At 73.5% G+C, this 81,984-nt stretch carries 80 protein-coding genes, 1 tRNA gene, 2 rRNA genes and 1 other RNA gene (1 of these 84 only partly in view); 39 read left to right on the forward strand and 45 right to left on the reverse strand.

From position 1 onward, the window contains the following. The 5 genes from AC54T2_RS15990 to AC54T2_RS16010 all read left to right on the forward strand — a co-directional run. A protein-coding gene (locus AC54T2_RS15990; protein WP_496666671.1) for an error-prone DNA polymerase crosses the window boundary here: on the forward strand, window positions 1–728 show its 3' portion. 2,704 nt of this gene lie to the left of the window's left edge; 728 of the gene's 3,432 nt are visible here — the last part of the coding sequence; its start codon lies off the left edge, out of view; it ends in the stop codon at window positions 726–728. Window positions 729–1,029: 301 nt separating this feature from the next. Beyond that, complete coding sequence (locus AC54T2_RS15995) at window positions 1,030–1,980, forward strand: glycosyltransferase family 2 protein (protein ID WP_186341868.1); 951 nt, start codon at window positions 1,030–1,032, stop codon at window positions 1,978–1,980. Continuing rightward, a complete protein-coding gene (locus AC54T2_RS16000) occupies window positions 1,977–2,726 on the forward strand; it encodes a sulfotransferase domain-containing protein (RefSeq protein ID WP_496666672.1) in 750 nt (249 codons plus the stop codon). The genes AC54T2_RS15995 and AC54T2_RS16000 overlap by 4 nt, the downstream gene beginning before the upstream one ends. Continuing rightward, window positions 2,723–3,964: a dTDP-4-amino-4,6-dideoxygalactose transaminase gene (rffA, locus tag AC54T2_RS16005; RefSeq protein ID WP_186341866.1), complete on the forward strand. Its 1,242-nt coding sequence runs from the start codon at window positions 2,723–2,725 to the stop codon at window positions 3,962–3,964. Before AC54T2_RS16000 ends, rffA begins: the two co-directional genes overlap by 4 nt. Before the next feature lie 19 nt (window positions 3,965–3,983). After that, window positions 3,984–4,718 carry a methyltransferase domain-containing protein gene (locus AC54T2_RS16010; RefSeq protein WP_489976187.1) on the forward strand — a complete coding sequence of 245 codons (735 nt, stop codon included), beginning with the start codon at window positions 3,984–3,986 and terminating at the stop codon, window positions 4,716–4,718. On the opposite strand, the gene AC54T2_RS16015 is transcribed toward AC54T2_RS16010, so the two are convergent. Then, window positions 4,690–5,916, reverse strand: coding sequence for a lipopolysaccharide biosynthesis protein (locus AC54T2_RS16015; protein WP_496666673.1), 1,227 nt, complete (start codon window positions 5,914–5,916; stop codon window positions 4,690–4,692). The two genes, AC54T2_RS16010 and AC54T2_RS16015, sit on opposite strands and share 29 nt — an antisense overlap. Next, complete coding sequence (locus tag AC54T2_RS16020) at window positions 5,913–7,484, reverse strand: glycosyltransferase family protein (RefSeq protein WP_496666674.1); 1,572 nt, start codon at window positions 7,482–7,484, stop codon at window positions 5,913–5,915. The genes AC54T2_RS16015 and AC54T2_RS16020 overlap by 4 nt, the downstream gene beginning before the upstream one ends. A gap of 136 nt (window positions 7,485–7,620) precedes the next feature. On the opposite strand from AC54T2_RS16020, the gene AC54T2_RS16025 reads away from it, so the two are divergent. From AC54T2_RS16025 to AC54T2_RS16050, 6 genes are all read left to right on the forward strand, one after another. Further along, window positions 7,621–8,889, forward strand: coding sequence for an MFS transporter (locus AC54T2_RS16025; protein ID WP_496666675.1), 1,269 nt, complete (start codon window positions 7,621–7,623; stop codon window positions 8,887–8,889). Window positions 8,890–8,957: 68 nt separating this feature from the next. Next, window positions 8,958–9,215 carry a hypothetical protein gene (locus AC54T2_RS16030; RefSeq protein WP_186341861.1) on the forward strand — a complete coding sequence of 86 codons (258 nt, stop codon included), beginning with the start codon at window positions 8,958–8,960 and terminating at the stop codon, window positions 9,213–9,215. 236 nt (window positions 9,216–9,451) lie between these two features. Further along, complete coding sequence (locus tag AC54T2_RS16035; protein WP_186341860.1) at window positions 9,452–10,153, forward strand: ANTAR domain-containing protein; 702 nt, start codon at window positions 9,452–9,454, stop codon at window positions 10,151–10,153. A 123-nt stretch (window positions 10,154–10,276) separates the two neighbouring features. After that, window positions 10,277–11,842: a peptide chain release factor 3 gene (locus AC54T2_RS16040; protein ID WP_496666676.1), complete on the forward strand. Its 1,566-nt coding sequence runs from the start codon at window positions 10,277–10,279 to the stop codon at window positions 11,840–11,842. Window positions 11,843–11,881: 39 nt separating this feature from the next. Next, complete coding sequence (locus tag AC54T2_RS16045) at window positions 11,882–13,342, forward strand: protein adenylyltransferase SelO (protein ID WP_496666677.1); 1,461 nt, start codon at window positions 11,882–11,884, stop codon at window positions 13,340–13,342. Window positions 13,343–13,415: 73 nt separating this feature from the next. Next, window positions 13,416–13,739, forward strand: a complete 324-nt coding sequence (locus AC54T2_RS16050) for a helix-turn-helix domain-containing protein (protein WP_489976193.1) — start codon at window positions 13,416–13,418, stop codon at window positions 13,737–13,739. Between the two features lie 51 nt (window positions 13,740–13,790). Here the strand turns inward: AC54T2_RS16050 and AC54T2_RS16055 are convergent, their stop codons facing one another. Together AC54T2_RS16055 and AC54T2_RS16060 are read right to left on the reverse strand one after the other, a co-directional pair. Beyond that, entirely contained in the window at window positions 13,791–14,393 is a 603-nt protein-coding gene (locus tag AC54T2_RS16055) for a ClpP family protease (protein WP_186341856.1), read from the reverse strand. Further along, window positions 14,390–15,001, reverse strand: coding sequence for an ATP-dependent Clp protease proteolytic subunit (locus AC54T2_RS16060; protein ID WP_489976194.1), 612 nt, complete (start codon window positions 14,999–15,001; stop codon window positions 14,390–14,392). The genes AC54T2_RS16055 and AC54T2_RS16060 overlap by 4 nt, the downstream gene beginning before the upstream one ends. A 161-nt stretch (window positions 15,002–15,162) precedes the next feature. Between AC54T2_RS16060 and AC54T2_RS16065 the strand changes: the two genes are divergently transcribed. Beyond that, a complete protein-coding gene (locus tag AC54T2_RS16065) occupies window positions 15,163–16,590 on the forward strand; it encodes a short-chain fatty acid transporter (protein ID WP_186341854.1) in 1,428 nt (475 codons plus the stop codon). A gap of 15 nt (window positions 16,591–16,605) precedes the next feature. On the opposite strand, the gene AC54T2_RS16070 is transcribed toward AC54T2_RS16065, so the two are convergent. Further along, on the reverse strand, window positions 16,606–16,905 hold the full coding sequence (locus tag AC54T2_RS16070; RefSeq protein ID WP_489976195.1) for a DUF3253 domain-containing protein: 300 nt from the start codon (window positions 16,903–16,905) through the stop codon (window positions 16,606–16,608). A 122-nt stretch (window positions 16,906–17,027) separates the two neighbouring features. Here AC54T2_RS16070 and AC54T2_RS16075 point away from each other — a divergent pair, with 122 nt between their 5' ends. Next, window positions 17,028–18,005, forward strand: coding sequence for a zinc-binding dehydrogenase (locus AC54T2_RS16075; RefSeq protein WP_186341852.1), 978 nt, complete (start codon window positions 17,028–17,030; stop codon window positions 18,003–18,005). 118 nt (window positions 18,006–18,123) lie between these two features. Then, the gene (locus AC54T2_RS16080; RefSeq protein WP_496666678.1) at window positions 18,124–18,780 is read left to right on the forward strand and encodes an AMIN-like domain-containing (lipo)protein; all 657 of its coding nucleotides are present in this window, start codon (window positions 18,124–18,126) and stop codon (window positions 18,778–18,780) included. 30 nt (window positions 18,781–18,810) lie between these two features. Here the strand turns inward: AC54T2_RS16080 and AC54T2_RS16085 are convergent, their stop codons facing one another. Next, window positions 18,811–19,134: a putative quinol monooxygenase gene (locus AC54T2_RS16085; RefSeq protein WP_186341850.1), complete on the reverse strand. Its 324-nt coding sequence runs from the start codon at window positions 19,132–19,134 to the stop codon at window positions 18,811–18,813. 101 nt (window positions 19,135–19,235) lie between these two features. On the opposite strand from AC54T2_RS16085, the gene AC54T2_RS16090 reads away from it, so the two are divergent. Continuing rightward, window positions 19,236–20,219 (forward strand): 5'-3' exonuclease, encoded by a 984-nt coding sequence (locus AC54T2_RS16090; RefSeq protein WP_496666679.1) that lies wholly within the window; start codon window positions 19,236–19,238, stop codon window positions 20,217–20,219. On the opposite strand, the gene AC54T2_RS16095 is transcribed toward AC54T2_RS16090, so the two are convergent. Further along, window positions 20,211–20,555, reverse strand: a complete 345-nt coding sequence (locus AC54T2_RS16095; protein ID WP_496666680.1) for a MerR family transcriptional regulator — start codon at window positions 20,553–20,555, stop codon at window positions 20,211–20,213. The two genes, AC54T2_RS16090 and AC54T2_RS16095, sit on opposite strands and share 9 nt — an antisense overlap. 151 nt (window positions 20,556–20,706) lie before the next feature. On the opposite strand from AC54T2_RS16095, the gene AC54T2_RS16100 reads away from it, so the two are divergent. Next, a complete protein-coding gene (locus tag AC54T2_RS16100; protein WP_186341847.1) occupies window positions 20,707–21,144 on the forward strand; it encodes an Hsp20/alpha crystallin family protein in 438 nt (145 codons plus the stop codon). A 122-nt stretch (window positions 21,145–21,266) separates the two neighbouring features. Here AC54T2_RS16100 and AC54T2_RS16105 read toward each other — a convergent pair whose 3' ends face one another. Continuing rightward, window positions 21,267–21,929 carry a GOLPH3/VPS74 family protein gene (locus AC54T2_RS16105; RefSeq protein ID WP_496666681.1) on the reverse strand — a complete coding sequence of 221 codons (663 nt, stop codon included), beginning with the start codon at window positions 21,927–21,929 and terminating at the stop codon, window positions 21,267–21,269. Window positions 21,930–21,939: 10 nt separating this feature from the next. Further along, the gene (locus AC54T2_RS16110; RefSeq protein ID WP_496666682.1) at window positions 21,940–22,554 is read right to left on the reverse strand and encodes a DUF6198 family protein; all 615 of its coding nucleotides are present in this window, start codon (window positions 22,552–22,554) and stop codon (window positions 21,940–21,942) included. 132 nt (window positions 22,555–22,686) lie between these two features. Here AC54T2_RS16110 and AC54T2_RS16115 point away from each other — a divergent pair, with 132 nt between their 5' ends. Beyond that, window positions 22,687–24,003, forward strand: a complete 1,317-nt coding sequence (locus AC54T2_RS16115) for an endonuclease/exonuclease/phosphatase family protein (RefSeq protein WP_496666683.1) — start codon at window positions 22,687–22,689, stop codon at window positions 24,001–24,003. A 55-nt stretch (window positions 24,004–24,058) separates the two neighbouring features. Here the strand turns inward: AC54T2_RS16115 and ctlX are convergent, their stop codons facing one another. From ctlX to AC54T2_RS16135, 4 genes are read right to left on the reverse strand one after another with little or no spacing between them, the layout of a single operon-like run. Then, a complete protein-coding gene (gene ctlX / locus AC54T2_RS16120; protein WP_186341843.1) occupies window positions 24,059–25,093 on the reverse strand; it encodes a citrulline utilization hydrolase CtlX in 1,035 nt (344 codons plus the stop codon). A gap of 56 nt (window positions 25,094–25,149) precedes the next feature. Next, a complete protein-coding gene (locus AC54T2_RS16125; protein WP_489976204.1) occupies window positions 25,150–26,250 on the reverse strand; it encodes a beta-eliminating lyase-related protein in 1,101 nt (366 codons plus the stop codon). A 7-nt stretch (window positions 26,251–26,257) separates the two neighbouring features. Continuing rightward, a complete protein-coding gene (locus AC54T2_RS16130) occupies window positions 26,258–26,461 on the reverse strand; it encodes a hypothetical protein (RefSeq protein ID WP_186341841.1) in 204 nt (67 codons plus the stop codon). Between the two features lie 22 nt (window positions 26,462–26,483). Then, window positions 26,484–27,008, reverse strand: coding sequence for a 2'-5' RNA ligase family protein (locus AC54T2_RS16135; RefSeq protein WP_489976205.1), 525 nt, complete (start codon window positions 27,006–27,008; stop codon window positions 26,484–26,486). A 54-nt stretch (window positions 27,009–27,062) separates the two neighbouring features. On the opposite strand from AC54T2_RS16135, the gene cobT reads away from it, so the two are divergent. Together cobT and AC54T2_RS16145 are read left to right on the forward strand one after the other, a co-directional pair. Further along, on the forward strand, window positions 27,063–28,103 hold the full coding sequence (gene cobT, locus AC54T2_RS16140; protein ID WP_496666684.1) for a nicotinate-nucleotide--dimethylbenzimidazole phosphoribosyltransferase: 1,041 nt from the start codon (window positions 27,063–27,065) through the stop codon (window positions 28,101–28,103). After that, a complete protein-coding gene (locus AC54T2_RS16145) occupies window positions 28,100–28,864 on the forward strand; it encodes an adenosylcobinamide-GDP ribazoletransferase (RefSeq protein WP_241005379.1) in 765 nt (254 codons plus the stop codon). Before cobT ends, AC54T2_RS16145 begins: the two co-directional genes overlap by 4 nt. A 33-nt stretch (window positions 28,865–28,897) precedes the next feature. Here AC54T2_RS16145 and AC54T2_RS16150 read toward each other — a convergent pair whose 3' ends face one another. Next, window positions 28,898–29,788: an SDR family NAD(P)-dependent oxidoreductase gene (locus tag AC54T2_RS16150; protein WP_496666685.1), complete on the reverse strand. Its 891-nt coding sequence runs from the start codon at window positions 29,786–29,788 to the stop codon at window positions 28,898–28,900. A 57-nt stretch (window positions 29,789–29,845) separates the two neighbouring features. Between AC54T2_RS16150 and cobU the strand changes: the two genes are divergently transcribed. Continuing rightward, complete coding sequence (cobU, locus tag AC54T2_RS16155; protein ID WP_186341837.1) at window positions 29,846–30,373, forward strand: bifunctional adenosylcobinamide kinase/adenosylcobinamide-phosphate guanylyltransferase; 528 nt, start codon at window positions 29,846–29,848, stop codon at window positions 30,371–30,373. Window positions 30,374–30,443: 70 nt separating this feature from the next. Then, window positions 30,444–30,833: a hypothetical protein gene (locus tag AC54T2_RS16160; protein WP_496666686.1), complete on the forward strand. Its 390-nt coding sequence runs from the start codon at window positions 30,444–30,446 to the stop codon at window positions 30,831–30,833. A gap of 133 nt (window positions 30,834–30,966) precedes the next feature. Here AC54T2_RS16160 and AC54T2_RS16165 read toward each other — a convergent pair whose 3' ends face one another. Beyond that, window positions 30,967–31,500 carry a GNAT family N-acetyltransferase gene (locus AC54T2_RS16165; protein ID WP_496666687.1) on the reverse strand — a complete coding sequence of 178 codons (534 nt, stop codon included), beginning with the start codon at window positions 31,498–31,500 and terminating at the stop codon, window positions 30,967–30,969. Between the two features lie 238 nt (window positions 31,501–31,738). Beyond that, window positions 31,739–32,146 (reverse strand): hypothetical protein, encoded by a 408-nt coding sequence (locus AC54T2_RS16170; protein ID WP_496666688.1) that lies wholly within the window; start codon window positions 32,144–32,146, stop codon window positions 31,739–31,741. 343 nt (window positions 32,147–32,489) lie between these two features. Here AC54T2_RS16170 and AC54T2_RS16175 point away from each other — a divergent pair, with 343 nt between their 5' ends. Then, complete coding sequence (locus AC54T2_RS16175; RefSeq protein WP_496666689.1) at window positions 32,490–32,771, forward strand: VOC family protein; 282 nt, start codon at window positions 32,490–32,492, stop codon at window positions 32,769–32,771. Window positions 32,772–32,922: 151 nt separating this feature from the next. Here AC54T2_RS16175 and AC54T2_RS16180 read toward each other — a convergent pair whose 3' ends face one another. Both AC54T2_RS16180 and AC54T2_RS16185 read right to left on the reverse strand, forming a co-directional pair. After that, the gene (locus AC54T2_RS16180; RefSeq protein ID WP_241005378.1) at window positions 32,923–33,276 is read right to left on the reverse strand and encodes an MmcQ/YjbR family DNA-binding protein; all 354 of its coding nucleotides are present in this window, start codon (window positions 33,274–33,276) and stop codon (window positions 32,923–32,925) included. Between the two features lie 150 nt (window positions 33,277–33,426). Next, entirely contained in the window at window positions 33,427–34,680 is a 1,254-nt protein-coding gene (locus AC54T2_RS16185; protein ID WP_496666690.1) for an HNH endonuclease signature motif containing protein, read from the reverse strand. A 401-nt stretch (window positions 34,681–35,081) separates the two neighbouring features. Here AC54T2_RS16185 and AC54T2_RS16190 point away from each other — a divergent pair, with 401 nt between their 5' ends. After that, window positions 35,082–35,522: a CBS domain-containing protein gene (locus AC54T2_RS16190; protein WP_186342626.1), complete on the forward strand. Its 441-nt coding sequence runs from the start codon at window positions 35,082–35,084 to the stop codon at window positions 35,520–35,522. Here AC54T2_RS16190 and AC54T2_RS16195 read toward each other — a convergent pair. The 7 genes from AC54T2_RS16195 to AC54T2_RS16225 form a co-directional block, all read right to left on the reverse strand. Further along, a complete protein-coding gene (locus tag AC54T2_RS16195; RefSeq protein WP_186342627.1) occupies window positions 35,504–36,238 on the reverse strand; it encodes a hypothetical protein in 735 nt (244 codons plus the stop codon). The genes AC54T2_RS16190 and AC54T2_RS16195 overlap by 19 nt on opposite strands. Next, entirely contained in the window at window positions 36,235–36,909 is a 675-nt protein-coding gene (locus AC54T2_RS16200) for a SatD family protein (RefSeq protein ID WP_496666691.1), read from the reverse strand. Before AC54T2_RS16200 ends, AC54T2_RS16195 begins: the two co-directional genes overlap by 4 nt. A 53-nt stretch (window positions 36,910–36,962) precedes the next feature. Next, window positions 36,963–39,944, reverse strand: coding sequence for a bifunctional [glutamine synthetase] adenylyltransferase/[glutamine synthetase]-adenylyl-L-tyrosine phosphorylase (locus AC54T2_RS16205; protein ID WP_496666692.1), 2,982 nt, complete (start codon window positions 39,942–39,944; stop codon window positions 36,963–36,965). Between the two features lie 19 nt (window positions 39,945–39,963). Further along, the gene (locus tag AC54T2_RS16210; RefSeq protein ID WP_186342629.1) at window positions 39,964–41,310 is read right to left on the reverse strand and encodes a glutamine synthetase family protein; all 1,347 of its coding nucleotides are present in this window, start codon (window positions 41,308–41,310) and stop codon (window positions 39,964–39,966) included. A 54-nt stretch (window positions 41,311–41,364) separates the two neighbouring features. Next, the gene (locus AC54T2_RS16215; RefSeq protein WP_496666693.1) at window positions 41,365–42,123 is read right to left on the reverse strand and encodes a hypothetical protein; all 759 of its coding nucleotides are present in this window, start codon (window positions 42,121–42,123) and stop codon (window positions 41,365–41,367) included. Window positions 42,124–42,146: 23 nt separating this feature from the next. Beyond that, window positions 42,147–42,797: a hypothetical protein gene (locus AC54T2_RS16220; RefSeq protein WP_496666694.1), complete on the reverse strand. Its 651-nt coding sequence runs from the start codon at window positions 42,795–42,797 to the stop codon at window positions 42,147–42,149. Between the two features lie 82 nt (window positions 42,798–42,879). Continuing rightward, window positions 42,880–43,311, reverse strand: coding sequence for a hypothetical protein (locus AC54T2_RS16225; protein ID WP_496666695.1), 432 nt, complete (start codon window positions 43,309–43,311; stop codon window positions 42,880–42,882). Window positions 43,312–43,412: 101 nt separating this feature from the next. Between AC54T2_RS16225 and AC54T2_RS16230 the strand changes: the two genes are divergently transcribed. Both AC54T2_RS16230 and AC54T2_RS16235 read left to right on the forward strand, forming a co-directional pair. Next, on the forward strand, window positions 43,413–44,117 hold the full coding sequence (locus AC54T2_RS16230; protein WP_496666696.1) for a response regulator transcription factor: 705 nt from the start codon (window positions 43,413–43,415) through the stop codon (window positions 44,115–44,117). A gap of 1 nt (window position 44,118) precedes the next feature. Then, a complete protein-coding gene (locus tag AC54T2_RS16235) occupies window positions 44,119–45,417 on the forward strand; it encodes a sensor histidine kinase (protein WP_186342634.1) in 1,299 nt (432 codons plus the stop codon). Between the two features lie 24 nt (window positions 45,418–45,441). Here AC54T2_RS16235 and AC54T2_RS16240 read toward each other — a convergent pair whose 3' ends face one another. From AC54T2_RS16240 to AC54T2_RS16250, 3 genes are all read right to left on the reverse strand, one after another. Continuing rightward, window positions 45,442–45,825 (reverse strand): hypothetical protein, encoded by a 384-nt coding sequence (locus tag AC54T2_RS16240; RefSeq protein ID WP_186342635.1) that lies wholly within the window; start codon window positions 45,823–45,825, stop codon window positions 45,442–45,444. 50 nt (window positions 45,826–45,875) lie between these two features. Then, a complete protein-coding gene (locus tag AC54T2_RS16245; RefSeq protein ID WP_489976218.1) occupies window positions 45,876–46,259 on the reverse strand; it encodes a hypothetical protein in 384 nt (127 codons plus the stop codon). 106 nt (window positions 46,260–46,365) lie between these two features. Beyond that, complete coding sequence (locus tag AC54T2_RS16250; protein ID WP_496666697.1) at window positions 46,366–48,405, reverse strand: NAD(+) synthase; 2,040 nt, start codon at window positions 48,403–48,405, stop codon at window positions 46,366–46,368. 104 nt (window positions 48,406–48,509) lie between these two features. On the opposite strand from AC54T2_RS16250, the gene AC54T2_RS16255 reads away from it, so the two are divergent. From AC54T2_RS16255 to AC54T2_RS16270, 4 genes are all read left to right on the forward strand, one after another. Next, window positions 48,510–49,430 (forward strand): GNAT family N-acetyltransferase, encoded by a 921-nt coding sequence (locus AC54T2_RS16255; protein ID WP_496666698.1) that lies wholly within the window; start codon window positions 48,510–48,512, stop codon window positions 49,428–49,430. A 10-nt stretch (window positions 49,431–49,440) separates the two neighbouring features. Next, window positions 49,441–50,604, forward strand: coding sequence for a PQQ-dependent sugar dehydrogenase (locus AC54T2_RS16260; RefSeq protein WP_489976221.1), 1,164 nt, complete (start codon window positions 49,441–49,443; stop codon window positions 50,602–50,604). A gap of 112 nt (window positions 50,605–50,716) precedes the next feature. Then, on the forward strand, window positions 50,717–51,562 hold the full coding sequence (gene panB, locus AC54T2_RS16265) for a 3-methyl-2-oxobutanoate hydroxymethyltransferase (RefSeq protein WP_186342640.1): 846 nt from the start codon (window positions 50,717–50,719) through the stop codon (window positions 51,560–51,562). Window positions 51,563–51,666: 104 nt separating this feature from the next. Next, entirely contained in the window at window positions 51,667–52,356 is a 690-nt protein-coding gene (locus tag AC54T2_RS16270; protein ID WP_496666699.1) for a hypothetical protein, read from the forward strand. Here AC54T2_RS16270 and AC54T2_RS16275 read toward each other — a convergent pair whose 3' ends face one another. After that, the gene (locus AC54T2_RS16275) at window positions 52,357–52,581 is read right to left on the reverse strand and encodes a hypothetical protein (RefSeq protein WP_496666700.1); all 225 of its coding nucleotides are present in this window, start codon (window positions 52,579–52,581) and stop codon (window positions 52,357–52,359) included. Here AC54T2_RS16275 and map point away from each other — a divergent pair. Continuing rightward, the gene (gene map / locus AC54T2_RS16280; protein ID WP_186342643.1) at window positions 52,580–53,452 is read left to right on the forward strand and encodes a type I methionyl aminopeptidase; all 873 of its coding nucleotides are present in this window, start codon (window positions 52,580–52,582) and stop codon (window positions 53,450–53,452) included. The two genes, AC54T2_RS16275 and map, sit on opposite strands and share 2 nt — an antisense overlap. A gap of 13 nt (window positions 53,453–53,465) precedes the next feature. After that, window positions 53,466–53,829: RNase P RNA component class A (gene rnpB, locus AC54T2_RS16285), an RNA gene on the forward strand. A 35-nt stretch (window positions 53,830–53,864) separates the two neighbouring features. On the opposite strand, the gene lysX is transcribed toward rnpB, so the two are convergent. From lysX to AC54T2_RS16300, 3 genes are all read right to left on the reverse strand, one after another. Continuing rightward, a complete protein-coding gene (gene lysX / locus AC54T2_RS16290) occupies window positions 53,865–57,215 on the reverse strand; it encodes a bifunctional lysylphosphatidylglycerol synthetase/lysine--tRNA ligase LysX (protein WP_496666701.1) in 3,351 nt (1,116 codons plus the stop codon). Next, on the reverse strand, window positions 57,212–57,943 hold the full coding sequence (locus AC54T2_RS16295) for a DUF998 domain-containing protein (protein ID WP_496666702.1): 732 nt from the start codon (window positions 57,941–57,943) through the stop codon (window positions 57,212–57,214). Before AC54T2_RS16295 ends, lysX begins: the two co-directional genes overlap by 4 nt. Window positions 57,944–58,875: 932 nt before the next feature. Then, a complete protein-coding gene (locus AC54T2_RS16300) occupies window positions 58,876–60,327 on the reverse strand; it encodes an RNB domain-containing ribonuclease (RefSeq protein ID WP_496666703.1) in 1,452 nt (483 codons plus the stop codon). A gap of 51 nt (window positions 60,328–60,378) precedes the next feature. On the opposite strand from AC54T2_RS16300, the gene yaaA reads away from it, so the two are divergent. Further along, the gene (gene yaaA, locus AC54T2_RS16305; protein ID WP_489976228.1) at window positions 60,379–61,158 is read left to right on the forward strand and encodes a peroxide stress protein YaaA; all 780 of its coding nucleotides are present in this window, start codon (window positions 60,379–60,381) and stop codon (window positions 61,156–61,158) included. A gap of 13 nt (window positions 61,159–61,171) precedes the next feature. Here the strand turns inward: yaaA and AC54T2_RS16310 are convergent, their stop codons facing one another. From AC54T2_RS16310 to AC54T2_RS16345, 8 genes are all read right to left on the reverse strand, one after another. Then, window positions 61,172–62,266, reverse strand: a complete 1,095-nt coding sequence (locus AC54T2_RS16310; protein WP_489976229.1) for an FUSC family protein — start codon at window positions 62,264–62,266, stop codon at window positions 61,172–61,174. Window positions 62,267–62,280: 14 nt separating this feature from the next. Beyond that, on the reverse strand, window positions 62,281–63,021 hold the full coding sequence (locus AC54T2_RS16315; protein ID WP_489976230.1) for a CT398-like coiled coil hairpin domain-containing protein: 741 nt from the start codon (window positions 63,019–63,021) through the stop codon (window positions 62,281–62,283). 13 nt (window positions 63,022–63,034) lie between these two features. Then, window positions 63,035–64,153, reverse strand: a complete 1,119-nt coding sequence (locus tag AC54T2_RS16320; RefSeq protein ID WP_496666704.1) for a Nif3-like dinuclear metal center hexameric protein — start codon at window positions 64,151–64,153, stop codon at window positions 63,035–63,037. Window positions 64,154–64,210: 57 nt separating this feature from the next. Then, window positions 64,211–65,743 carry an AMP-binding protein gene (locus tag AC54T2_RS16325; RefSeq protein ID WP_496666705.1) on the reverse strand — a complete coding sequence of 511 codons (1,533 nt, stop codon included), beginning with the start codon at window positions 65,741–65,743 and terminating at the stop codon, window positions 64,211–64,213. A gap of 118 nt (window positions 65,744–65,861) precedes the next feature. Then, a tRNA-Val gene (locus tag AC54T2_RS16330) sits at window positions 65,862–65,933 on the reverse strand. Window positions 65,934–66,171: 238 nt separating this feature from the next. Further along, a complete protein-coding gene (locus AC54T2_RS16335; RefSeq protein WP_489976233.1) occupies window positions 66,172–66,642 on the reverse strand; it encodes a redoxin domain-containing protein in 471 nt (156 codons plus the stop codon). Then, window positions 66,639–68,348 carry an AMP-binding protein gene (locus AC54T2_RS16340; protein WP_496666706.1) on the reverse strand — a complete coding sequence of 570 codons (1,710 nt, stop codon included), beginning with the start codon at window positions 68,346–68,348 and terminating at the stop codon, window positions 66,639–66,641. The genes AC54T2_RS16335 and AC54T2_RS16340 overlap by 4 nt, the downstream gene beginning before the upstream one ends. After that, window positions 68,345–68,743 (reverse strand): DUF3052 domain-containing protein, encoded by a 399-nt coding sequence (locus AC54T2_RS16345; protein ID WP_277395316.1) that lies wholly within the window; start codon window positions 68,741–68,743, stop codon window positions 68,345–68,347. The genes AC54T2_RS16340 and AC54T2_RS16345 overlap by 4 nt, the downstream gene beginning before the upstream one ends. A gap of 271 nt (window positions 68,744–69,014) precedes the next feature. Here AC54T2_RS16345 and aceE point away from each other — a divergent pair, with 271 nt between their 5' ends. Continuing rightward, a complete protein-coding gene (gene aceE, locus AC54T2_RS16350) occupies window positions 69,015–71,810 on the forward strand; it encodes a pyruvate dehydrogenase (acetyl-transferring), homodimeric type (RefSeq protein WP_241005375.1) in 2,796 nt (931 codons plus the stop codon). Between the two features lie 57 nt (window positions 71,811–71,867). Here the strand turns inward: aceE and AC54T2_RS16355 are convergent, their stop codons facing one another. Then, the gene (locus AC54T2_RS16355) at window positions 71,868–72,851 is read right to left on the reverse strand and encodes an alpha/beta fold hydrolase (RefSeq protein WP_496666707.1); all 984 of its coding nucleotides are present in this window, start codon (window positions 72,849–72,851) and stop codon (window positions 71,868–71,870) included. 211 nt (window positions 72,852–73,062) lie between these two features. Here AC54T2_RS16355 and AC54T2_RS16360 point away from each other — a divergent pair, with 211 nt between their 5' ends. From AC54T2_RS16360 to AC54T2_RS16385, 6 genes are all read left to right on the forward strand, one after another. Further along, the gene (locus AC54T2_RS16360) at window positions 73,063–74,235 is read left to right on the forward strand and encodes a PucR family transcriptional regulator (RefSeq protein ID WP_241005374.1); all 1,173 of its coding nucleotides are present in this window, start codon (window positions 73,063–73,065) and stop codon (window positions 74,233–74,235) included. Window positions 74,236–74,314: 79 nt separating this feature from the next. Beyond that, window positions 74,315–75,499: an acyltransferase domain-containing protein gene (locus tag AC54T2_RS16365; RefSeq protein WP_496666708.1), complete on the forward strand. Its 1,185-nt coding sequence runs from the start codon at window positions 74,315–74,317 to the stop codon at window positions 75,497–75,499. After that, window positions 75,499–76,512 carry a beta-ketoacyl-ACP synthase 3 gene (locus AC54T2_RS16370; RefSeq protein ID WP_489976237.1) on the forward strand — a complete coding sequence of 338 codons (1,014 nt, stop codon included), beginning with the start codon at window positions 75,499–75,501 and terminating at the stop codon, window positions 76,510–76,512. The genes AC54T2_RS16365 and AC54T2_RS16370 overlap by 1 nt, the downstream gene beginning before the upstream one ends. Window positions 76,513–76,608: 96 nt before the next feature. Beyond that, window positions 76,609–76,854 (forward strand): acyl carrier protein, encoded by a 246-nt coding sequence (locus tag AC54T2_RS16375; protein ID WP_172260204.1) that lies wholly within the window; start codon window positions 76,609–76,611, stop codon window positions 76,852–76,854. Between the two features lie 89 nt (window positions 76,855–76,943). After that, window positions 76,944–78,194: a beta-ketoacyl-[acyl-carrier-protein] synthase family protein gene (locus AC54T2_RS16380; protein ID WP_186342657.1), complete on the forward strand. Its 1,251-nt coding sequence runs from the start codon at window positions 76,944–76,946 to the stop codon at window positions 78,192–78,194. A 73-nt stretch (window positions 78,195–78,267) separates the two neighbouring features. Continuing rightward, on the forward strand, window positions 78,268–79,698 hold the full coding sequence (locus tag AC54T2_RS16385) for an acyl-CoA carboxylase subunit beta (protein WP_186342658.1): 1,431 nt from the start codon (window positions 78,268–78,270) through the stop codon (window positions 79,696–79,698). A gap of 52 nt (window positions 79,699–79,750) precedes the next feature. Here the strand turns inward: AC54T2_RS16385 and AC54T2_RS16390 are convergent, their stop codons facing one another. The 4 genes from AC54T2_RS16390 to AC54T2_RS16405 all read right to left on the reverse strand — a co-directional run. Beyond that, window positions 79,751–80,278, reverse strand: coding sequence for a DUF3145 domain-containing protein (locus tag AC54T2_RS16390; RefSeq protein ID WP_446686241.1), 528 nt, complete (start codon window positions 80,276–80,278; stop codon window positions 79,751–79,753). 185 nt (window positions 80,279–80,463) lie between these two features. Beyond that, a complete protein-coding gene (locus AC54T2_RS16395; protein WP_496666709.1) occupies window positions 80,464–81,468 on the reverse strand; it encodes a tetratricopeptide repeat protein in 1,005 nt (334 codons plus the stop codon). 112 nt (window positions 81,469–81,580) lie between these two features. Further along, window positions 81,581–81,698: ribosomal RNA gene (gene rrf / locus AC54T2_RS16400) — 5S ribosomal RNA — on the reverse strand. Window positions 81,699–81,804: 106 nt separating this feature from the next. Continuing rightward, window positions 81,805–81,984, reverse strand: a 23S ribosomal RNA gene (locus tag AC54T2_RS16405); the annotation flags it as partial.

Here is an 81,984-nt window from a genome sequence, read left to right on the forward strand (position 1 = left end):
ACGGCGCGCTCGCCGTACGCCTGGGCCTCGACTCGGTGCGCGGCATCGGCCTCGACGTGGCGCGCCGCATCGTGGCCGCGCGTGAGGAGGCCCCCTTCACCGACATCACCGACCTCTCCCGGCGCGCCGGGCTGACGTCAGCCCAGCTCGAGGCCCTGGCCACCGCCGGCGCGTTCGAGGCGTGGGGGCTCGATCGTCGTTCGGCGCTGTGGGCGGCCGGCTTCGCCGAGGGTGCCGAGCACCTCCCCGGCACCACCCCTGCCCCGGCCGCGCCCACGCTGCCCGGGATGTCCGAGCCCGAGATCACCCTCGCCGACCTCTGGGCCACCGGCGTCTCCCCGGAGCGGCACCCCGTCGAGCACCTGCGCGCCCAGCTCCGGCGAGCCGGCGTGCGCTCGATCGCCGAGCTCGCCACCGCCGAGGCGGGGCGGCGCGTCCACGTCGGCGGCCTGATCACCCACCGGCAGCGTCCCGGCACCGCCATGGGGGTCACCTTCCTCAACCTCGAGGACGAGACGGGCATGCTCAACGTCGTCTGCTCGATCGGGGTGATGAAGGCCCACCGGCAGGCCGCCCGCAACTCGGTGGCCGTGGTCGTGCGCGGCCGCCTCGAGCGCAATGAGGGGGTCACCAACCTCGTCGCCGACCGGGTCGAGGGCATCGACGTCGTCGTCCCCGGCGCCGGCGCGGTGCTGCAGGCCCGCGCCTCGTCCCGCGACTTCCGCTGACCCGGATCCCGTGGTCGGTGCGACCACGAGGCGACGCTCCCCCACCGTGGGTCCACCGCCGGGCGTCCCATCGCTGAGCCCAGCGTGGCGCCGCGATCTGTGGACGACGTCGAGCTTCGTGGGGTGGTCCGACACCTGGTGGGGGTTGCAACGGCCTCCAGGTGTCGGAGTCCCCGCTCGAGCGGGGACTCCGACCCGGGGACTCCGACCACGGGCGAAACGAGACGCGCCACGCCCGTCGTCGCCCCTATGCTCGACACGAGCCGACCGTCCGGGTCGTGTCGCCGAGGGAAGGGAAAGCGTGAGCCCCGCCCCCACCGACCCCACCGACTTCTCCTACTCCGTCGTCATCCCGGTCTACAACAGCCAGGACGTCGTCGGGCGCACCGTCGCCGCCGTGCTCGAGGTCTTCGAGGCCGCCGGCCTGCGCCACCAGGTCGTGCTGGTCAACGACGGCAGCCGCGACGGCAGCTGGGACGTCATCGCCGCCCTCGCCGCCCAGTCGCCCCACGTCGTCGCCCTCGACCTGCTGCGCAACTACGGCCAGCACCACGCCAACCTCGCCGGCATGCGGGAGGCGAGCGGCGACTACGTCATCACCCTCGACGACGACCTGCAGAACCCGCCCGACCAGGCGCTGCTGCTGATCGACAAGGCGATGGAGGGCCACGACGTGGTCTTCGGCCGCTTCGAGCGCAAGCAGGCCCGTGGCCACCGCCGGCTCGGCAGCAAGGTGATCAGCATGATCAACCGCCGCGTCTTCGACCAGCCTGCGGGCCTCGCGGTGTCCAACTTCCGGATCCTGCGCCGCGACGTGGTGGACCGGATCTGCGCCTCGCGCACCGCCCACCCCTACATCACCGGCCAGGCGCTGATGTATTCCAGCGACCCCGCCGACGTGCTGGTGCGCCACGACCCGCGCCCGGTCGGCACCAGCTCCTACGGCCTGCGACGCATCGCCTCGCTCGTGCTGACCATCCTGTTCAGCTACTCCGTCTTCCCGCTGCGCCTCGCCGCCGGCGTGGGGTTCGCGGTCGCCGGGGGCAGCTTCCTGCTCGGGCTCTTCTACCTCGTCCGGTCGCTGTTCGTGGACTCCCCCGTGCCCGGCTGGACGACGATCGCGGTGCTGCTGGCGCTGCTCAACGGCTTCGTCATCATGCTGCTGTCGATGCTCGGCGAGTACGTCGTGCGCACCCTCAACGCCGTCAGCGCCGTCAGCACCTACCACGTCGCGCGCCGGGTCTCCTCGTGAGCGGGTGCACCCACCGGCACCTGCTCGTGGTCGGCGCGCAGCGGTGCGGCACGACCTACCTCGCCACCGCGCTCGACGCCCACCCCGACGTGGCGATGGCCCGCCCGTCGCCCCCCGAGCCCAAGGTCTTCTGCGACGCGGAGCTGTCGACACGCGGTGCCGAGTGGTACGACCGGACGTGGTTCGCGCACGCCACCGACGAGGACCTGCTCGGCGACAAGAGCACCAGCTACCTCGAGGACCCGCGCGCCCCCGCCCGCGCCGCGGCGATGCTCGGCCAGCCGCATGTGGTCGTGCTGCTGCGCGACCCGGTGCGCCGGGCGGTGTCGCACTGGCGCCTCAGCACTGCGCACGGGATCGAGACCCGCGGGCTCGAGGAGGCGCTGCTCGCCGACCTCGGCGACGACCAGCCGTGGGACCGGCGGCGCTCGTCGGTGTCCCCGTTCGCCTACCTGCGGCGCGGTCGCTACGCCGAGCAGCTGGTCCCGTGGACGACTGCGTTCCCGGCGACGACCCACGTGCTGTTCCTCGAGGAGCTGCTCGCCGACCCCGCCGTCCTGCCGGCACTGGTGGGCGACCTGGGCCTCGACCCGGCCCGTACGCCGCCGCCGGCGGCCGGGCCGGTCAACGCGAGCGCCGGCGACCGGCCCGACCTCGACGCAGGCGTGAGCGAGGCCCTCGCGGGGTACTTCCGGGAGAGCAACGCCGACCTCGCGGCCCGGCTGCGGCGTCCGCTGCCGTGGTGAGCGGGAGCGGGATCGGCGACGACGAGAGGGAGGTGCCGGTGGTGGCACACGCACAGCAGCCGGGACCCGGCGGCACCGGCGACCTGCCGGACATCGCCTTCAACGTGCCCGCGGTCGTGGGACGCGAGCTCGACTACGTCCAGGAGGCCGTGCTCGGCGGCCACCTGTCCTCGGGGGGCGAGTTCGCCCGCCGCGCGGCGGAGATCCTGGCCGCCGACACCGGGTCCCCCGAGGTGCTGATGACCACCTCCTGCACCGCGGCGCTCGAGCTCTCGGCGATGCTGATGGACCTCCAGGAGGGCGACACCGTCATCGTGCCGTCGTTCACCTTCACCAGCACCGGGCTGGCCTACGCCCGCCAGGGGGCCGGGCTGCTGTTCTGCGACATCGAGCGCCGCACCCTCGGCCTCGATCCCGAGCACCTCTCCACCCTGCTCGACGAGCACGTCCGGGCGGTCGTGGTGGTGCACTACGCCGGCGTCGCCTGCGACGTCGAGGCGATCCGCGAGGTCCTCGCCGAGTGGCCCGAGGTGCGCCTGGTCGAGGACAACGCCCACGGCCTGTTCGGCACCTGGCGCGGCGAGCCGCTCGGCAGCCTCGGGCGCTACGCGACGCTGAGCTTCCACGAGACCAAGAACTTCACCTGCGGCGAGGGCGGGGCGCTCGTCCTCAACGACGCACGCGACGTCGACCGGGCCCGGGTGCTCTACGACAAGGGCACCAACCGCCACGCCTTCATGCTCGGCCAGGTCGACAAGTACACCTGGAAGGACACCGGCTCCTCGTTCGGCCTCTCCGACGTGCTGGCCGCCTACCTCCTCGCCCAGCTCGAGCAGCGCGAGGCGGTGCAGGCCGTGCGGCGGCGCATCCACGACCACTACGAGGCCGCGCTCTCGCCCCACGGCGACGAGCTGGGCTTCGAGGTGATGCGGGTGCCGGAGGAGCGGGAGCCGGCCCACCACATGTACTACGTGCTGCTGTCCGACCACGGCCGCCGCAACGACGTCCTGGAGCTGATGCGCAAGTCGGGGGTGCAGGCGACCTTCCACTACCAGCCGCTGCACACCTCGGACGCCGGGCGGGCCTTCGCCGTCCGGGCGACGCAGTGCCCGGTCGCCGAGGACGTCAGCGGCCGGCTGCTGCGCCTGCCGTTCCACAACACCCTCACCGACGGGGACCTCGACCGGGTCGTCGCGGCCTTCCTCGAGGCGGGCGCGGCCACCGCCCCCGCCCGGTGAGACCCCGATGAGCACCTCGATGAGCGCCGAGACGCACGCGCAGCCCGGCTCCTCCTCGCTGCGCCGCGAGGGCTACTGGTGGCACCGGGCCCGCGCCGACCTGCTGGACGCCGTGATGGCGCCCCACCTGGGCACCCCGCGGCGCACCCTCGACGTGGGCAGCGCCGACGCGCCCAGCGTCGCGTGGATGCGCGGCGCGCAGCAGCACGTCGCGCTGGACCTGTTCCCCGACGGGCTGAGGCCGGGCGAGGGCGTGGTCGGCTCGGCCACCGAGCTGCCGTTCGCCGACGCCACCTTCGACGTGGTCTCGGCGTTCGACGTCGTCGAGCACTGCGCGGACGACGCCCGCGCGGTCGCCGAGCTGCTGCGCGTCCTGGCGCCCGGCGGCCGGATGCTGATCTCGGTGCCCGCCTACCAGTGGGCGTGGTCGGACCACGACGTCCAGGCCGGCCACCACCGGCGCTACACCAGGCGCTCGGTCGTCGCGCTGGTCGAGGGTGCGGGTGCGCGGGTGCTGCGCACGACCTACGCCTTCGGTGGGGTCTTCCCGCTCTTCGCCGCCGAGCGGCTGCGCCGCCGGGTCCGGCCCGCACCCGCGGGCGACTCGCGCCTGCCCGAGGTGTCGCCGGCGCTCGACCGGGTGCTGAGCGGCGTGTGCCGTGCGGAGGCGCGGGTGCTGCGCCGCGGCGACCTTCCCTTCGGCTCCTCGGTGTTCGTCGCCGCGGTCAGGCCGACGTCCTCCGACCCGGCCTGAGCGCGCCGGACGCCACCACCGCGAGGAGCGCCGTGGCCACGACCTCGGCGGCCAGGAAGGCGACGGCCACGCGCTCGAGGGGCGCCGCCGCGCCGGTCGTGAGCAGCGCGAGCGCCCCGGCGACGACGGCCAGGCACCAGGCGCCGCTCACCCGGCCCGGACGCTCCAGCGCGAGGGCGACCACCATCAGCACCACGTTGACCAGGGCCAGGGCGCACCCCGCCGCCACGAGCGTCGCGACGCCCGGCCCGACCTCGACGGAGCGACCGAAGACGGCCCGCACGAGCGGCGACCCCGCGACGAGCCCGACGACGGCGCCGATCGCCACGGTCGCGACAGCGAGCACGGCCAGCCGCCCCGCGAGCGCGCGAAGCGCCTGCCGGTCCTCCGCCGCGACGAGCCCGGTCACGTGGTGGGTGAGCTGGGGCAGCGTGCCCAGCACGACCATGTAGGGCGCCCGGAACAGCGCCAGCGTCGCGAACATGACCGTCACCTCGGCCGGCGACCCGCCGACGAGGGCCACCACCACCGCTCCCCCGGTGAGCACGCCCTGGGCGAGCAGCTGGGCGGTGGCGGCGCCGCCCAGGAAGGCCAGCGACCCCGCCCGGCCCGCCTCGTCGTCGGCCGCGTGGAGGCGCCAGGCCGCCGGCCAGAGTGCGACCAGCGAGCCGGCGACGAGGGCCAGGCCGTGGGCGACCGGGTCGTGCACCCCCGCCAGCAGCAGCACGCCGACGAGCACGCACCGCAGCGCGTTCTCCGCGACCAGGCTCCACGCCACCGCCCCCATCCGGCCGCGGCCGGCCAGGCCGCCACGCAGCACGCCGACGCACGCAGAGCCCCCGAACACCAGCGCGACGAGCACCGGGAACCAGCCGTCGTCGCGGCCGAAGAGCCGCTCGCGCAGCAGCCACGACAGCACCCCGGCGGTCACCGAGACGAGCACCACCACCGTCGCGACGCCCCCGGCCGAGCGGCCTACGTCGCCCTCGCGCCCGGCGGCGACGCACCGGGTGATCCAGTGCTGGAGCGGGAACGTGAGGGCGGCGCCCGCCAGCGCCCACGCGGTCCACAGCACCGAGACGGGAGCCGCCGCGGTGGCCCCCAGGGCGCGGGTGACCAGGACGAAGACGAGGTAGGCCAGCAGCCCGCTGACCACCGAGCCGGCGGCGAGCAGGGCCGGTGCCCGGCGGCTGCTCATCCGGCGGGGGCCGGCGCTCGCGCGAGCGGGCTGCTCGGGTCGTAGCCCGCCGCCGCCCGCAGGTCGGCGATGGTCGCCGGCCCGAGCGAGGCGCGGGCGTACCAGTCCCACAGCGGCGCGCTGCCGACGTAGACGTAGGCGGGCCGCAGCGACTCGCGCCACCCGGTCGAGACCGTCTCCCCCACCGCGACGAGGTCGGTGCCGTCGGCGACCAGGTCGCTGCGGAAGCCGGCCAGGCCGCCGGGCCAGGTGTCGTCCATGTAGTCCTGCAGGCCGCTGCGGAACATCTGGTAGCGGGTGGGGTTGGTGCGCCCGGCCAGGACGAGCGGCTGCGGTGCCTCGATCGAGGTGAGGGTGGCGCCGGGAGGCAGGGTCGCCAGCACGGCCTCCGTCGCCTCGCGCTGCTCGCGCAGCGTGTCGTCGCGCGAGGTCAGCGAGAAGGTCAGCGCGAGCGCCACCCCGCCGACGGCCAGGGCGGCCGCCACCGCCGCCCGGCGCCGCGGCGCGAGCCCGTGCGCGGCCACCGCGTAGGCCGCGCCGAGACCGAGGGCGGCGAAGGGCAGCACCGCGAACAGGTCGGGCCAGGCGTCGTACTCCCGCCAGATCCAGGCCAGCCCGGCCACCAGGCCGGCCGCCATCGCGGGCAGCACCCGGAGCCCCGGCTCGGCGTCGCGGGCCCGGCGCGACACCGCGGCGAGGGAGACCAGCACCAGCAGCACCGTGCCGGCGAGGAGCAGCCACACCGTCACGCCGTAGGCCACCTGCAGGTCGTCCCACACCCGTTCCAGGTCCTCGGCGAGCGGATCGGGCACCGTGTAGCGGCGGTTGATCCCGTAGAAGCCGTCGTAGGCCTCGCGCAGCGAGCCGGCCAGGGCGAACCAGGCGGCGAGCACGGCGACGGGCACCAGCCCGCCCACGCCCACCTGCGCCAGGGCGCGCACCCGTCGTCCGTGGGCGAGCAGCAGCGCCGCCACGACCACGGCGGTGACGGTGCTGAAGAACGCCGTCTGCAGGCACAGGGTGGCGAGGCTGGTGAACAGCCCCGCGGTGAACCAGCGGCGCCGGGTCGCCGCCCACAGCGCGACGAGGACGAACAGCGTCATCGGGGTCTTCTCACGCGGCCCGCTCGAGGCGTACTGGATGAAGCCGTGGAAGGCGAGCATCGCGCTCGCGGTGACGAGGCCCGCCGGGCGGGAGCCGAGCAGGTCGCGACCGAGCAGGTAGGACACGCACACCGCGGCCGTGGCGAGGAGCATGAACAGCACGCGCATGGTGACCACGTCGTCGAGGCCGCCGACGCGCGCCACGAGCGCCCCTGCCCCCGGCAGCACGTGCGCCAGCGGCCCGGCGCGGTTGAGCACCCCGAGATAGGGCGGCACCCCGTCCGCGACCTGCTGGCCGGCATAGCTGTAGATGCCCAGGTCACGGGTCAGCGCGCCGTGGAAGCCGTGGAGCACGTAGACGACGACCGCGACGATCCCGACCACCGGGACGAGCGGGTCGACGGCGCGCAGCCGGGATGCCCCGCCGCGCCGGACGCCGTCTGACCGGTCGGGACGAGGGGGCACGCCCGCCACCCTACGGGGGCGCCACCCTGATTCGGCGGTGGTCCGATCGGCCTCCTAGGATGGATGCCAGCAGAGGGTTCAACGCGTCCTTGGAGGTGGGTTCGGCGCGTCGTACCGACGCACCCTGAAGGATCCCGTGAGCCCCCTCGCCTCCTACCGCCGACTCCTGTCGATCGCCGGCCCCTCCTACGTCCTCGTGGCCTTCGTCGGCCGCCTGCCGTTGGCGATGAGCCAGCTCGGCACCCTCCTGCTCGTCTCGACGGCCACCGGCAGCTACGGCCTCGGCGGGCTGAGCGCCGGCGCCCTGGCCGTCGCCAACGCCGCGGGCGCGCCGGTCGCGGGGTCGCTCGCCGACCGCATCGGGCAACGCCCCGTCGTCCTCGTCCAGTCGCTGCTCGGCGCCGCCGGGCTGGCCCTGCTCGTCGCGGTCGTGGGCGCCGACGCCGCCAACGGGCTGGTCGTCCTCACCGCGGCCGCCACCGGACTGGTGCTCCCCCAGGTCGGGCCGCTGGCCCGGGTGAGGTGGCGCCCCCTGACGCGCGCGACCGGTGCCCACCAGCGCCGGCTCGTCGACGCCGCCTTCTCCTACGAGGGCGCCGCCGACGAGGCGTCGTTCGCGATCGGCCCGGCGCTGGTGGGCCTCTCGGTCGCCGTCGTCTCGCCGTCCGGGGCGCTCCTGCTCGCCGCGGTGCTGCTCGCCGTCTTCGGCTCCGCGTTCGCGCTCGACCCGTCCGCCCGCCTGACCCACGAGACGGAGCGGGCCGTCGGCTCGGGCCGGCTCATCGCGCCCGCCTTCGTCGTGCTGGCCGCCGCGCAGGTCTCGATCGGCATGCTGTTCGGCGCCACCCAGACCGGCGCCACCGTGCTCGCCACGGAGGCCGGGACGCCGGGCGCCGCCGGGCTGGTGCACGCGACCCTCGGCGTCGGCAGCGCGGTCGCCGGTCTCGCCACGGCCTTCGTCCCCGAGCGGATCGGTCACGAGCGCCGCGCCCTCGTCGCCGCCTGGGTGCTGCTCGTGCTGTCGCTGCCGCTGCTGGCCGTCGGCTCGTTGGGCACCGCGACCGCGACCGTGCTGGTCCTCGGCTGCGCCGTCGCGCCCTACATGATCGCCGTCTTCTCGCTCGCCGAGCGGGCCGTGCCGCCGGCCCAGGTCGGCGCGGCGATGACGACGCTGGCCAGCGCGACCGGGCTGGGCTACGCCCTCGGCTCGAGCCTCGCCGGCCGCCTCGCCGACGAGTCGGGCGCCACTGCCGCGTTCGCCGTCACCGTCGGCGCGACGGTGCTCGCGGTCGCGCTGATGTCGACGCAGCAGCGCCGTCTCCGCGCGGCAGCAGCCGACCGGAGCATCCCGCCGGCGACGCCCGGCGAGCACCGCGCGGACGTCCCGGTGGGCGGCAGCCGCTAGGTTGGACCCGTCCACCACGCGGAGGCACCGGGTCCCCGCCCCTGGCTGGACAGGTCGGACAAGCCATGGTGGAAGCATCAGGACGACAGCTCGATCCCGGCCGGCACGAGCAGCTGGCCGCGCTCCTCGACGACGTGCTCGTGGCCCGGCGCACGCTCGACCAGTCGCGGCACGCCACCCGGCTCGGCGAGCAGCAGCAGCTGCGCCAGGCGCTGCTCGACGCGCTGGAGGCCTACGCCGCGGCGCTGGCCGCGGCGGGCGCCCCGCTGCCACCGCGGCTGCGGTCGGAGATCGACCTCTACAAGGGCCTCCGCGGCCGGATGTGACCCACCCGGGGGCCGACGACGCACTCCGTGGGGAGGGCGACCCGGGTGCCCGCTTCTTGAGCACCCGGGTCTGGGGGCCGGTGACCTCCGGAGGTCACCCGCACCTGTGACTGGCGGTACCCCTGTGTCGACGACTCATGCCGCGTGCCGGCCGCGCGATCCCGACCCGGATCGCGGCGCCGGTCACCGCGGGCGTCGGCGGCATGACGCCGCGCCTCGCGGGGTACGACACGAGCGTGGAACCGATCCCCGAGACGCTGCGCGCCCTGGACGACCTCGGTGCCCACGTCGACGACGACGCCGCACTCGCGACGAGCCTGTCGGCGGCCACCGAGACCGCGCGCCGCGTCGCGCCGGGGCTGGTCGGGGTGAGCCTGGCGTCCCGCGAGCTCGGCGTGACCTTCACCCTGGTCGCGTCCGACGACGAGATCGCGACCCTCGACGCGGTGCAGTACGTCGACAGCGGACCGTGCGTCGACGCCATCGACCTTGGCCACGGCATCACCACCTCCCCCGGCGGCCTGCTCAGTGAGTCGCGCTGGCACGACTTCGCCCGCGCGAGCGCCGCTGCCGGGGTGCAGAGCACCCTCACGCTCCCGGTCGTGCTCGACGACGAGGTGGTCGCGACGGTCAACCTCTACGGGGCCGCCACCGACACCTTCGCCGGCCGGCACCAGCAGCTGGCCGACGCCTTCGGGGCGTGGGCTCCCGGCGCGATCACCAACGCCGACCTCTCGTTCACCACCCGCACCCTGGCGCAGGAGGCCCCGGCGCACCTCGAAGGGCTGGCGCTGCTCGACGCCGCCACCGGGCTCGTCGCGGCCCAGCGCGACATCCCGGTCGCGCAGGCCCGCGCCCACCTCGAGGACGCCGCCCGTCGCGCCGGCGTCCCCGCCGTCCGGTTGGCCCGCGTCATCGTCGGGCTCCACGACGGCTGACCCGCGCACGGGTCCAGCCCGACCGGCCATCCGCAGGGACCGCGGCCCTACGCCGGCGTGACGTGGGTCTCGGGCGCTGGCGGCGAAGCGGAGGTCGGGGCCGCGGGCCGGTAGGTTCGCGCGGTGCCCGACACCCGCCCTCGCCGGACCTTCGCGGTCATCAGCCACCCCGACGCAGGCAAGTCCACACTGACCGAGGCGCTCGCCCTGCACGCTCGGGTGATCACCGAGGCGGGCGCCGTGCACGGCAAGGGCGACCGGCGGGCCACCGTGTCGGACTGGATGGCGATGGAGAAGGCCCGCGGCATCTCGATCACCTCGGCCGCGCTCCAGTTCGTCTACCGCGACCACGTGGTCAACCTCGTCGACACCCCCGGTCACAGCGACTTCTCCGAGGACACCTACCGCGTGCTGTCGGCCGTGGACTCGGCGGTGATGCTGGTCGACGCCGGCAAGGGGCTCGAGCCGCAGACGCTCAAGCTCTTCAAGGTCTGCGCCCTGCGCGGCATCCCGGTGATGACGGTGATCAACAAGTGGGACCGTCCCGGCCTCTCGGCACTCGAGCTGATGGACCTGATCCAGGAGAAGATCGGGCTGCGACCCACGCCCCTCACCTGGCCCGTCGGCGAGGCCGGCGACTTCCGCGGCGTGCTCGACCGGCGTACGGGAGAGTTCGTGAAGTACACCCGCACCGCGGGCGGCGCGACCCGCGCGCCCGAGCGGCGGATGGGCGCCGACGAGGTCGACGACGCCGACGCGGCGACCTGGGCGGCCGCCGTGGAGGAGCACGAGCTGCTCACCCTCGACGAGGCCGACCACGACCAGGAGCGGTTCCTGGCCGGCGAGACCACGCCCGTGATGTTCGCCTCGGCGCTGCAGAACTTCGGCGTGGCCCAGCTCCTCGACCTGCTGCTCGACATCGCCCCCGACCCCAGCGCCACCGCGGGCGTCGACGGGTCGGTCCGCGAGACCGGCGACGACTTCAGCGCCTTCGTCTTCAAGGTGCAGTCGGGGATGAACAACGCGCACCGCGACCGCCTCGCCTACGCCCGCGTCGTGTCCGGCACGTTCGAGCGCGGCATGGTGGTCACCCACGCCGGCAGCGGGCGTCCCTTCGCGACCAAGTTCGCCCAGTCGGTCTTCGGTCGCGACACCGCGGCGGTGGAGACCGCCGAGCCCGGCGACATCATCGGCTTCGTCAACGCCCAGTCCCTGCGGGTGGGCGACACCGTCTACGTCGGCGACCCGATCGAGTACCCGCCCGTGCCGAGCTTCGCGCCGGAGCACTTCGTCACCGCCAGCGCCAGCGACATCGGCCGCTACAAGCAGTTCCGCCGCGGCATCGAGCAGCTCGACCAGGAGGGCGTGGTGCAGGTGCTGCGCTCGGACCTGCGCGGCGACCAGAACCCCGTCCTCGCCGCCGTCGGCCCGATGCAGTTCGAGGTCGTCGAGGACCGGATGACCAACGAGTTCAACTCGCCCATCCGGCTCTCCCGGCTCGACTACCAGGTCGCCCGCCGCACCGACGCCGACGGGGCGAGCGCCCTGGCCGGCAAGCGCGGCGTCGAGGTGCTCCAGCGCAGCGACGGCACCCGGCTCGCCCTCTTCGTCGACCAGTGGCGGGCGATGGTCACCGCCCGCGACAACCCCGACATCATGCTCGAGCCCCTGCCCGCCGGCGGCGGCTGACGCACGGGCCGTCCCCGCCGTCGGCGTACAGTCGAGGAGGTGACCTCGGCTCCCTCCCCGACCCTCGTCCTCGACGGCCGCTTCGCGCGCGAGCTGCCCGAGCTGGCCCTGCCGTGGCAGGCCGTCGCCACCCCGGATCCGCGGCTGCTCGCCCTCAACGCGCTGCTCGCCGCCGACCTCGGCCTCGACCCCGACTGGCTGCGCGCCGACGGCCTCGGGCTCCTCACCGGCACCCTCCTCCCCGAGGGCGCCACTCCTGTGGCCCAGGCCTACGCCGGCCACCAGTTCGGCGGCTACTCACCGCGCCTGGGCGACGGCCGCGCCCTCCTGCTCGGCGAGCTCGCCGACGACGACGGGCGGCTGCGCGACCTGCACCTCAAGGGCTCGGGCCGCACGCCGTTCTCCCGCGGCGGCGACGGTCTCGCCGCGGTCGGCCCGATGCTGCGCGAGTACGTCGTCAGCGAGGCCATGCACGCACTCGGGATCCCCACCACCCGCAGCCTCGCGGTCGTCGCCACCGGGCGTCCGGTGCAGCGCGAGACGGTGCTGCCGGGAGCCGTGCTGGCGCGGGTGGCGAGCAGCCACCTCCGGGTGGGCACGTTCCAGTACGCCCGCGCGAGCGACGACGTCGACCTGCTGCGCCGCCTCGCCGACCACGCGATCGCCCGCCACCACCCGGCCGCGGCCGAGGCAGACCACCCCCACCTCGCGCTCCTCGACTCCGTCGTCGCCGCCCAGGCCTCCCTGGTGGCGCAATGGATGCACGTCGGGTTCGTCCACGGCGTGATGAACACCGACAATATGACGATCTCCGGCGAGACGATCGACTACGGCCCGTGCGCGTTCATGGACGCCTTCGACCCCGCGACGGTCTACAGCTCCATCGACACCGGCGGGCGCTACGCCTACGGCAACCAGCCCGTCGTCGCCGAGTGGAACCTCGCCCGATTCGCCGAGTCGCTGCTCCCGCTGCTGGCCGACGAGCAGGACGCGGCGGTGGCGCTCGCGGTCGAGTCGCTCGGCAGGTTCCGCGACCTCTACTCCACCGCATGGTCGACCGGGATGCGCGCCAAGCTCGGCCTGCCCGACGACGTCGACCCGGCCGAGGCGTCGAGCATCGTCGCCGACCTGGTCGGCCTGCTCCAGGCCGAGCACGTCGACCACACGTCGTTCTTCCGCAGCCTCGGGGCCGCCGCCCGCGGGGACACCGAGCCCGCTCGCGGCCTGGTCCTCGACCTCGCCGCCTTCGACGCATGGGCCGCCCGCTGGCTGCGCCTGGCACCCGACGCGACCGCGATGGACCGGACCAACCCGGTCTACGTGCCGCGCAACCACCTCGTGGAGGAGGCGCTGGACGCCGCCACCGCGGGCGACCTCGCCCCGTTCGACCGGCTGGTCGAGGCCGTCACCTCGCCCTACGACGAGCGTCCGGGGCTGGAGCGCTACGCCGAGCCGGCTCCCGAGTCGTTCGCCGGCTACCAGACCTTCTGCGGCACGTGAAGGGCCCCGCGGACGTTCCGCGCTGAGCAGAACGCGTGAGGGCAACCGACCCCGAGGAGCTAGGTTCGAGCACATGGGAGACATCGTGCGGTTCCCCGATCCCGCGACCGGTCGCCTCGCCCGCCCGGCGGACGAGTCGGCAGACCAGGCGCCCGAGCCGCTGTGGCGCGAGCTCGTCGGACGCGAGCTGCACCGCGAGCGCCGGCGGCGCGGCGAGCGGCTCGTCGACGTCGCGGGCCGCGCGGGAGTGTCGGTGCAGTACCTCTCCGAGGTGGAGCGCGGCCTCAAGGACCCGTCGTCGGAGATGCTGCACGCCATCGCCGGCGCGCTCGAGCTGAGCGTGCGGCGGCTCGCGGTGCGTGCCGGCCGACCGGACGCCCTCGCCCTGGCCGCCTGACCCGCCCGGGCCCGCCCCGTCGGCGCCCTCCCCGCCCTCCCTGCCCGCCTGTCAGCCCAGCGCCGGGCCCTGCTCGTGCAGCACGGTGTCGACGATCCCGTAGTCCACGGCGGCCGCTCCCGGCAGCACGAGCGTCCGGTCGGTGTCCTGCCGGATCTGCTCCGCGGTGCGGCCCGTGTGCCGGGCCAGCACCTCCTCGAGCAGCAGCCGCACGCGTGCCACCTCGTCGGCCTCCAGGATCAGGTCGGGGATGGTGCCGCGTCCCTGGGTGGCGGGCTGGTGCAGCACGACCCGGCCGTGGGGCAGGATCGCGCGGCGACCGGGTGCTCCCCCGGCCAGCAGGACCGCGGCGGTCCACGCGGCCTGTCCGACGCAGACGGTCTCGACCGGCGGCCGCACGAACTGCATCGCGTCGTAGACGGCCAGCATCGCGGTGATCGACCCGCCGGGCGAGTTGACGTAGAGGCTGATCGGGAGCTCGGAGTTCTCCGAGGCGAGGTGGAGCAGCTGGGCGATGACCGTGTTGGCCACGCCGTCGTCGATCTCCGTGCCGAGGTAGACGATCCGCTCGGACAGCAGGCGGGAGTAGAGGTCGAGGGTGCGCTCGCCGCGCGGCGTCTGCTGCACGACGTACGGGATCGCGTAGCTGCTCATCGCACACCCGCCAGGCCGACGGTGCGGGCGCGCGCCGGCGTCACGTGATCGACCGAGCTGATCACCTGGTCGACGAAGCCGTAGGCCAGGGCGTCGGGAGCGCTGAACCATCGGTCGCGGCGCGAGTCGCGCTCGACGGTCTCGCGGTCCTGCCCCGTGTGCTCGGAGATCAGCCCGAGCACGGTGTCGCGGGTGTGCCGCAGGTCGTCGGCCTGGATCTCGATGTCGACGGCCGTGCCGCCGATGCCCGCGGATCCCTGGTGGAGCAGGACCCGCGAGTGCGGCAGCGCGTAGCGCTTGCCGGGTGTGCCGGCGGAGAGCAGGAACTGCCCGGCGCTGGCGGCCATGCCCATCGCGAGCGTGCTGACGTCGTTGGGGATCAGCCGCATGACGTCGTGGACGGCGAGCATCGACGACACCGAGCCGCCCGGGGAGTTGATCCAGAGGCTGATGTCGGCGCGGGGATCCTCGGCCGACAGGAGCAGCAGCTGGTGCATGAGGCGGTTGCCGTTGTCCTCGCGCAGCTCCTCGCCCAGGACGATGATCCGCTGGAGCATCAGGCGTCGGACGAGCTCGTCCTCGATGCCGGAGGTGGTGTGGGTGGTCATGCCGCCAGCCTGACGGGCGCCGGGCGTGCGCCACAGGGCGTTCCGCGCGGGGCGGATCCGCTCCGGGCGGAGCCGGCTCAGTCGATCGGTGCGGAGGTGTCGCACACGAGCGCCGCCGGCGCACGCGTCAACCGACGCGCACTCCGCTACGTTGCTGCTCCATGTCGACAGTCTCGGAGACCCAGGAAGAACGCGGCCTCGCCCGCCTCGCCCAGCGCAGCGCCGCATGGACCGAGAAGTGGTTCCCCGACGCCTACGTCTTCGCCCTCGCCGGCGTCGTGCTGGTGTCGGTCGCGGCGATGGTCAACGGCTCGAGCCCGGTCACGGTGGCGGAGACCTTCGGCGGCGGCTTCTGGGACCTCGCGACGTTCACGCTGCAGATGGCGATGGTCGTGCTGACCGGCTACGTCGTCGCCACGTCCCCGCCGGTCGCGCGGATCATCGAGCGCATCGCGCTCTACCCCTCGACGCCGCGCGGTGCCGTGGCGTTCGTCGCGCTGCTGTCGTGCGTGGTGTCGATGCTCAACTGGGGGCTCAGCCTGGTCTTCAGCGGCTTGCTGGCCCGGGCGATCGCGCGCCGCGCCGACCTGCGCGCCGACTACCGGGCGCTCGGCGCGGCGGCCTACCTCGGCCTCGGCGCGGTCTGGGCGCTCGGCCTGTCCTCGTCCGCCGCCCAGCTGCAGGCGACCCCGGCGTCGCTGCCGCCGGAGCTGCTCGAGATCACCGGTGTCCTCGACTTCGGCGCGACGATCCTCACCTGGCAGTCGCTCGTGATGGCGGTCGTCCTCATCGTCCTCAGCGTCGCCGTCGCCTGGGCGTCGGCGCCACAGGGCGACGCGGTCCGCACGGCCGAGGACATGGACGTCGACCTCTCCGACGAGGTCGAGCCGATGGCGCCGCGCACCCGTCCCGGCGAGCGCCTCGAGTACTCGCGGGTGCTGCCGGCCCTCGTCGGGCTGCTGACCCTCGGCTGGCTCGTCCACCAGCTCGCGACCCTGCCCTTCCTCACCGTGATCAGCAGCCTCAACGGCTACCTCATGGTGTTCCTGATCCTCGGCCTGGTCCTCCACGGCACCCCGCGCGGGTTCCTCAACGCGGTCACCAAGGCCGTGCCGACCACCGCCGGCGTGCTGGTGCAGTTCCCGCTGTACGCCGCGATGGCCGCCGTGCTGACCCGCGCCGAGGGCCGCGGCGGGATCACCGTCTCCGAGCACCTCGCCGACCTGTTCACCGACATCGGCGGCGGCGGCGCGTTCGCCGTCGTCATCGCGATCTACACGGCGCTGCTCGGGCTCCTCGTCCCGTCCGGTGGGGGCAAGTGGCTGGTGGAGGCGCCGTACGTCATGCAGTCGGCCACCGACGTCGGGATGAACCTCGGCTGGACGGTGCAGATCTACAACGCCGCCGAGGCGCTGCCCAACCTGGTCAACCCGTTCTTCATGCTGCCTCTGCTGGCGGTGCTCGGGGTGCGTGCCCGCGACCTCGTCGGATTCACCTTCCTGCAGTTCGTCTTCCACCTGCCGGTCGTGCTGATCCTGCTGTGGCTGCTCGGGATGACCTTTGAGTTCGTCCCGCCCGTGATGCCCTGACCGGGCGCCGACGCGTCAACGCCGCAGCCGGATGCGGATCGGTCCGGCGGCGGCCGCCGGGTCGACGACCCGGCCGCCCTGGGTGATCTCGACCCGGCCCCGGTCGACGAGGCGACGGGCCGCCCGGCGCGCCGGCTCCATCAGCTCGCGCCACGAGTCGGCGTCGCCGACGGCCCGCGCCGCGTCGGACGGGCAGATCGTCGAGGTGGGGCCGCGGCGGGCCAGCAGCTCGAGGATGCTCGCCTCGAGCCGCCGATCCACATCGGCCGTCGCGGGCCGGCCCGACGGCGCGTCGGGTGTCGGGTCGCCGGGCATGCCCCCAGCGTGCGCCGCTCGCGCCGCTCCGACCTCACCCCCATGGGCACGGTCCGGCATAGCCGGCCCGGATCGGTGGTTGTGCCCTCTGTCCGTTCGACCTTCACCCGAGAGGCAATCCCATGCGCGCACTCGTCCAGCCCAGGTTCGGCGACCCCTCCGAGGTGCTCTCGGTCCAGGAGGTGCCCGACCCCGAGCCCGGCCCGGGTCAGGCCCTCGTGCGCGTGCTGCTCTCGCCGATCCACAACCACGACCTCTGGACCGTGCGTGGCAGCTACGGCTTCAAGCCCGAGATGCCGGCCCGTGCCGGCACCGAGCTGGTCGGCGTGGTGGAGGCGCTCGGCGAGGGCGTCGACGGTCTCACCGTCGGCCAGCGCGTCGCCACGGGCGGCACCTTCGGCGCCTGGGCCGAGCGGGTCGTCGCCCCGGCAGCCGGGCTGACCCCCGTGCCCGACGGCATCAGCGACGAGGCCGCCGCGCAGCTGGTCTCGATGCCGTTCAGCGCCATCGCGCTGCTCGACTTCCTCGAGGTCTCCGAGGGCGACTGGATCGTGCAGAACGCCGCCAACGGCGCGGTCGGCCGCCTGGTCGCCCAACTGGCCGCCGCGCGCGGCGTCAACGTCCTCGGCCTCGTCCGCCGCTCCGACGGCGTCGGCGAGCTGCGCGAGCAGGGCATCGAGCGGGTCGTCGCGACCGACGACGACGGCTGGCGCGAGCGGGTGCGCGAGATCGTCGGCGAGGCGCCCGTCGTCGCCGGCGTCGACTCCGTCGGAGGCACCTCGGCCGGCGACGTCGTCTCCCTCCTGGCGGAGGACGGGGTGCTGGTGGTCTTCGGCGCCATGGCCTCGCCCACGATGGAGATCAGCTCGGGCGACGTGATCTTCAAGCAGGTCGTCATCAAGGGCTTCTGGGGCAGCAAGGTCTTCCCCGCCATGGCGCGCGACAAGCGGGCAGCGCTGATGGGTGAGCTGGTCACCGGCATCGCGTCCGGGACGCTGACGCTGCCGGTCGAGAAGGTCTACGGCCTCGACGAGATCGCCGACGCCGCGCGTGCCAGTGCGGCGCCGGGGCGACGCGGCAAGATCCTGCTGCGCCCGTGACACCCACGCCGCGGGGTCACGCGCGCCCGACGCCGCGGCCCCTAGGCTGGGCGCACGGGGCGCGAGGAGCGCCCGACGGCCACCGAACGACGGGACGGGGACGATGATGAGGCGTGGTGTGGGAGCAGCACTCGCCGTGACGGCGGGCGGGCTGCTGCTGGCCGCCTGCGGCACCGGCGTCACGCCCACCGGGGTGAGCGCGACCGATCCGCCCGCCACCGAGCCCACCAGCGAGCCCACCGAGCCCAGCACCGCGCCGCCGACCGAGCCCAGCACGGAGCCGGCGACCGAGCCCAGCACGGAGCCGCCGACCGAGCCGGCGACGCCCGACGGGCCCGCATTCGGTCCGGCCACCGAGGTGCAGCTCAGCGAGCCCTCCGGCGAGTGGGACCTGCAGCTGGCCGACGTGCGCCTCGGCGAGCACGACGGCTTCGACCGGCTGGTGCTGGAGCTCGCCGGCAGCGGTGCGCCGGGCTGGGCCGTGGAGTACGCCGATCAGGCAGTCGCCGAGGGCAGCGGTGAGGTCGTGCCGCTCGAGGGTGACCGCGTCCTGACGATCAGCGCGTCCGGCACCGCCATGCCCGAGCCGGGGTCCTACGAGACCCCCCGTCGCCTCGGCCCGTCCGGTGACCTGGCCGAGGTCCGCGTCGGCGGCTGGTTCGAGGGATACCTCCAGGTGTTCGTGGGCCTCGACGGCGACGCGCGCCCCTTCCGGGCGTTCGCGCTCACCGACCCGCCGCGCCTCGTCGTCGACGTCAGCCACCCGCCCTCCTGACCGGGCCGCGGCGCCTCACCCACCCACCGGTCAGCCGACCCGCATCTCGCCGAGCTCGTTCCAGCCGTCCTGGTCGACCTCGGTGCTCACGATGTCCGGGGTGCGGGCGAGGTACTGCGGGAGCTCGGCCTGGGCGGCCTTGAAGTGCTCCGAGCCGACGTGGGCAGCCCCGGCCGCACCGTCGCGGAAGGCCTCGACGAGGACGTACTCGTGGGGGTCGGCCAGGCTCCGCGACCAGTCGAACCACAGGCAGCCCTCCTCGGCGCGCGTCGCCTCGGTGAAGGCGCGCGAGATCTCGGGCCAGTCGTCGGCGTGATCGGGCTTCACGGAGAACTTCGCGGTGATGAAGATCAAGGTCTCACTCCTGGGGTGGACGGGGTTGTCACCCCCGAGCCTAGGACGCTGGCCGCTCGCTATCGTGGGCGCATGACCGGCCCGGCGCACCCCACCGCCCGATGACCCGGTCCCGTCGCCTGCTGCTCGTCGTCGACGCGCCGTCGCTGCTCCACCGCAACCACCACGCCCGCTCGCACACCGGGCTCCGCGACCGCCAGGGCCGGCCCATCTGGGCACTGCACGGGATGCTCCGCCAGATCCTCGAGTCGATCGACTCGTTCGCCCCCGACGCCGTGGTCTTCGGCCTCGACGACCGCACGGGCTCGCTGCGGCGCGACCGCTACCCCGACTACAAGGCCGGGCGGGCCGAGAAGGACCCCGAGCTCGTCGAGCAGCTCGACCGGGCCGGCGCCCTCCTCGACGCCCTGGGGCTCGCGACCGTGACCCCGGCCGGGCTGGAGGCCGACGACGTGAACGCGTCAGGGGCCACCTGGGCCACCGCCAACGGCTGGGACTGCGTGATCATCACCTCCGACCGCGACGCCTTCGCGCACATCAGCCCCCACACCCGGGTGCTGCGCCTGATCGACGGCGGCATCCACGGCTCGCCGATGCTCACCCCCGCGCGGCTGTTCGACCTCTACGGGGTGCGCCCGGCCAACTACCTCGCGTTCGCGGCGCTGCGCGGCGACTCCAGCGACAACCTGCCCGGCGTGCAGGGCATCGGCGAGAAGACGGCCGCGATCCTGCTCGACGTCGCCGGGTCGATGGACGCCGCCTGGGCCGACGTCGACCACAACGACGGCGACGGGCTGCGTGCGGCCCTCGACGACTGGGCGGCCGAGACGGGCGGTCGCCGCGTCGGCAGCACCGTCGTACGCCGGCTGCGCGCCGACGGCGCCCGCGAGCGCTACGACTTCAACGTCGCGATGATGTCGGGCCGCGACGACCTCGACCTCGGGCTCACCCCCGACGTGCCCGGCTCGCGCGGGCTGCTGCCGCTCGACCTCGACCGGGTGACCAAGGTGGTCGGCTTCCTCGACAACGACTTCACCACCGACTTCGCGGTGCGGGTGCTCACCGGCCGGCCGGCGTCAGGCTGACTCCCGCCGCTCATCTCCCGACTCATCTCCCGACTCATCGCCCGACTCATCGCCCGACTCATCGCCCGCCTCGTCGAGCCGCGCCCGGAGCCGGTCGACCTCGTCCTCGAGGTCCAGCACCCGGGCGACGCCGGCGAGGTTGAGCCCGTCGGCCAGCAGGTCGCGGATCCGCGCGAGGCGCGCGACGTCGTCGGCGCTGTAGAGCCGGGTGCCGCCCTCCGTGCGGTCGGGGCGCAGCAGCCCGCGCCGCTCGTAGACGCGCAGGTTCTGGATCTCCATCGAGACCATCGAGGCCGCCACCGAGATGGCGTACACACCGTGGTCGTCAGCCGCCACGCGGGCACCTCCTCGGGTCGTCGGGATCGCGTCCCTCGTCGGTGTCGCGAGGGGCTTGCACCAAGTCTGACAGATGGGCTATAAGAAACCTATAACCATCAATACAGGTTGTGGACCCACGGTCCACCCGGCACCGAACCAGGAGGAGACGATGTTGCTTCGCACCACTGACCCGTTCCGTGACCTCGACCGGCTCACCCAGCAGCTGCTGGGCACGACCAACCGTCCCGCGGTGATGCCGATGGACGCCTGGCGCGAGGGTGACCGCTTCGTCATCGAGTTCGACCTGCCCGGCGTCAACGCCGACACCATCGACCTCGACGTCGAGCGCAACGTGCTCACCGTGCGCGCCGAGCGCGTCGCCCGCAACGGCGACTGGGAGCCGCTGGCCTCCGAGCGCCCGCGCGGCGCGTTCAGCCGCCAGCTCGTGCTGGGCGACAACCTCGACCTCGAGCGGATCGAGGCGTCCTACACCGACGGCGTGCTGCGGCTGATCGTCCCGGTCGCCGAGAAGGCCAAGCCCCGCAAGATCGAGATCACCCAGACGGGATCGGGGCGCGGCAGCGAGCACGCCGAGCTGAGCGCCTGATCCTCGCCCGATCCGTCGCCCGATCTCTCGCCCCTGGTCGCGGGACCGCAGCCCTTGCGCAGTGTGCTGCGGTCTCGCGACCGCTCCACGTCCGGACCCGGCAGACCACGGCGGCGCCGCGATCAGTTGCCGCTCGTCACCACGATCGGCACGACGACGGCGGTCATCATGGCCACGTTCATCGCCGCCACGGCCTTCGCCACCGCCTCGCCGGCGACGACGTCGGTGGAGATCTCCGCGATGCGCCGCTTGAGGTCCTTCCTGCCCAGGGCCCCCGACTCGTCCTCGAGCACCTTCGGCGCCACCTCGAGACCCTGCAGGATGCAGAGCAGGCTCGCGTCGGCGGGCGTCGGGGTGCTGCCCAGCAGGACCGCACGCAGCCGCTCGCGGACCCGTCGCTCCGGCTCGGGATCGCGCACGGGGTACTTCTCCGGCACCAGGCCGAGCGCGCGCTTCTCCTCGATGTCGATCGTCCCGGCCGCCTCGAGTGCCACCGCCACCTCGCGCTCGACGGCGAGCTTGCCGTCGGTCACCAGCGACGACAGCTTCTTGCCGTCCTTCTGCTCCAGGCGCGCCATCGCCGCGTCGAGCGCCGGGTGCCCGACCGGTCCCGGCACGAGCACCGTCATCCGGGGGTCCTTGTCGTCGCTCAGGGTGATCCGCTCCGCGACCACCAGGTCGGTGACGACGGCCGCGGCCAGGCCGTAGCCCCGGTGCGCCATGGCGCTCTCGGGCTTGCCGTCGTCGCGTCGCAGCAGCAGGAACAGCTCCTCGCAGATCAACATGGCGCTCAGACTAGGTCGCCCGCTGATCGGCGGGATCCGCCTCCTGGTGGAGATCCAGCGACAGGATCCGCGCCGTGAGGTCCACCGCTGGACCGAGGAGCAGGATCACCGCGAGCGTCCCCACCCCCACGGTCGCGCCGAGCAGCCAGCCGCCCAGCGCTCCCCCGCCCTGCACGACGCTGTAGCTCCACCGGAAGGGCACCGGCGGGTCCCACGCGAGAGCCGCCGCCTCCGCCGGACCGGCGCCGGTGTGGCTGCCGAGGTAGAGCGCGATGCCCACCGCGAGCACCGGGAACGCCGCGACGAGCAGCGCCACGCGCCACCCCAGCGCGTCCGGCGTCGCCAGCAGGTCGAGCACCGCCGACACGACGATGCCCACGAGCACCACCTGCACGACGGTGCCCACCCCCGGGCGGACCCCGCGCAGCATCGCCAGCAGCACCAGCACCACGCCGACCACCAGGTTGACGATCCAGAAGGCCACCCCGGAGGTGAGGGTGAGGCCGTTGACGAACGTCGAGTACCCGTCGGAGCCCAGGTCGGCCGCCAGCAGCAGCGCGACGCCGGTGCCGAGCACGACGCACCCGACGAGGAGCATGGCCGTACGCCGGGGGCTGGGGATCACGGGCGACAGCATCGCAGGGCCCGTCGTGGGGTCGGTGCCCTGGCAGCGATGTGGACGGCCGCACCCGTCTTCCACGACCGGGCGGCTGCGTCGTACGTTGGCGACCCCCTGACTCGGAAGGCACCCACCCCCATGCGCTCTCGGCACACCCGCCTCGCCCTCGCCGCCGTCGCGGCCCTCACCGTCGCCGGACTCGGCGGGCCCGCGCTCGCCTCGCCGGCCGCAGGGCCGGGCGGCACAGCCAGCGCCAAACCCGGCAATCCCACCAAGCCCGGCAAGCCCGGCACGCCGCCCCGGTCCACCGAGGTCCGCTTCGCCACCTTCAACGCCTCGCTCAACCGCGGCACCGAGGGCGGGCTGGTCGCCGACCTCTCGACGCCCGGCAACCCGCAGGCCGCCGGAGCCGCGGAGACGATCCAGCGCGCCGACGCCGACGTGGTGCTGGTCAACGAGTTCGACTACGCGCCGGACGGTGAGGCGGCCGAGCTGTTCCGCGACAACTACCTCGCCGTGGGCCAGAACGGCGCCGCCCCGGTGGACTACCCCTACTACTACGTCGCGCCGAGCAACACCGGCGTGCCGAGCGGCTACGACCTCGACAACAACGGCGTCGTCGGCGTCCCCGGCACCCAAGCCGGCGGCGACGACTCCCTGGGGTTCGGGCTGTTCCCCGGCCAGTACGGCATGGTCGTCTACTCGAAGTACCCGATCGCCACCGACGAGGTGCGCACCTTCCAGCGATTCCTGTGGAAGGACATGCCGGGCGCGGTGCTGCCCGACGGCTGGTACTCCCCCGCCGAGCTCGACGTCCTCCGGCTGTCCTCGAAGTCGCACTGGGACGTGCCGATCCGCATCCCGGGGCGCAAGCCGGTCCACTTCCTCGTCTCCCACCCGACGCCGCCGAGCTTCGACGGCCCGGAGGACCGCAACGGGCGGCGCAACCACGACGAGATCCGCTTCTGGGCCGACTACGTCAGCGGCGGCCGGGCGGCGTCCTACATCTACGACGACGAGGGCGCCACGGGTGGCCTCGGTCGCGACCAGGACTTCGTGGTCGCCGGAGACCAGAACGCCGACCCGTTCGACGGCGACTCCTACGCCGACGCGATCCTCCAGCTGCTCGACCACCCGGGCATCCAGGATCCCCACCCCACCTCGGCCGGCGCGGTCGAGGCCACCGCACGCGACCGGGGCGCCAACCTCACCCACACCGGCCCGGCGGCCGAGGACACCGCCGACTTCGCCGACAACGCCCCCGGCAACCTGCGCGTCGACTACGTGCTGCCGAGCAGCCGCCTCGCGGTCGCGGGCGCCGGCGTGTTCTGGCCGGTCGCGGCCGACCCCCTGTTCCGCCTCGTCGGCACCTACCCGTTCCCGGTCACCGACCACCGCCTGGTCTGGCTCGACGTGCGGACCGGGCACGGGCACGGGCACGGGCACGGGCACTGACCGTCGCCGAGGGGGCGGCGGAGGCCGATCCGGTGCCCCCAGATCGCGGTCCAGGTCAGACGTAGTCCTTGGCCACGTAGCGGCCGTCGGGGGTGATCGGGTCGTCGACGTTGATCGCCTCGACGGCCTCGGTGAGCTCGGCCTCCGCCAGCGGCGGGCGCCGGTCGAGGTGGATGCCGGCGATCATGCACCGCACCGACCCGCCGGCCAGCTCGATGGTCGGGATCTCGACCGAGACGATCTCGCACGTCTCCTCGATGGCGGCCACCTGCGCGGGGCGCAGCGAGCGTCGGGCGCGGCCCGACATCGCCATCACGTAGCGACGCCTGCCGTCGGGCGTACGGCCGCACAGCTCGACGGCGTTGCCGGCGAACTCGCGCACCTGCGCCTCGGTGAGCTCGACGATGGTCCGCCCGGTGACGGCGAGCCGCTCGCGCACCTGCTCGCGGCGGTGCTCGTCGGGGATCATCTCCAGGGCGATCAGCGCGACGTCGGTGCCGATGCAGGCCAGCACGTTGGTGTGGTAGACCGGCACGCCGTCGGAGTCGACGGCGTCGAAGGCCATCGGCTCGTAGTTGAAGTCGGTGCAGAAGCGCTCGAGCACGGCGACATCGGCGCGGTGGCTGCGCGCGGTGTAGGCCACCCGCGAGACGTGGTCGAGCACCATGGCGCCGGTGCCCTCGAGGAAGACGCCGTCGGGCTCCAGGCCGGAGTAGTCGATGATCGCCTGCACGCGGTACTCCGACTTCAGCAGCTCCAGGACGTCGGCACGCCGCTCGTGGCGGCGGTTGGAGGCGTACATCGGGTAGACCGCCACGGTGCCACCGGCGTGGGTGGACACCCAGTTGTTGGGGAACACGCTGTCGGGGCGGGTGTGGTCGTCGTCGTCGAAGACGTGCACCCGTACGCCGACGTCGCGCAGCGCCGCGGCCAGCGCGTCCATCTCGGCCAGCGCCTTCTCGGCCGTCGTGTAGTCGGTCTGCCCCGCGGGGGCCTCGGACTGGAACGCGTTGTCGGCCGCGGTCGCGGGGTTGGGGACGAAGCTGGTCGCGCGGACGAGGATCACCGCGGTTGGGGCCTGGGCACTCACGGGAGGAATGTAGGCCACGGCCCCGCGACGCCCGGAGGCGCGGCGACCACGCCGGGCTAGGGGTGAGCCGCGCCCAGCCCGACGGCCGCGGCCATGGTGTCGGCCACCTCGGCCGGGTCGCGCCGGGACGCCGACTCGTAGCAGGTCAGCTCCGTCTGCACCCAGCCCGGCACGTCGGCGCCGCTCCACAGCCCGCACGGGACGAGGCCACGCTCCTCGACGAAGGCGATGACGCGCTCGTTGACCTCCTCGGCCGTGCCGGGCGCGTAGGCCAGGAAGGTGGCGATGTGGGGCTCGTCGGGCACGGTGCGGAAGCCGCGCTCGCGCAGCGCCACCGCCAGCGCGACCGCCCAGGCCCGATGCTCTGCGAAGTCGGACAGGTGCTCGTCGAGGCCCTTCAGCCCGCCGAGCGCCGCCGTCGTCATGGAGTAGATCGTGCCGCCCATCCGCTGCCGCCACGACCGCAGCTCGCCGGCGAGGTCCTCGGGGCAGGCGACCAGTGCCCCGCTCGAGCCGCCGAGCCCCTTGTAGAGCGAGACGTAGACCGAGTCGAACAGCTCGGCCACCTCGGCCAGGTCGCGGCCCCAGTAGGAGACCGACTCCCAGATCCGGGCCCCGTCGGCGTGCAGCCGCACCCCGCGCTCGCGGGCGGCGGCGGAGAGGGCGACGAGCTCGTCCCACGGCGGCAGCAGACAGCCGGCGTCGCGCAGCGGCAGCTCGACCAGCGCCGCCCCGAGCCGGCCGCCGACGGCGGCGAGGTCCTCGTCGGTGGCGGTGCGGGGGCCGGTGGTGAGCCACTCCAGCTCCAGGCCGAGCACCCGCCGGGGACCGTCCTGCTCGTGCCGCACGAGGTGCGACAGGTCGGGCAGGGCGACGCGGCGTGAGCCCGCACGGTCGCACCACGCGCGCAGGGTGGCCTGCTGGGCCATCACGCCGCTGGGGAACATCACCGCCGCCGGCTTGCCGAGCAGGCCGGCGACCCGCGCCTCGAGCTCGGCGACGGCCCCGCGCTCGCCGTAGCGGTCCCACCCGATGTCGTGGGCCTCGGCGAAGTCGGCGAGGTCGCGCAGCATCGCCGCGGGCGTCGACGGCGGACGGTGGAAGATCCACTCGGCGCCCGCCGACGCCGACCGGAAGCGGTCGTGGACCTCGCTCACGCCGGGATCAGGACTGGCGCTTGAACCAGTAGGTGGTCTCGACGCCCGGGATGACCTGCACCAGCTCCCAGCCGCTGAGGCCGAGGGTGGACAGCAGGTCCTCCCACGACTCGGTGTCCTCCACGAGGGCCTCGGGGTCGGCGTTGTAGCCGCCGACCTCCACGTTGCCCTGGTCGTCGACGGTGATCTCGAGGTGTGCCCAGGTAGCCATGCGGTGATCCTCGCACGTCCGGTCACCGACCGAGCGGCCACTCCGCCAGCACATGGCAGCGGTCGGTCTCCCACCAGGCGAGCTGGAGCCGGTCGAGCACGACGTCGACGGGCACGACGTCGGCGAGCAGCGCGGCGGTGGAGGCCAGGTCGACGTCGTCGGAGGCCGCGTCCACGGTCAGGTGGGGGCGCACGTCGCTGCCGAACTCCCCGCCGTACGGCGGCCACGCGGGGAACGCCGCGACCAGGCGCGCGGTCAGGTCTCGGAGCGCCTCGTCGGGCTCCGGCACGAGGTGGATGATCCCGCTGGGGAACTGGTCCAGCCGCGCCAGCCTGACCGCGACCGGCGGGGTCGCGGCCGCGATCGCCGCGACCGTGCCGAGGTCCGCGTCGGTGGGGCTGGGCGCGAAGGGACCGAGCGCGGTGATGTGCGCGTGCCCGAAGCGCGCGTCGGTCGAGACGAAACCGGCGTCGTAGTGGGCGGTGCGCTCGCGCACCCACTCCTCGAGCGCCGGCACCGGGAGCTGCAGGACGGAGTGGCCGGTCACCCGGGCAAGACTCGCAGGCCGTCCGGGCGCGCGCCTCACTAGGCTGGTGGCGCCATGACCCAGTCGCCGCGCATCGCCCCGCCCCCGTCCGAGATCGCCACCCTCGCCCGCGATCGCGTCGCCGCACTCGCCACCCCACCGGGGGCGCTCGGCCGCCTCGGCGAGCTCGGGGCGTGGCTGTGCGCCGCGCAGGGCGTCGTGCCCCCGCGCCCGCTGACCGACGTACGCCTCGTGGTGCTGGCGGGCGACCACGGCGTCGCCGCCCACGGCGTGTCCGCCTACCCGGCGGCCGTGACCGAGGCGATGGTGCGCACCCTCGTGGCGGGGAGCGCGGGCGTGAGCGCGCTGGCGCGTGCGCACGGCGTCGCGGTGAGCGTGGTCGACGTCGCCGTCGACGCCGACCTCGACGACCTGCCCGACGCGGTCACCGCCCGCAAGGTGCGCCGCGGCTCCGAGCCCATCCACCTGGCCGACGCCCTGACGCGCGACGAGGCCGAGCGCTCGCTCGCCCTCGGCGCCGAGCTCGCCGCGGAGCAGATCGACGACGGCGCCCAGCTGCTCATGACCGGCGACCTCGGCATCGGCAACACCACGGCCGCGGCGGCGCTCGTCGCGGCCGTGCTCGGGCTGCCCGCCGACGAGGTGACCGGTCGCGGCACCGGCATCGACGACGACGGGTGGCGCCGCAAGCGCGACGTGATCGAGCAGGCGCTGGCCCGCGCGCAGGGCCGCACGTCCGACCCGGTCGAGGTGCTCGCCGCGCTCGGCAGCGCCGACCTGGCCGCCACCGTCGGCTTCCTGGTCGAGGCGTCCAGGCGGGGCGTCCCGGTCCTCCTCGACGGCCTGATGTCGCTCGCCTGCGCGGTCGTGGCCGAGGCGCACGCGCCGGGCGCCGCGGCGTGGTGGCTGGCCGGGCACCGCTCGACCGAGCCGGCGCAGGCGCACGCCCTGAAGTCCCTGGGCCTGGAGCCGGTCCTCGACCTCGGCATGCGGCTGGGCGAGGGGTCCGGTGCGGTCGCCGCCGTCCCGGTGCTGCGCTCGGCGATCACCGTCCTGCGCGACGTGGCGCTGCTGTCGGAGATCATGCCTTCGTGATCGTGCGCGACGCCTGGCTGCTCGCGACCGGGACCCTCACCGCCGTGCGGGTCCCGCCCCCGAGCCGGGTCGACCGCGGGGTCGCCGGGCTGGCGATGGCTCTCGCGCCGCTGGCCGTGCTGCCGCTCGCGGCCGCCGCGGCGGTCGTGGTGCTGGTCGGCGGCTGGATCGGCCTGCCTCCGCTTGCGACGGCGTACGTCGTGGTGCTGACGCTGGCCCTCGGCACCCGGGCGTTCCACTGGGACGGGCTCGCCGACACCGCCGACGGGCTCACCGCCTCCTACTCCCCCGCCCGCTCGCTGGAGGTGATGCGCACCGGCCCGGTCGGCCCGGCCGGGGTGGTCGCCGTGGTGCTCGTCGCCGGGCTCCAGGCGGCCGGGCTGACGGCCGTGGTGCGCGACGACCGGGGCTGGTGGGTCGTCGGGCTGCTGGTGTGCGTCTCGCGCGTCGCGCTGACCGTCTCGTGCGTGCGCGGTGTGCCCGCGGCACGCCCGGACGGCCTGGGAGCGACGCACGTCGGCTCGGTGCCGGTCGTCGCCGCCGTCGCGTCGCTCCTGGTCTGCGGCGCGGCCGCGGCCCTCGCGGGCCACGGGCTCGGCTCGGCCGCATCGACCGTGGTGGGACTGGCGGCTGCGGTGGCCGTCGTGCTGGCCCTGCTGCTGCGGTGCGTACGCCGCCTCGGCGGCATCACCGGCGACGTGCTCGGCGCGGCCGTGGAGGTCACCTTCGCCGTGCTGGTCCTGGCCGCCGCCACTGGCTGACGGCTGCTGCGCGCGGCCCTCTCCCGGGGTCGGTCAGTCGCCGGAGCCCGGCTCGGCCATCCTGCGGTGCATCGCCGCCTTGAGCTTGTCGGGCATCGCCTTGCCGGCGGCCTCCTGCACCTTGGTCTTCAGTCCGCCGCCGACCACCCGGGCCTTGCCGTCCATCAGCGCCTCGAAGCCCTGGCGGGCCACCTGCGCGGGGTCGTCCTTCTTCGACGTGCCGACCGCGGTGTCGTCGGCCATGTCGGCGCGCTCGAAGAAGTCGGTGTCCGTCGGTCCGGGCATCAGCGAGGTCAGCGTGACGCCGGTGTCCTTGAGCTCGTCCTGCAGCGCCTCGGTGAAGGACTGGAGGAACGACTTCGACGCGTTGTAGACCGCTTGGAACGAGCCCGGCATCGTCGCGGCGATCGACGACGTCACCAGCACCCGGCCCGCGTCGGCGGCCACCATGTCGCGGAGCACGAGCTTGGCCAGGCGCACGGTCGAGACGACGTTGAGGTCGATGATCGAGAGCTCGTCGGCGAGGTCCGTGTCGACGAACGCGCCGCCCTGGCCGTGGCCGGCGTTGAGCGCGATGGCGGCCACGGGGCGACCGTCCGCACGGATGGCGGTGTAGAGGGCGGCCACTCCCTGCTCGTTGCGCAGGTCGACCTGCACCGCCTCGACTTCCCCGTCGCCCTCGGCCCGCAGGACGGCCGCGGCGACCGCGATCTCGTCGTCCTCGGCCGCGACGAGGAGGTCGAAGCCGTGCTCGGCGAACTGCTTGGCGAGCTCGAGACCGATGCCGCTCGAGGCGCCCGTCACGACCGCGAGCGGACGACCGCCTCCCGAGGCGGTGTCGCCGGTCGTGTCGCCGGTGGTGTCGCCGGTCGTCTCTGCGGTGGCGTCGGCGGGACTGGACGGGGTCGGGTCGTCGGCGGTCATGTCGACCCGTACCCATGCGGCTGCGTCCGATCCGCGGCGACCTGACAGGATCGCGCCATGCGGATCCTGGTCACCGGCGGCGTGCGGTCGGGCAAGTCCACCCACGCGGAGGACCTGATCGGAGGCGCACCGGCCACCTACGTCGCCACCGGGACGCCCCCCGACCGCGAGCAGGACCCCGACTGGGCGGCCCGGATCGACGCCCACCGCGCCCGGCGCCCCGACTCCTGGGGCACCCTCGAGACGCAGGACCTGGCCGGGGCGCTCACCGCGGCCCGCGACCCCCTCCTCGTCGACTGCCTCGGCACCTGGCTGACCGCGATCATCGACACCCACGACGCGTGGGAGGACGACTCCGACGCCGTCCACGACCTCGTGCTGGCGCGCACCGACGAGGTCGTCGAGGCGCTGGTGCGGTGCGAGCAGGACGTCGTCCTGGTCACCAACGAGGTCGGCCTCGGCGTGGTGCCCGAGCACCGCTCCGGTCGCCTCTTCCGCGACCTGCTGGGCGTGGTCAACCAACGCGTCGCCGCCGCCTGCGACGAGGTGCACCTCGTCGTCGCCGGGCGCGTGCTGCGACTCTGATCGGACCCGACCCTGCGTGACGACCGCGATGACCACCGCAGGTTCGTCCGCGCTGTGGTGCAATCGCGCCATGGTGAACATGCTGGCCGTTCCCGCAGGGCTCTACCGAGGGACGGTGACCGGGCCGGAGAGCGGGGACTGCCAGTGCCGCATCGATGTACGCCGACTGACCGAGCACGCGATGAGCGTCGACTACGAGGCCGTCGGTGTCTCCGGACTCCAGCACGTCGAGCACACCATCGTGACGGCTTCCGCTCTGCACGTCGTCGCCAGTGAGTTCCCCACGGTCGTCACCTTCCGGAGGACGGGCCCCGGACGCTACGTCGCGGACGTCGAGGGACCTGCCATGGAGATCCACCCGGGCTGGGACGGCGCCTCCCTGACGTGGGCGTGGCACTGGGCTCCTCCGGGGGAGGAGCCACGCGAGCAGTCGCGCGCAGTCGCGCGCCCAGTGCGCTGACGCCAGGAGCGGGCTCATCTGCCTGCGGGTTCAGGCTTCGGGAGATCGCCGAATGAGCGTGCGTGTGCACCGCTCAGCCAACCGTCGTCGCCGCCGCGGTTGCAGAACGGACTGGTTCTGCGGCTCGCCGCCTTCAGGTGACGGCGGCCGCCGGATGGTTGGGCTTGATCATCGCGCACCGCAAGGAGCCGTCGATCCCCGGAAGCGACGCCTCGTGCGCCATCGTCCGGGCCAGTTCCGGGCCGACGTGGTTGCTTGCGAGAACCTGATAGCCGAGACGGAGGTAGTAGGGGCCGTTCCACGGGACGTCTCTGAAGGTCGTCAACGTGGTGGCAGGAAGCCCGGCGTCGCGACCCCACGCTTCCACGAACTCGAGCAAGGCCCGACCGATACGTCGACCGGCGTACGCGGGTGCTACCGACACCTGGGCCACGTGCGCGTTCCCGTCGAGCACCTCCGCGGTGATGTAGGCCGCGACCTCCGCGCCGATCTGCGCCACCCAGACCTGCCCTCGCTCGATGGCCTCGCGCAGATCGTCCCTGTCCGGCACGTCCTCAGCGACCAGTGGCATGCCGACGGTGTGGAACAGCTGCCCGGCCTCGACCTCCACCTCGACCAGACGCTCCATGTCGGCCTCATGAGCAGGACGAATGGTCGGGACGGTCACGGCTCCCACGCTCCCACACGTCGTGGACGGGCCCTCCACCTCGGGTGACCGGGGCGTCCGCACCTACGTCGGCGCGTACGTCAGGGCGGCCGGCTACAGGGGCGAGGATCAGGTGTTGCCCACGTTCGACCTTCACGGTGGTCCGGGGATGCGGAGTCTGGTGGCCTCCGACGACGTGGAAGGTTCGCTGAGGCTGGGTCTGGTCCCCGGGGCGAGTCGTCCGTGCGGGTCCAGTCAGTCAGCGCGCGAGCCAGATCTCGGTGCTGTCGCAGTAGGACGGGACGACCAGCCCGCCGACCCGACCCGTGGTGCTCCTGTTCACGCCTCCGTCGACGGAGACCTTCTCGCCGACAGCGATCTCGCCAACGCCGGGGAGCTCGATGGTGGTGGGGGCGTCGCTCGTCACCTCGGTGCCGTGCGGCCATACGACGACCGTGTCGCGATACGTAGTGACATCAGTGATGCCCAAGCACCCATCGACGACCGCAAGGGTTCCCTCGAGGCGTGCGTCCATGCCTCCACCAGTTCGTTCGGCAACCAGCACGGTCGCGTCACCGCCGTCGACGGCTCGTGCCCCGCCGCACGCGCTGAGCGAAATCACGACACAGGCAAGAGATACGGCTCTCCCCATCCCCCCGGCGCTCACTGAGGCAGTGTGGCGCACTCGCGCGACGCCTGCAGGGAGGTCGCTTGAAACGCCGGACCCGCCGCGAACCGAGCGCCCGCTCATGCCGAGATGCGCGCGTAGAGGGCGCCATGTCCTGAGGTGTTTTCGGAGGTCGCCGCCCACTGAGGGACGGCGCCTCCTGGGGCCTGGTCCGACTCGAACGGTGCCGTCATCCTTGGGTTCAGTGACGCCCAGTACCAGCGCTGGGCGTTGAGCAGGCTGGCCGCTAACGATAAGGCAGGGTGCCAGAGTCGTCATCCGTGATGCACCCGGATCTGGCACCCCTCTGTGTCAAGGAGCGGCTTCGGCGTGGGTCTTCCGGGTGGCTGGGGGTGGGCGTCGACACACCCCCCGGATCGCCCCCTGCCTTGGGTCGCGTGACCTTCTGGCAGCTGGCCTCCGACTCCACCTCGACCTCTATCCAACGGGTCGTGACGACACGATGTCCATGGAGCGGCGAGTCGAGCTGGTCGAGGCACGTGTGGTCGAGCTGGTCGGCCTCGGAGCAGCTGTGGAGCGAAGGACACAAGGCCGCGGCCCCGGTGAGTCGTTCTACTGCGTCGTCATGCGCGACCCCGAGGGCAACGAGTTCTGCGTCAGTTGAGGCCTGTACCAAGGCGAGGCAGTGCGATGCGGTCGTAGCGTCGACCTCTCCATCTGCCGGAGCCGGGGAACGAACCCGGGCCTGCAGCAGATCCGGTGCTGCGTCGCCGTGAGGGACGAACCCCGTGAGGTCTCCCGCTCGGCTGCGGACGTCAGCCCGGGCCGTGGGGGTGGGCGAGGTCGTATGCGCGCGAGACCTTCTGCGGCACGACCAGGCGCCAGGCGTCGACGACGAGCTCGCGGGCCTCGGCAGGGTCCAGCGTCGCAAGGTCGGCGTGGACCCAGTGGAAGCGCAGGTCGGCCTGCGGGGGCAGGTGGAACCTGTGCGGCTCGCTCTCCACGAGTGCGGCGCGCTCCTCCTTGGGGAACCCGAACCCCATCACGCGCTCGTCGAGGGAGAACGCGACGTAGACGATCTGCTTGACCCGGAACTTCAGGCGCCCTCGTACGTAGACCTCGTAGGAACGTTCGAGCTCCGACCCGAGCGCGCGGACGTCGTCGATCACCGCCACTCTCGCACCACCACCGCACCCCCCTCAGGACGCGGCCGCGGGGATCGCGAGTCGGCCCATCGAGACATCGTCCTCCCTCGTTGACCGGGTGTCACCGGCTCCTGCTCGCCCGATGACCGACCGAGACTGTCCCGCCCGTGCCTCCTATCTGCGTCGATGGAAGCGGAGGTCGCCGTTGGGGAGCCGGTCGACCCGGTGGCCGGCGTCGTGGACGCGGTGATGGTGGTGGGTGCAGAGCAGGAGGCCGTTGGCGAGGTCGGTGGGTCCGCCGTGGTGCCAGGGCTCGAGGTGGTGGGCCTCGCACCAGGTGGCGGGGATCTCGCAGCCCTCGGCACGGCAGGTGCGGTCGCGGACCAGGAGCGCCTTGCGCTGCGCGGGGGTGAAGAGGCGCCGGACACGGCCGAGGTCGATCGGCAGGCCCTCGCCGCCGAGGACCACCGGAAGGATCCTGGCGCTGCACGCCAGGCGGCGCGCCTCGGCGGCGGTGATCCGGTCCCCCGTGAGCTCGTCGCCCGGCACCAGCCCCGAGCCGAGCAGGTCCGCCGTGGCGAGCTCGGCCCTGAGCGACTCCAACGAGATGGTGACGACCACGGTGGTCGCGTCGCCGCCGTGGACCGGCAGCCGACCGGCGTCGAGGGTCTCGAGGAGCTGGATCCACGCCTCGCCCATCCGGCGCGGGTGGGGAAGCCGCTCGGCGACGTCGCCCCCGGCGGGACCAGCCAGTCGCGGGTTGGTCAAGGCCTCCAGGTAGGTCACCCACCGTGTCGCCGCGGCGTCGGGGAGCCGGCCGGAGATGCGGGTCGTGCCGTCGCCGAGCCGACGCATCGTCAGCCGGGTGTGCTCGCGGGCGTGGGCCTCGAGGTCGGCGAGCCGAGCGGCTTCGGCTCGCTCGGCGACCTCGGGCGCGACGACGTCGAGGATGCGGCGCCCGATGCGACCGAGCTCCTTGGGACCGAACTCCCCCGCCCGGTCGACGAGGTGCGCCTCGGCCAGCGACACGGTCTCGGCGGCGACGGCACCGGGCAGCGCGGTGAGCGCACGATCGATCACCCGCGCCTGCGCCAGGCTCGCGGCGCCCTCCCGCATGGCGGCCGCGAGGACCGGCCGGTGGCGGTCCAACGACTCGGCCAGGCGCAGGTCGGACCGCGCGTCCGCGAACGACGTGCGGGTCTGCTGCGCCAGCCAGCCGGCGGCGTCCCGGGCCGCGGTGTCGGCAGCGAGGTCGCCGGCCTCGGCGAGGATCCGCAACCGCAGCTCGGCCAGCTGTCCCTCGGCCCGACCCAGCTCACCCAACGCGCTCGCCTTCTCGGCGGTGGTCATGAACGTCGGGTTGGCCCCGGACACCGACTTGAGGCGCGCGCGGACGTCGCAGGCGGCGGCGATGATCGGGTGCACCACCACGGACCTCCTCCACGTCGACGACGAGCCGATCGCGCACGCGCGCGATCGATCGATGGTCGTCGCTCCTGGAGGCCCGGGTCCCCGGACTATCACGTCACCCTCGCAACTCGCTCCACTCAGCCATGGCCCGGGCGACGCCCTGGAGCCATGGACCTATGGTGCGTCCGATCAGACTACCCGCTCTTGCGCATATTCGCAAGCGTGTTCGATCGCGGACGAGCGGCGCGGAGCCCACCGTCGCGGGGACGGACGCCGCAGCGCCGCACCCGCCCGGGCGTCTCCCCCTCCGCAGGGAGCAGCTGCTGCTCGTACCGCCCGCGGGGCGGCCCGCCCCGACCTGAGGTCCCCGCTCGCCGCCCGAGGCAGACACTCGCGCGGGGTGCGCCTATCGTCGCAGGGTGACGGCACGGGTGGCAGAGGTGATGCTGCGGTCCCCGATCGTCCTGGACGGGGAGGCGACGGTGGCCGACGTACAGGAGGTCCTCGCCAGCCCCCACGTCCACATGGTGCTGCTCACCGGCACGGGCCGGGTCGGCGAGCAGCTGCTCGGCACGCTCGTGCGCCGGGACCTCGCCGCCGCCGGGTCCGGGGAGCAGCCCGCGCTCGCGCATGCCGTGCTCGAGGGGCGCACCATCGGCGCCGACCTGCCCGCGGAGCAGGTACGCCGGGCGATGCGCGCCGTGGGCGAGCGGCGCGTCGCCGTGGTCGACCGCCAGGGGCTGCTGGTCGGGCTGCTCTGCCTCAAGCGCCACGGAGGTGGCTTCTGCACCGACGCCGGCGTCGCCTCGCGGCGCGCCGAGCGCACCGACGGCCCCGGCGCTCAGGCCAGCAGGACGTAGGAGCCCAGGGCCACCAGCCACGACACGAACGACCCCAGCAGGAAGTACTCGGTGAGCTGGTGGATCCGGTCCTGGTCGCGCCGCGACGAGAGCTCGGGGAAGCGCAGCAGCCCCTTGGCGGCGACGACCACGCTGGCCGCCGTCACCTGCCCGCCGAGGGCGAGGGCGAGGATGAAGACGCGCTCGAGCGGACCCAGCAGACGCCCGCCCTTGAGCCGGGTGGGCGGCATCGCGCCGTCGGCCCGCGGGTTGATGGTGCCGGTCGCCTTGAGCACCAGCCGGACCAGCACGTTGCCGGTGGAGAGCTGGATCGCGAACGCGCCGAGAAGCAGCAGGAACCGGTCGGGACCGACGCCGTCGAGATCGCCCACGGCGAGGGAGTCGAGCCACCGGGCCAGCGGGCCGGAGGCCTCCGGCGCCAGCCCGGAGCAGGCGATCGCGCCCACCAGCGCCACCAGGAACACGCCGAGCGGCAGACGGGCCGCCTTCGGTCCCGGGTGGCCGAAGCCCCACGTGACAGTCAGGCCCCACAGCAGCACCACGACCGCGATGCCCAGGAGCGCCGCCACGTCCCGCCCCGACGTCAGCCCGGCCAGCAGGCCGGTGCACAGCGCCACCAGCGCCCCGACGCACTCGGGCAGGTAGCGCGTGCGGCGCACGGCGTGGATCAGGTCGGTGACCGCGAACCCGATCAGCAGGATCCCGAGCCAGCTCATCGGTCTCCTTCCTCCGGGTCGTCGCCCCCACTGGCGGGCGCGAGCAGGTCGTGGGCCGCGACGATCGCCGCGAGCCCGTCGGCGCGCACCCGCTGCGACACCGCGGACGCGCTGATCCCCAGGGCGTCGGCGACGTCGCGCTGGGTCTCGTGGGACAGCAGACCACGCAGCACCGACACCGAGCGCGCCGACAGGCCGCTGACCCGCTCGTCACGCAGCACCAGCCCGGCGTTGACCAGGGCGGGGTCCGCTCCCCCGGCGGCGCCGTCGGCCACGACGTACGCCGTGCGCAGCCACCGCTGGGCCGGGCTGTGCTCCGCGCTGGCGGCGGCCTCGATCGCCACCCGGGCCGCCCACCACCCGGGTCCGTCCTCGATGCCGGTGTCCGCGTCGAGGACGGTCGTCGCCCCCCAGCCGATGCCGTGGCGCACGTCGTGGTCCGGGAGCAGCCGCGTCCGGACCAGCAGCGTGGCCCGCACGGCCTCCGCGACCGTCGCGAAGGCACCCTGGTACTCGTCCCCGACGGTGACCCACAGCGGCCGGAGCGGGTGCACCAGGTCGTTGACCTCGCCCAGCGCCGACTCGAGGCGCTGGTGGAGGTCGGCGCGGTCGTGGGAGGCTCGAGACCCCACGAGGTCGCCGATCAGCGTCGCGACGGCAGTCCTGGGCACTCCTCGATAATGAAGGTAATTGCTTCATTTGTCCATCGATGAAGCACATCGCTTCATTCCCAGAAGACCCGCTCGACCACGGCGTGGGCGCGGCGGGTGGTGCGCAGGTAGTCGTTGACCATTTCGTCCGACGCGCCCTGCGGGTAGCCCAGCACCCGCGCGACCGCGGCGCGCTCGCGGGCGTCGCTGGGCAGCTGGTCGGCCGGTCTGCCGCGCACGAGCGTGACGGCGTTGCGCACCCGGCTCACCAGCCGCCAGGCCTCCGCCAGCGTCGCCGCGTCGGCCTCGGCGACCAGCCCCGCCCCGGCCGCCGCCTCCAGGGCGGGCAGCGTCTGCGTCGTGCGCAGCCCCTCGACCCGCCCCGCGTGCCGCATCTGCAGCAGCTGCACGGTCCACTCGACGTCGGCCAGCCCGCCGCGACCGAGCTTGAGGTGGGTGTGCCGGTCCGCGCCGCGCGGCAGGCGCTCGTCGTCGACGCGTGCCTTGATCCGACGCACCTCGAGCACGGCGGACTCCGCGATGCCGTCGAGGGGGAAGCGCAGCGGGTCGATGAGCTCGGTGAAGCGGGCGCGCAGGTCGGGGTCGCCGACCACCGCGTCGGCTCGCAGCAGGGCCTGGAACTCCCACACGTCCGACCACTTCGCGTAGTAGGCGGCGTAGGACTCCACGGTGCGCACCATCGGGCCGTTCTTGCCCTCCGGGCGCAGGTCGGCGTCGATCTCCAGCGGCGGGTCGCTGGCCGGCAGCGAGAGCAGGCGACGTACCTCCGAGACGACCGCGGTCGCGAACGACGCCGAGGCCTGGGTGTCCGCACCGTGGGCGGCCTCGTGCACGAACATCACGTCGGCGTCGCTGCCGTACGACAGCTCGAACCCGCCGTAGCGACCCATCGCGACCACGGCGATCCGGCTCGGCGGCGCGTCCAGGCCACGCTGGCGCCGCACCGCCTCGATCGCGATGTCGAGCGTCGCCTGCAAGGTGGCGTCGGTGAGCCGGGTCAGCCCCTGGCCGACCACTGCCACGTCCGTGCCCGCGACGAGGTCGCCGCAGGCGATGCGGAGCAGCTCGCGCCGGCGCACCGAGCGCACAGCGGCGACCGCGGCCTCGGGCGAGTCGGCGCGCTCGGCGACCGCCTGCATCTCCGCCAGCGCCGCCTCGGCGGTCAGCGGCACCAGCGACTCCCCCAGCATCCTCACGCCCTGCGGCTCGCGCTCGAGCAGGTCGGTGGCGTAGCGCGAGGTGCCGAGGACGACGGCGAGCCGCTGGGCGACCTCGCCCTCGTCGCGCAGCATCGTGAGGTACCACGGGGTGCGGCCGAGGCTCTCGCTGATCCGCCGGAAGCCGAACAGCCCCGCGTCGGGGTCGGGCGAGTCGGCGAACCACCCCAGCAGCACCGGCAGCAGGGTGCGCTGGATGTCGGAGGTGCGCGAGACCCCGCTCGTCAGCGCCTCGAGGTGGCGCAGCGCGGCCCGCGGGTCGGCGTAGCCCAGGGCGGACAGCCGGGCCTCCGCGGCCTCCAGCGACAGCCGTGCCTCCGAGCCGGGGAGCTTGGCGACGGCCCCGAGCAGCGGTCGGTAGAACAGCTTCTCGTGGAGCCGGCGCACCTCGCGGCGGTGGTGGCGCCAGCGCCGGTCGACCTGGGTGGCCGGCTCGGAGAAGATGCCGATGGAGCGGCCGAGACGACGCAGCGACGCCTCATCCTCGGGCAGCACGTGCGTGCGCCGCAGCTGGTAGAGCTGGATCCGGTGCTCGAGGGTGCGGAGGAACGTGTAGGCCTCGTGCAGCTTCTCGCCGTCCTCGCGACCGACGTAGCCGCCGTCGGTGAGGCGGCTCAGCGCGCTCAGCGTCGCGCCCTCGCGCAACGACGGGTCGGCCCGGCCGTGGACGAGTTGGAGCAGCTGCACCGCGAACTCGACGTCGCGCAGGCCGCCGGAGCCGAGCTTGAGCTGCCGCTCGGCCTCGTGCGCCGGGATGTGCTCGACGACTCGTCGGCGCATCGCCCGCACGTCCTCGACGAAGCCGTCGCGACCCGCGGCGCTCCACACCATCGGGGCCACCATCTCGCGGTAGCGACGGCCCAGGTCGGCGTCCCCCGCGACCGGTCGCGCCTTGAGCAACGCCTGGAACTCCCAGGTCTTGGCCCACTTCTCGTAGTAGCCCTGGTGGCTGGCGAGGGTGCGCACCAGCGGGCCCTGGCTGCCCTCGGGTCGGAGGTTGGCGTCGACCGGCCAGATCGTCCCCTCGCGCGTGTGGTCGGAGCAGATCCGCATCAGGTGCGAGGCCAGCTGGGTGGCCGCGCGCAGGGCGGCGCCCTCGTCGGCCCCGGGTGCCGGCTCGTGGACGAAGACGACGTCGACGTCGGAGATGTAGTTGAGCTCGTGGCCGCCGCACTTGCCCATCGCGACGACCGCGAGCCGCACCGTGCGGGCGCCGTCGCCGACCCGCGCGCGGGCCACGGCCAGCGCGCCCTCCAGGGTGGCCGCGGCGAGGTCGGAGATCTCGGCCGCCGCGTCGTCGAGCGCCACGTGGTGGGAGAGGTCGCGCGAGGCCAGCCGCAGCAGGTGCCTGCGGTACTCCACGCGCAGCGCGTCGACGGCCTCGGCGTCGGGAAGTCCGGCCACCGGCTCCCCAGCATGCGGGTCGGCGCCCACCGCGCGCAGCATCGCCTCGCGCAGGGCGTACGCGGCGGCCCGGGTGGTGCCGAGGGTGGGGTCGGTCAGCTCGCGCCAGTGCTCCGGGTGGCGGACCAGGTGCAGGGTCAGGGCGGCGCTCGCGCCGAGCACGCTGCACAGTCGCATCGCGGTGCCCTCGTCGTCGGCCACCTCGGTGAGCATCTCCGCGCCGGTGCCCTCGGCCTGCTCGTCGAGGGCCTCGGCGAGCCGGAGCAGGCCCTCGAGCGCGGCGTCCGGGTCGGCCGACGCGGCGAGCTCGTCGGTCAGCGGCGGACCCGCCTGGCCGAGCCGCGCGATCCCGCGGGCAGCGGCGGCGCCGTCGACGAAGCCCTTGCGGACGTACGACCCCGGCGTGTCCCCCATCTGCGTCAGTCCGCCGGGCTCAGAGGACCGGCAGCATCCGGTCGCGCTCGTAGGCGGAGACCTGGGTGCGGTACTCCTCCCACTCGGCGCGCTTGTTGCGCAGGAAGAAGTCGAAGACGTGCTCGCCGAGCGTCTCGGCCAGCAGCTCGGAGTCCTCGGCGATCCCGATGGCGTCCCACAGGCTGCGCGGCAGCGGCGCGATGCCGAGTGCCCTGCGCTCCCGCTCGGTCAGCGACCAGACGTCGTCCTCGGCCTCGCGGGGCAGCTCGTAGCCCTCCTCGATGCCCTTCATGCCCGCGGCCAGGACGACCGCGAAGGCGAGGTAGGGGTTGCAGGCCGGGTCGATCGTGCGCAGCTCGATGCGGGTGGACTGGCCCTTGTTGGGCTTGTACATCGGCACCCGGATCATGGCGGACCGGTTGTTGTGGCCCCAGCACACGCCGGACGGGGCCTCGCCCCCACCGAGCAGGCGCTTGTAGGAGTTGACCCACTGGTTGGTGACCACGCTGATCTCGCCCGCGTGGCGCAGGATCCCGGCGATGAACTGCCGGCCGGTCTTGGAGAGCTGGTACTGCGCGCCGGCCTCGAAGAAGGCGTTGCGATCGCCCTCGAAGAGCGACACGTGGGTGTGCATGCCCGACCCAGGGTGGGTGGTGAACGGCTTGGGCATGAAGGACGCCCAGATCCCGTGGCCGAGGGCGACCTCCCGGATGACCGTGCGGAAGGTCATGATGTTGTCGGCGGTGGTCAGCGCGTCGGCATAGCGCAGGTCGATCTCCTGCTGGCCTGGGCCGCCCTCGTGGTGGCTGAACTCGACCGAGATGCCCATCGCCTCGAGCATCGTGATGGCGTCGCGGCGGAAGTCGGCTCCTCGCGACTGGGCGGTGTGGTCGAAGAAGCCGCTGCGGTCGACCGGCTCCGGCTCGTCGCCCTTCCCCGGCACGTCCTTGAACAGGTAGAACTCGATCTCGGGGTGGGTGTAGAAGGTGAAGCCCTTGTCGGCGGCGGTGCTCAGGGTCCGCTTCAGCACATGGCGCGGGTCGGCGTAGGACGGGCTGCCGTCGGGCATCACGATGTCGCAGAACATCCGCGCGGTGGCCGGGCCGCCCTCGTCGCCGGTGCGCCATGGCAGGATCTGGAACGTCGAGGCGTCGGGGTGCGCGAGCATGTCGGACTCGTAGACGCGGGCGAATCCCTCGATGGCCGAGCCGTCGAACCCGATGCCCTCCTCGAACGCGTTCTCGAGCTCGGCCGGTGCGACGCTCACGCTCTTGAGGAAGCCCAGCACGTCGGTGAACCACAGCCGCACGAACCGGACGTCACGCTCCTCGAGCGCCCGGATCACGAAGTCCTCTTGCTTGCCCATGCCACCAGCCTAGGGCCAGCGCGACACGAGGGTCGGAGGGTGTCAGCAGCCGAGTCAGAAACCCGCGTCCGACGGCATCCCGCCGCCGATCAGCGCCTCGCGCCGGGCCCTGTCGGCGATGTGCAGCTCGCGAAGCAGGCGCCGCAGCTGGGCCTCGTCGGCCACCAGCCCGACGCGCAGGTGGATGCCCGGCGGGTCGGGCTCGCGGTCGAGGGGAAGCAGTAGCCGGCTCGGTCGCCACCGGTACGACGGCGCGCCCGCCGCGGCGGTCAGCACCAGCGCGGCCCAGAGGGTGCCGAGGCTGTCGGGCACCACGGCGCCGACGTCGTCCCACGCCAGCTCGCTGTCGATGCCAATGCCGTGCAGCTCGACGAGGTCGGCCGAGATCCGCAGCTCGGGTCGCCGCGACCACGCACGCCACATCTCGGCGGCCAGCACCAGCACGAGCAGCGCCGGGACGCCGGCCACCACACGCACCCCGGTGCGCTCGTCGAGCACGGCCGCCAGCCCCAGGCCGATGCCGAGCGTCGTCAGCACGACGGCGACCGCGGGGGCCTGGCCGCGCTCGCCGAGCGCCAGCGCCCACGCGGGGCGTCCGCGCAGCTCGGTGCGCCGCCACGTCGAGGTGCTGCGCCGTTGGCCGAGGCCGACCATCGCGGCCACCGACACCATGAACGCGCCGAGCACGAGGTTGAGCAGGCGCTGCTCCGCGCGCGTCGCGGCCAGGTAGAGGGCGCCGACGCCGATCACGCCCGTGACCACGACGGTGAAGACACCGACGGGGCGCGAGGTGAACGCGTGGCGCCCGCTCATGCGCTCGGACGCTAGCACCACCGTCAGCCGCAGATGTTGACGTCCTGCGACCCGAGGACGCCGTCCCAGACCTCGCGCATCGGCGCGAGCCAGCTCTGGGTGGTGGGCACGAAGGCGATGCTGCCGTTGACCTCCTCGTGCACACCGCCCACCCGCACCTTCTCCACGACGAGCGGCACGGTGACCCTCCGGCTGCGGACGCCCTCCCAGCACGCCGACGCGCGCCGCTTGGTCACGGCCTCCTCCACGGTGACGGGGTCGCCGACGCGCTTGCCGTTGTAGCGCCACGCCACGGTGGCGAGATAGCCGGTGTGGCCCTCCCAGGGCGCGACGACGGTGGCCGACATCCCCCACGTGCGCCGGGTCGCGACGCGGAAGGTCACCGATCCGTCGCGCACCTTCCTGGTGCGCGACTGCCACACGTGGACCACGTGGGCGTCCAGCGTGCGCCGGGCGTTGACGAGCTGGATCCGGCAGCCCTCGCAGTCCTCGACGGTGAAGGTCAGGGTCGTACGAGCGGCAGCGCGCTCGGCGGGCTCAGCGGGGGCCGGCCGGGCGTGGGCGGGCGCGGACGCCAGCGAGCCGGCGAGCAGCGCGACGCCCGCGAGCGCGGTGGCCAGCGACCGGAGGGCGCCGGATGGGACGGTGGGACGGGCGGTGGATCGGTGGGCCATGGGTGGTCTCCCCCGTGAGGTGGTGTCAACGATGGGGACGCGGGCTGCGGTCCATCGGGTCGCACCGAGACTGGCAGAAGGATCAGTCGTCGCCCAGCGTGTTTCGCTCGAGGTCGCCGAGCGTGGGCCGTCCGCGGTTGCAGAAGACGTCGAGCTCGACCGAGCTGCGACCGTCGCTGAAGACCGCCTCGACGTCGTCGTCCGGGCCCTGCTCCCAGCTCACGGCGCGCCAGCCCGCCTGCTTGTCCGCGCGCACACCGACGCCGTACGCCCAGGTGTCGCGGCACTCGACGAGGAAGGCCCCCCACTCCCCCGTGATCTCGTCGGACACGGCCGGACCGTCGGGCTCCGGTGCGGTGGGGGACGGCACAGAGGCGTCGCGGGCGACCTCGTCGCCCACGGGACCGCGGTCGCGGATGGTGGCGCCCACGGTCGACACCGCGAACACGCCGGCGACCACGGCGAGGAGCGTGGCCGCGACCCACAGGCCCACGAGCAGCATCCGACGTCTCACGGGGCGCATCTTGCCGGTTCGCCGGTCAGCGTGGGGTGAGGAGCCGGTTAAGGCGCGGCTAAGGCCGCGGTGGCGCGCGTCGGGGACGGTACGGTCGATGGGTGGCCGAGGTGCTGATCATCGAGGACGACGACCGGATCAGGCCGTTGATGGTGCGGGGCCTGCGCGAGTGCGGCCACACGGTCACCTCGGCGCCGACCGGGATGGCCGGGCTGCAGCTCACCGTCGACTCCTCCCCCGACCTGGTCGTGCTCGACCTCGGCCTGCCCGACGTCGACGGCACCCAGGTGCTGTCGATGCTGCGGGCGGTGAGCGAGGTGCCGGTGATCATCGCCAGTGCCCGCGCCGACGACCCGTCGCTCGTCGGGGCCCTCGACGCCGGCGCCGACGACTACGTCGTCAAGCCCTTCACCAGCGCCCAGCTCGACGCCCGCGTCCGCGCGGTGCTGCGCCGCGCCGCGTCCGGCCGACGGCGGCCCACGACCCTCACCGTCGGCGGCCTGTCCGTCGACCTGGCCGGGCGCCGCGTGCAGCTCGACGGCCGGGAGATCGACCTGACGCCGCGCGAGTTCGACCTGCTCGCCCACCTCGCCGAGCGACCCGGCGAGGTGGTGACCAAGCGTGACCTGCTGGTCGACGTGTGGCGCCAGCCGTGGGGCGGCTCGGACAAGACCGTCGACGTGCACCTGTCGTGGCTGCGCCGCAAGCTCGGCGAGACCGCCAGCTCGCCCCGCTACCTGACCACCGTGCGCGGCGTCGGCGTACGACTCGCCGCGCCCGAGCCCGACCAGGCCGAGGACGACTGAGGTGCGCCGCAGCCTCCTCGTGACGGCGGCGGCCGCGATCTCCATGGTCCTGCTCGCGATGCTCGTGCCGATGATGATCCTGGTGCGCAGCTACGCCCTGGAGGACCGGCTGGCCCGCGCCGCGCTGGAGGTCCAGGCGGTGGAGACCGTCGTGTCGGGCCAGGACGCGGGCGCGGTCGCGCAGTACGTCGACCGCGTCAACGACAGCGACCGCGACGCACGGGTGACCGTGCTCTACCCCGACGGGCCGGAGATCGGCCCCGACCCCGGACAGGGCGCGCTGGTCCTCGACGCCCGCAACACCGGTCGGGCGCGCGTGGACGACGTGCCCGGTGGGTCGCAGCTCCTCGTGCCGGTCTCGCGGGGCGGCAACTCCGCGCTCCCGTCGCAGACCCCGGTGATCCGTGTCGTCGTGGACGAGCCCGGCCTCGACTCGGCCGTCGGGGCGGCGTGGGGGCTCCTCGCGCTGCTCGCGCTCGTGCTCCTGGCCGGCTCGCTCGCCGTGGTCGACCGCCTGGGGCGCTCGTTCGTGCTTCCGATCCGGCAGCTCGCCCGGCACACCCGCTCGCTCGGCGGCACCGGCGTCGTCACCCCGCTCCCTGCGGTGTCGGGCCCGCCCGAGGTGCAGGAGCTCGCCAGCGCGGTGGACCGGCTGGTCGGGCGCATCCAGCTGCTCCTCGCGCGCGAGCGGGCCAACGTCGCCGACCTCTCCCACCGCCTGCGGACGCCGGTCACCGCCCTGCGGCTGCGGGTCGAGGCGGTCGACGACCCGTTGCTGCGCCACCGGCTCGGCGGCGACCTCGACGCCCTGCAGGCCACCGTCGACGAGATCGTCCGCGAGGCCCGGCGCTCCGAGCGCGAAGGGCTGGACCCCCGCACCGACGCGGTCGCGGTGATCACCGAGCGCGTACGCCACTGGGAGCCGCTGGCCGAGGACCAGGGCCGCCCCTACGAGGTCCACCTCGCACCGGCGGGGCCGCTCCTGCGGGCCAGCCGCGCCGACCTGGAGGCGCTGGTCGACGTGCTGCTCGACAACGTCTTCTCCCACACCCCCGACGACGCGGCCGTGCGGATCACCCTCGACGCGCAGGACGACGTGGTCGAGCTGGTCGTCGAGGACGCCGGCCCGGGCCTGCCGCCCGGGCTCGACGCCACCGGCCGCGGGTCGAGCGGAGGCGGCTCCACCGGGCTCGGCCTCTCGATCGCGGCCCGCACGGCCGAGAGCTGCGGCGGCGCGTTGGAGGCGGGCACCTCGGACATGGGAGGAGCCCGGGTCGCCGTCACGTTGCGGACGGCCTGACCCAGGCCCCTGCGGAGCCGTCGCTCAGCGCACGGTGACCTTCAGCGAGCAGGACTTCCCGCCGGCGGGCGTCACCGTCAGCTTGAAGGTGTCCTTGCCGGGGGTGTTGCGGCGGAACGTGTCGAGGCTGAGCTCGCCCTCGTCGTCCGCGCGCAGCACGCGGGACACCGCCAGCTTGCCGTCGTGACGGATGGCCACGCGCCACTGGCTGCCCGGGCGGGCCCGGTCGATGTCGGCGTCGACCTCGAAGCCGCGGCGGCCCTCGCGGTCGACGTTGAGCTCGAAGGTCGCGCCGGCGCAGGTGCCGCGCCGCTCGACGTCGGCGCTGGCGGGCGACGCGACGAGGACGGTGGTGCCGGCCGCGGCGGTGGCGACCAGGGCGGTGGTGGCGATGAGCGTCTTCTTCATGGGGTACTCCTCAGGTCGGGTGGCCCGGACGGGCCGCGCTTCGTGGTGGGTCAGGAGCCGATCGTGGCCGTGCAGGGCTCCCCGTCGGCGGGGGTGAAGGTGACGGAGTAGGACGCGTCGCCCGAGTCGCCGGAGCTGAAGGCGTCGACGTCGATCTCGCCGTCCTCGTCGGTCGTGCGGACGCCGCTGAGCAGGGACGTGTCGTCGCGGGTCAGCTCGACCTGCCACTCCTCGCCCGGTCCGGCCGACTGCAGCTCGGCGCTGACCTCGGTGCCGCCGTCCTCCCGCTCGGTCGTGAGCTCCCAGGTGGCGCCGCCGCACGTGCCGCGCTCGGTGGCGCTCTTGTCGGCCGCGTCGTCCACGGCCCACCACACGCCCAGCCCGATCGCGACCGCCACGACCACGACCACGGCGATGACCACGTTCCTCCGCACATTTCCTCCTTCGTCGTCGGACGCCCGGGTGGCGTCCGTCGACCACGAGGTTGGCGGGCGGGGGGCTAAGCGCGCTCCAGCCGGCCGTTAAGGGCAGGCAAAGACCTCAGGAGGTCGGCACGTCCCGCTCGATCTCGGCGAGCCACGCGGTGCCCTTGGCGTCGCTGGGCATCCGCCAGTCGCCGCGCGGGCTCATGGTGCCGCTCGGGCTGACCTTCGGCCCGTTGGGCAGCGCCGAGCGCTTGAACTGGTTGGCGAAGAAGCGCTTGACGAAGACCTGCAGCCAGTTGCGGACCTCCTCGAGCGAGTACGCCACCCGCGCGTCCTCGGGGAACCCGGGCGGCCACTCCCCCGCCGCGGCGTCCTGCCACGCGTGCCAGGCCAGGAAGGCGATCTTGCGGGGCCGGAAGCCGTGGCGCACGACGAGCGCGAGCGTGAAGTCCTGCAGGTTGTAGGGACCGACGGTGTCCTGCGTGGCCTGCGGCCGCTGTCCCTCCTCGACCGGGATCAGCTCGGGGGTGATCTCCTGCTCCAGGATCTCCGCGAGGACCTCGTTGGCCTCCTCGAGCTCCCCGTGGCTGATCACCCAGCGGATGAGGTGCTGCACGAGCGTCTTGGGCACGCCGGCGTTGACGCTGTAGTGCGACATCTGGTCGCCGACGCCGTAGGTGCACCAGCCGAGCGCGAGCTCGGAGAGGTCGCCGGTGCCGACGACGATGCCCCCGCGCTGGTTGGCCAGCCGGAAGAGGTAGTCGTAGCGAAGCCCGGCCTGGACGTTCTCGAACGTGACGTCGTAGACCTTCTCCCCCTCGCTGTAGGGGTGGCCCATGTCGGCGAGCATCTGCTCGGCGGCGGGCCGGATGTCGAGCTCCTCGAACGTCACCCCGAGCGCCTGCGAGAGCCGGGTGGCGTACGACTTGGTGGTCGAGCCGGTCGCGAAGCCGGGCATCGTGAAGGCCAGCACGTCGCTGCGCGGGCGCCCGAGCCGGTCCATCGCCTTGCACGCGACGATCAGCGCGTGGGTGGAGTCGAGACCGCCGCTCACGCCGATCACGGCCTTCGGCGCGCCGATCGCGGTGAGCCGCTGCTCGAGCCCGGAGACCTGGATGTTGTAGGCCTCGTAGCAGTCGAGCTCGAGGCGCTCGGGGTCGTCGGGGACGAACGGGAAGCGGTCGACCTTGCGCATCAGCCCGATGTCGCCGACGGGCGGCTCGAGCTCCCACTCGACGGTGCGGAAGCGGTTGACCCGCTCGTGGTGGGTGCGCCGGTTGTCGTCGAAGGTGACCTGCCGCATCCGCTCCTGCCGGATCAGGTCGAGGTCGACGTCGACCACTGTGCGGCGCGGGCCGTCGGGGAACCGCTCGCTCTCGCCGAGGAGCGAGCCGCACTCGTAGACCATCGTCTGGCCGTCCCAGCTCAGGTCGGTCGTCGACTCGCCCTGGCCGGCGGCGGCGTAGACGTACGCCGCGGCGCACCGCGCGCTGGCGCTGCGCACCAGGAGCCGGCGGTCCTCGGCGCGGGCGATGGTGATCGGCGAGCCGCTGAGGTTGGCCAGCACGGTGGCGCCGGCCAGCGCGGCCTCCGCGCTCGGCGGCACCGGCACCCACAGGTCCTCGCAGACCTCGACGTGCAGGTCGAGGCTTGGCACGTCGAGGCACCGGAAGATCAGGTCGGGCCCGAAGCGGACCTCCTGGCCGGCGACCGTGATCCACTCCAGCTCGCGGTCGTCGCCCGGGGCGAACCAGCGGCGCTCGTAGAACTCGCGGTAGTTGGGCAGGTACGACTTCGGCGCCACCCCGAGCACCGACCCGCGCTGCACCACGACCGCGCAGTTGAAGACCCGGTTGCCGTGCACGACCGGGGCCCCGATGACGAGCATCGTCATCAGGTCGGCGCTCGCCGCCACGATGTCGGCGATCGCCTGGTCGACGCTCGCCAGCAGGGTGTCCTGCAGGAAGAGGTCGTCGACCGAGTAGCCCGTCAGGCCCAGCTCGGGGAACACCGCGATCGCGACCGAGTCGTCGTGGCAGGCCCGCGCCTGCTCGATCACCTCGGCGGCGTTGGCGGCCGGGTCGGCCAGGTGCACGGGCACGGTGACGGCGGCGATGCGGGCGAAGCCCTGGGCGTAGGCGGAGTAGAAGTCCACGCCGCCACTCTAGGGAGGCGGACCGGGCCGAGATCCCACCCCTCGCGGCACGCGGGCCGGCAAATGGGTGGGAGGACCGGGCCGGCACGTCCTACGGTGCGGTCATGGCCCTCGTCATCACCCCGTGTGCCTCCGACGAGGACCTCGAGGCGTGGCGACAGGTGCGGATCGCGGTCGTGCCCTACGAGCGCGCCCAGTCGGTGGAGGAGATGCGCGCGCACGCCGGGCCCGATCGGCTGATGGTGCTGGCCCGTGAGGACGGCGTGGTGGTCGGCTCCGGCCTGGCCGACCGCTCGGAGACCAGCGGCGGCGGCTCGGTCGTGCCGCGCGTGCTCCCCGAGCACCGCAGGCGCGGCGTGGGCACGGCCCTGCTCGACCGGCTCGTCGCGCACGTCGCCGGCCTCGGCGTCCCGACGCTGCGCGCGGGCGCGGACGACGAGGGCTCGCTCGCCTTCGCACAGCGCTTCGGGTTCGAGGAGGTCAACCGCGAGGTCGAGCAGACCTTCCGCATCGACGCCCCCATCGCGGTGGCGCCGGCTCCTGATGGGATCGAGGTCGTCACCGCCCAGGAGCGGCCCGGGCTGTGGGAGGCGGCGTACGACGGCCTCGGGCTCGAGGCGCTGGCGGACTTCGCCGTCGACACCCCGCTCGACGTGACGCCGGAGCGCTGGGCGACGTCCTGGCTCGCCGACCCGATGTTCCTCGCGCTGCACGAGGGGGAGGTCGTCGGCTGCGCGGGCCTGGGCCGCGACCCCGACCAGCCGACCCGCGCCGAGAACGGCCTGACCGCCGTGCGCCGTGCCTGGCGCGGGCGCGGCCTGGCAGTCCACCTCAAGCAGCGCGCCCTCGCCTGGGCGGCCGACCACGGGATCCACGAGGTCTACACCTGGACCCAGGACGGCAACGCAGCGATGCGCGCCCTCAACACCCGGCTCGGCTACGCCACCACCCGGGTCGGCATCCAGCTCGCCCGTCCCCTCCCGCCCGGCGAGCCACCCTTTACCGCCGCCCTCGCGCAGTCGTAGCGTCGGCGCCGTGCGCCAGCCCCTCCGCAGCACCCGGTGGTCCCTGTCCGTCGCCCTCGCCGCGCTCGTCGCCGGGCTCGTCACCCTTCCGCCGCCGGCGACCGGGGCCGGCGAACGTGCTGCCCCTCGCGACGAGCGAGCCCCACAGCTGCGGGTCCGCACCGTCGTCCGCGGGCTCCAGCACCCCTGGGACGTCCAGCAGGGACCGGGTGGCCGGCTGCTCGTCTCCGAGCGCGACCGCGCCCGGCTCAGCGTCGTACGGAAGGGGAAGCGCCGGACCCTCGCCGACCTCTCGACGCAGGTCTGGGTCTCCGGCGAGACCGGCCTGCTGTCGATCGCGGTGGACGCCGGCTCGCGGACGCTGTGGGCGTGCCACGGCGCCTCGACCCGGCGCGGCACGGAGGTGCGGGTGACGCGGTGGCGGGTCGACCCGCGGTGGCGCAGGCTCTCGCAGCCGCGCCTCGTGGTCGGCGACTTCCCGGCGACGTCGGGACGCCACGGTGGCTGCCGGCTGCTGCTCGACCGCGACAGCGACGCCCTGTTCGTCGGCACCGGCGACGCCGCCGTCGGCACCAACCCGCGCTCCCTCGACTCCCTCGGCGGCAAGGTGCTGCGGGTACACCGCCGCACCGGCGCGCCGATGCCCGGCAACCCGTTCGCGGACGCGAGCGGTGCCCGCCCGCTCGTGTGGACCTACGGCCACCGCAACGTCCAGGGCCTGGCCCAGCGCGACGACGGGACCCTCTGGTCGGTCGAGCACGGCAGCGACCGCGACGACGAGGTCAACCTGCTCGTCCCGGGCGGTGACTACGGCTGGAACCCGGTCCCGGGCTACGACGAGACCGTGCCGATGACCGACCAGTCGCTCCCGGGCCAGCAGCAGGAGGCCGCGTGGTCCTCCGGTACCCCGACGATCGCGACCTCCGGCGCCGCCTGGGTGCGCGGCTCCCAGTGGGGACCGCTCGAGGGGACGCTCGCCGTCGCCGCGCTCAAGGGATCCGAGGTCCTGTTCCTCCGCTTCGACGCCGCCGGTCGGCTCACCTCCGTCACCCGTCCGCCCCGGCTGCAGCGCCTGGGCCGACTGCGCTCGGTCACCGCGGCGCGCGACGGCGACCTCCTCCTCACCACCGACAACGGCGCGCGCGACCGGGTCGTCCGCGTCTCGCCGCGCTGACGTCCGCCGCCGAGCGTGACGGCCGCCACAGCGCCCTACCGACCGGTCGCCACTAGCCTGACGAGTGGTCCGTGGACTCCATCAGGGAGCCGCGAGATGACGAGGAGCGAGCATGCCCGAAGAGACTGCCCCCTACGGCTCCGGCCCGGCACCGTCGGCGCCCGTGAAGCGCGTACGCACCCATCACCTGCGGGAGATGAAGGAGCGCGGCGAAAAGATCACCATGCTCACGGTCTACGACATGTACACCGCGGCGGTCTTCGACGAGGCCGGCATCGACATCCTGTTCATCGGTGACTCCGCGGCCAACAACGTCCTCGGCTACGAGACGACGCTGCCCGTGACGGTCGACGAGCTCATCCCCCTCGTCCGCGCCGTCTCGCGCGCCGCGCGGCGCGGGCTGGTCCTCGCCGACCTCCCGTTCGGCTCCTACCAGGCGTCGCCGGAGCAGGCCTTCCACACGGCCGTCCGCTTCATGAAGGAGGCCGACGCGCACGCCGTCAAGCTCGAGGGCGGCGTCGAGGTGGCGCCCCAGGTGGAGAAGCTGTCGACCAACGGCATCCCCGTCATGGCCCACATCGGCTTCACCCCGCAGAGCGAGCACGCCCTCGGCGGCTACCGGGTCCAGGGGCGCGGCGAGGCGGCCGACCGGATCCTGGCCGCCGCGCACGCGATGGAGGACGCCGGCGCGTTCGCCGTGGTGATGGAGATGGTGCCCGGCGACGTCGCCGAGCAGGTCAGCAAGGAGCTGACCATCCCCACCATCGGCATCGGCGCCGGTCCGGCGTGCGACGGCCAGGTGCTCGTGTGGCAGGACGCGTTCGGCCTGCGCACGGGCCGGATGGCGCGCTTCGTCAAGCAGTACGCCGACGTCCACGGCGTGCTGCTCGAGGCGGCGCGGGCCTACGCCGACGACGTCCGCGGGGGCACGTTCCCCGGCCCCGAGCACACCTTCTGAGGTCACCGGTCCGGCCCGCCGCGCTGCCGCCGGCGGGCCGGTGGCGGTGACAAGTCGGCCCCGGCACGGAAGGATCGAGGTCCCGACGACGCGAGGAGCCCGACGTGAGCGAGACACCGGCCGGCAGGACGGCAGCCAAGAAGTCCCCGGCGAAGAAGTCGACCGCCACCAAGTCCGCGGCGAAGAAGTCCGCCACCACCAAGTCCGCGGCGAAGAAGTCGACCGCCACCAAGTCCGCGGCGAAGAAGTCCGCCGCGAAGTCAACGGCGAAGAAGTCCCCCGCGAAGTCGACGGCCAAGAAGTCGACCGCGACGAAGGCCCCCGCCACGAAGTCTGCGGCGAAGAAGTCGCCGGCCACGAAGTCCGCCGCGAAGTCCGCCACGAAGAAGTCGACAGCCACGAAGACCACAGGCACGAAGTCGTCGTCGGCCACGGCGCCGGCGCGCCCGTCGGCCTCCCCGCCCGCTGGGCGGTCGGCCCGGCAGTCGACGCCGAGGCCAACGGCCAAGCCCATCGCGTCGTCGGCGCGGCGCTCGCCCGCCGAGCGCGCGGTCGACGTCGGCGCCCAGGCCATCAGCACCGCCGCGATGATCCAGAAGGTCGCGCAGGAGACCGCCGAGCGGGTCGCGGCCGAGACGGCAGCGCGGGTGAGCAAGCAGTACGAGGCGGCGATCGCCGACCTCACCCGCACCCTCGACAAGAACACCAAGCGCGCCCTCAAGAGCGTCCGCGCCGCGGCCGACCTGGCTCAGGCGGCCAACCCCGTCACCGGCAAGAAGGGCAGGAAGAAGTGATCACCTGTCGGGAGTCGCGTCGCTGACGCCGTCCCCCGGGGTCGCGGCCTCGTCGTTCCAGGCCGGGTCGTTGTCCCACTCCTCGTTGCGCTCCTCGACCTTCTCGAGCGCGCGCGAAGCCTCGGCCGCCGAGGTGTAGGGGCCGAGCCGGTCGCTGTTCTTGCAGCCGTCTCGTCCCTCGACCGTGCGGTGGGTCAGGCAGAACCAGTATTCGTTCTCGCTCATGGGCCGAAACTACACTCGGGCCGTGCCAGCCGTATCCCCCGCAGAGGTATCCGCACGCCGTGCCGTGCCCGCCCACATCGTCCGCCCGGAGTACGTCGACCAGCCGGCGCCGCAGCGCTTCACCGGCGAGGAGGTCAAGGACGCCGAGACGATCGAGCGGATGCGGGTCGCCGGCCGGCTCGCGGCCCAGGCGCGCGAGCTCGTCGGCTCGCACGTCGTGCCCGGCGTGACCACCGACGAGCTCGACCGGATCGGCCACGAGTTCCTCTGCGACCACGGCGCGTACCCGTCGACCCTCGGCTACCGCGGCTTCCCCAAGTCGCTGTGCGCCAGCGTCAACGAGGTCATCTGCCACGGCATCCCCGACAGCCGGGTCGTCGAGGACGGAGACATCGTCAACATCGACATCACCGCCTTCCTCGACGGCGTGCACGGCGACACCAACGCCACCTTCCTCGCCGGCGACGTCGACGAGGAGTCGCGGCTGCTCGTCGAGCGGACGAAGGAGGCGCTCGACCGGGCGATCAAGGCCGTCAAGCCCGGTCGCCGCGTCAACGTCATCGGCCGGGTGATCGAGGCCTACGCCAAGCGCTTCGGCTACGGCGTCGTGCGCGACTTCACCGGCCACGGCATCGGCACGGCGTTCCACTCCGGCCTGATCATCCCCCACTACGACGACGCGCGCTTCGACGACGAGATCCGGGTCGGGATGACCTTCACCATCGAGCCGATGCTCAACCTCGGCACCCCCGACTACGACATCTGGGACGACGGCTGGACGGCCGTGACCAAGGACGGGCTCCGATCCGCGCAGTTCGAGCACACCCTGGTCGTCACCGACGATGGCGCCGAGGTGCTCACGCACCCCTAGACTTCCCCCTGAGTGGGTCGGCCGGGCGGCCGCGGCTCCACGTGAGTGGGGTCGAGGAAGGTCCGGGCTCCACAGGGCAGGGTGGTGGCCAACAGCCACCCGGGGCAACCCGCGGGATCAGTGCCACAGAGAACAGACCGCCTCCCTCTCCGGAGGGCGGTAAGGGTGAAACGGTGGTGCAAGAGACCACCAGTGCGCCGGGCGACCGGCGCAGCTAGGCAAACCCCACCCGGAGCAAGATCAGACAGGATGCGTTTGAGGGCGGCCCGCCCGAGCATCCGGGTAGATCGCACCAGGCGGCCGGCAACGGTCGTCGCAGATGGATGGTCGCCCCCGCGCGAGCGGGACAGAACCCGGCCTACAGGCCGACCCACTCCTCACCCCATCTGCCCCTCGGCAACGCCCGAGGCGATCAGCGGTTCGGCTTCACCAGCGGGAACAGGATGGTGTCGCGGATGCTGTGCCCGGTCAGGTTCATCACCAGGCGGTCGATCCCCAGCCCCATGCCGCCGGTCGGCGGCATGCCGTACTCGAGTGCGGCGAGGAAGTCCTCGTCGACCTGCATGGCCTCCACGTCGCCGGCAGCGGCGAGCAGCGACTGCGCCACCAGCCGCGCCCGTTGGTCGACCGGGTCCACCAGCTCGGAGTAGGCCGTGCCCTGCTCCGCGCCGAACATCACGAGGTCCCACTTCTCGGCCAGGCGCGGGTCGTCGCGGTGCGCGCGCGTCAGCGGGGCGTTCTCCTTGGGGAAGTCGGTGTAGAAGACGGGAGTGGTGGTCCGGGCCTCGCAGAGCTCCTCGTAGATCGCCTCGAGCACCGGACCCCAGGAGGGCTCGAGGTCGACCTCGAGCCCGATCCGCTCGGCGTGCCGGACGAGCTCGGCCAGGGGGGTGTCCGCGGTGACCTCCTCCCCCAGCGCCCCGGACACGGCCTCGCACACGGTGCGGGCCGGCCACTGGCCCGAGAGGTCGATCTCCACGATCGTGCCGTCCGCGTCCGCGCGACGGGCGACCGGTGAGCCGTAGACGGCCGTCGCGGCCTCCTGGACGAGCTCCTGGGTCAGGACCCGCATGCTGTCGTAGTCGCCGTAGGTCTCGTACACCTCGAGCGAGGTGAACTCCGGGTTGTGCTTGACGTCGGCGCCCTCGTTGCGGAACTGCCGACCGATCTCGAAGACCCGCTCCATCCCACCCACCACCAGCCGCTTGAGGTGCAGCTCGGTCGCGATGCGCAGGTAGAGGTCGAGGTCGTAGGCGTTGATGTGGGTCTCGAACGGCCGCGCGTTGGCCCCGCCGTGGATCGTCTGGAGGATCGGCGTCTCGACCTCGGTGAAGCCCCGCTCGTGCAGGCTGTCGCGGACGCTGCGGACGATGGCGGCGCGCCGGTAGGCCATCGTGCGGGAGTCGGGCCGCACGATCAGGTCGACGTAGCGCATCCGCACGCGAGCGTCCGGGTCGGTGAGCCCCCTGTGCTTGTCGGGCAGCGGGCGCAGCGCCTTGCCCGCCAGCAGGACCGACGTCGCCCGCACGCTGAGCTCGCCCGCGTGCGTCGTGACGACCTCGCCCGTGACGCTCACGTGGTCGCCGAGGTCGACGGAGTGCTCCCAGAACGCGAGCTGCTCGCGCCCGCCGTGGTCGGCGTCGACCATCACCTGGAGGTCACCGCTGCCGTCGCGCAGGGTCGCGAACCCCACCCCTCCCATGTCTCGCTTGAGCAGCACCCGGCCGGCCACCGAGACCCGGTGGCCGGTGTCGACGTCGGGGCCGACGTCGCCGACGATCGAGCGCACCTCCGCCAGCGTGTGCGTGCGCGGCACGGTGACCGGATAGGGCTCCACGCCGTCGGCGCGCAGCCGGTCGAGCTTGTCGCGCCGCACCCGCATCTGCTCCGGGAGGTGCGCACTCGACAGCGCCTCCGCGACCACGTCGCGCTCGGGACGCATCAGCGCCAGGACCTCCGCGGCGTGCTCGTCCCCGCCCGTGGCGAGCAGGTGCTCCTTCGTGTGGTGACGCAGCAGCGCGATGGACGGGGCGGTCAGGAAGCCCTCGGCGCTGCCCGCCGCCGTCCCGACCCGGGGCAGGTCGGAGGCGTACTCGAAGCCCATGTAGCGGGGCTGCCACTCCGGCTGGTACTTGGCGTTGGAGCGGTAGAGCGACTCCAGCTGCCAGTTCTTGCTCGCGAGGAGGAGGCCCTGGCGCCACAGCCGGGCCACCGGTCCCGCCCCGACCTCCGCACCGCGCTCGAAGGCCTCGCGGAACATCGCGAAGTTGAGCGAGACCGGCCCGACGCCGAGGCGCGGGGCCTGGTCGGCGAGACTGGCGACCATCAGCTCGACGAGTCCGTTGTCGGCGGTGGGATCGCGACGCATCAGGTCGAGCGACAGCCCGGTGCGACCCCACGGGACGAAGCTCAGGAAGCCGCGCAGCCGACGGTCGGCGTCGTGCGCACGCACCAGCACGCACTTCCCGTCCAGCGGGTCGCCGAGTCGTCCGAGCGCCATCGAGAACCCCCGCTCGTCCCCACCGTCACCGCGCCACTGGCCGGCGGCGACGGCCAGGGTGGCGAAGTCGTCCTCGCCGAGCGTGGCGTGGCGGACGACCGTCGCGGTGTAGCCGCGGCGGCGCAGACGCGACACCGACTGGCGCACGGGCTTCATGCCGGTCCCGTGGAGGGAGAAGGCGGCCAGGTCGACGATCGCCTCGTCGCCGATGTCGAGCATCGTCAGGCCCGCGTCGGCGAAGGCGAGCGCACCCTCGTGGCCCGCCCCCATGACCGCGAGCGACCACCCGCTCCGACGCGCCTCCTGGCGCCAGCGCCCGATCGCGTCGGGCCAGTAGCGCGGGTCACCGATCGGGTTGCCGCTGGCGAGGCTCACCGAGCCGACGACGCGGTACGACACCCCGGCTCGGGCGGTCGTGGGGGCGCCGGTGTCCCAGACGACCGACTTGTCGCGCCGCGTCGCGAAGTAGCCGAGCGAGTCGTGGTCGCCGGCGTCGCGCAGCATCGAGCGCACCGTGGCCTCCTCGGCGACATCGGGCACCCGGCTGTCGCGGGGCGAGCGGAACAGCAGGACCGCGGTGGACAGCACGACCACCGTGCCGACCGCGCCGATGAGTGCACGCACCCACCAGGGGGCGGTGACGTCGGTGCCCGGACCGACCCGTCCGACGTCGACAAGCGTGGCGTTCAGGACGTACGTCACCGCCTCGCCGAGGCCGGACGCCGTGCCGAAGCGCTGGGTGAGCAGCCCTCCACCCACGAGCAGGATCGCGCTGCCGGCGAGGAAGAGCGCCGCCGCCGACCGGAGGGTGCCGGCGGCGCTGCGGGCGACGAACTGGTGCCGCACCCGCACCGCGAGCACGAGGACCGCGGTGATGACCACGAAGCCGATGCTCGCCGGCACGACCCGCTCGCCCTGGACGATCCACACCACCCGGCCGACCTGCGGCACGACCAGCAACCAGACCACCAGGACCCACCACGCGGCCCGCATCCGGCGTCGTAGCGCGACCGCGACGACGAGCACGAGCGAGGCGTAGACGACGCTGGGCACCACCGGCAGCAGCAGCAGCGACACGACGTCGTCGTTGCGTGCGAAGTGGCGCCCCCAGGAGGGGACGAGCGCCACGACGAGCACGAGGAACGCCCATGCGTAGGCGGCCGAGGCGAACAGGTCCGGCCACCGGTCGTCGGCAGGCGCGTGCTGCGGGACGCTGCGCTGGGGGGACGCCTCGGCGGGCGACCAGCGGGACCTCGTGCTCATCGGTCATCGGTCCTTGTCTCTGACGCGGCAGGTCTCTGCTCGTCCGGTCCGGCCGGGCGCTCGGGCCTCGAGCTCGGGTCGAGGTGGTGGGGGTGGGCGGCGACGACACCCAGGCAGACGATCCAGGCGCTGACGAAGAGGATGTGGATCCGTTGCGCGGCGCTGGCGATCCACATCGCGTCACTGAAGTAGCCGAAGTAGGCGAACAGGCTGGTGAAGACGACCCCGCCGATCCAGAAGTCCCAGAAGGCGACCCGGCGCAACCACACGGGGCCGGTCGCGTGGGTCGCGCGCCACACCGCCGCCATGCCGACGAAGAGCGCACCCTCCGAGACGAGGCTGGCACCGTTGTGGATGAGGGACTGCACCAGCTGGCGCGGGGCGTCGCAGGTCTCGCCCGGTCCGCAGGGCGTCGGGACCGCAGCCGCAGCGGCCGCTCCGATCGCGAACACGACGGTCCCCCAGACCGCGACCTCGCGCCACGGCCCGGGCGGGAGCAGCGAGCGTACGCGTGGCAGGAGCGCCAGGACCAGCACGCCGCACACCACGTCGGTGACCCGCAGCGCGACCGCGTGGGGCTCGCCGGGCGCCCCGAGCGTGCTGACGACCAGGTCCATCCCCTCGAACCCGCGCAGGATCCAGTCGAGGATGAAGTTGGCGTAGAGCAGCGCCGCCACGCATCCGACGACCAGCAGCCCGGGACGAAGATCCGACCGCGCGCGGCTCACGGGTGCCCGCTTCGTGTCCGAGCACGACGGGCGACGGCGGACGCGTCGCGCGGCACGAGGTGGCTCGAGGGCGCGGCAGCCAGCGGGTCGGCCGGTTGCCAGCGCGCCACCTCGTGGCGCTCGCTGTCCGTGAGGGACATATCGACAGTGTGCCGGACGACCGACCGGGCCGGTCGCGTCGCAGCCGCGCTCCCCGGCGCGTCGGACAGGACGAACTCAGCTGGGGCGCCCGCCTCACGCGGTGGCCGCGAGCCCGCCGTCGACCTCGTCCTGTCCGACACCTACGAGCTGGGCGAGGGTCCAGCGGACATAGGTCCGCTCGCCTCACCTGCTCCCACGTGAACCGGAGCACCCGCCACCCGTGGAGCACCAGCAGGTTGTAGCGGGCGCAGTCGCGCGCATGGGCCCCTCGGGTCGCGTGGAAGGTCCACGAGTCGGCCTCGAGGACGACCTTCAGGGCCGGCACGACCAGGTCGGGATGCACGGTCCCCGACCCCAGGTCGACTGCGAGCTGCGGGTGCACGTCCAGCGAGGCATCGAGGCACAGCGCCCGGAGGACGGACTCGAAGGGGTTGGCGGCCCGGGGGTCGGCCTGGCGCAGGACCCGCCTGACCGCGGCGGCCCCCGCACCGCGCACGCGTACGCCGTCGAGCTCCGCCCGGGTCCCGTCCCCCGCGCGGAGGGCCGAGTCGGCGATCGCTCGGCGGCCGCGCGGCGGGCGTCCTCGGCGGTGGGCAGCGCGTAGCGCCCGCGCGCGACCCGCACCACCTGACCGGTCTCGACCGCGGCCCGGAGCAGGCGACGTGTCGTCAGCTGCAGGAGCTGCTGGTGCGAGGCGTGGCCGCCGTAGCGCCGCAGCGCCTCGACGGGTCCCCATGCCCGTCAGCCTGCCGGCATCGGGCCGCGCCCGCTCCCGCTCTCCACAGCCGGGCTCAGACGAGGCGGAACGCCACCTTCCGCGTGCGCGGGTCTGCCTCGACCAGCTCGACGGTGACCTCCTCGCCGAGGGGCAGGTCGGTGGTGGCGATGACCCGGGCCTCGATGGCGGGATCCTGGATGGTGATGTCGCCCTTCTGCCTGCTCTTGTCGTCGAGCTCGACGACGACGGCGGCGAAGCGCTCGCCCACCCGCTCGTGGAGCAGCTCGGCCTCGCAGAGGTCGACGACGGCGTTCTCGTAGCGGTTGGCCCGGCGGCCCGACTCGGTCATCGCGTCGGGCAGGCCGGCCATCGCCTCGACCACCCAGGTCGGCACCTCGGTGCCCGCGCACAGCGCCACGCAGATCTCGCCGGCGTAGCGGTCGGCGAGCCGGCGCAGCGGCGCCGTCACGTGGGCGTACTCCGAGGCGAGGGCGGAGTGCTGGGCCTGCTCGGGCAGCTCTCCGTTGAACGTGACGTAGCCGGCGCCGCGCAGCAGGCGGGTGCACGCCACGATCATCGCGGCGTGCGTCGGCGTCGACGGGTCGAGCGTGCGGATGAAGTCGGGGTAGAGCTGCTCGGCCGGCCAGGCGATGCCGAGCGCGCGGGCGGTGCGGTGGAGGCGCTGCACGTCGCGGGGGTCGGCCGGCGGCAGGGTGCGCAGGATGCCCGTGCGGGCGTAGACCATCAGCGACGCGGCGGCCATCCCGGTGAGCAGCGAGATCTGCGCGTTCCACGTCTCGACCGGCGTGAGTCGCCGGAACTCCAGCTCCCAGTGGCCGCCCTCGCTCTCGACGAGCTCCTGCTCGGGCAGCGGCAACGAGACCCCGCCGCGGGCGGCCTCGCGGGCCAGGCGCAGCTCGCCGACCTCCCGCAGCAGGCCGACGAGGTCGGAGGCCTTGCCGGCGTCGAGCTCGGCCTGCACGCCCTCGTAGGACAGTTTGGCGCGCGAGCGGACCAGCGCCCGCTGCACGTCGACGTCGGTGCCCTCGCCCGTCTCGTCGACCTTGATGGTCCACAGCAGCGCCGGGCGTACCTCGTCGGGAAGCAGCGACGCCGCCCCCTCGCTCAGCACGGGCGGGTGCAGCGGGATCTTGGAGTCGGCGCCGTAGAGCGTCTCGCCGCGACGGTGGGCCTCGACGTCGACCGGGTCGCCCGGCGCAACGAACGCCGCCACGTCGGCGATCGCGTAGTGCACGACGTAGCCGGTGCCGTCGCGCTCGATGTGCATCGCCTGGTCGAGGTCGCGGGCCGACTCGGGGTCGATCGTCACGAACGGGATGTCGGTGCGGTCGAGCTCGGGCAGCCGCGGCGAGGCGGCCGCCTCGGCGGCGGCGCGCTCGACGGCGTCGGGGAACGCCGCCGACACCTCGAGCTCCTGCTGGATCGCCGCGATGCCGTCGCGCATCTCCTGCGCCGTGACGCTGTCGCCCGTCGATCGGACCTTCACCACGCGGTTGCTCGGCATGCCCGCACCCTAGCCGTGGGGCCGGCAGCGGCGCTGCCTACGCTTGCGCCCGTGCTGATCCTGCTGCCACCCAGCGAGGGCAAGACCGCTCCGCGCCGGGGCAAGCCCCTCGACCTCGACGCGCTGTCGTCCCCGTCGCTCACCCCGACCCGCGCGTCGCTGCTCGAGTCGCTCGTACGCCTCTGCCGCGACGACCCGGAGGCCGCGGCCGCCGTGCTCGGCCTGGGTCCCGCCCAGCGCGACCTGGTGCAGCGCAACGCCGACCTGGTGGACGCCCCGACCGCCCGCGCCGACGCCGTCTACACCGGCGTGCTCTACGACGCGCTCGGCCTCGCCACGCTCTCCCCCGCTGCCCGCCGGCGCGCCACGTCGCGCGTCGCCGTCACCAGCGCGCTGTTCGGCATCGTGCGTCCCGGCGACCGGATCCCGGCCTACCGGCTCTCCGGCGACGCGTCCCTGCCCGGCACCGGGTCGGTGGCCGGCGCGTGGCGCGAGGTGCTCGGCGAGGCCGTCACCGACGCGCTCGGTCCGGGGCTGCTCGTCGACCTGCGCTCCGGCACCTACGCCGCCTTCTGGCGACCCGACGCGTCACTGGCCCGCCGCGTCGCGACCGTGCGCGTCCTCCACGAGTCCGACGGCCGGCGCACGGTCGTGAGCCACTTCAACAAGGCGACCAAGGGCCGGATCGTCCGCGCCCTCCTCGAGGACGGCGCCAACCCGCGCACGCCGCGCGCGCTCGCCGACGCGCTCACCCGGCTCGGCTGGACCGTCGAGGTCGGCGAGCCGACCGCCAAGGGCACCCAGCTCGACGTCGTCGTGACCGCCGTCTAGTTGTGATGTCCAGCTAGCGCAGCGGGATCGCGTCGGTCGCCTCGAGCGGGTCCATCCCGCAGAGCGCGAGCATGTCGGCGATGATCGAGCGCACCTGCGCGAGGATCACCTCCGCCGACAGGTCGTCGCTGTGCTCCACCTGCGCCGTGGCGCGCCCGAGCGAGATCAGGTCCTCGATGACGGCGGCGGCCATCCGGTCGGAGACGAGCTCGTCGGCGACGCGGTCGCAGAGCGCGGCCAGGTCGCGCGTCAGGGAGGCGTACGACGCCGGCACGGGCTCACGGCGGTGACACGCCACCGCCACCCGGCGCACGACGACCCGGGTGTTGCGCAGCGCCACGTCGAGCGGCTCGACGAGCTCGGCGAGGCGGCGCTGGTGCTCGCCGTGCCGTCGCCGGAAGGGCGAGGAGCTCACCACCGACAGCCCTTCCTCCGACGCGGCGCGCAGCTCGGCGATGAGCACGTCGGTGGAGCGCGCGTCGCGCAGCGCGGCCAGCGCCCGCTCGACGTCACCGTCGCCGAGCCGGTCGGCACTGGAGCGCAGCAGCTCGGCGATCTTGCGCACCACCACCGCGGCCTGGTCGCGCGGCTTGCGCAGCGGCGCCCGGGGCACGACGGTGGCCGCCACGAGCGCCACCGCTCCCCCGATGATCGCGTCGGTCCAGCGCAGGAACGCCTCGCCCGGGGCGGGGGCGAGCGCCGCGACCACGATGCCCTGCACCGCCGCCTGGATGACCAGCAGCTGCCCCGCGTCGAGCAGCAGCGCGATCGACATGCCGGCGGCCACGATCAGCGCGATCTGCACGCCGCCTGACCCGATCAGGTGGGTCGTCGCGTCGCCGAGGAAGACCCCGAGCGCCACGCCCACGGTCACCTCCGCGACCCGGCGCTGCCGCTGGCCGTAGGACATGCCCAGCGAGACGACCGCCGCGATCGGCGCGAAGAACGGCAGACGGTGGCCGAAGACGTCCGAGGCGAGCCACCACGCGACGCCCGCGGCGACCGCGCACTGCCCGATCACCCAGCCCTTCGCCCGCAGCCGCGCCACCCGGGCGCGCAACGACATGCGACTGCGCTCCGCGACCACCTCGGCGTCGACGAAGCGCACGACGCGTCGTCCTCTCAGAGGCCGGACTCGTCGGTGCGCACCAGGATGCGCTGGCACTCCTCGCACCGGATGACCTCGTCGGCCGGCGCGGAGCGGATCCGCGACAGCTCGGAGGCGTCGAGGCCCATGTTGCAGCCGCCGCACTGGCGGGCCCGCAGCAGGGCCGCACCGATGCCCTTCTGCTCGCGCAGCCGCTCGTAGAGCGCCATCAGGTCCTCCGGCATCCCCTCGGTGGCGGGGCCGCGGGCGGCGGTGACCTCGTCGAGGGCGCGGTCGATCTCGGCGCGCTTGTCGTCGCGGGCGGTGACGAGCTCGGCGAGCCGCGCGTCGATGTCGTCGGCGCGGATGCCGAGGCCGTCGAGCACCTGCTGGGCCTCCTCGAGCTTCTCCATCACCTCCAGCTCGGCGTCCTCGAGCGTCGTGATGCGGCGCTCGAGGGAGACCAGCTCGTGCTGCATCCGCTCGAGGTCCTTGGGGTTGGTGACCTGTCCGGTGTCCATCCGGGTGCGGTCACGCTCGCGGCGGGCCTTGACCTGCTCGACCTCGCGGTCGGCCTTGGCCTGCTCGACGGTGAGGTCGTCGACGACGATGCGCGCGTCGCGGACCCGGTCGGTGAGCTCGGTGCGCTCGGCCTCCAACGCGCTGATCTCCGCCAGCTCGGGGAGGTGGGCTCGCTGGTGCCGCAGCTGGGCGGCGCGCGAGTCGAGCTCGGCGACGCCGAGCAGCGCGACCTGGTGGGTGGGATCGGCCTTCAACGGCTCTCCTGCTTCAGTGGCGGAACGTCCACGGGTCGGTGCACCGCGTGCTGACCCGGGTCTCGACCCTATCGTCCAGCGCCCGGCGCAGCCGAGCCTCCACCACCGGCAGCCACGTCCACTCCGCCGCCCAGTGGGCGACGTCGACCAGGGCGGGCCCTCCGTGCTCGAGGAACTCCCCCGCCCGGTGGTGCCGGAGGTCGCTGGTGACGTAGGCGTCGACGTCGCTGTGCGCGAGCTCGTCGAGCAGGAAGTCGCCCGCCCCGCCGCACACCGCGACGCGGCGCACCGGCCGCTGGGGGTCGCCGGCGACGCGTACGCCGTGGGCGGTCGCCGGCAGCGCGGCCGCCACCCGTGCCGCGAACTGCTCCAGCGTGGTCTCCTCGACGCTGCCGGTGCGCCCGGTGCCGGTCGGGGCGAGGCCGGGGTCGGCGAGGGACACGACGTCGTAGGCCGGCTCCTCGTAGGGGTGGGCGGCGAGCATCGCCCGCACGACGGCCGTCCGGCGCCCGGGCGGCACGACCGCCTCGATCCGGGCCTCCTCGACCACCTCGAGGCCGCCCACCGCGCCGATCGCGGGCGAGGCCCCCTCGAGCGGACGGAAGCGGCCCTCGCCGGTCGTGGTCCACGTGCAGGAGTCGTAGTCGCCGAGTCGGCCTGCCCCCGCCTCGGTCATGGCCGTGCGGACGGCGTCGGCCTGCGCCAGCGGCACGAAGACGACGACCTTGTCGAGCGGCTGCGCGGGCGCCGGGCGGATCGGGGCGAGGTCGCGCAGGCCGAGGGCCAGCGCCAGCGCCTCGGAGACGCCGGAGGACGCCTGGTCGGCGTTGGTGTGGGCGGCGAGCAGGGCGCACCCGCCCGCGGTCAGCGTGTGCAGCGTGCGCCCCTTGGGGGTGTCCGCGGCGACCGAGCTGACCGGCGTGAGGAACAGCGGGTGGTGCACGACGAGCAGGTCGGCACCCCACGCGACGGCCTCGCGGGCGACCTCGACGGTCGGGTCGACGGCGAACATCACCCGCGCGACCTCCGCGGTCGGGTCGCCCGCCACCAGGCCCACGGCGTCCCAGCCGTCGGCCGTGCCGGGCGGGTACCACGCGTGGAGCAGGTCGACGACGTCGGCGAGGCTGGGCATCTGCGCAGGCTAGACGACGACCCCGGGGCGGCGGGGGTGGCGGGGCGTCCGGTGGGGCTAGTTGACCTGGCGCTCCTGCGCCTGCCAGTAGGGCTGGCGCAGCTTGAACTTCTGCAGCTTGCCCGTCGCCGTGCGCGCGAGCTCGTCGCGGAACTCCACCGAGGTCGGGGCCTTGTATCCGGCCGCCCGCTCCTTGCACCACGCGATCAGCTCGGCCTCGTCGACGCTGGCGCCGTCGGTGAGCACGACCAGGGCCTTGATCGTCTCACCCCACTTCTCGCTCGGCACGCCGATCACGGCGACCTCGGCGACCGCCGGGTGCGAGAAGAGCACGTCCTCGACCTCGATGGAGGAGACGTTCTCGCCGCCGGTGATGATCACGTCCTTCTTGCGGTCGCTGATCGTGAGGTAGCCGTCGTCGCCGATCACGCCGCCGTCGCCGGTGTGGAACCAGCCGTCGACCAGGGCCTTGGCGGTCTCGTCGGGACGCTCCCAGTAGCCCTCGAGGATCACGTTGGAGCGCGCCAGCACCTCGCCCTGCGCGTCGGTGCGCAGGCGTACGCCGATGGCCGGCGCGCCGGCCCGCACCAGCTTGGCCGCCCGCTCCTCGGCCGACAGGTCGTCCCACTCCGCACGGCTGCGGTTGACCGTGAGCAGGGGCGAGGTCTCGGTGAGGCCGTAGATCTGGACGAACTCCCAGCCGAGCTCCTCCTCGACGCGCACCACGGTCCTGGTGGGCGGCGGGGCGCCGGCCATGATGATCCGCACGCGGTCGCGTCCGGGGATCTCGCCCTCCCAGTCCTGCGCCGCGTCGAGCACCGCGGCCGCCACGGCAGGCGCCGCGCACATCACGGTCACGCCGTGCTGCTCCACCCGGCGCAGGATCTCGGCGCCGTCGACCTTGCGCAGCACGACCTGCGGCACGCCCAGCCCGGTCATCGCGAACGGCATCCCCCAACCGTTGGCGTGGAACATCGGCAGCGTGTGCAGGTAGACGTCGCGGTCGCTCACCCCGGCGTGCAGCCCGAAGGTCACGGCGTTGGTCCAGAGGTTGCGGTGGGTCAGCTGCACGCCCTTGGGCCGGGCGGTCGTGCCGGAGGTGTAGTTGATCGTCGCGGTCGCGTTCTCGTCGGGCTCCCACGCCCGCGGCTCGGTGCCGGGCGCGGCGAACATCGCCTCGTCCTGCCCCAGCACGAACGTGTGCTCCACGTCGACCCCCCGCAGCGGCTCCACCAGCTCGGGGTCGACGTAGAGCACCCGGGCGCCGGAGTGCGACACGATGTAGGAGATCTCGTCGGGGCGCAGCCGGAAGTTGATCGGCACCAGCACCCGCCCCGAGCCGCACACGCCGAAGAACGACGTGAGCAGCCGCGCCGAGTTGTGGCTGATGATCGCCACCCGGTCCCCGACCTCGAGCCCGAGCTCGTCGAGACGGGCCGCCTGGCGCCGGGCCAGCTCGTACGCCTCCGCGTAGGTCACCGTGCCCAGCGACTCGGCCGGCTGGTCGGGCTCGTCGATGAAGCCCGGGCGCTCGCCGTAGACGGCCGCCGCGCGCTCGATGAAGTCGCTGACGCTGAAGGGGACGATCATGGACCCACTGTGGCACGCGTCACGCGCGCCGATCGAGGCCCGCGCGACGGACGGCAGGCAGGCCGCGACGAGCGGAGCCCGCCGCGCGACGGGCGGGAGACGCACCCGGTGGAAGGAGTGCGTCGGGACGGTTTCGAACCGCCGACCGCTCGGGTGTAAACCGAGTGCTCTACCGCTGAGCTACCGACGCGCAGTGGCACACCCTACGGGACCGCGCACCGCGCTCGGCAAACCGTCGGAGCGGGCCGTCTCACGCGGGGGCACCGTGCCCGGAAATGAGTTGAACCGCTGGCGTCTCGGGTCACCAGCGGTTCAACAAGAAGAACGTTACACGACCCCCTCAAGGGGGTGCCCCGAATCGCGGATCTGGGGACGATCGGTCTAGACCGCAGCGGCCCGGAGGCCCGCGAGGCCCGGCTGGAGACCGGCTAGAGAGCCGCGTGCAGCTCGCGCAGGTGCTCCTCGAGGTCGCGACCGTCGAGGCTCGCGTTGTGCACCGACCAGCGCAGCCGGCCCTCACGATCGATGACGTAGGACGAGCGGCGCGGGGCGCCCTTGGTCTCGTCGAAGACCTCGTAGGCGGAGGTGACGGCGCCGTGCGGCCACCAGTCGGACAGCAGCGGGAAGTTGAGCCCCTCGGCCTCGGCGAAGGTGCGCAGCGCGTAGACCGAGTCGCACGAGACGGCCAGCACCTCGGTGTCGAAGGTGAGGAACTCGTCGAGCCGGTCGCGGACCCCCGACAGCTCGCCGGTGCACACGCCGGAGAAGGCGAACGGGAAGAACATCAGCACGACCGCCTTGCGGCCGTGGAAGTCGCTGAGCCGCACGTCCTGGCCGAACTGGTCGCGCAGCGTGAAGTCGGGAGCCGCCTCACCCATGCACAGTCCGTTGCTCGTCACGGTGGTCCCTCGCCGTCCTTCTCGTCGTCCGTCTCGTCGTCCCACCGGGCCAGGTCGCGCCTGAGGACCTTGCCCGTTGCGTTGCGCGGGAGCTCGTCGACGAAGACGATCTCGCGCGGCACCTTGAACCGGGCCAGGCTGACCCGCACGTGCTCGCGCAGCTCGTCGGCCGAGACCTCGCCGGTGCGCACCACGAAGGCGCGCAGACGCTGACCATAGTCCTCGTCGGCGACACCGACGGCGGCGACCTCCCCCACCGCCTCGTGGGCGACGAGGCAGTCCTCGACCTCGCGCGGGAAGACGTTCTCGCCGCCCGAGACGATCATGTCGTCGTCGCGGCCCGCGACGTGCAGGCGACCGGCCGCGTCGAGGTGGCCCAGGTCGCCGGAGCACATGAGCCCGTCGACGACCTCCTTCGAGCCGCCTCCGGTGTAGCCCTCGAAGAGCAGGCCGTTGCCGACGAAGATCCGCCCGGTCTCGCCGCGCGGGACCTCGTGGCCGGCGTCGTCGAGGATCCTCACGACCGTGCCGTGGGGCGGGCGACCGGCGGACGTCGGGTCGGCCCGCAGGTCCTCCGGCGTCGCGACCGAGGCGTAGGCGACCTCGGTCGAGCCGTAGATGTTGTAGAGGTTGTCGCCGAAGCGGTCCATCCACGCGTGCGCGAGGGTCGCGGGCAGCGCCGACCCGGACGAGGCGACGACTCGCACGCGGGAGAGGTCGATGCGGTCGAGGGCGGCGGGGTCGAGGGCGAGCATCCGCTGGAGCATCACCGGGATGACGACCAGCGACTCGCAGCGCTCGGACTCGGCGGTGCGCAGGGCATCCTCCGGGTCGAAGCCGCGCCGCAGCACGATCGTCGAGCCGAGCAGCATCGACAGCGCGAGGTGCGCGAAGCCCCAGGTGTGGAACAGCGGCGCCGCGATGTGGGTGCGGCGTCCGGCCCGCAGCGGCATCCGCGAGAGCAGCGCCACCGCCGCGTCGACCCCCGCCTCGCGGCGCGGGGCGCCCTTGGGCGGGCCGGTCGTGCCGGACGTCAGGACCACCACCCGGGCGTGGCGCGCCGGCGGGTGCAGGTCGCCGTCGTCGTACGCCGTCACCAGCCGCTCGACGGTCTCCTCGACGGTCTCCTCGCCCCCCACGACGGCGCCGGTCGAGGTGTCGGCCGGGGTGTCGGTGGGGGCGTCGGTCCAGGCCAGCACCCGCCGCTCGACCTCCGCGCGGGCGAGCAGGGGCGTGAACTCCTCGTCGTGCACGACCAGGCGCGGCGCCTCGCGGGCGAGCACGTCGACGAGCTGGGGGCCGGCGAAGGCGGTGTTGAGGTAGAGGATGTCGGCGCCCAGCTTGGCCGCCGCGACGGACGCCTCGACGAGGCCGCGGTGGTTGCGGCACATGATCGCGACCGCGTCGCCCTCGGCCACGCCGCGATCGGCCAGCGCGCGGGCCAGGGCGTTGGAGCGCCGGTCCAGCTCGCCCCAGGTGAGCTCACCGAGCTCGTCGACGATCCCCACCTGGTGCGGGGCTCGGGCGGCGAGGCTCGCGAAGCCGCCGGCCGGGCCGGTGCCCCAGCGCACGACCGTGCGCCCGACGTCGAGCAGGGTGCGGGGGGCGTAGGGGCGGATCACGCCCGCGCGGCCCAGCACGCGGACGGTGGTGGCGGCGCCCGACGCCCGGCCCACCAGGGTCGAGGCGAGGGCGCGAGCCGTCACGCGGGGGTCTTCGGGGCGACCAGCCGGGTGGCCTGCCAGTCCTTGCTCACTGCCGCGGTCGTCGTCTGCGCGAGGCCCGCGATCGGGGCCGCCTCGGAGATGTCGGCCGCGTCCACGCTCCCCGACCGGCCCACCTTCGGGGTGAGCAGCCAGATCGAGCCACCGCCGACGAGGTCGGTGAGCGCGTCGACGAGGCCGTCCACGAGGTCGCCGTCGTCGTCGCGCCACCACAGCAGGACCGCGTCGACGACGTTGCCGTAGTCGCCGTCGACCATGTCGGCGTCGATGGTGTCCTCGACCGCGACGCGAAGCTCGTCATCGGTGTCGTTGTCCCAGCCGAGTTCCTGGACGACCATGCCGGGCTTGAGGCCCAGCCGGTCCCCCGCTCCTGTCACCGGGGCAGAATCGCCCACCGTCGAGCTCACGCAGTGCCTCCCATGTCCGGGTGCCCGACCGTTGTGGTCAGGCAGTGCGCACAGTCCACAGGAACACGGCAGGCGCCGCAACCCCGGGCCACCCCCACCGGGTGGTCGCGCGTGCCCACGCGCCACGTCCGCGACCGTCCGGACGCCTCGGGCCGGGGCTGAGACGGCGCGTGCGTGCACGCACGATGGGACTACCCGCCGGTAGATTTCGTGGCGCGGTGGACCGTGACACGATGAGCAGGTGAGTGACGCCGAGAAGTCCAGCGAGAAGTCCAGCAAGAACCCGGCCATCGCGTCGGTGATCCACGAGGGTCTGCCCACCCAGCTGCCCGACATCGATCCCGACGAGACGCAGGAGTGGCTCGCGTCCTTCGACGCGATGCTGGACGATCGCGGCCGCGACCGGGCCCGCTACCTCATGCTGCGACTGCTCGAGCGCTCGCGCGAGAAGCAGGTCGGCGTTCCCGCGCTGCGCTCGACCGACTACATCAACACCATCCCGCCCGAGCGCGAGCCGTGGTTCCCCGGCGACGAGGAGGTGGAGCGCCGCATCCGCGCCTTCATCCGGTGGAACGCCGCGGTGATGGTGTCCTCGGCCAACCGCAAGGGCCTCGAGGTCGGCGGCCACATCGCCACCTACCAGTCCTCGGCCAGCCTCTACGAGGTCGGCTTCAACCACTTCTTCCGCGGCAAGGACCACGAGGGCGGCGGCGACCAGGTCTACATCCAGGGCCACGGCTCGCCGGGCGTCTACGCCCGCGCGTTCCTCGAGGGTCGGCTGAGCGAGTCGCAGCTCTACCGCTTCCGCCAGGAGGTCCAGCACGGCAAGGGCGCCGGCCTGCCGTCCTACCCGCACCCGCGCCTGATGCCCGACTTCTGGGAGTTCCCGACCGTGTCGATGGGCCTGACGGCCATCAACTCGATCTACCAGGCCCGCTTCAACCGCTACCTCGACAACCGCGGCATCAAGGGCACCGACCAGCAGCGCGTGTGGGCGTTCATGGGCGACGGCGAGATGGCCGAGCCCGAGTCGCTAGGCGCCATCCGCGTGGCGGCGCGCGAGGAGCTCGACAACCTCACCTGGGTCATCAACTGCAACCTCCAGCAGCTCGACGGCCCGGTCACCGGCAACGGCAAGATCATCCAGGAGCTCGAGGCCAACTTCCGCGGCGCCGGGTGGAACGTCATCAAGGTCGTGTGGGGCCGCGAGTGGGACGCGCTGCTGGCGCGCGACGTCGACGGCGTCCTGGTCAACCAGATGAACTCCACGCCCGACGGCGCGTTCCAGACCTACTCCACCGAGGACGGCGCCTACGTCCGCGAGCACTTCTTCGGCGGCGACCCGCGCCTGCGCGCGATGGTCCAGCACATGTCGGACTCGCAGATCGAGAAGCTGCCGCGCGGCGGTCACGACTACCGCAAGGTCTACGCCGCGTTCGACGCCGCGACCAAGCACACCGGTCAGCCGACGGTGATCCTCGCCCACACCATCAAGGGCTGGACGATCGACGCCCTCGAGGGCAAGAACGCCACCCACCAGATGAAGAAGCTGACCCTGGGCGACCTCAAGAAGTTCCGCGACCGGCTCTACCTGCCGATCAGCGACCGCGACCTCGAGGAGTCCTACGAGAAGACGGGCGGCGCCCCGTTCTTCCACCCCGGCTCCGAGGCCCCGGAGGTCGAGTACATGCTCGAGCGCCGCAGGGCCCTCGGCGGCTCGATCCCCCGCCGCGTCAACCGCGCCTCGTCCCTCAAGCTGCCCGGCGACGAGATGTACGCCGAGCTCAAGCAGGGCTCGGGCAAGAACAAGATCGCCACCACGATGGCCGTCGTGCGCCAGCTGCGCGACTGGATGAAGGACCCCGGCATCGGCGAGCGCATCGTGCCGATCGCGCCCGACGAGTACCGCACCTTCGGCATGGACTCGATGTTCCCGAGCGCCAAGGTCTACAACCCGGGCGGGCAGCAGTACGAGTCGGTCGACCGCAAGCTGCTGCTGTCCTACAAGGAGTCCGCGCAGGGCCAGATGCTCCACGAGGGCATCTCCGAGGCAGGTGCCGTGGCGTCGGCGACGGCCGCCGGCTCGGCCTACTCCACGCACGGCGAGCACATGATCCCGTTCTACATCTTCTACTCGATGTTCGGCTTCCAGCGCACGGGCGACTCGATCTGGGCGATGGCCGACCAGCTCGCCCGCGGCTTCCTCATCGGCGCCACCGCGGGTCGCACCACCCTGACCGGCGAGGGCCTCCAGCACGCCGACGGCCACTCGCCGCTGCTGGCGGCGACCAACCCGGCGGTCGTCCACTACGACCCCGCGTTCGCCTACGAGATCGCCCACATCATGCAGAGCGGCCTCCAGCGGATGTACGGCACCGGCGGGCCCGAGGGCCACGGCGAGGACGTCATCTTCTACCTCACCGTCTACAACGAGCCGGTCTCCCAGCCCGCCGAGCCGGCCGACGTCGACGTCGACGGGATCCTGCGGGGCATCCACCGCGTCGCCACCGCCGACGGCGAGGGTCCGCGGGTCCAGCTGATGGCCTCGGGCGTCGGCTACCCGTGGATCCAGGAGGCGGCCCGCCTGCTGGCCGAGGACTGGGGCGTCCAGTCCGACCTGTGGTCCGTGACGTCGTGGAACGAGCTGGCCCGCGACGGTGCCGCCGCCGAGCAGTGGAACCTGCTCAACCCGGGCGAGCAGCGCCGCACCCCCTACGTCAGCGAGAGGCTCGCCGACGTGCAGGGCCCGGTCGTCGCCGTGTCCGACTACATGCGGGCGGTCCCGCTCCAGATCGCGCGCTGGGTGCCGGCCGACTACCGCGTCCTCGGTGCGGACGGGTTCGGCTTCGCCGACACCCGCCCGGCCGCGCGCCGGTTCTTCCACATCGACGCCGTCAGCGTCGTCGTCCAGGCGCTCCAGGCCCTGGCCGACGCCGGCGACTTCCCGGTGGAGAAGGTCGTCGAGGCCGCCCAGCGCTACCGCATCGACGACCCGACCGCGACCCAGGACATCAAGCAGGAGGGTGGCGACGCCTGACGGCTCGCCGACGTCCGCGAAGCGCCGACGCCCGCCCGACCCGGACCACCGCCCGGGTCAGGCGGGCGTCGCGCGTACGTCGTCCAGCGGCGCGACGGGCGCGTCGCCGGCAGGCGCCTCGGCCGGGGCGAGCGCCGCACCGTCGTGCAGCAGCTCGCGCCACCGGTCTCGGTCGTGCCGGCTGGGCTCGGTGGTGCGGATGAAGTCGCGCACGATCCTGGCGAACCGCTCGGGGTGGTCGCGGTGCGGGAAGTGGCCGGCGTTGGGGATGATCTCGATCCGCGCGGTCGGCGCGAGGGTGCGGGCGGTGTCGGCGTGGCGGGCCGGGATGACCATGTCGTCGGAGCCCCACACGACGCACATCGGCATCGCCTCGGTCAGGTAGGCCCGGTCGGCCATCGTGACGACCTGGCCCCTCCAGTCCACGACGGCCCGCACGACGTGTCGGATCGCCGCCCGGGCGCTGGGGTCCTTGAACGAGTCGTAGATCGCGGCGACCTCGTCGAGGTCGCGCAGCCGGGACACCCCGGTGCCGGCGAGCACGCGCAGGGTGGTCGTGGCGGCGTGGCGCAGTCCCGGTGCGGTGAGCACGCCCATGACCTGGTGGAACCCCGGCGTGGTGATCGCGCGGATGGCCGGGTGCACCTCGGGGCCGAGGCCGCCGGACCCGACGAGCACCAGGCGCTCGGTCCGCTCGGGGTACTGGTAGGCGAACTGCATCGCCACTCCCCCACCGAAGCTGTGCCCGACCACCGTGGCGGTGTCGATGCCCAGCACGGTCAGCAGGTCGCGCATGCCGTTGGCGTAGCCGCCGACGCTGTAGTCGGCCCGGGGCTTGTCGGACGAGCCGTGGCCCAGCAGGTCGGGAGCGAGCACGGTGTGGGTCCGCGACAGCGAGGTGATCACCGGGTCCCAGGTGGTGTGGTCGCAGCCGAGGCCGTGGAGCAGCAGCACCACGGGCCCCGACCCGGCGCGGACGAAGGCGCGCCGGTGGCCGTGGACGGTCACGTGCTCGACCTGCGGGCTGCTGTTGCTGGGCACTCTCGACCTCCCCCTCGGCCGCGCGGCGCGGACTGTCGCGGATTCAACCAGAGTGGACGTCCACGTACCCCGCACCGCCCGCAGCGATGCGGACTCGTGACCTTCGACCCCACCCGCCCCCGACCCGGCCCCCCACCCGGCTCCCGCCCGCGCCACGCGGGTGGGCTTCGTGGGAATCCCACTACCCGGCCGGTCCCACTACAGTCGTGCCGTGTCCGCCTCCAGACGTCGCGCCGCCGAGGCGCTGCGCAACTCCACGGGAGCGCTCAGCACCGCGGCCACGGCCCGGATGTCGACCGACCTCCCGTGGTTCGACGACCTGAGCGCCGAGGACCGGTCGTGGGTCGGGCTGATCGTGCAGGCCGGCATCCGCGGCTTCGTCGACTGGTACGACCGCGAGATCGAGGCGTCGTCGCACGACCCGCTCGACGTGGTGGTGTTCGGCGCCGCGCCGCGCGAGCTGACCGGCGTGATCTCGCTCCAGCAGACGGTCGAGCTGGTGCGGCTCAGCATCCGGGTCGTCGAGACCACCATCGACGCCCTCCTCCACCCCGAGGACGCCCGCGAGGTGCACGACGCGGTGCTGCGCTACGCCCGCGAGGTCGCCTTCGCCACCGCCGCCGTCTACGCCCGCGCCGCGGAGTCGCGCGGCGCCTGGGACGCCCGCCTCGAGGCCCTCGTGGTCGACGCGGTGGTGCGGGCCGAGGCCGACGAGGCCGTGCTCTCCCGGGCGAGCGCGCTGGGCTGGGGAGCCCACGGCGACGTCGCCGTGGTGCTGGGCTCGCCGCCTCCGCACCGGGCGGAGCTCGACGTCTTCGAGTCCGTACGCCGCTCGGCGCGCGCCGGCGGGATGGACGCCCTGTGCGCCACGCAGGGTGATCGGCTCGTCGTCGTCCTCGGCGGGGTGAGCGACCCGCTGCCGGCCGCGACCCGGCTCCTCGAGCACTTCGGCGACGGCCCGGTGGTGGTGGGGCAGGTGACCGCCGACCTCGCCCACGCCAGCGCCTCGGCCCGCGACGCCCTGTCGGCCCACCGGGCCGCCACCGGTTGGCCCGACGCCCCGCGTCCGGTGGCCAGCCGCGACCTGCTCCCCGAGCGGGCGCTGGCCGGCGACGGGCACGCGCGCCGGCACCTCGTCGACGAGGTCTACCTCCCGCTGGTCGCGGCTCGCGGCACCCTCCTCGAGACGCTCGGGGCGTGGTTCGAGCAGGGCTCCTCGATCGAGGCGACCGCACGTGCGCTCTTCGTGCACCCCAACACCGTGCGCTACCGGCTGCGCCAGATCACCGACACCACCGGCTGGTCGCCGACGCGTCCGCGCGAGGCGTTCGCGCTCCAGCTCGCCCTGATCCTGGGACGCCAGTCCGGACGCACGGAGTTGTAGGAACCCTACAAGGATCCGGGGGTCAGATTCGTCGGCGTCGGACCGGCGGCGTGCGGTCGCCACCCGGCAGAGTGGGCGTGTGCTCGTCATCGTCGCCCCCGGCCAAGGGGCCCAGTCCCCCGGTTTCCTCACGCCCTGGCTGGAGGACCCGACCTTCGCCGCGCGCTTCGACTGGCTGGCGACCGTCGCCGGCGTCGACCTGGCCCACTACGGCACCGAGGCCGACGCGGAGACCATCCGCGACACCAAGATCGCCCAGCCGCTGCTGGTCGCGACCGGCCTGGTCGCCGCCCTCGACCTCTTCCCGCACCCGGGCGACGCGTTCGCCCGCATCGGCGCGGTCGCCGGCCACAGCGTCGGCGAGCTGACCGCCGCGACGGGTGCGCGCGTGATGACCGCCGAGCAGGCGATGGTGCTGGTGCGCGAGCGGGGCAACGCGATGGCCGACGCGGCCACCACCACCGCCACCGGGATGACGGCCGTCCTCGGTGGCGACCGCGACGAGGTCCTCGCCACGATCGAGCGCCACGGACTCACCGCCGCCAACGACAACGGTCCCGGTCAGGTCGTCGCCGCCGGCACCATCGAGCAGCTGGCCGCGTTCGCCGACGACCCGCCCGCCAAGGCGCGGCTGATGCCGTTGAGCGTCGCCGGCGCGTTCCACACCGAGCACATGGCGCCCGCGGTCGACCGCCTCGCCTCCCTGGCCCGCTCGGTCTCCACCCACGACCCGCGCACCCCGGTGATCTCCAACCGCGACGGCCAGGTCGTCCACGACGGTCGCGACGTGCTCCGCCGCATCGTCGGGCAGATCGCCAATCCGATCCGCTGGGACCTGTGCATGGAGACGATGGGCGACCTCGGCGTCACCGGCATCCTGGAGATGCCGCCCGCCGGCACGCTCACGGGCATCGCCAAGCGCGCGCTCAAGGGCGTGGAGACCTTCGCCCTCAAGACGCCCGACCAGCTCGACGCGGCCCGCGAGTTCTGCGACAAGCACGGCGAGGCCTCGATGATCGAGACCACCCCGACCTGGCGGATGATCGTCTCGCCCGCCAAGGGCACCTTCCACCTCTCCGCGGAGGCCGCGCAGCTCCACCTGCTCGCCCCCGGCGCCACGATCGGCGCGGTGGCGAGCCTGCGCGAACGCACCGACATCACCGCGCCGCACGGCGGCTCGGTCGTCGAGTGGCTCGTCGAGGACGGCGACCTGGTCTCCCCCGGCCAGCCCCTCCTGCGCCTGCACCCCGAGGCCTCGCTCTGATGGCGGCGATCACCGTCCCGACCGGCGCCGCCCACGCCCGCATCCTCGGCCTCGGCGTCTACCGCCCCTCGCGCATCGTGCCCAACTCCGAGGTGGTCGAGGCGATCGAGTCCAGCGACGAGTGGATCCAGCAGCGCTCCGGCATCCGCACCCGCCGCTTCGCCGCCCCCGAGGAGACGGTGCAGATGATGAGCGTCGCCGCCTCGCGGCAGGCCCTCGAGCGCGCCGGCATCAGCCCCGAGCAGATCGACTGCGTCGTCGTCGCGACGGTCAGCCATCTCCTCCAGACCCCGGCCATCGCGCCGGCGATCGCCACCGAGCTCGGCACCGACCACGCGGCGGCGTTCGACATCTCGGCCGCGTGCGCCGGCTTCTGCCACGCCGTCGCGCTGGGCGCCGACATGGTGCGCGGCGGCAGCGCCGGGCACGTCCTGGTGATCGGCGTCGAGCGGCTCTCCGACATCACCGACATGAACGACCGCGGCACCGCGTTCATCTTCGCCGACGGCGCAGGCGCCGCGGTGATCGGCCCCAGCGACGTCGCCGGCATCGGCCCCGTGGTGTGGGGCTCCGACGGGGAGCAGTACGACCTCATCCGCCAGCGCGAGGACTGGCGCGACGTCGTCGGCAGCGACACCACGCCCGGGTCCGGCGTGATGCCGCACCTGACGATGCAGGGCAACCCGGTCTTCCGGTGGGCGTCCTTCACGATGGCCAAGGTCGCCCAGCAGGCCATGGACGCCGCCGGCGTCAGCCCCGACGACCTCGACGTCTTCGTCCCCCACCAGGCCAACATGCGCATCATCGACGCGATGGCGCGCTCGATGAAGCTGCCCGAGCACGTGCGGATCGGCCGCGACATCGCCGACCAGGGCAACACGTCGGCGGCCTCGGTCCCGCTCGCGCTCGACCGGATGATGCTCGAGGGCGACGCCCGCAGCGGCGACACCGCCCTCCTCATCGCGTTCGGCGCCGGACTGGCCTACGCCGCCCAGGTCGTCACCGTCCCCTGACCCGCCCGGCCGCGCCGGGCACGGCGGGACGGCATCCCCACAGACCCGCACCAGCACAGACCGAGCAGCACCCACACAACAAGAAGGGAAGGCCCCATGGCCAGCACCGAAGAAATCCGTGCCGACCTCGCTGAGATCGTCAACGAGGTGGCCGGCGTCGACGCCGACGACGTCCAGCTGGACAAGTCCTTCGTGGACGACCTCGACGTCGACTCGCTCTCCATGGTGGAGGTCGTCGTGGCCGCCGAGGAGAAGTTCGGCGTGACCATCCCCGACGACGAGGTCAAGAACCTGAAGACCGTGGGCGACGCCGTCGCCTACATCGAGCGCGCCCAGGGCTGACGCTCGTCCCCTCACGTCACGGGTGGCCGGAGTCCAGCCCGGCCCCCGTGACCCAGGACCCCCCACAAGCGAGAACGGAACCTCACCTGATGCCCTCGACCCGCGTAGTCGTCACCGGCCTCGGCACCACCTCCCCCCTCGGAGGGGACGTCGCCTCCACGTGGCAGGCGATGCTGTCCGGCACCTCCGGCATCGCACGCCTGACCGACGAGTGGGTCGACCAGCTGCCGGTGAAGATCGGCGGCCGGGTCGCCGTCGAGCCGTCCGAGGTCCTCGAGCGCGTCAAGGCGCGCCGGCTCGACCGGTCCAGCCAGTTCGCCATGGTCGCCGCCGACCAGGCGTGGGCCGACGCGGGACTCGAAGGGTCCGGCCTCGAGCCCGAGCGGCTGGGAGTGGCCCTCGCGTCGGGCATCGGCGGAGTCACCACGCTCCTGGCCAACTACGACGCGCTGCTCGAGAAGGGCGCCCGCCGGGTCTCCCCGCTGGCCGTGCCGATGCTCATGCCCAACGCGCCGGCGGCCAACGTGAGCCTCAAGTACGGCGCCCGCGCCGCCGTGCACGCCCCCACCTCGGCGTGCGCATCGGGCAACGAGGCCATCTCGATGGCCCTCGACCTGATCCGACTCGGTCGCGCCGACGTCGTCCTGGCCGGCGGCACGGAGGCCGCGATCCACCCGCTGCCCATGGCGGCGTTCGCCAACATGATGGCGCTGTCCAAGACCGCGAGCGACGACGGCGGCGACCCGACGACGGTCTCCCGCCCCTGGGACACCGGCCGCGACGGCTTCGTCCTCGGCGAGGGCGGTGCCGTGCTCGTGCTCGAGTCCGAGGAGCACGCCCGGGCCCGCGGCGCGACGATCTACGCCGAGGTGCGCGGCGCCGGCATCAGCAACGACGCCCACGACATCGCCCAGCCCGACCCCGAGGGTCGCGGCGGCACCCGGGCGATCCGGATGGCGCTGCGCGAGGGCGACGTCGACCCGGCCACCGTGGTCCACGTCAACGCCCACGCCACGTCCACGCCGAAGGGCGACATCGCCGAGGGCCTGATGCTCCACGCCGTGCTCGGCGAGCACGTCGACCGCTGCGTGGTCACGAGCACCAAGTCGATGACCGGCCACCTGCTCGGCGGGGCCGGCGCGCTGGAGGCCGTCGCGACCGTGATGGCCCTCCGCGACCGGGTCAGCCCGCCCACGATCAACCTCGACGAGCGTGACCCCGAGGTCGAGCTCGACATCCCGACGGCCCGGCGCGACCTGCCCGACGGCGACATCGTGGCGCTCAACAACTCCTTCGGCTTCGGCGGCGCCAACGTCGCGGTGGCCTTCGGCAGCGTCTGAGCACCACCCCCACCCACGAAAGCCCCGCTCGCGACTCTCCCGGACGACACCGCGGGGAACCGGAAGGATCCTGATGACGACGACGGCCACCAAGCCCGCCAAGCTGCCCCGCGAGCAGGACCCGCGCAACCCGGTCCACCGGCTCACCGCGCTGCTCGACGAGGGCACGCTCGAGCTGATCACCCCCGACGACGACTCGGGGATGCTCGCCGCGGTGGGCCGCGTCGACGGCACGTCCGTGGTGGCCTTCTGCAGCGACGCCACCGTCATGGGCGGCGCGATGGGCGACGTGGGCTGCCGGGTGGTGGTCGATGCCTACCACCGCGCGATCACCGACGGTGTCCCGATCATCGGGCTGTGGCACTCCGGCGGCGCCCGCCTCGCCGAGGGGGTGCTGTCCCTCCACGCCGTCGGACGCATCTTCCAGGTGATGACGCAGGCCTCCGGCGTGATCCCGCAGATCTCGGTGGTGCTCGGCCCCGCCGCCGGCGGCGCCGCCTACGGGCCCGCGCTCACCGACGTGGTCATCCTCGGTCCCGAGGGCCGCATCTTCGTCACCGGCCCCGACGTGGTGCGCTCGGTCACCGGCGAGGACGTCGACATGCTCCGCCTCGGCGGGCCGGAGCCCCACGGCCGGCGCTCCGGCGTGGTGCACATCCTCACCGAGTCCGAGCGCGAGGCGCTCGACCGCGCCCGCACGGTCGCCTCGCTCCTCGGCGCCCAGGGCAGCCTGGCCGCCGACTCCGTGGAGGACCGCGACCTCGAGGCCCTGCTCCCGGAGTCGAAGAAGCGGGCCTACGACGTCCACCCGCTCGTCGAGGGAGTGCTCGACGAGGGCACGATGCAGGAGCTGCACGCCCGGTGGGCGCCCAACATCGTCACCGCCCTGGGCCGTTTCGGCGGCCGCACGGTCGGCGTGGTCGCCAACAACCCGCTGCGCCTCGGCGGCTGCCTCGACTCCCTGTCGGCCGAGAAGGCGTCCCGCTTCGTGCGCATGTGCGACGCGTTCGGGGTGCCGCTGATCGTTCTCGTCGACGTGCCCGGATACCTCCCCGGCGTCGGCCAGGAGTGGGACGGCGTCGTGCGACGCGGTGCCAAGCTGCTGCACGCCTTCGGCGAGTGCGTCGTGCCCCGCGTCACGCTCGTGACCCGCAAGACCTACGGCGGCGCCTACATCGCGATGAACTCCCGTTCGCTCGGAGCCACCCGGGTGTTCGCCTGGCCCGGCGCGGAGGTGGCCGTGATGGGAGCGGTGGCCGCGATCCGGATCCTGCACCGCCGCCGGCTGGCCGAGGTCTCCCCCGAGATCCGTCCGCAGGTCGAGGCGGAGCTGGCCGCCGAGCACGAGCGCATCGCCGGCGGCGTCGACAAGGCCGTCGAGATCGGCGTGGTGGACGAGGTCGTCGAGCCCACCCGCACCCGCAGCGCGATCGCGCAGGCGATGCGCCACGAGATCGACACCTCGGGCGTACGCCGCGGGCACCACGGCAACATCCCGCTCTGACGCCGGCCCCTCCCGCCGCGAGAGGATCAGGCCGAGAGGCGTCCCGGCTCGCTCACACCACCTGGTGGAGCCAGCGGACCGGGGCGCCCTCGCCCGCGTGCCGGAAGGTCTCCAGCTCGTCGTCCCACGGCTTGCCGAGCAGCTGGTCGATCTCGAGCAGCAGCGTGGTGTCGCCGAGGGCGGCCTTGACCACGGCCGCCTTGAGGCGGTCCTCGGGGATCAGGATGTCACCGTGCGGCCCGGTGATCGCGTGGAAGATGCCGAGGTCGGGGGTGCAGGAGAAGCGGGTGCCCTCGGTCGAGCTCGTCGGCTCCTCGGTGATCTCGAAGCGCAGGTGGTTCCAGCCACGCAGCGCCGACGCGACGGCCGCGGCGGTGCCGGCGGCGCCCGTCCACGACAGCTCGGCACGGTAGGAGCCCGGCTGGGCCGGCTGCGGCGTCCAGTCGAGGGACACGGCCACGCCCAGCACTCCGCCCACGGCCCACTCGATGTGCGGGCAGAGTGCGGAGGGAGCTGAGTGCACGTAAAGGATGCCCCTCGTGGCCGGACCGTCCGGACGGGAAGCAATGCGTGTGGTCACGGTGACCTCCTTGAGTTCCGACGCTCCAGATGCGCCTTCCCCAGCGGTCTGTCGTCAGTGCTCAACGAATGTCGAGTGACACGTATGTGATTAGGCCACCATTGTGACGCATGTGGCGTCCGAGCGCCAGTGATCACGCCGAACGCCCGTCCCGGGACCCGTCCCCCGCTGGCGCCGGGGCCGGCTCAGGACTGCCGACGCTCCAGGGCGTCGGCTCGCTGCGCGGCGTCGGTCAGCTCCTCGGCGTCGATCGCGTGCGTGCGGTGGAACCACGCCAGCGCGTCGGACTCGCGCCCGGCGGCCTCGAGCGTGTCGGCGTAGGCGTAGCGCAGCCGCACCACCCAGGGCGCCCGGCTGTTGGAGGTCAGCGGGGCGAGCTCCAGGGTGCGCAGCGCGGCATCGAGCTGGCCCATGTCACGGCGCGCTCCGGCCTCGACCAGCGTCATCTCGGCCTTCGCCTCGGCGCTGAAGTTGGCCACCGACGGGCTCTTGGCCAGCTTGATGGCCTGCTCGGGGTTGCCCAACGCGCGGTGACAGTCCGCCATGATCGGCAGGTAGTCGGTGGCGCCGTTCATCCGCTTGGCCGCCCGCAGCTCCGACAGCGCCTCGGCGTAGTGGCCGGCGGCGTAGGCGGTCTCGCCGGCAGCCTCGCGCACGACCGCGATCCGCGACGCGCGGGCGCGTGCGGCGAGGGCGTGACGGTAGGCGAGCTCGGGGTCCTGGTCGATGAACGCCCCGGCGGCAGCGAGGTGCCTGGCCACCCGGGCCGCGAGCTTCTCGGGCAGGCCCTTGAGCTGCGCGCGTACGCCGCGGTCGAGCTCGGCACCCGTGATCCCCTCGGGCAGGTCGGGTCCGTCGTAGGCGGCTTGGTCGACGGTGCGCGGTGCCTGCTCGGAGCGCCCGCGGAAGGAACGCTCCTGACCGCGCTCGGGCCGCTTGCCACCGGTCGGCTTGCCCCCGGAGGCCTTGCCCCCGGAGGCCTTGCCCCCGGACGACGGGCGGCCCGACGCGCTCCGACCCTCGCCGGAGCGGCTCGCGCCGCGGGCGTCGCCACGCGCGCTGCTGTCGCGTGAGTCGCTGCGCGGGCCACTGCGTGAGCTGGAGCCACCACGGCCGCCGGCGGTCGAGCCTCCTCGGCCGGCGCCGCTCCCGCCCCGTGACGGTCGCTGTCCTCGACGGTCCTCGGCCACAGCCGCACTTCCCTTCTCCTCGCGTTGTCCCCGTCCAGGGCCAACGCTACTCACACGTGGCGCAAAATGACGCAGGGGCCACCAGATCACTGGTGGCCCCTGCCAAATGTATGTCCGGCGGCGTCCTACTCTCCCACAACCTCTCGGTTGCAGTACCATCGGCGCTGAAAGGCTTAACTTCCGGGTTCGGTATGGGACCGGGTGTTTCCCGTTTCGCTATGGCCGCCGTAACTCTTTCAACTCAATCAAACCCTGCTGGGTTTGTTGGTTGGGAACTGCTTAGTGGACGCGAACATGTGTGTTCGTCTTTTGCGCGTGTGTGGTCTTGTACGGTGTTGGGACAAGCCCTCGGCCTATTAGTACCGGTCGGCTAGGCATTACTGCTGTACACCTCCGGCCTATCAACCCCATGTTCTGTGGGGGGCCTTACCCCATTATTTGGGTGGGAAACCTCATCTTGAAACGTGCTTCCCGCTTAGATGCATTCAGCGGTTATCACTTCCGAACGTAGCCAAC

Source organism: Nocardioides sp. Z35_8 (genome assembly GCF_059621125.1).

Excerpts from the sequence above, each read along its gene's own strand:
- AC54T2_RS16010 (WP_489976187.1), top strand. The coding sequence starts at position 3,984 with ATGAGCGCCGAGACGCACGCGCAGCCCGGCTCCTCCTCGCTGCGCCGC.
- AC54T2_RS16015 (WP_496666673.1), bottom strand. The coding sequence starts at position 5,916 with ATGAGCAGCCGCCGGGCACCGGCCCTGCTCGCCGCCGGCTCGGTGGTC.
- AC54T2_RS16050 (WP_489976193.1), top strand. The coding sequence starts at position 13,416 with ATGGGAGACATCGTGCGGTTCCCCGATCCCGCGACCGGTCGCCTCGCC.
- AC54T2_RS16055 (WP_186341856.1), bottom strand. The coding sequence starts at position 14,393 with ATGAGCAGCTACGCGATCCCGTACGTCGTGCAGCAGACGCCGCGCGGC.
- AC54T2_RS16060 (WP_489976194.1), bottom strand. The coding sequence starts at position 15,001 with ATGACCACCCACACCACCTCCGGCATCGAGGACGAGCTCGTCCGACGC.
- AC54T2_RS16065 (WP_186341854.1), top strand. The coding sequence starts at position 15,163 with ATGTCGACAGTCTCGGAGACCCAGGAAGAACGCGGCCTCGCCCGCCTC.
- AC54T2_RS16070 (WP_489976195.1), bottom strand. The coding sequence starts at position 16,905 with ATGCCCGGCGACCCGACACCCGACGCGCCGTCGGGCCGGCCCGCGACG.
- AC54T2_RS16075 (WP_186341852.1), top strand. The coding sequence starts at position 17,028 with ATGCGCGCACTCGTCCAGCCCAGGTTCGGCGACCCCTCCGAGGTGCTC.
- AC54T2_RS16090 (WP_496666679.1), top strand. The coding sequence starts at position 19,236 with ATGACCCGGTCCCGTCGCCTGCTGCTCGTCGTCGACGCGCCGTCGCTG.
- AC54T2_RS16100 (WP_186341847.1), top strand. The coding sequence starts at position 20,707 with ATGTTGCTTCGCACCACTGACCCGTTCCGTGACCTCGACCGGCTCACC.
- AC54T2_RS16105 (WP_496666681.1), bottom strand. The coding sequence starts at position 21,929 with ATGTTGATCTGCGAGGAGCTGTTCCTGCTGCTGCGACGCGACGACGGC.
- AC54T2_RS16115 (WP_496666683.1), top strand. The coding sequence starts at position 22,687 with ATGCGCTCTCGGCACACCCGCCTCGCCCTCGCCGCCGTCGCGGCCCTC.
- AC54T2_RS16130 (WP_186341841.1), bottom strand. The coding sequence starts at position 26,461 with ATGGCTACCTGGGCACACCTCGAGATCACCGTCGACGACCAGGGCAAC.
- cobT (WP_496666684.1), top strand. The coding sequence starts at position 27,063 with ATGACCCAGTCGCCGCGCATCGCCCCGCCCCCGTCCGAGATCGCCACC.
- AC54T2_RS16150 (WP_496666685.1), bottom strand. The coding sequence starts at position 29,788 with ATGACCGCCGACGACCCGACCCCGTCCAGTCCCGCCGACGCCACCGCA.
- cobU (WP_186341837.1), top strand. The coding sequence starts at position 29,846 with ATGCGGATCCTGGTCACCGGCGGCGTGCGGTCGGGCAAGTCCACCCAC.
- AC54T2_RS16160 (WP_496666686.1), top strand. The coding sequence starts at position 30,444 with ATGGTGAACATGCTGGCCGTTCCCGCAGGGCTCTACCGAGGGACGGTG.
- AC54T2_RS16195 (WP_186342627.1), bottom strand. The coding sequence starts at position 36,238 with ATGAGCTGGCTCGGGATCCTGCTGATCGGGTTCGCGGTCACCGACCTG.
- AC54T2_RS16205 (WP_496666692.1), bottom strand. The coding sequence starts at position 39,944 with ATGGGGGACACGCCGGGGTCGTACGTCCGCAAGGGCTTCGTCGACGGC.
- AC54T2_RS16210 (WP_186342629.1), bottom strand. The coding sequence starts at position 41,310 with ATGGGCAAGCAAGAGGACTTCGTGATCCGGGCGCTCGAGGAGCGTGAC.
- AC54T2_RS16215 (WP_496666693.1), bottom strand. The coding sequence starts at position 42,123 with ATGAGCGGGCGCCACGCGTTCACCTCGCGCCCCGTCGGTGTCTTCACC.
- AC54T2_RS16220 (WP_496666694.1), bottom strand. The coding sequence starts at position 42,797 with ATGGCCCACCGATCCACCGCCCGTCCCACCGTCCCATCCGGCGCCCTC.
- AC54T2_RS16240 (WP_186342635.1), bottom strand. The coding sequence starts at position 45,825 with ATGAAGAAGACGCTCATCGCCACCACCGCCCTGGTCGCCACCGCCGCG.
- AC54T2_RS16255 (WP_496666698.1), top strand. The coding sequence starts at position 48,510 with ATGGCCCTCGTCATCACCCCGTGTGCCTCCGACGAGGACCTCGAGGCG.
- panB (WP_186342640.1), top strand. The coding sequence starts at position 50,717 with ATGCCCGAAGAGACTGCCCCCTACGGCTCCGGCCCGGCACCGTCGGCG.
- map (WP_186342643.1), top strand. The coding sequence starts at position 52,580 with ATGGGCCGAAACTACACTCGGGCCGTGCCAGCCGTATCCCCCGCAGAG.
- AC54T2_RS16275 (WP_496666700.1), bottom strand. The coding sequence starts at position 52,581 with ATGAGCGAGAACGAATACTGGTTCTGCCTGACCCACCGCACGGTCGAG.
- lysX (WP_496666701.1), bottom strand. The coding sequence starts at position 57,215 with ATGAGCACGAGGTCCCGCTGGTCGCCCGCCGAGGCGTCCCCCCAGCGC.
- AC54T2_RS16300 (WP_496666703.1), bottom strand. The coding sequence starts at position 60,327 with ATGCCGAGCAACCGCGTGGTGAAGGTCCGATCGACGGGCGACAGCGTC.
- AC54T2_RS16320 (WP_496666704.1), bottom strand. The coding sequence starts at position 64,153 with ATGCCCAGCCTCGCCGACGTCGTCGACCTGCTCCACGCGTGGTACCCG.
- AC54T2_RS16325 (WP_496666705.1), bottom strand. The coding sequence starts at position 65,743 with ATGATCGTCCCCTTCAGCGTCAGCGACTTCATCGAGCGCGCGGCGGCC.
- AC54T2_RS16370 (WP_489976237.1), top strand. The coding sequence starts at position 75,499 with ATGGCGGCGATCACCGTCCCGACCGGCGCCGCCCACGCCCGCATCCTC.
- AC54T2_RS16375 (WP_172260204.1), top strand. The coding sequence starts at position 76,609 with ATGGCCAGCACCGAAGAAATCCGTGCCGACCTCGCTGAGATCGTCAAC.
- AC54T2_RS16380 (WP_186342657.1), top strand. The coding sequence starts at position 76,944 with ATGCCCTCGACCCGCGTAGTCGTCACCGGCCTCGGCACCACCTCCCCC.
- AC54T2_RS16385 (WP_186342658.1), top strand. The coding sequence starts at position 78,268 with ATGACGACGACGGCCACCAAGCCCGCCAAGCTGCCCCGCGAGCAGGAC.